General features: G+C 42.1%; 100 protein-coding genes, 1 tRNA gene and 9 pseudogenes (2 of these 110 cut by a window edge). 57 read left to right on the forward strand and 53 right to left on the reverse strand.

What is annotated here, in order from left to right; all coding sequences use genetic code 11:
• The 6 genes from trpB to ACQY1Y_RS00545 all read left to right on the forward strand — a co-directional run.
• Window positions 1-137: the 3' portion of a tryptophan synthase subunit beta gene (gene trpB, locus ACQY1Y_RS00520; protein WP_002738234.1), read on the forward strand. It extends 1,111 nt beyond the left edge of the window; the window shows 137 of its 1,248 coding nt (coding positions 1,112-1,248); its start codon lies off the left edge, out of view; its stop codon occupies window positions 135-137.
• A 100-nt stretch (window positions 138-237) separates the two neighbouring features.
• Complete coding sequence (locus ACQY1Y_RS00525) at window positions 238-1,227, forward strand: CAP domain-containing protein (RefSeq protein WP_430013756.1); 990 nt, start codon at window positions 238-240, stop codon at window positions 1,225-1,227.
• 269 nt (window positions 1,228-1,496) lie between these two features.
• Window positions 1,497-2,126 carry a ribonuclease D gene (locus tag ACQY1Y_RS00530; RefSeq protein WP_002735888.1) on the forward strand — a complete coding sequence of 210 codons (630 nt, stop codon included), beginning with the start codon at window positions 1,497-1,499 and terminating at the stop codon, window positions 2,124-2,126.
• A 313-nt stretch (window positions 2,127-2,439) separates the two neighbouring features.
• Window positions 2,440-3,090: a DUF3318 domain-containing protein gene (locus ACQY1Y_RS00535; protein ID WP_002756255.1), complete on the forward strand. Its 651-nt coding sequence runs from the start codon at window positions 2,440-2,442 to the stop codon at window positions 3,088-3,090.
• 114 nt (window positions 3,091-3,204) lie between these two features.
• Window positions 3,205-4,200 carry an anti-sigma factor antagonist gene (locus ACQY1Y_RS00540; protein ID WP_193977255.1) on the forward strand — a complete coding sequence of 332 codons (996 nt, stop codon included), beginning with the start codon at window positions 3,205-3,207 and terminating at the stop codon, window positions 4,198-4,200.
• A complete protein-coding gene (locus ACQY1Y_RS00545; protein ID WP_002756253.1) occupies window positions 4,187-4,639 on the forward strand; it encodes an ATP-binding protein in 453 nt (150 codons plus the stop codon). Before ACQY1Y_RS00540 ends, ACQY1Y_RS00545 begins: the two co-directional genes overlap by 14 nt.
• A gap of 6 nt (window positions 4,640-4,645) precedes the next feature.
• On the opposite strand, the gene ACQY1Y_RS00550 is transcribed toward ACQY1Y_RS00545, so the two are convergent.
• The 4 genes from ACQY1Y_RS00550 to petN are packed head-to-tail and all read right to left on the reverse strand — an operon-like array spanning window position 4,646 to window position 7,697.
• Complete coding sequence (locus tag ACQY1Y_RS00550; RefSeq protein ID WP_430013757.1) at window positions 4,646-6,091, reverse strand: GUN4 domain-containing protein; 1,446 nt, start codon at window positions 6,089-6,091, stop codon at window positions 4,646-4,648.
• Window positions 6,092-6,151: 60 nt separating this feature from the next.
• The gene (gene sbcD, locus ACQY1Y_RS00555; protein ID WP_002777928.1) at window positions 6,152-7,405 is read right to left on the reverse strand and encodes an exonuclease subunit SbcD; all 1,254 of its coding nucleotides are present in this window, start codon (window positions 7,403-7,405) and stop codon (window positions 6,152-6,154) included.
• Between the two features lie 42 nt (window positions 7,406-7,447).
• A complete protein-coding gene (locus ACQY1Y_RS00560; protein ID WP_002736416.1) occupies window positions 7,448-7,591 on the reverse strand; it encodes a hypothetical protein in 144 nt (47 codons plus the stop codon).
• 16 nt (window positions 7,592-7,607) lie between these two features.
• Window positions 7,608-7,697 (reverse strand): cytochrome b6-f complex subunit PetN, encoded by a 90-nt coding sequence (petN, locus tag ACQY1Y_RS00565; RefSeq protein WP_012265708.1) that lies wholly within the window; start codon window positions 7,695-7,697, stop codon window positions 7,608-7,610.
• A 414-nt stretch (window positions 7,698-8,111) separates the two neighbouring features.
• On the opposite strand from petN, the gene ACQY1Y_RS00570 reads away from it, so the two are divergent.
• Window positions 8,112-8,507 carry a hypothetical protein gene (locus ACQY1Y_RS00570; RefSeq protein ID WP_004161882.1) on the forward strand — a complete coding sequence of 132 codons (396 nt, stop codon included), beginning with the start codon at window positions 8,112-8,114 and terminating at the stop codon, window positions 8,505-8,507.
• A 357-nt stretch (window positions 8,508-8,864) separates the two neighbouring features.
• Window positions 8,865-9,965 (forward strand): 3-dehydroquinate synthase, encoded by a 1,101-nt coding sequence (aroB, locus tag ACQY1Y_RS00575; protein WP_016516660.1) that lies wholly within the window; start codon window positions 8,865-8,867, stop codon window positions 9,963-9,965.
• Here the strand turns inward: aroB and ACQY1Y_RS00580 are convergent.
• Entirely contained in the window at window positions 9,942-11,078 is a 1,137-nt protein-coding gene (locus ACQY1Y_RS00580; RefSeq protein WP_004161880.1) for a geranylgeranyl reductase family protein, read from the reverse strand. The two genes, aroB and ACQY1Y_RS00580, sit on opposite strands and share 24 nt — an antisense overlap.
• Window positions 11,079-11,362: 284 nt before the next feature.
• Entirely contained in the window at window positions 11,363-12,361 is a 999-nt protein-coding gene (locus tag ACQY1Y_RS00585; protein WP_052275630.1) for an IS630-like element ISMae24 family transposase, read from the reverse strand.
• Between the two features lie 81 nt (window positions 12,362-12,442).
• Here ACQY1Y_RS00585 and ACQY1Y_RS00590 point away from each other — a divergent pair, with 81 nt between their 5' ends.
• Together ACQY1Y_RS00590 and ACQY1Y_RS00595 are read left to right on the forward strand one after the other, a co-directional pair.
• On the forward strand, window positions 12,443-13,591 hold the full coding sequence (locus tag ACQY1Y_RS00590; RefSeq protein WP_430013758.1) for an AAA family ATPase: 1,149 nt from the start codon (window positions 12,443-12,445) through the stop codon (window positions 13,589-13,591).
• Window positions 13,591-14,181 carry a DUF4276 family protein gene (locus tag ACQY1Y_RS00595; RefSeq protein ID WP_430013759.1) on the forward strand — a complete coding sequence of 197 codons (591 nt, stop codon included), beginning with the start codon at window positions 13,591-13,593 and terminating at the stop codon, window positions 14,179-14,181. Before ACQY1Y_RS00590 ends, ACQY1Y_RS00595 begins: the two co-directional genes overlap by 1 nt.
• Before the next feature lie 135 nt (window positions 14,182-14,316).
• Here the strand turns inward: ACQY1Y_RS00595 and ACQY1Y_RS00600 are convergent, their stop codons facing one another.
• Entirely contained in the window at window positions 14,317-14,709 is a 393-nt protein-coding gene (locus tag ACQY1Y_RS00600) for a DUF4278 domain-containing protein (RefSeq protein WP_024970527.1), read from the reverse strand.
• Window positions 14,710-15,018: 309 nt separating this feature from the next.
• Here ACQY1Y_RS00600 and ACQY1Y_RS00605 point away from each other — a divergent pair, with 309 nt between their 5' ends.
• Together ACQY1Y_RS00605 and ACQY1Y_RS00610 are read left to right on the forward strand one after the other, a co-directional pair.
• Complete coding sequence (locus tag ACQY1Y_RS00605; protein WP_199309408.1) at window positions 15,019-15,192, forward strand: hypothetical protein; 174 nt, start codon at window positions 15,019-15,021, stop codon at window positions 15,190-15,192.
• 21 nt (window positions 15,193-15,213) lie between these two features.
• Window positions 15,214-16,263 carry an AI-2E family transporter gene (locus tag ACQY1Y_RS00610; RefSeq protein WP_430013760.1) on the forward strand — a complete coding sequence of 350 codons (1,050 nt, stop codon included), beginning with the start codon at window positions 15,214-15,216 and terminating at the stop codon, window positions 16,261-16,263.
• 1 nt (window position 16,264) lies between these two features.
• Here the strand turns inward: ACQY1Y_RS00610 and ACQY1Y_RS00615 are convergent.
• Window positions 16,265-16,337: transfer RNA gene (locus tag ACQY1Y_RS00615), tRNA-Gln, on the reverse strand.
• A gap of 126 nt (window positions 16,338-16,463) precedes the next feature.
• Here ACQY1Y_RS00615 and ACQY1Y_RS00620 point away from each other — a divergent pair.
• Window positions 16,464-16,649: a hypothetical protein gene (locus tag ACQY1Y_RS00620; protein ID WP_430013761.1), complete on the forward strand. Its 186-nt coding sequence runs from the start codon at window positions 16,464-16,466 to the stop codon at window positions 16,647-16,649.
• Here the strand turns inward: ACQY1Y_RS00620 and ctpC are convergent.
• A complete protein-coding gene (gene ctpC / locus ACQY1Y_RS00625; RefSeq protein ID WP_002745181.1) occupies window positions 16,639-17,931 on the reverse strand; it encodes a carboxyl-terminal processing protease CtpC in 1,293 nt (430 codons plus the stop codon). The two genes, ACQY1Y_RS00620 and ctpC, sit on opposite strands and share 11 nt — an antisense overlap.
• A gap of 353 nt (window positions 17,932-18,284) precedes the next feature.
• Here ctpC and ACQY1Y_RS00630 point away from each other — a divergent pair.
• Window positions 18,285-18,488 (forward strand): annotated as a pseudogene (locus tag ACQY1Y_RS00630) (IS5/IS1182 family transposase); the annotation flags it as partial.
• 206 nt (window positions 18,489-18,694) lie between these two features.
• On the opposite strand, the pseudogene ACQY1Y_RS00635 reads toward ACQY1Y_RS00630, so the two are convergent.
• A pseudogene (locus ACQY1Y_RS00635) lies at window positions 18,695-19,135 on the reverse strand (alpha/beta fold hydrolase); the annotation flags it as partial.
• Window positions 19,136-19,353: 218 nt separating this feature from the next.
• Between ACQY1Y_RS00635 and ACQY1Y_RS00640 the strand changes: the two are divergent.
• Window positions 19,354-20,523: a phosphotransferase gene (locus tag ACQY1Y_RS00640; RefSeq protein WP_430013762.1), complete on the forward strand. Its 1,170-nt coding sequence runs from the start codon at window positions 19,354-19,356 to the stop codon at window positions 20,521-20,523.
• A gap of 24 nt (window positions 20,524-20,547) precedes the next feature.
• The gene (locus tag ACQY1Y_RS00645; RefSeq protein WP_430013763.1) at window positions 20,548-21,651 is read left to right on the forward strand and encodes a T3SS effector HopA1 family protein; all 1,104 of its coding nucleotides are present in this window, start codon (window positions 20,548-20,550) and stop codon (window positions 21,649-21,651) included.
• 153 nt (window positions 21,652-21,804) lie between these two features.
• Here the strand turns inward: ACQY1Y_RS00645 and ACQY1Y_RS00650 are convergent, their stop codons facing one another.
• Complete coding sequence (locus ACQY1Y_RS00650; RefSeq protein WP_002737941.1) at window positions 21,805-22,095, reverse strand: hypothetical protein; 291 nt, start codon at window positions 22,093-22,095, stop codon at window positions 21,805-21,807.
• On the reverse strand, window positions 22,055-22,417 hold the full coding sequence (locus ACQY1Y_RS00655) for a DUF6972 family protein (protein WP_002738203.1): 363 nt from the start codon (window positions 22,415-22,417) through the stop codon (window positions 22,055-22,057). Before ACQY1Y_RS00655 ends, ACQY1Y_RS00650 begins: the two co-directional genes overlap by 41 nt.
• 472 nt (window positions 22,418-22,889) lie before the next feature.
• Here ACQY1Y_RS00655 and ACQY1Y_RS00660 point away from each other — a divergent pair, with 472 nt between their 5' ends.
• Window positions 22,890-23,876 (forward strand): IS30-like element ISMae39 family transposase, encoded by a 987-nt coding sequence (locus tag ACQY1Y_RS00660; protein WP_002732932.1) that lies wholly within the window; start codon window positions 22,890-22,892, stop codon window positions 23,874-23,876.
• A 79-nt stretch (window positions 23,877-23,955) separates the two neighbouring features.
• Entirely contained in the window at window positions 23,956-24,141 is a 186-nt protein-coding gene (locus tag ACQY1Y_RS00665) for a hypothetical protein (RefSeq protein ID WP_430013764.1), read from the forward strand.
• Between the two features lie 103 nt (window positions 24,142-24,244).
• On the opposite strand, the gene ACQY1Y_RS00670 is transcribed toward ACQY1Y_RS00665, so the two are convergent.
• The 13 genes and pseudogenes from ACQY1Y_RS00670 to tig form a co-directional block, all read right to left on the reverse strand.
• Window positions 24,245-24,982 carry a peptidylprolyl isomerase gene (locus ACQY1Y_RS00670; RefSeq protein ID WP_430013765.1) on the reverse strand — a complete coding sequence of 246 codons (738 nt, stop codon included), beginning with the start codon at window positions 24,980-24,982 and terminating at the stop codon, window positions 24,245-24,247.
• A 79-nt stretch (window positions 24,983-25,061) separates the two neighbouring features.
• Entirely contained in the window at window positions 25,062-26,756 is a 1,695-nt protein-coding gene (locus ACQY1Y_RS00675; RefSeq protein ID WP_430013766.1) for an HlyD family efflux transporter periplasmic adaptor subunit, read from the reverse strand.
• 33 nt (window positions 26,757-26,789) lie between these two features.
• Entirely contained in the window at window positions 26,790-27,161 is a 372-nt protein-coding gene (locus ACQY1Y_RS00680) for an ATP-binding cassette domain-containing protein (RefSeq protein ID WP_430013767.1), read from the reverse strand.
• A gap of 215 nt (window positions 27,162-27,376) precedes the next feature.
• Window positions 27,377-29,010: pseudogene (locus tag ACQY1Y_RS00685) on the reverse strand (IS1634 family transposase).
• Between the two features lie 106 nt (window positions 29,011-29,116).
• Window positions 29,117-31,510 (reverse strand): peptidase domain-containing ABC transporter, encoded by a 2,394-nt coding sequence (locus ACQY1Y_RS00690; RefSeq protein WP_430013768.1) that lies wholly within the window; start codon window positions 31,508-31,510, stop codon window positions 29,117-29,119.
• Between the two features lie 57 nt (window positions 31,511-31,567).
• Complete coding sequence (locus tag ACQY1Y_RS00695; RefSeq protein WP_002737810.1) at window positions 31,568-32,146, reverse strand: helix-turn-helix domain-containing protein; 579 nt, start codon at window positions 32,144-32,146, stop codon at window positions 31,568-31,570.
• Window positions 32,147-32,636: 490 nt separating this feature from the next.
• Window positions 32,637-32,861 carry a peptidylprolyl isomerase gene (locus ACQY1Y_RS00700; protein WP_430013769.1) on the reverse strand — a complete coding sequence of 75 codons (225 nt, stop codon included), beginning with the start codon at window positions 32,859-32,861 and terminating at the stop codon, window positions 32,637-32,639.
• 15 nt (window positions 32,862-32,876) lie between these two features.
• Complete coding sequence (locus tag ACQY1Y_RS00705; RefSeq protein WP_430013770.1) at window positions 32,877-33,734, reverse strand: alpha/beta fold hydrolase; 858 nt, start codon at window positions 33,732-33,734, stop codon at window positions 32,877-32,879.
• Window positions 33,735-33,739: 5 nt separating this feature from the next.
• Window positions 33,740-34,069: a type II toxin-antitoxin system PemK/MazF family toxin gene (locus tag ACQY1Y_RS00710; protein WP_016516286.1), complete on the reverse strand. Its 330-nt coding sequence runs from the start codon at window positions 34,067-34,069 to the stop codon at window positions 33,740-33,742.
• Window positions 34,047-34,253: a hypothetical protein gene (locus tag ACQY1Y_RS00715; protein WP_002737934.1), complete on the reverse strand. Its 207-nt coding sequence runs from the start codon at window positions 34,251-34,253 to the stop codon at window positions 34,047-34,049. Before ACQY1Y_RS00715 ends, ACQY1Y_RS00710 begins: the two co-directional genes overlap by 23 nt.
• A gap of 21 nt (window positions 34,254-34,274) precedes the next feature.
• Complete coding sequence (gene clpX, locus ACQY1Y_RS00720) at window positions 34,275-35,609, reverse strand: ATP-dependent protease ATP-binding subunit ClpX (RefSeq protein ID WP_002752154.1); 1,335 nt, start codon at window positions 35,607-35,609, stop codon at window positions 34,275-34,277.
• A gap of 7 nt (window positions 35,610-35,616) precedes the next feature.
• Window positions 35,617-36,318 carry an ATP-dependent Clp endopeptidase proteolytic subunit ClpP gene (gene clpP / locus ACQY1Y_RS00725; RefSeq protein ID WP_002736918.1) on the reverse strand — a complete coding sequence of 234 codons (702 nt, stop codon included), beginning with the start codon at window positions 36,316-36,318 and terminating at the stop codon, window positions 35,617-35,619.
• Window positions 36,319-36,765: 447 nt separating this feature from the next.
• Window positions 36,766-38,160 carry a trigger factor gene (gene tig, locus ACQY1Y_RS00730; protein WP_430013771.1) on the reverse strand — a complete coding sequence of 465 codons (1,395 nt, stop codon included), beginning with the start codon at window positions 38,158-38,160 and terminating at the stop codon, window positions 36,766-36,768.
• A gap of 324 nt (window positions 38,161-38,484) precedes the next feature.
• On the opposite strand from tig, the gene ACQY1Y_RS00735 reads away from it, so the two are divergent.
• The 5 genes from ACQY1Y_RS00735 to dxs all read left to right on the forward strand — a co-directional run bounded on the left by ACQY1Y_RS00735 (window position 38,485) and on the right by dxs (window position 45,550).
• On the forward strand, window positions 38,485-39,504 hold the full coding sequence (locus ACQY1Y_RS00735) for an aspartate-semialdehyde dehydrogenase (protein WP_430013772.1): 1,020 nt from the start codon (window positions 38,485-38,487) through the stop codon (window positions 39,502-39,504).
• A gap of 250 nt (window positions 39,505-39,754) precedes the next feature.
• Entirely contained in the window at window positions 39,755-40,645 is an 891-nt protein-coding gene (dapA, locus tag ACQY1Y_RS00740) for a 4-hydroxy-tetrahydrodipicolinate synthase (protein WP_430013773.1), read from the forward strand.
• A gap of 242 nt (window positions 40,646-40,887) precedes the next feature.
• The gene (locus tag ACQY1Y_RS00745) at window positions 40,888-42,636 is read left to right on the forward strand and encodes a ribonuclease J (protein ID WP_430013774.1); all 1,749 of its coding nucleotides are present in this window, start codon (window positions 40,888-40,890) and stop codon (window positions 42,634-42,636) included.
• 159 nt (window positions 42,637-42,795) lie between these two features.
• Window positions 42,796-43,566, forward strand: coding sequence for a nickel pincer cofactor biosynthesis protein LarB (gene larB, locus ACQY1Y_RS00750; protein WP_002777893.1), 771 nt, complete (start codon window positions 42,796-42,798; stop codon window positions 43,564-43,566).
• 73 nt (window positions 43,567-43,639) lie between these two features.
• Entirely contained in the window at window positions 43,640-45,550 is a 1,911-nt protein-coding gene (gene dxs, locus ACQY1Y_RS00755; protein ID WP_430013775.1) for a 1-deoxy-D-xylulose-5-phosphate synthase, read from the forward strand.
• 70 nt (window positions 45,551-45,620) lie between these two features.
• On the opposite strand, the gene ACQY1Y_RS00760 is transcribed toward dxs, so the two are convergent.
• A complete protein-coding gene (locus ACQY1Y_RS00760; RefSeq protein ID WP_430013776.1) occupies window positions 45,621-45,794 on the reverse strand; it encodes a type II toxin-antitoxin system VapB family antitoxin in 174 nt (57 codons plus the stop codon).
• Between the two features lie 280 nt (window positions 45,795-46,074).
• Between ACQY1Y_RS00760 and ACQY1Y_RS00765 the strand changes: the two genes are divergently transcribed.
• Window positions 46,075-46,266 (forward strand): hypothetical protein, encoded by a 192-nt coding sequence (locus ACQY1Y_RS00765; protein WP_130756739.1) that lies wholly within the window; start codon window positions 46,075-46,077, stop codon window positions 46,264-46,266.
• A gap of 19 nt (window positions 46,267-46,285) precedes the next feature.
• Here the strand turns inward: ACQY1Y_RS00765 and vapC are convergent, their stop codons facing one another.
• From vapC to ACQY1Y_RS00785, 4 genes are all read right to left on the reverse strand, one after another.
• Window positions 46,286-46,678 carry a type II toxin-antitoxin system VapC family toxin gene (vapC, locus tag ACQY1Y_RS00770; protein WP_430013777.1) on the reverse strand — a complete coding sequence of 131 codons (393 nt, stop codon included), beginning with the start codon at window positions 46,676-46,678 and terminating at the stop codon, window positions 46,286-46,288.
• Window positions 46,679-46,683: 5 nt separating this feature from the next.
• Window positions 46,684-46,878: a type II toxin-antitoxin system VapB family antitoxin gene (locus ACQY1Y_RS00775; protein ID WP_430013778.1), complete on the reverse strand. Its 195-nt coding sequence runs from the start codon at window positions 46,876-46,878 to the stop codon at window positions 46,684-46,686.
• A gap of 394 nt (window positions 46,879-47,272) precedes the next feature.
• Window positions 47,273-49,237 carry a protein kinase domain-containing protein gene (locus tag ACQY1Y_RS00780; RefSeq protein ID WP_430013779.1) on the reverse strand — a complete coding sequence of 655 codons (1,965 nt, stop codon included), beginning with the start codon at window positions 49,235-49,237 and terminating at the stop codon, window positions 47,273-47,275.
• A 427-nt stretch (window positions 49,238-49,664) separates the two neighbouring features.
• Window positions 49,665-51,002, reverse strand: a complete 1,338-nt coding sequence (locus ACQY1Y_RS00785) for a proton extrusion protein PcxA (RefSeq protein WP_430013780.1) — start codon at window positions 51,000-51,002, stop codon at window positions 49,665-49,667.
• Window positions 51,003-51,080: 78 nt separating this feature from the next.
• Between ACQY1Y_RS00785 and ACQY1Y_RS00790 the strand changes: the two genes are divergently transcribed.
• Both ACQY1Y_RS00790 and ACQY1Y_RS00795 read left to right on the forward strand, forming a co-directional pair.
• Complete coding sequence (locus tag ACQY1Y_RS00790) at window positions 51,081-53,171, forward strand: recombinase family protein (RefSeq protein ID WP_430013781.1); 2,091 nt, start codon at window positions 51,081-51,083, stop codon at window positions 53,169-53,171.
• A gap of 514 nt (window positions 53,172-53,685) precedes the next feature.
• The gene (locus ACQY1Y_RS00795; protein ID WP_430013782.1) at window positions 53,686-56,331 is read left to right on the forward strand and encodes a cation-translocating P-type ATPase; all 2,646 of its coding nucleotides are present in this window, start codon (window positions 53,686-53,688) and stop codon (window positions 56,329-56,331) included.
• Between the two features lie 218 nt (window positions 56,332-56,549).
• Here the strand turns inward: ACQY1Y_RS00795 and hemB are convergent, their stop codons facing one another.
• Window positions 56,550-57,536, reverse strand: a complete 987-nt coding sequence (hemB, locus tag ACQY1Y_RS00800; protein WP_002752178.1) for a porphobilinogen synthase — start codon at window positions 57,534-57,536, stop codon at window positions 56,550-56,552.
• A 511-nt stretch (window positions 57,537-58,047) separates the two neighbouring features.
• Here hemB and ACQY1Y_RS00805 point away from each other — a divergent pair.
• Together ACQY1Y_RS00805 and ACQY1Y_RS00810 are read left to right on the forward strand one after the other, a co-directional pair.
• Complete coding sequence (locus ACQY1Y_RS00805; protein WP_002777874.1) at window positions 58,048-58,413, forward strand: phasin family protein; 366 nt, start codon at window positions 58,048-58,050, stop codon at window positions 58,411-58,413.
• Between the two features lie 59 nt (window positions 58,414-58,472).
• Window positions 58,473-58,853, forward strand: coding sequence for a hypothetical protein (locus ACQY1Y_RS00810; protein WP_002752180.1), 381 nt, complete (start codon window positions 58,473-58,475; stop codon window positions 58,851-58,853).
• Window positions 58,854-59,031: 178 nt separating this feature from the next.
• Here the strand turns inward: ACQY1Y_RS00810 and ACQY1Y_RS00815 are convergent.
• The 4 genes and pseudogenes from ACQY1Y_RS00815 to ACQY1Y_RS00830 all read right to left on the reverse strand — a co-directional run.
• A pseudogene (locus ACQY1Y_RS00815) lies at window positions 59,032-59,121 on the reverse strand (IS982 family transposase); the annotation flags it as partial.
• Between the two features lie 134 nt (window positions 59,122-59,255).
• Window positions 59,256-62,033, reverse strand: a complete 2,778-nt coding sequence (locus tag ACQY1Y_RS00820; RefSeq protein WP_430013783.1) for a beta strand repeat-containing protein — start codon at window positions 62,031-62,033, stop codon at window positions 59,256-59,258.
• 148 nt (window positions 62,034-62,181) lie between these two features.
• Window positions 62,182-62,362 (reverse strand): annotated as a pseudogene (locus ACQY1Y_RS00825) (hypothetical protein).
• Between the two features lie 296 nt (window positions 62,363-62,658).
• On the reverse strand, window positions 62,659-62,808 hold the full coding sequence (locus ACQY1Y_RS00830; protein ID WP_002735434.1) for a hypothetical protein: 150 nt from the start codon (window positions 62,806-62,808) through the stop codon (window positions 62,659-62,661).
• A gap of 319 nt (window positions 62,809-63,127) precedes the next feature.
• On the opposite strand from ACQY1Y_RS00830, the gene ACQY1Y_RS00835 reads away from it, so the two are divergent.
• Window positions 63,128-63,250 (forward strand): hypothetical protein, encoded by a 123-nt coding sequence (locus tag ACQY1Y_RS00835; RefSeq protein WP_002738230.1) that lies wholly within the window; start codon window positions 63,128-63,130, stop codon window positions 63,248-63,250.
• Between the two features lie 170 nt (window positions 63,251-63,420).
• On the opposite strand, the gene ACQY1Y_RS00840 is transcribed toward ACQY1Y_RS00835, so the two are convergent.
• The 3 genes and pseudogenes from ACQY1Y_RS00840 to ACQY1Y_RS00850 all read right to left on the reverse strand — a co-directional run.
• Complete coding sequence (locus ACQY1Y_RS00840) at window positions 63,421-66,141, reverse strand: valine--tRNA ligase (protein WP_002752188.1); 2,721 nt, start codon at window positions 66,139-66,141, stop codon at window positions 63,421-63,423.
• Between the two features lie 537 nt (window positions 66,142-66,678).
• Window positions 66,679-67,114, reverse strand: a pseudogene (locus ACQY1Y_RS00845) (hypothetical protein); the annotation flags it as partial.
• Between the two features lie 28 nt (window positions 67,115-67,142).
• Window positions 67,143-67,283 (reverse strand): annotated as a pseudogene (locus ACQY1Y_RS00850) (transposase); the annotation flags it as partial.
• Window positions 67,284-68,018: 735 nt separating this feature from the next.
• Between ACQY1Y_RS00850 and ACQY1Y_RS00855 the strand changes: the two are divergent.
• Together ACQY1Y_RS00855 and ACQY1Y_RS00860 are read left to right on the forward strand one after the other, a co-directional pair.
• Complete coding sequence (locus tag ACQY1Y_RS00855) at window positions 68,019-69,728, forward strand: diaminopimelate decarboxylase family protein (RefSeq protein WP_002737384.1); 1,710 nt, start codon at window positions 68,019-68,021, stop codon at window positions 69,726-69,728.
• A gap of 686 nt (window positions 69,729-70,414) precedes the next feature.
• Window positions 70,415-72,226 (forward strand): proline--tRNA ligase, encoded by a 1,812-nt coding sequence (locus tag ACQY1Y_RS00860; RefSeq protein WP_430013784.1) that lies wholly within the window; start codon window positions 70,415-70,417, stop codon window positions 72,224-72,226.
• A gap of 509 nt (window positions 72,227-72,735) precedes the next feature.
• Here ACQY1Y_RS00860 and ACQY1Y_RS00865 read toward each other — a convergent pair.
• From ACQY1Y_RS00865 to ACQY1Y_RS00900, 8 genes and pseudogenes are all read right to left on the reverse strand, one after another.
• A complete protein-coding gene (locus ACQY1Y_RS00865; protein WP_002735819.1) occupies window positions 72,736-73,323 on the reverse strand; it encodes a DUF3782 domain-containing protein in 588 nt (195 codons plus the stop codon).
• Window positions 73,324-73,434: 111 nt separating this feature from the next.
• On the reverse strand, window positions 73,435-74,064 hold the full coding sequence (locus tag ACQY1Y_RS00870; RefSeq protein WP_193977087.1) for a DUF3782 domain-containing protein: 630 nt from the start codon (window positions 74,062-74,064) through the stop codon (window positions 73,435-73,437).
• 111 nt (window positions 74,065-74,175) lie between these two features.
• The gene (locus tag ACQY1Y_RS00875) at window positions 74,176-74,808 is read right to left on the reverse strand and encodes a DUF3782 domain-containing protein (protein ID WP_430014715.1); all 633 of its coding nucleotides are present in this window, start codon (window positions 74,806-74,808) and stop codon (window positions 74,176-74,178) included.
• 303 nt (window positions 74,809-75,111) lie between these two features.
• Complete coding sequence (locus ACQY1Y_RS00880) at window positions 75,112-75,762, reverse strand: DUF3782 domain-containing protein (protein WP_420064684.1); 651 nt, start codon at window positions 75,760-75,762, stop codon at window positions 75,112-75,114.
• Window positions 75,763-76,288: 526 nt separating this feature from the next.
• A complete protein-coding gene (locus tag ACQY1Y_RS00885) occupies window positions 76,289-77,971 on the reverse strand; it encodes an alpha/beta hydrolase (protein WP_016517092.1) in 1,683 nt (560 codons plus the stop codon).
• A gap of 405 nt (window positions 77,972-78,376) precedes the next feature.
• Window positions 78,377-79,687: a mechanosensitive ion channel family protein gene (locus tag ACQY1Y_RS00890; protein ID WP_002737709.1), complete on the reverse strand. Its 1,311-nt coding sequence runs from the start codon at window positions 79,685-79,687 to the stop codon at window positions 78,377-78,379.
• A gap of 2 nt (window positions 79,688-79,689) precedes the next feature.
• Window positions 79,690-80,982 carry a sugar ABC transporter substrate-binding protein gene (locus ACQY1Y_RS00895; RefSeq protein WP_430013785.1) on the reverse strand — a complete coding sequence of 431 codons (1,293 nt, stop codon included), beginning with the start codon at window positions 80,980-80,982 and terminating at the stop codon, window positions 79,690-79,692.
• Between the two features lie 443 nt (window positions 80,983-81,425).
• Window positions 81,426-82,409 (reverse strand): annotated as a pseudogene (locus tag ACQY1Y_RS00900) (IS30-like element ISMae39 family transposase); the annotation flags it as partial.
• Window positions 82,410-82,945: 536 nt separating this feature from the next.
• Here ACQY1Y_RS00900 and ACQY1Y_RS00905 point away from each other — a divergent pair.
• The 7 genes from ACQY1Y_RS00905 (at window position 82,946) to ACQY1Y_RS00935 (ending at window position 86,057) form a co-directional block, all read left to right on the forward strand.
• On the forward strand, window positions 82,946-83,293 hold the full coding sequence (locus ACQY1Y_RS00905; RefSeq protein WP_002777740.1) for a hypothetical protein: 348 nt from the start codon (window positions 82,946-82,948) through the stop codon (window positions 83,291-83,293).
• A 126-nt stretch (window positions 83,294-83,419) separates the two neighbouring features.
• Window positions 83,420-83,587: a hypothetical protein gene (locus ACQY1Y_RS00910; RefSeq protein ID WP_002737018.1), complete on the forward strand. Its 168-nt coding sequence runs from the start codon at window positions 83,420-83,422 to the stop codon at window positions 83,585-83,587.
• Entirely contained in the window at window positions 83,571-84,587 is a 1,017-nt protein-coding gene (locus ACQY1Y_RS00915; protein ID WP_430014716.1) for a tetratricopeptide repeat protein, read from the forward strand. Before ACQY1Y_RS00910 ends, ACQY1Y_RS00915 begins: the two co-directional genes overlap by 17 nt.
• A 60-nt stretch (window positions 84,588-84,647) precedes the next feature.
• Window positions 84,648-84,866, forward strand: coding sequence for a type II toxin-antitoxin system HicA family toxin (locus ACQY1Y_RS00920; protein ID WP_430013786.1), 219 nt, complete (start codon window positions 84,648-84,650; stop codon window positions 84,864-84,866).
• On the forward strand, window positions 84,863-85,072 hold the full coding sequence (locus ACQY1Y_RS00925) for a type II toxin-antitoxin system HicB family antitoxin (protein WP_002777744.1): 210 nt from the start codon (window positions 84,863-84,865) through the stop codon (window positions 85,070-85,072). Before ACQY1Y_RS00920 ends, ACQY1Y_RS00925 begins: the two co-directional genes overlap by 4 nt.
• A gap of 339 nt (window positions 85,073-85,411) precedes the next feature.
• Complete coding sequence (locus ACQY1Y_RS00930; protein ID WP_430013787.1) at window positions 85,412-85,663, forward strand: type II toxin-antitoxin system Phd/YefM family antitoxin; 252 nt, start codon at window positions 85,412-85,414, stop codon at window positions 85,661-85,663.
• A 64-nt stretch (window positions 85,664-85,727) separates the two neighbouring features.
• Window positions 85,728-86,057, forward strand: a complete 330-nt coding sequence (locus ACQY1Y_RS00935) for a type II toxin-antitoxin system RelE family toxin (RefSeq protein WP_430013788.1) — start codon at window positions 85,728-85,730, stop codon at window positions 86,055-86,057.
• 537 nt (window positions 86,058-86,594) lie between these two features.
• Here the strand turns inward: ACQY1Y_RS00935 and crtO are convergent.
• On the reverse strand, window positions 86,595-88,241 hold the full coding sequence (gene crtO / locus ACQY1Y_RS00940) for a beta-carotene ketolase CrtO (protein WP_430013789.1): 1,647 nt from the start codon (window positions 88,239-88,241) through the stop codon (window positions 86,595-86,597).
• 145 nt (window positions 88,242-88,386) lie between these two features.
• Between crtO and ACQY1Y_RS00945 the strand changes: the two genes are divergently transcribed.
• The gene (locus ACQY1Y_RS00945) at window positions 88,387-88,710 is read left to right on the forward strand and encodes an STAS domain-containing protein (RefSeq protein WP_002751946.1); all 324 of its coding nucleotides are present in this window, start codon (window positions 88,387-88,389) and stop codon (window positions 88,708-88,710) included.
• On the opposite strand, the gene ACQY1Y_RS00950 is transcribed toward ACQY1Y_RS00945, so the two are convergent.
• Window positions 88,711-89,847: a SpoIIE family protein phosphatase gene (locus tag ACQY1Y_RS00950; RefSeq protein WP_430013790.1), complete on the reverse strand. Its 1,137-nt coding sequence runs from the start codon at window positions 89,845-89,847 to the stop codon at window positions 88,711-88,713.
• Window positions 89,848-90,019: 172 nt separating this feature from the next.
• On the opposite strand from ACQY1Y_RS00950, the gene ACQY1Y_RS00955 reads away from it, so the two are divergent.
• The 4 genes from ACQY1Y_RS00955 to ACQY1Y_RS00970 all read left to right on the forward strand — a co-directional run bounded on the left by ACQY1Y_RS00955 (window position 90,020) and on the right by ACQY1Y_RS00970 (window position 93,657).
• Window positions 90,020-90,463 (forward strand): ATP-binding protein, encoded by a 444-nt coding sequence (locus tag ACQY1Y_RS00955; protein ID WP_002777751.1) that lies wholly within the window; start codon window positions 90,020-90,022, stop codon window positions 90,461-90,463.
• Window positions 90,432-91,256 carry a sulfurtransferase gene (locus ACQY1Y_RS00960; RefSeq protein ID WP_016517085.1) on the forward strand — a complete coding sequence of 275 codons (825 nt, stop codon included), beginning with the start codon at window positions 90,432-90,434 and terminating at the stop codon, window positions 91,254-91,256. The genes ACQY1Y_RS00955 and ACQY1Y_RS00960 overlap by 32 nt, the downstream gene beginning before the upstream one ends.
• 493 nt (window positions 91,257-91,749) lie before the next feature.
• On the forward strand, window positions 91,750-93,036 hold the full coding sequence (locus ACQY1Y_RS00965; RefSeq protein WP_430013791.1) for an RNA-guided endonuclease InsQ/TnpB family protein: 1,287 nt from the start codon (window positions 91,750-91,752) through the stop codon (window positions 93,034-93,036).
• Between the two features lie 69 nt (window positions 93,037-93,105).
• Window positions 93,106-93,657, forward strand: coding sequence for an NYN domain-containing protein (locus ACQY1Y_RS00970; protein WP_002751943.1), 552 nt, complete (start codon window positions 93,106-93,108; stop codon window positions 93,655-93,657).
• A 111-nt stretch (window positions 93,658-93,768) separates the two neighbouring features.
• Here the strand turns inward: ACQY1Y_RS00970 and ACQY1Y_RS00975 are convergent, their stop codons facing one another.
• Window positions 93,769-94,944: an esterase-like activity of phytase family protein gene (locus ACQY1Y_RS00975; protein WP_430013792.1), complete on the reverse strand. Its 1,176-nt coding sequence runs from the start codon at window positions 94,942-94,944 to the stop codon at window positions 93,769-93,771.
• Window positions 94,945-94,981: 37 nt separating this feature from the next.
• Here ACQY1Y_RS00975 and ACQY1Y_RS00980 point away from each other — a divergent pair, with 37 nt between their 5' ends.
• The 4 genes and pseudogenes from ACQY1Y_RS00980 (at window position 94,982) to ACQY1Y_RS00995 (ending at window position 98,684) form a co-directional block, all read left to right on the forward strand.
• The gene (locus ACQY1Y_RS00980; RefSeq protein ID WP_002737498.1) at window positions 94,982-96,166 is read left to right on the forward strand and encodes a tetratricopeptide repeat protein; all 1,185 of its coding nucleotides are present in this window, start codon (window positions 94,982-94,984) and stop codon (window positions 96,164-96,166) included.
• Between the two features lie 138 nt (window positions 96,167-96,304).
• Window positions 96,305-96,613 (forward strand): annotated as a pseudogene (locus tag ACQY1Y_RS00985) (IS30 family transposase); the annotation flags it as partial.
• Between the two features lie 283 nt (window positions 96,614-96,896).
• On the forward strand, window positions 96,897-97,019 hold the full coding sequence (locus tag ACQY1Y_RS00990; protein WP_002737208.1) for a hypothetical protein: 123 nt from the start codon (window positions 96,897-96,899) through the stop codon (window positions 97,017-97,019).
• A 24-nt stretch (window positions 97,020-97,043) separates the two neighbouring features.
• The gene (locus ACQY1Y_RS00995) at window positions 97,044-98,684 is read left to right on the forward strand and encodes an MBL fold metallo-hydrolase (protein ID WP_430013793.1); all 1,641 of its coding nucleotides are present in this window, start codon (window positions 97,044-97,046) and stop codon (window positions 98,682-98,684) included.
• A 780-nt stretch (window positions 98,685-99,464) separates the two neighbouring features.
• On the opposite strand, the gene ACQY1Y_RS01000 is transcribed toward ACQY1Y_RS00995, so the two are convergent.
• Window positions 99,465-101,366 carry a transketolase C-terminal domain-containing protein gene (locus ACQY1Y_RS01000; protein ID WP_430013794.1) on the reverse strand — a complete coding sequence of 634 codons (1,902 nt, stop codon included), beginning with the start codon at window positions 101,364-101,366 and terminating at the stop codon, window positions 99,465-99,467.
• Window positions 101,367-101,770: 404 nt separating this feature from the next.
• Between ACQY1Y_RS01000 and ACQY1Y_RS01005 the strand changes: the two genes are divergently transcribed.
• The 3 genes from ACQY1Y_RS01005 (at window position 101,771) to ACQY1Y_RS01015 (ending at window position 103,706) form a co-directional block, all read left to right on the forward strand.
• Window positions 101,771-102,034, forward strand: a complete 264-nt coding sequence (locus tag ACQY1Y_RS01005; protein ID WP_004162041.1) for a HypC/HybG/HupF family hydrogenase formation chaperone — start codon at window positions 101,771-101,773, stop codon at window positions 102,032-102,034.
• A 116-nt stretch (window positions 102,035-102,150) separates the two neighbouring features.
• Window positions 102,151-103,263, forward strand: a complete 1,113-nt coding sequence (hypD, locus tag ACQY1Y_RS01010) for a hydrogenase formation protein HypD (RefSeq protein ID WP_430013795.1) — start codon at window positions 102,151-102,153, stop codon at window positions 103,261-103,263.
• Between the two features lie 89 nt (window positions 103,264-103,352).
• A complete protein-coding gene (locus tag ACQY1Y_RS01015) occupies window positions 103,353-103,706 on the forward strand; it encodes a hypothetical protein (RefSeq protein ID WP_430013796.1) in 354 nt (117 codons plus the stop codon).
• Here ACQY1Y_RS01015 and ACQY1Y_RS01020 read toward each other — a convergent pair.
• Window positions 103,703-104,200, reverse strand: a complete 498-nt coding sequence (locus ACQY1Y_RS01020; protein WP_002751922.1) for an HNH endonuclease — start codon at window positions 104,198-104,200, stop codon at window positions 103,703-103,705. The genes ACQY1Y_RS01015 and ACQY1Y_RS01020 overlap by 4 nt on opposite strands.
• A gap of 521 nt (window positions 104,201-104,721) precedes the next feature.
• On the opposite strand from ACQY1Y_RS01020, the gene ACQY1Y_RS01025 reads away from it, so the two are divergent.
• From ACQY1Y_RS01025 to ppsA, 4 genes are all read left to right on the forward strand, one after another.
• Window positions 104,722-106,170 carry a M16 family metallopeptidase gene (locus ACQY1Y_RS01025; protein WP_430013797.1) on the forward strand — a complete coding sequence of 483 codons (1,449 nt, stop codon included), beginning with the start codon at window positions 104,722-104,724 and terminating at the stop codon, window positions 106,168-106,170.
• A gap of 136 nt (window positions 106,171-106,306) precedes the next feature.
• Window positions 106,307-107,563: an AAA family ATPase gene (locus tag ACQY1Y_RS01030; protein ID WP_002737351.1), complete on the forward strand. Its 1,257-nt coding sequence runs from the start codon at window positions 106,307-106,309 to the stop codon at window positions 107,561-107,563.
• A complete protein-coding gene (locus ACQY1Y_RS01035; RefSeq protein WP_287636286.1) occupies window positions 107,556-108,206 on the forward strand; it encodes an RloB family protein in 651 nt (216 codons plus the stop codon). The genes ACQY1Y_RS01030 and ACQY1Y_RS01035 overlap by 8 nt, the downstream gene beginning before the upstream one ends.
• Window positions 108,207-108,439: 233 nt before the next feature.
• The gene (ppsA, locus tag ACQY1Y_RS01040) at window positions 108,440-110,881 is read left to right on the forward strand and encodes a phosphoenolpyruvate synthase (RefSeq protein WP_002751914.1); all 2,442 of its coding nucleotides are present in this window, start codon (window positions 108,440-108,442) and stop codon (window positions 110,879-110,881) included.
• A gap of 357 nt (window positions 110,882-111,238) precedes the next feature.
• Here the strand turns inward: ppsA and ACQY1Y_RS01045 are convergent, their stop codons facing one another.
• Window positions 111,239-112,249 carry a hypothetical protein gene (locus ACQY1Y_RS01045; protein ID WP_430013798.1) on the reverse strand — a complete coding sequence of 337 codons (1,011 nt, stop codon included), beginning with the start codon at window positions 112,247-112,249 and terminating at the stop codon, window positions 111,239-111,241.
• Window positions 112,250-112,460: 211 nt separating this feature from the next.
• Complete coding sequence (gene folD / locus ACQY1Y_RS01050; protein ID WP_002735754.1) at window positions 112,461-113,318, reverse strand: bifunctional methylenetetrahydrofolate dehydrogenase/methenyltetrahydrofolate cyclohydrolase FolD; 858 nt, start codon at window positions 113,316-113,318, stop codon at window positions 112,461-112,463.
• 89 nt (window positions 113,319-113,407) lie between these two features.
• Between folD and ACQY1Y_RS01055 the strand changes: the two genes are divergently transcribed.
• The 3 genes from ACQY1Y_RS01055 to ctpB all read left to right on the forward strand — a co-directional run.
• Window positions 113,408-114,106 (forward strand): OB-fold nucleic acid binding domain protein, encoded by a 699-nt coding sequence (locus ACQY1Y_RS01055; protein WP_430013799.1) that lies wholly within the window; start codon window positions 113,408-113,410, stop codon window positions 114,104-114,106.
• Between the two features lie 113 nt (window positions 114,107-114,219).
• A complete protein-coding gene (locus ACQY1Y_RS01060; RefSeq protein ID WP_430013800.1) occupies window positions 114,220-114,639 on the forward strand; it encodes an NUDIX hydrolase in 420 nt (139 codons plus the stop codon).
• A 142-nt stretch (window positions 114,640-114,781) separates the two neighbouring features.
• Window positions 114,782-115,343, forward strand: the beginning of a protein-coding gene (gene ctpB / locus ACQY1Y_RS01065) for a carboxyl-terminal processing protease CtpB (RefSeq protein ID WP_430014717.1). Its footprint extends 764 nt past the window's final position; the window shows 562 of its 1,326 coding nt (coding positions 1-562); its start codon is at window positions 114,782-114,784; its stop codon lies off the right edge, out of view.

The raw sequence follows: 115,343 nt of genomic DNA on the forward strand, positions 1-115,343 counted from the left end.
AAACTGCCCACGCTTTAGCTTATTTAGAAACTCTTTGCCCGCAAGTAAGTGGTAGTCCTCGCATTGTTATTAATTTCTCTGGACGGGGTGATAAAGATGTGCAATCGGTGGCTAAATATTTATCGATGAATGGTTAACAGTGAGCAGTTATCAGTTAACAGTTATCAGAGGGACAGCTATTGTGCATCTAAATTTTATATTCATTTTGACCTATTCTCTGTTCTAGACTAGCTTAATATGAAAAGTTCTTTTAAGAAGGGTTATCAGTTAGGAATTTTGATGCTTGTATCGACAAGTTTAATGGCCTGTAGTGCCTTAAACTATAGCTCTTTTACGGAACTTGTACCATCTTTCTCTCCCGCTCCTTCTCCCTCTCCTTTAGATGCGGCAACTTTACTTGTTTTAGAGAATAAAATCTATCAACAGGTAAATCGCTATCGTCAATCTCGCAATTTATCTCCCCTACTGTTAAATCGGGCAATTTCGCAACAAGCAAGATTACATAGCCAACGTATGGCCTCGGGTTTAGTTCCTTTTAGTCATCAAGATTTTGACAAAAGAGTGCAAACTATTGGCGTTTCGGTTCCCTATGAAGCGGTGGGGGAAAATCTGGCAGTTAATCAAGGTTATGATGACCCAGTAATGATTGCTGTGGATGGTTGGATTAAAAGTCAAGGTCATCGGGAAAATATGAAGGGAGATTTTGATAGTACTGGGATTGGAGTAGCGACGGATAATCAAGGAAAATTGTACTTTACTCAAATATTTTTAAAACGTCAATCCGCTCCCGTTTCTACTAATCCCCTTAGCTACGATTCTATCGGGAATCAATCTTTTTTAATTACCCTTGAAGAAAACACTAATTATCAAGTTAATCGCTACCGAATTTCTCAAAATTTACCGCCCCTACGTCTCGATGCTCGTATTAGTCATGAAGCTCGCTTATTTAGTCAAAAAATGGCCAATAAACAGGCTCCTTTTAGTCATGATGGTTTTGAGGGAAGAGTCAAGGCAGTACAAAGGAAGATTCCTTTAGAAAAAATGGGCGAAAATTTGGCTTTTATGAAGGGATATCCTGACACCGTTAGCGTTGCCGTCAAGGGTTGGATTAATAGCCCCGGTCATCAAAAAAATATGGTTGGTGATTATAATCTTACCGGTATCGGTATCGCTAAAAATAATGCTGGTGAATATTATTTTACACAACTTTTTGTTAAAAAGCGTTGACAAAATGGTCATGATGATATTTAAATTTAATTATCAGTTTTTAAAATCAGTTATCAGTTATCAGTTAAGTAGTCGGACATAAATTCTGTGGTCTATCTTAAGAAATGTAAATTGCCGCAATTCTTACTGACGACCGACTCGGAGACTCCTTACCCCACAGTTAACTTTACTTTTGTCCAACTACTTATCAGGGAAATAAAGGCAGTCGTGCGATAGGCAAAAGCATGACAAATTTCCCTCCTATCTCCTATCTCCTATCTGCTAACTATATGAACTTAGACAATTTTCAAGTGTGCGATCGAGATTTAAGCGATGACCTATTATCCCGTTATCTAGGGGTTAATTCGATCGCTGTAGATACAGAAACTATGGGATTAATCCCAGGACGAGATCGACTGTGTTTAATTCAACTCTGTGATCCCAGTGGTTTTGTCACCGCTATTCGCATTTTTAGGGGGCAAACAGAGGCTCCTAATCTCAAAAAGGTCATGGAGGATGAGCGGATAGAAAAAGTCTTTCATTTCGCCCGTTTTGATGTGGCTCAATTGTCCCAAACTTTTGGCATTGCGACTCAACCGATTTTCTGTACCAAAATCGCCAGTAAACTGGCTCGGACTTATACTAGCAGTCACGGTTTAAAAAGTCTCGTGCAGGAATTAGAAGGCATAGAATTAGACAAAACCGCTCAAAGTTCTGATTGGGGAAATGCCGTTAATCTTACCCCAAAACAACTGAGTTATGCCGCCAACGATGTGCGCTATTTACTCTCAGTGCGAGATAAATTAATTGTGATGCTGCAAAGAGAAGAAAGATGGGAATTAGCCCAAAAATGCTTTAGTTGTATCCCCATCTTCACCGCTTTAGATTTACAGCAGTATAAAGATATATTTGAGCATTAGTCAGCAAAAGTTACGGTCTATTTAATAAGTAAATAGAAGATAAATTTTGTCTTTTATCCCCCCTTAATCCCCCCTTAATAAGGGGGGATCTGACAATTTTTAACACCCACCTACTTAGTATGATTGACTCCCAATCGAACTTTAAAAACCCAGTTATGGATTGTTTCTCCCCACTTCCCACTTCCCTCACTGATGACTGATCACTGATCACTGAAAATACTTCCTAGGGCTAAAAGCTGCCAAGATCAGAAAAAAGACCGCTATGATCGAAAATGGAAATCATCGTCATTGGTAGAGAATAGGTAAAAAATCTATGACATCTTATGCGGCCTCCTCTGCACGAGCCGAAATGAGCGAACTTCGGCGCCTAAAAACCCTGCTACCCCCAGAATTACAAAGCTGGGTAACGGTAGAAGGTTCCACAGAGATTAACCCCCCCCTGATCCGTTGTGAAGAAATTGGCAGAGATGAGGTAGAAATTCAGATAGATTTGGCAAAATGGGAAAATTTAGCCATCGATCAGCGTAATTTGCTCTTTTGGCATGAAGTGGCCAGGATTCAAAATGATAGTATTCCCCGGGAAGGCTGGGAAATGGCCGCCCTCGCTATTGGTTTAGGTGGTGCGGTGGGGGAATTATGGGTACAGGACGGTTTATTATTGCTCTTGGCCATGGGATTGTGTGGGATTTCTGGTTATCGTCTCTGGCGCAAAAATAATGGCGATAAAATTCTCAAAGAAGCGATCGAAGCCGATGAAAAAGCGATCGCCTTGGCCACTCGTTTCGGTTATTCTCTTCCCAACGCCTACAAGAGCCTAGGCAGTGCCTTTAAAACCCTAATCGAACAAACACCTAACCGTCGTCTGCGTAAGCGTTATGAGACCCGTTTAGATGCCCTAAGGAAGAGTGCGGCGAAAGCGAAATCCCAAACCCAAGGCCGTCCGCCTTTAGGTGAGATTCGTTAGCCGATAATCACAGGTAATCTGTGACATTGCCCATTGGTATTTGGGGAAAAGTGTAGTAAACATTTAAATGGGTCATCAGGCCTTGTTCATCTATCAAATCATCTTTTTGTGTCGATGACTTCCCAAATCCCTGAAACGCGTTTTCTGATCATTCCGATGGAGTATCCCATTTTGCGGATACCCGATCGCTTGACTGTCCTGGAAGCATTACAGTTCAAGGATATCTTTCACCATCTCATCGCCCAAACACCCACTCCCGAAAAAGTCATTCTCGATTTCAATGCCACTCAATTTATGGATAGTAGTGGTGTGGGTGCTTTGGTGCATAATCTCAAAGCGGCCAGGGCAGAAAATATCGAGTTAGTGCTGGTTAACGTCCATCCCCCAGTGATGGGGGTTTTATCGATTACGGGACTAGATCAATTATTCACTTTTCAAACCCCCCCCCTAGCACCCCAAGAAAATGGCTTTACTGCCACTGAAAACCATCTACTGAAAACCCATCCCTCGATTCGTAGTTGGTTAAAGCGCGGTCTTGACCTTGTTGGTGGGATCGTGGGTTTATTGATCACGGGGGTTATTTTTGTCCCCATTGCTATCGCTATTAAGTTAGATAGTCCGGGTCCGATTTTTTTTAGTCAAACCCGCTGCGGTTGGTTGGGAAAGCAATTTAAGATTCTTAAGTTTCGTTCCATGTGTGTGGATGCAGAAGCACTCAGGGATAAAATCCCCAATCAAGCGCAGGGAGCTTTTTTTAAGAATAAAAATGATCCCCGGATTACCCGGGTAGGAAAATTTTTACGTCGCACCAGTTTAGACGAATTCCCCCAGTTTTGGAATGTGATCATTGGTGAAATGAGTCTTGTTGGCACTCGTCCTCCCACCCCCGATGAAGTGGAACGCTACGATGTTCCCCAATGGCAACGTTTAGATGTAAAACCCGGTATGACGGGAGAATGGCAGGTGAATGGTCGCTCTCAGGTGCATAATTTTGAAGAGGTAATTCAACTAGATTTGCGCTATCAAGAAAATTGGAGTTTAAGCTACGATCTACGACTGATTTTTAAAACAATTTTGATTCTCTTTCAAAAAAACAGTGGTGCCTTCTGAAGTCTTAATTTCCCCTTCTTTCCCCCTTCAATTCCATCTACAAGTCCGGACGGAATTGGCAGCTCTAATCCCAGTCCTACAATGGTTTGAATCCCACGGCTGCCCTTTTTTACCTGAGTCGGTGCTTTGGCAGTGTAAGGTGGCTTTAGCAGAAGGATTTACTAATACTGTCCGTTACGCTCACAAAAATTTACCCCCAACTACACCCATCGATCTAGAATTAACTTTTTCGTCCCATTCTCTAGAAATAAAAATATGGGATCACGGTCAACCTTTTGATCTGCAAGCAAAACTTGATTCTCCACAACAAGATCCCGTCGCACCTTTGGAAATGGAAAGCGATCGAGGATTACTTTTGATGCGTTCTCTTACTGATACTTTACAATATATCCGCACTGGCGAAGGGAGAAACTGTTTAATTCTCCAGAAAAGTTTTTAAGTCAATTTATCCCCTGCTAGAAACTCTGTCCATAGCACAGGTTTCCAGACGAGAAAAAAGAATTATCCCACCCCCCACACCCCACACAAGGGTGGGGAGATGTCCAGGGGGTGCTTTGAGAGAGAAAGTAATTTGATCGTAGTATAACCACTTGTTATTAACTCGCCAACCGACTTTTGACCCAAAATCGTTCCATTTTTGTTGATCATAATTGCCGCTTCCTCCCAAACTTTCATAGATTTTTTTCTGAACAGATAGACCAAATTTTCCCTGACTATATTGTAACCAGAGTTGATTGATAATGGCTAAATCTTCACAGGGAAAGTTATCTATATCTTCTATCTTAAGATATTTTTCTTTAGTTCTATCGGCAACTTTTAAGAATAGATGAGCCGTTTCTTGATCTGCCTCTTGCCATTTTTCTTGCGCTAATAAATCCCGCAGATTGATGTAATCAATTGCCTTGGCACTTTTGAGGTTAATTTCCTCCCTAGTGGCAACTGGAAAAACTGATAAAACCGTTTCTTGAATTGTGTCCTGTGATCGGGGTTTTGGCGGAATCACTACGGCTAATTTTACCGCTAACTCTTGCAGGACTTCCCCGGCTGATTGATAACGTTTTTTGGTGCCAAATTCAATTAATTTATCTAAAATTTCGCCTAATTCAACACTAACAGGATTATTAATCAGGTGCTGTCTCCATACCCATTCATGTTCACTCACATCGAATAATTCAAAGGGAGATATTCCCGTTAATAAATAGATACAAGTGACTCCCAAACTATATAAATCACTGCTATTAATTGCTTTGCCATTGCCTTGTTCTGGAGCGATATATCCCGCCGAACCGATCACTGTTCCTGTTAGAGAAAGATTAGCAATGGTTATAAATTTAGAGGCACCGAAATCCACTAAAATTATTTTATTATCGCTGGGTCTCCTAATTATATTAGCTGGTTTAATATCTCGATGAATGACTCTTTTGGCATGGATAAAATCAAGAATTGGCAAAATTTCTAATAAAAGATGTTTGATCTTTTCTTCATTGAAAACTCCTTCGCTTTGTAATTCTTGTTCTAGATTTTGTCCTTCAATATATTCTTGAACAAGATATTGTCGCCCATCATTGCTGGTAAAATAGGCATAGAGCGAGGGAATTTGTGGGTGTTGACCGAGATTATCTAAACTAATCGCTTCTTCTCTAAATAATTCCGCAGCTTTCTTGAGAGCATTACTATCTTGAACGTTAGGAAAAAATTGTTTAATCACACAATAAGGTTGAGAAGGTTTATCCTCATCAATTGCTTGAAAAGTTTTACCGAAACCTCCTTGACCAATTAATTTTATAGCACGATAACGATCTTTTAGTAATAATTCAAAACGACATTTTTGACAGAATTTATCTGTAGGATTATTGTTATATAGACAATCGGGATTAAGACATAAACTCATTGTTAGTTCAAACAGGGATAGGGAAGCTGTTTCAGTAAACTGATAACTGATAACTGATAACTAAATCGAGGTTTCTTCCTCTAGCCAAATTTCTGGCTGTTGATTTAATAAAAGCTGGGCTGCCTCTAACATATCATCAACAATATCGCGCAAATCTTTCTTATTATCGATATAAGCTTTTAACGCTTCCATCGGATCTAATTGATTACCCACCCCTAATTCCGGTAAACGGGGACGGGTTAATTGACTAATTAATTCCGCCCGAATACTATAACTATGGGCAGTTTTTAACGCTTCGTCAAGCTGATTGGTGTTAATTAGTTCTAATTGCTCACTGCGAATTTTATAAACTAAGCGGATAACTGCTTCCTGAATATCGTGTTTTTTGAGAGCTTTCAGCAATTCTTTTTGGGGGTTTTCTGCCTCGGAAACATCCACTTCGATGGAACGGAAAGGACGCACGGGTAAAGGACAAAATTCCCATTTAACCTCTCCTTTAGCCACTTCTATTAAAACATAGCCCTTATCTTCTTTTTCCTCGCTAAAATCCACTCGATCGATGCTCCCCGGATAGACAATGGGCGGATCATTGCTAGGATTAAGATTTTGATGTTTGTGAACATGACCGAGGGCAACATACTCGAATTGTGGACGATTTAGTAGCGATAAAGGCACGGTAAAACCTTTACCAACCGCTAAAAGTCTTTCTGCTCCTAGACTAGCTCGATCAGCCATTAAATGGGCTAATAAAACTGTTGGTACACTTGTATCTAATTGGCGAATTTCTCCTTCTAACACCGGTTCCAAACGGTTAATTAATAATTCATTTACCCCACTCAAGGATAAACCCTCGGTTTCGGGACGGGTTAAGAGAGTGGCGCGGGTTAACCAGGGTAAAGTAATTACTTGGATATCGCCGTTGCGGGTGGTGATGCGATGGGTGGTCAAGCGATCGCCAACAATAAACCCCGGCACCGCTAGGGTACGATAGATGGAGAGACTGACACCGCCATTACCATGAGAATGTTGATCGTGATTACCCACTAATAACACTGTCGGGATATTAGCATCGGCAAGACGACGGAATTGACTGGCAAAAGCTTCGTGAACAAAAGGAGGAGGAGTGGCATCGGGAAAGGCATCTCCCCCAAAAAGCACTAGATCCACAGGGGTGGCAATAGCCCGATCGATACAGAGGCTTAAACTGCCCATAAAATCCTCGAAACGAGTATTTAATCCCGTTTTTGGATTTAAACGTCCATGGGAAAAACCGCTCCCCATGTGAATATCCGATAAGTGCAGTATTTTAATCATAGTAAAGGAAAAACAGGCGTAATTAAGTACACCTGTTCGGGATTATTTTCCTAATTTTTTATCGCCATCTTGTCGACGGCGATCGCGCCATTCTGTAGTCGTCAGGTAGAGAATGCCACCACTGACGATAACGAGGAGAATTAAGGCGACTAGAAAGAGAGTGTTCAGAATCAAGGATGTTTCCATGGTATCTATAGATTACCTAGAAACCGTTACGACCCCAAACCACCATGGCGATCGACCAAGTGAACAGGGCGAGAATGCTAACCCAACCAAGTGTCAAAATATCCATAATTGCCTTTGTTAAACGAATTACTTGCGAGTTGACACTCTCCGCCCTAAAAGTGCGGAGATTCTTGGGCTGAATCTTGCCGCTACTAGCAAAGCTAATTTTGGTCTTACAGTTTCATGTCTAGTCCGACTACACCTACAAGGTAAGCACTCTTAAAGACTACTCCCCAAGCGTAAATTTCTGTGTGTCCCACAGTATTTAATTGTTTTTCGCTCTTACCATGTGGACTTACGATGAAAGCTTTTGTACCAGTGATGGTTAGAGATTTAGGGATTACGGAGTGTCGCTTGTTTCCTGCGTTCCCAAAGTCAACGACTCAATTTAATGCTAACATAAAGTCGCCCTAAAGGGCGAGGTTTTCAACCCAAATTTTCGATAATACTTCATCAGTGACTCCGTTTTAGAGAGGCGATCGTGCAAATTACGCTCAAGGAAAGAATCGAATCCATACAGGTGGGGAGTATCTCGGCGCTGGCTTTCCTGGTTCCCTATCTGCTATTTTTAACTGTTGATCGACTATTTTTAAGGGAATCGATCACATTAATTGGCGCTTTTGTCAAGATATCCGGGGCGATAATTAGCGGATTTCTCTTCGGTGTCACCTATCGTTATGTCGTCCGTAACGACGATAATCCCCATCTCAAAGATGGTACAGTAGCAGCTTTTGCCCTAGTCCGCGGCCTAGTTCCCCTACAATTATCCACAGACTTGCTCGCTGACAGTGGGCAATTAAGTCTCTTTCTGGGAGAGAGCTTTATCTGTTTTTTATCCTCTCGTCTGCTCTTAGAGTTGACTAAGCTGCGTCAATAACCGACTCAGTTATCAGTTATCAGTTATCAGTTATCAGTTATCAGTTATCAGTTATCAGGCTCTTCTGGTTTCTGTGTGGAAACGAGGTCTATACTGATAGTTTCTTCGACAAAATAGTCCTAAAAGTGTTACCCGATAAGCATTTCACGATTCCATAAGCAAAAATTATCACACAAAGTCGAGAAGAGCCGTTATCAGTTATCAGTTATCAGTTATCAGTCATCAGATTTAAGTTTTCAGTGAATAGTATTAAGCGACAAGCTCGGAGCTGCTTTTTTACTGTTTACTGATCACTGTTTACTGATTACTGTTTACTGTTTACTGATCACTGATCACTGAAACATCACCCCACACCCTATGGCTATTTGTATTCCCGTTAATTTACCCGATCGCTCCTATAATATTCTGATCGAGAAGGGCAGTTTAGCCAATCTCGGTGCAGAAATGAGCCGGTTAAACTTAGGTAAAAAGGTTTTATTGGTTTCTAATCCCGAAATTTTTGACTATTACGGACATACAGCCGTTAATTCTCTAGAAAAAGCGGGATTTACCGTTTTTACACATCTGATCCCCGCCGGCGAAAATTATAAAACCCTCGATTCGATCGCCCAAGTTTATGATACTGCCCTCGCTCACCGGTTGGAACGTTCCTCGACTATGGTTGCCCTCGGTGGTGGTGTGATCGGGGATATGACGGGATTTGCGGCAGCCACATGGTTACGGGGCATTAATTTTGTCCAGGTTCCCACCACCCTGTTAGCGATGGTGGATGCTTCCATCGGGGGTAAAACTGGTGTTAATCATCCCCAGGGCAAAAATCTGATCGGGGCGTTTTATCAACCGAAATTAGTTCTGATCGATCCTGACGTGCTTAAAACCCTACCCGTGCGAGAATTTCGGGCTGGAATGGCAGAAGTGATTAAATACGGTGTAATTTGGGATGCCGAGTTATTTCAACAGTTAGAAGACTCGGACAATTTAGCCAGTTTTTCTCAGATCGATGGCGAGCTATTGCAAACAATTATTACAAAGTCTTGCCAAGCTAAAGCAGATGTGGTATGCACAGACGAAAAGGAAGCGGGTTTGCGGGCGATCTTAAACTATGGTCACACGATCGCCCACGGCATTGAAAGTCTAACGGGATATACTAGCGTTAACCACGGGGAAGCGGTGGCGATGGGGATGGTGGCGGCAGGAGCGATCGCTGTTAAACTGGGAATGTGGACCGCCGGGGAAAATCAACGTCAAACCGATTTAATCGAAAAAGCCGCCTTAAAAACCCGTATGCCGCCTTTAAATGCCGATGAGATGGTTAATGCTCTTACTGCCGATAAAAAGGTTAAAGATGGCAAGGTTAGATTTATTTTACCAACGGCAATCGGCCAAGTGACCATTAGCGATCGAGTCACCCCCACCCTGGTGCGCGAGGTGTTATCACCAACCGAATCCGGGCAGTAAAAGCTTTTTCAATTGTTGCATCGCTTGTTCCGTAACATCCCGGTATTTTAAATCTCCCACGAGAATACGTCCCATCATTTGACTGGCGATCGGCCGTTTAACGGCGACATTGTAGGCGATTTGGGTAAATTGATAGAATAAACCGGCTAATTTGGCCGCTAAAGCCATATCTTCCCCCCATTCTTCCCTAATTATCCGACTATAGCCCGCTAAAGCCCGATTATCTCCGGCTAAAGCTCGATCGATCGCCTCGGCTGCCTTAACTCCCGTCAAAATTGCCGGACGGATACCCTCTCCGATGAGCGGATCGAGAATCCCCGCCGCTTCCCCTGTAATTAAGGCATTTTGGGCGTGTAGCGGTTGATTTCCGTTCCAAAGGGCTAAAGCATACTCACTATAGCGATAATCCTGTAAATTCCAGCCCTTTTGACGGGCATAATTTAACAGTTGTTTTTTCAGCTCCTCGGATTTGATGCTGCCCTTAAAACAACCACCGCTAATTGTGTAACCATTAGACTTGGGAAAAGCCCAGATATAACCATTTTTTAGGGAACCAAAATCAAAAAAAGCTTTTTGGGGGGGAATAGTCGCTTCTGCGTTAGTAATTTCGAGAGTAGCCCCGATCGCTTCGTTTTTTGCTGGTAATCCCAACCAGCGACTGGTATTGCCCCTAACACCATCGGCAGCAATCAGATATTTGCCTGAAAATGTTCCTTGAGATGTGGTAACTTGCCAGTGATCTTGGACAAATTTGATCTGGGTAACTTCGCTGTTATCTTGGATAGTTGCCCCGACTGCGATCGCCTGTTGACCTAAAAAATCATCGAAACGATCCCTTTGTACCATCCACATCGGTTCTAGCATATTTAACTTAGTGGTGACGGCATCCCCCTGTTTCCAAGTAAACTGTACTTGCGTGACGGTATTCTCAATCACGGGGGTAAAATCAAAATCAAACCACTGCTTAATTGCTGGGGATACCCCACCACCACAGGGTTTATAACGGGGTAATTTCGCTTTATCGAGGATCAGAATCGATCGTCCCTTTTTAGCTAGATGATAACCCGCCGTCGCTCCTGCTGGTCCCGCACCGATGATAATACAGTCAAACATTTGTACTAATTTAAGTCGTTGAACAAATTTATAGACAATTTACGCTATTTTGGGCAACTTGTGTTGAGTCTGGTGAAGCTAAGACGGGATTCTGTGATTGTTGAGCTTGCTTCTCTAGTTTCTAGCTGATTTACCCCCCAATGTCCAAGAGAGTCTAATCTCTGGCTTTTTTGGCGAATTGATCAATTATCTTCACCTGATCAATCGTATAATCAAAAAAACTATAACGGCTCGATTATATCATGAAAATTGTTTCTATTAAAATAAAAAACTATCGTAAGTACCTAGGCAAAATTAATTACATACTCGCCTCCAAAATTGTCCAGCACTTTTTTAACGTAAGCGAGGAGGCTCTTTCGGTCTTTATAGGCGCTAAATTCAATCCATTCATATTTTAAAAATCTCCATAATATTTCAATTAAATTTAAATGAGGTGAATAAGTGGGCAACCAAAATATTTTCAAATTTTTCTTTTCCCATTCCTCAAGTTTCTCCATAAATGCCTCGCTGGTATGAATGGAAGCTTGGTCAATTATTATGACAGTTTTTTTCTGTATATTTTGGCAATATTTATCCAGAAAATTAATAACTATCTCGCTAGTAACCGTTCCGACCTGTGTCTCATAAAATAATTGATTATCTCGTTTCATTATTCCTAAAATATTTAGTCTTTTACCTTCAATTGGTGGTAACTTTATCGTGGTTTTTTCTTCTTGCCAAGCGTAAGGAATACAAGGCTTTGAATCCCATCCCATTTCATCCAAATATCCTATCTCAATCTCTCCTCTTTTTTCCTGTTTTTTTAGTTCTTCTAAAATAGGTAGTTTGACCTCAAGCTCCCACTCATCAGGGGTTTTGGCGACCCCTCTTCTCACCCTTTTCCACCTCATGTTGATTTTTTTTATGAGTCTTTTTATCGTGTCTTTGCTTACGGTTAATTTCCATTCTTCTACAATTTTTATCTGGATTTTTTTTAAGCTTTTCGGTTCTTCTTTTACCCAGTCAATAACTTGTTGACCTTGTGCTTCTGTCAATTTAGGTTTTCTCCCTCTTCCTCGACGATTATAGAAACCAATTAGTTTTCTATCTTCCCAGGCCGTCAACCAATTATAGATGGTCTTTCTCGTAACTCCAAATATTCCGCTCAATTCTTCTATCGTGGTTCCCTGAAAACTTAAGAGTATACATTTCGCTCGCTCTCTTACTTGATGATGTTTACTAGCTCGATAAATTCTCTCTAGCATTTTCTGGCTCTCGGGGTTTAGGTCTCTAATCAATCTCATTGTATTTTCCTGCTGCTTCGTTTTTTTATGTATTATACTTCTTAATTTTTTATTTGGGTAATTAATTTTGCATGACTACTTATGTTTAAAAACATACACATAAGAGATATTCCCCCTTTTTGTGTGATTATTGGAGCTAACGGCACGGGAAAATCTACTCTATTTGATATTTTTGGTTTTCTGCGAGATGCCCTCAAAAACAACATTCGCCAAGCTTTACAAATTCGCGGCGGTTATAGAGAAATTATCACTAGAGGTCAAGAACAGGAAGATATTGAAATCGATCTGCAATTTCGCATGAAAATCTTAGATACAGAACGTCTGGTTACTTATCAAATCATAATTGGACAAAACAATAATCGCCCCGTTATCAAACGCGAAATACTTCGCTATAAAAGGGGTGAACACGGTAAACCTTTTCATTTTTTAGATTTTCAACTTGGTCAAGGATATGCTATCACCAACGAAGAAGATTTTAGCAAACCGGATAAAGAACTCGATCGAGAAGAACAACAGCTAGAATCTAACGACATACTAGCAATCAAAGGATTAGGACAATTTCAACGTTTTAAAGCCGCTACAGCCTTTCGTTCTCTGATTGAAAATTGGCACGTTTCTGACTTTCATATTAGCGAAGCTAGAGGAAGTAAAGAAATATCTTACGCTGAACACTTATCCCCCACTGGCGACAATATAGCTACAGTTGCTCAATATATTTATCAACAATATCCCGAAATTTTTCAGCAAATTCTCGAAAAAATGAAACAACGAGTTCCGGGTATTTCCTCTGTGGAAGCCAAAGAAACCGAAGACGGTCGCTTGATTTTACGTTTTCAAGATCAGGCCTTTAAAGATCCTTTTATTGATCGCTATGTTTCTGACGGGACTATGAAAATGTTCGCTTATTTAATATTACTATTCGATCCCAATCCTCATCCCCTACTCTGTGTCGAAGAACCAGAAAACCAACTTTATCCTACTTTATTAAAAGAACTAGCCGAAGAATTCGCCCACTATAGCGATCAGGGGGGTCAGGTATTTGTTTCTAGCCACTCCCCCGATTTTATCAATGCGGTTCCACTAGCTAGTATTTTCTGGCTAATTAAATCCCAAGGTATCACCCAAATCCATAGGGCTGCCGATAACGAAATCCTCAAAAACTTAGTAGCGGAAGGCGATTTACCCGGCTATCTTTGGAATCAAGGCTGGTTTGAAGGAGTAGAACCCTAATGAACTATGATATCGTATTTTTGTTAGAAGAGTCATCTATAAAAAATGTGTTAGAAGAACTTTTGCCTAAACTTATTCCCCCAGAAATAAGCTATATATGTATTAGTCATCAAGGTAAACAAGACCTAGCAAAATCTATTCCTATAAAACTCAAAGCTTTCAATAAATCTAGTCCCAATACCAAATTTATTATTGTCCATGATCAGGATTCCCACGACTGTCAAAAACTCAAAAAAGACCTAGGAGAAATTTGTCAAAATGCCAGTGATGCTCAAGTCTTAATTCGGATTATTTGCCATGAATTAGAATCTTGGTTTCTGGGAGATTTAGCAGCGGTGGCCAAGGCGTATAATTTAAATAGTCTCGGCCAAAAACAAAATAAAAGTAAATACAGAGAACCGGACCTGCTTAACTCGGCCAAACAAGAATTAAAAAAGCTAGTGAAAGAGTATTATGCAGGAACCCACTCTAAACAGATTGCCCCCCATCTTTCCCTAACTGAAAATAAATCGCGTAGTTTTCAAACTTTTATCCAAGGTATCAAAAATGTTGTGGAAATGATACAACGCCCCAATCCGAACCAGAACTAAAATAGACCTCGACCTAATATAATTAAAAGCCTGTAAACTCCTAACCAGGGTGATAATTTCTATCGATAAGATTTTTGCGCCCAAAAATATTCCCCCCGGTTTTGCCGGGGGGAAAGTGGTAAAAAAACCGCTAATCTAGCAGTTTAAGGCTAAGTCTTGGGATTCTTTTTTCAAGAGATTAACGAGGGTTTCATCCCCATTCTCTTGAGCGATTTGTAAACGACGTTCCAGACGAAGACGAATATTGCTCAGATGGACGCTAGAAAGGGTTTCCTCTTGGACGACAATAGGGGGTTTGACAACCGGCAACGGACAAGTGCTTGGGATGACTTGTCCAGCAAGATGAGGACGGGTGCTGTAGGCAACCCCACGATACTGACGATGCAGTTTCGGCTCTAATTGGAGCATATGGCGAGGATAATGGTGATTCCAGTCTTGACCTCGATATTTACCCCCGATATCTCCAGTCTTCATCTCCAAGGGGAGAGAATCCCTTTCGTACTTAACTCCTCGATAGGCTAACATAATATCACTGACTCCCTGCAATGCTTTAAAGTGACTTTAATCCCCCTTGTCGTCCCTATTTAGGGTCAACAAACGAAAAGATCTTATTTCTTATTCTGTATCTATTTTTACATTTTGTTAGGGAAATTGAAAAAACTTTATAAAAATTTAATATTTTCTGGTTGGCCATAGTATCCTTTTCCGGCTGAGTTTGGTTGCCCACCAAAGGAGCCTCTAGGGATTTGAGGATTAAGGGGGATGATTGCCAGATTTTGAGCAATTTTTAACCTCTTCAGGGATAAGATAGTGCTGGTGTCCCCTAAACATTCATCTATGAGCGGCTTTATTATCAAAATAATCTTGATATCGGCTTTAATTTCCCTGGGAATTAAATATCTTGCCCCTTTATTATCGATCGCTCCTGGTCCTCTTAACACTTTAATTCTGGTTTTTACTCCTTTTCTGCTCACGGTTTTTGCCCTCTGGAGACGGACAATAACTGATTAGGAATTTTTCTCCTTACTCATCATGACTTTTGGCAGCAGCTTCGGTTTAGTCCTGTTAGTCTTTTGTCTGTTGATTCTCTGGCAGATTCGACAGATTCTTTTATTATTATTGATGGCGATTCTTCTGGCTCAGATTTTAAATTTGGCTGTGACTTGGTGGCAGCGTCATCACCTGAAGCGTTCCTACGCCCTAATTATCACCCTTTTTGGCTTCTTTATTGGTATTATCGGTATTTTTTTAGTAATTATACCCGCTTTAGTCCAACAATTTCGCCAATTATTTAGTTTATTACCCCAAGCGATAGAAAGACTCTGGGGACAAGTGCATCGTCTTGAGGATTATCTCGATCCTAGTCTGGCCACTGTCTTTCCAGACTTTAAAACGCTGCTGGCTCAATTACAACCCCTAATTAACCAAATTGCTGGCCGGGGTTTGAGCATTTTTTACGGTACTTTTGGCATTATCCTCAGCTTACTGCTAATTATTGCCCTGAGCTTGATGATTCTCGCCGATCCTGCCGCTTACTACCGTTGCTTTCTGCGTTTATTTCCCGCTTTCTACCGTTCTAGGGTACGATCGATCCTAGAACACTGCGATCGAGATTTAAAAGCTTGGCTAAAAGGGATTTTCTGTCATATGTTGATTATGACCTTGGGCAGTTGTTTGGGTCTATCCCTGATTGGCATTCCCCTCGCTTTTTCCCAATCTATTCTCGCAGGATTTCTCACCTTTATCCCCAACCTCGGGCCGGTTCTAAGCACGATTTTACCCTTTTCTATCGCCCTTCTGGAAGCTCCCTGGCAATCCTGGGCGGTTTTACTACTCTACAGCAGTATTTATCTGTTAATTCAGTATTTCGACCATCATCCACCGTTGCCCATTTTAACAGTGCGGTCGCTCAAGCTCTTACCCGCTTTTACCCTGTTGGCCCAGTTGTTTTTTGCCTCGATTTTTGGCTTTTTAGGGCTATTTCTGGCGGTTCCCCTGACGCTTATCGGTCGTATTTGGCTAAAGGAAGCTTTGATCGAGGATATTCTCAATCATTGGCGGACTGGGAATAAAAAATCTTAAACTGGGGATCTAGGATTCGAACCTAGGAAATGGCGGGACCAAAACCCGCTGCCTTACCGCTTGGCTAATCCCCATTGGACAGACCTTTTTAATATTAGCATTTATCTCCCCGGTTTTGTCAAGAAGTTGATAAAAATTTTTTACTTCGGGATTGAGAGACGCTATAAACAAGGGAATAGAGGGATTAAGGAGAAAAATCTATGGATAATAGCGCACAAAACTGGTACATTGTCCAGGAAAATACGGGAATTTGTCAGATTATAGCCCTAGAAAACGGAAAAACCCCAGTTAATGGTCAATACTGGGGTCCTTTTGCCGAGCGGGGAGAAGCGCTCGCCCGTCGGGTGGGTTTAATTCGAGCGGGCAAATGTCAACCTATTGTTTAGCGGTATTGGTGGGCGTTTTCTTACCTTCCGCGATTTCTTTTTCCAAGATTTCAAAAGCTTTCTTGAATTGAGGATCCTGGAAAGTTCCCACCCGATCCCGTTCCTGTTGAAGATTTTTGCGCTCTTCCTCGCTCAGTTCCGACTCCACATCCGGATGAATACCATCTTTATTGATGTCGCGTCCGTCGGGGGTGAGATACTTGGCAATTGTCACCGCTAATCCGGAACCGTCACTAAGACTGCGTACCGATTGCACTAATCCCTTACCAAAGGTTTTCGTACCGACAATAACCGCCCGATCATGATCCTGTAAAGCTCCGGAGAGAATTTCACTGGCACTAGCGGAACCACCATCGACGAGAACAACTAGAGGTTTATTAGTCAAAGCTTGATTGTTGGCCCGTTGACGTTCCGTCACCCCTTTGCGATCGACCGTAGAGACAATTAAACCATCGGGTATCCACATCCGAGCGATTTCGATGCTGGCGTAGAGTAAACCGCCGGGGTTGGAACGCAGATCGAGAATATAACCCTTCACCTGTTCAGCTTCCAATTCGCGAATCGCTTGACTCATATCGCCACTAGCTTGGGCGCTAAATTGATTGAGACGGATATAACCGACTTTACCGATCGGGGTGTTTTCTGTGTGGGCGCGTACCGGGTGAATTTCAATTTTAGCCCGGGTAAGAGTCAATTCTTTCTTCTCCTCACCCCGTTGAATCGTGATCTTAACGCTTGTCCCCACTTTGCCTCGGATCATGCTCACCGCTTGATCGAGTTCCATGTCTGCGGTAGATTTACCATCGATAGCGATAATCACATCTTTGGGCAGCACACCAGCTTTAGAAGCGGGAGTATCTTCAATGGGTGAAACCACGACTAACTGCTTGGTTTTCTCATCTTTGGTCAATTGAATCCCTACCCCGGTCAATTCTCCCGATGTATCGATTCTCATATTGTTAAACTCTTTGGGATCCATAAAACGGGTATAGGGATCATTGAGAGTTTTCAACATCTCGCGGATAGCGGTGTATGCTTCCTCTTGATTTTTGTAGGAACGATTTAAATACTGATTGCGGATGGCGTTCCAGTCCGATTGATTAAAAGTGCCATCTAAATAAGTGCGGTTGATGATCTGCCAAACCTCATCAACGGTTTCCTTGGGACTTTCCTGAAAAAAAGCTTGACTTTGGGAGAGTCGGAATCCCGCCCCCGTGACGGCGACGGTAGACAGGACCACTGCTGTAGCACCGAGAACAAGTCCGCGTTTGTTGATAACCATAGGTAATTTTCGGATAAATTAGGCTGTTCTTGCCGGAACGCTCTTTCGGGCTGACCGTCGAAATATCTTGGCAAAAAGGAGCGTTTAGGTTTACTGGAGACAGACAAAAGAACGCCTGTAGACTACTACTGTTATAACATTTATTATCTCTTTCTTTGTCAAACTGGTTATTTGAGTAGCGATCGAGTTGCCAGCAGCCCACCTCGCGACCTAAGATAGGGTTGGCTGAATAATGGTAAAAACCTTACAGGAAAGGGCTTTTAGGTTGATTGAGAGCTTCCCAAATGCACTTAAATCTGCTAGAATCTCTTAAAACCCTTGCATCACCCTTGCATCTTCTCTAATTAGTGCTAATGTACCGTAAAAGTGAGTTACCCTCAACCCCACCAGAAAACTTCGAGCTGCCCTTTGAGGGGAAATTATCCCAAGATAATCGTTGGGTAATTATGGCCAACCTCATTCCCTGGTCAGAATTTGAAGCGGGATACGCATCACTTTTTTCAGAAGAAATGGGCGCACCAGCCAAAACATTTAGGATAGCAATGTCCGCCTTAATTAGGGTTTGCTGAAAAAGCTTTTCCTGGGGGCAGGGTGTGGGGTGTGGGGTGTGGGGTTTTACCGATTTTGAGGTAGTCAGTTACCTAATTTTCAGGGAAAAAGTACCTGAATTTTCTCCCCGATCTCCGCAACGGCTGGCACTTTTTGAGGGAAAAAAAGTCTAAAAGTCTTATCCAACAAGGTTTTTAGATTTATTCAGCCAGCGCTAATTAATTTCTAAAAAATCTTGCAATTTTTTTAGATAAGTAGGGGCATCTTCTAACATGGGAAAGTGAGCGGTATTAGCCATCTCCACATACTGGATATTATTATTCAAATCCGCCGCCATTTTACCCATTTTGGCGGGGATAATAATATCTTTTTCCCCTGATACTAAAAGAGTTGGTATTTTAATCTCGGCAAATTTACCCGGCATAATTTCCACTGCTTTTTTACTCACAGATGTATAAATTGTGCCTAGGGCTGCCTCATAATCCGCCGCTAAAAAATCTTCTAAAAAAGCAATTCTTTCTGATTTTGGGATCGATCGATGCAAAAATCTCGCCATAAATAATCGATCGGCAAAAGGTACTTTTAAAAACCAATCATAACGAAACTGTACCACATACTTACCGAATTTATGAAAGGCAGTAAAAGCCGCCTTGTCCCTGTGGAGAAACCCGGTTTCTTTGTCTATAGAGCGATCGCAATTAGCCCTAAACCAATCTAACAGGTAGGTTGACTGGCGCGATTAGTTTAAGTTTAGACATAATTGTGTTAATTATGTTTTTTTAATGCAGATGAATAGCTTGGCAATAAGGCTATCATCAATTATAATTAAAATCAATAAAAACAGATCAGCGATATTTGAGAATAATTGTAATTATGAAATTTGTGTTAAGTTCTCAAAATGTTTATGACTATTTAATCGACCAAAAAATCTGCGATCGCTCACAAGAAAATCCGGGAGTAGAGCAGATTCAGGCTAAAAATTTTAACTTATTAGTGACTTTACCAGAGGGGCGAAAGTTACTGGTTAAACAAGAACAATTTATTAATTTAGAAAAGGAAACGGTGGGTGAGTTTTTTGGGGAATGGCGAATCCCCAAATTTCTAGAGAACTTTCCTGAAATTGACCATTGGCGTAGTTTTCTGCCAGAATTACTGCTCCACGATGCTGATAACTCAATTTTAGTTTCTACTTATCTGGATAATTATCAGGATTTAGCAGAGTTTTATTCTAAAGAGAATCTCTTTCCAGCTCAGGTTGCTACTCAAATCGGCGGTTGTTTGGCGACAATTCACCGTGATACCTGGAATCAGAGTATTTATCGGGAATTTTTTGTCAAAGAAGAGTTTGCTGGAAAACCGAAAGTATCTCCGCTATTATTAGAGAGTTTGGAAAGGATCGGTCCTGAAATTTTTGGTATGGCTCCGATGGATGGATTGAAATTTTTTGCACTTTATCAACGATATGATAGCTTAGGAGAAGCAGTTCATCGAGCCAGTGAAACTATTTCTCCTGTTTGTCTGACTCACAATGACATCAAGCTCAATAATATTCTTCTGAATCGAAACTGGGAAGATATTAATGGAAATGGGATCCGGTTGATTGATTGGGAAAGGTCTGATTGGGGAGATCCAGCATTTGATTTGGGAATGGCGATCGCTAGTTATCTACAAATTTGGTTGGGTAGCTTGGTGATTAGTAATTCTCTCAGTATTGAAGAATCTTTGCGACTAGCCACTACTCCCCTAGAATTGCTGCAGCCATCTATCGGTGGGTTAACTTTAGCTTATTTAGAAACTTTCCCAGAAATCTTAGAATATCGTCCTGATTTCTTAAAGCAAGTAGTCCAGTTGGCCGGTTTTTCTTTAATTATTGCAATTTTAGCAATGGTTCAGTATCAAAAAATCTTTAATAATACCGGAATTGCTATGCTTCAGGTAGCCAAGGCTTTGTTATGTCGTCCTGAATCATCAATGTCCACGATTTTTGGGGCTACTGCTACGCAGTTAAATCAGATAAATTCTTCTGTTGTTGGCCAAGTTTAATATCGTTGAGTATCTTGAAAAATTATGTCATTACTTAATTCTCAATTCCATCATTTAGCCCCTGAGGTTAGAGGTCGGTTAAAGGAAGCTTTGTTAGATATTGTTGAAAATCTCGAAATTTCCGCTGATTTTTCGATCCGTCATCCTAACTATCAACCCTGGGAAATGCCGGCTGAGATGTTGTCTCGGATTCAGGCTTTACCGAAGGAAATACAGGATAAATATATGAGCTTACAGTTGAGGAGTTTTCTTTATGGCATTTATTATAATGGGTCGATGCAAGCATCGCAAGCATTAGGTTCTGAGAATAAGGGTCAGCAATTAGATTTGGAGAATAATAGTTTTGCTGGCGTAGCTATGGACTTTTATTTACAGTTGGAAGAAGCGAACAAGGGGAAGGGATATTTTGATTCGGGTTGGTCAATTTTGAGAGAGGAAACCGATGGCAGTTTGGCTGTGACTAAGGGCGGTTTGCGACTGCATATCCAACGGGAAAAGCATCTTCAAGAGTCTGAGCAAGCGGCGGCAGTGGGGGGTGTTGTGTCAATTTTGATGCCTAAGAATTTTGTACAAAATGGCTTTTATATGGCGGTGGGTAATGCCGGTTTACAGAGAGAGGAAGCGATGGTGCGGCTCTATTTTAATGTTACTCCCGAAGGCGCGGTGGCTGTGATGACTGGGTTGACTGAAAGGTTAAATGAGAGGGGGATTCCTTTTAGTTTTAAGGCTTTATATAATCCAGTTGATTATCAACGATATGATGCTGGGGTGCTTTATTTTGGCAAAACAGATTATGAGTTGGTGAGGCAGGTTGTGGCTAATGTTTATCAGCAGAATCAGTCTGTTTTTAAGCCTGAAATACCTTTATTTACTCTGGAGTTAGCACCGGGATTGGGGTTAGCGGAGGAACCGGACAAAAAGTTTGGCAGTGAGGAAAGTTTTGGGATGAATCGCTGTCAGATTATAGCCAATGGGTTGTTGATGGCTTGGCAACAGGAGGACAATTCTGCGGCGGGTCGGATTGCTGCTATTTCTGAGCAGTTTTCTGGGTTGGGGATTGATTGGCAGCGTCCTTATTTGAATGCTGATTCTGAGGATGTTTATCAGGGATTAGAGTTGGCAAGCTGATGCTAAGAGAAAATCAGAAACCGGGTTTTTACTATTTTCCTGAGTTATTCTGGGTAAAGCATAGAAAAAACCCCGGTTTCTTTCTTGGCGCAGAACTCGGAGACTCAGAAACCGGGTTTCTTTTTCGGGTAAAATAGGCTTATCGCCTTGCTTTTACTCTGGTTGGCAAAAGCGACCTGTGACTCGCTCATATTCATCTTCCAGTAACCACATAAGACTTTCTTCGTAAGTATCGCTGGTAAAGATAGATTGATAGTTTTGTGCGGGATTTTGAATCGAGAATTTACCGGATTGTTCTTTAACTAACATCAGAATATAGGGGGGTGAAAGCCAAGGATCTACCCAGATTTCGGCAAATTCCCATTGTGTTTTTTCTGTTGGCGTAATTTGCGTTTTTGCGTTTTCAGGATTTTGTGGTGCGCGGTCTGGTACGAGGTATGACATGATATTTTCCTGTGCTTTTTTTTATTTTTATTTCTCCATAGTGGAGAGGGATTCTCGTTCCATCTAATTTTAGGATATACCCAATTGGTTCGGCAAAAAATAATCCATAGCGTTCGTATTTGTCTTCTGAATCTGCTGCTCCCGTTCTCTCTCCTCTTTGCTTAATTTCCTCTGCCACTCTCTCCATTGTCTGGCGATTGTTAAACAAATAGACGATTCCTTCGATTTCCAGTTCTCTTTGGGATTTTTCGGTTTCGGGTAAATGTTTGTCAATCAGACTGGTTCGGTTTTCTAGATATATTTCTCTGTTAATACCACTCATGTGATTTGTTTAACTAGCCATCTTACTATAACAAAAAGCGGTAAGGGTCGCTATGCCGTCAGGCTTATCGCCTATCTTAAAATAAAGTAGCAATCGGCCCATCGCTAAAGTTTAGTCTCATTAGGGCATAGGGCTATTTTTTTGACCCACCACCCCCCGAACCCAGGGGAGAGAGATACAAAAAAGACATAATTGTGCTAGTTCTGTCTCAAAAACAAAGCTCGGTGATACGAAATCATGGGAATTTGCGGTCATAATCTACATGAAATTACGGTGTTTTGGTCGGTGAATTTGAGACATAATTGTGCTAGTTAGATGAACCTTAAAGTTGCTCAAGCTATTGTCATTATTTGAGAGTTAGGCAACAATAAGAATCGCCAATTCAAAAATGAAACGCATCAACCTCAAGAGTTGACAAAGAAAGGCTCATCAGGTACTGTCTGATCATTAACAAAAACAAATCAGACCCAAAATGAGCCACCAACATCTTAACATAGAACAAAGAAACTTGCTCTACCAACTTAGTCAGGAGGGAAATTTATCTCAACGGCAAATGGCCGTCTGGCTCGGATGTCATCAAAGCACAATATCACGGGAATTAAAAAGGAATCAAAGTTCTCTTGGCTGCTATCTACCTGACACAGCACAAGCTGAAAGCGAGACAAGGCGAAAAAATGCCAAACAACCCTTTAAAAATGTCAGCGAGTCAGCCTTAGAGTTGGTCAAAGAAGGATTGAAAGATTATCATAGTCCCGAACAAATAGCAGGTCGTCTGAAAAGAGCCAGTCAAGAATCTCTCAGTCACGAAACCATCTATCAAATGATCTATCAGAACTATCACGGATGTGGAGAGTACCAGAAATATTTACGCCGGGGGCTTTGTCAAAGAAAGAGTCGAGGCGGAGCAAAAAGTAAGCGTGGAGGGATTCCAGGGCGTGTAGATATCAGCGAGCGACCAGTAATTGCTGACCAGAAAACTGAAATCGGTCATTGGGAAAGTGACACAATGATTGGAGGCAATCATCTAGGAGTTCTCGTTACTCATGTAGATAAAGCCTCGAAATTTTTAGTAGCAGGATTAGCCAAAAACAAAACCGCATCGGAAATCAATAGAGTCACAGAAAAACTTTTTCAAGAGATTCACCCTGACAAAAGAAAAACCTTTACTTGTGACAACGGCAAAGAATTTTGTGGACATCAAGAGTTGAGTCAGAAACTAGGAGCAGATTTTTATTTTGCTACTCCTTATCATTCGTGGGAGAGGGGATTAAACGAGCATACCAATGGACTGTTAAGACAATTTTTCCCTAAGGGAACGAATTTTAAAATCGTTAAGCCAGAGGAGGTGGAAAGAGCCGTAAACTTGATTAACAATCGTCCTCGAAAATGTCTTGACTATCGTACCCCGAATGAGGTATTCTATAAAGGTAGATCAGACAGTGATGCAATTCAGACTTGAATTGGCCAATTATAGGGAAAGGAAGAGCATAATTAATCTGATTACCTCAAAGTAAAACTTATTCCAAGAGGAAACGAAAATGGCTAACATTACTATTTCTGATTTACGTCCTGCTGGTGCAGATTTGTTCTCCGATTCTGAGAGTTACCTTACTGACTTGACCGAGTCGGAAACGCTTGGTACATTAGGTGGCGCTGGTTCTATCACTATTTGTTGGCAAGATAAAACAACCCGAATGCGCTCTATCTCTATTTGTTGGGATTAGAAAAACTCCAGGTTCTTGTTAAGAAACTAGCCCAGTTTTTACTAAAATCTCTCTATCATCCAGTTAGGTTGACCTGACTGGATTATATTCGTGTTAGTGCTATTCATCCCAAATTACTGACAACTGACACTGACTCAATTTGATTGATAATCCACTCGCCAAACAACTCTGAAACAATTTGATAGCGTAACTTATTATCTAACTCGGCCTGAAAGATCTCCTCCACCAAAATCAAATGCACTCCCTTAGAAGTCACAATCGGTTTAAGAACCTCTGGTGGTGTCGCCGCAAAAACAGCCGATGAAATCTCTGACTTCAAATCTTTACGAGACAATATTCCTCGATATCCTCCTTTTCGGCGTAACTCCTTATCCTCAATATACTTGTGAGTCACATCATAGAAACTCATTTCCCCTTCCTGAATAGAATAAAATAATTCCATCGCTAAATCTTCGTCTTCTAACACCACTTCATACATCACTACCCCAGCATAATCTAATTGATTTTCATAAAAGTAAGGCTCAACTTTTTCGGCAAATAGATGAGTCATCAACTTTTCGGAAATAACGGTGATGTAGGCAATTTCTTCTAAATCATCTACAGACAAATGGTGTTTCTCTAGCCAAGCAAAAGTTTCTTGTACGCCACGAAGTTTCTGAAGAAGTCTAAGAGTATCCGCCGCTTGCTGAAGTTCCTCATTATCCACAGTTATCCCGGCTTCCGTAGCTGCATCAGTAATAATCTGACGACTAACAATGGACTGGATTAAATCGGGTATTTGAAGAGATAGCTTAACTTGTTTCAGAATATCTTCAGCAGTAATGGTAATAGATTGTGACATAATCTTTCTCCGGGTAATCAAAACATTTTTATGGATTCCCGCAATTCGCGGGAATGACAGGCCCTCGAACAAAAGCTTTCTAAAATTCTAAACCTCCTTTTTGTAACTTCTTGAATGGGTCAAGAATAAAATCAATAACGCGACGCTGACGCACCACCACCTCAGCCGTAGCCGTATCTCCCGGACGTAATGGAATACAGTCATTAGCACTAGGAATACAAGTTTTATTTAACTCAATTTCTAGTTCATAAATTGCTACTCGTCCCTGAGATGTTTCTTGCATTTTGGTGGTTGGGGAAATTTTAATTAAACTTCCATCAACTACGCCATAGTCCTGAAAAGGATAAGCATCAAACTTCATCTTAACCGCCATTCCTTTCTGTAATGAACCACTTTGTGTAGTGGCCATTTCTGCTTTCAATAAAATATCCGCTTTTTGGGGCGCTATTTCTACAATCATTCCTCCTTGTTGTACCACATCTCCCACCCCAGTAATCGGCAAACTAAAAATAGTGGCTCCTTCTTGGGCTCTAACAATCCGTTTCTCTAACTCAAACTTCAAAGAATCAATTTCTTTCTTTGTTTGCGTCACCTCAGATTTAAGACTACTGATTTGGCTATCCAAACTTTTTAGCTGTTCTTGAATTTTAGACAGAGCAATTTCCCCCGCATGAGTAAGGGTTTGAACACTATTCTCTTGCTCGGCTAAACGCAACTTCGCTTGCTCAATGTCCGCTTCCCCTTGATTAACAATTCTCTGATAAATCCTCTTTTGTTCGATTAATCGTAACTCCGCTTGCTCAATATCCGCCTTCCCTTGATTAACAATTCTCTCATAACTGCTTTTCTGCTCTTCTAATCGCAGTCTGGCTTGCTCAATATCTGCTTGACTTTGCTTCCAAATACTTTGTCTTTCATCGGCGATATTTTCCTGTTCAACGACCCGAACTTCCGCTATCACCCCATTATGGAAAAGATTCTGGTAACGTTCGACTTCCCTCAAGGCTTTTTGTAAGCGCAATTCTGCTAAATTATAAGCGGTGTTGCTATCCTCTAACTGTTGTTTGGCTTGGGCAACTTGAGTCAGTTTCTCTTCTCTTTGTAAATTTAAGGTTCTTCTGAGTGCTGCCAGATTTTGCTCCGCTTGAGCAATTTGAGTCAGTTTTTCCTGTTCTTGCAAATTGTATGTTGTCTTAAGAGACTGAAAGGTTTGTCGAGCTTGTTCTACCTGAGATAGTTTCTCTAATTGTTGGGACTGATTTTGCCGTTCTTGGGTACGCAGTTCGGTTTCTAGTTGATTTTTTTGTTGCTTTAGTGCATTCAGCCGATTATTTTGACTTTGTAGTTGAATTTGCAGTTGGGTAATTCGCTCACGAATAGGGAGACTGTCCAGTTCCATTAAAATATCCCCAGCTTTTACCATGTCTCCTTCTTCAATATTTAGCATTTCAACTTTAGCCGTTTGGGAATTAAGAGCCGCAGATGTATAGGTTAAATTTAGCTTTTGCTTAATTGTACCACCTTGCGGTTCTAACCGTCCCCTAGCACTACCCGTTTCATCTACCCGAGACAACATTCCCCAAGGCAAAGCGATCGCCACAAAAACGATTAAAAAATAGAGCAGTCCTCGCGTCCACCGCTGAGGTAACGCATCCAACAGTTCCTTTGTGGCAAAAGACCAATCCGCCGAAGAATTTAGGTTACTTCCTGGTAGATTTTGGTCGCTTTTACGACCATTTAAGTCTGCTTGGTTAATCTCATTAAACTGGGTCATAATTTATGAAAATCTTGCTCAGATTTATGAACATTAGTTAAGTTGCTGATGATTTAAATAGTAGTAATGCCCTTTTTTTGCCATTAACTGCTCGTGATTTCCTTGCTCTATTAATACTCCTCTATCTAAAACTAAAATTATATGAGCATTTCTAACGGTAGATAAGCGATGGGCAATAATTAATGTAGTACGTCCCTTAAGAATTCTATTCAAATTAGTCTGAATAATTCGCTCCGACTCCACATCTAAGTGGGAAGTTGCCTCATCAAAAATCAATAGACGAGGATTGCCTAATAACGCCCTAGCGATGGCTAATCTTTGCCGTTGACCACCAGACAATAACCCTCCACCTTCACCAATCTGGGTTTCATAACTCATCGGTAACTTTTGACCCATATTCCGCACTTCACTTTGAAGTATAAAAAACTACAGGTCTTTTCAAAGAAAAAAAATCAGAATAATCAAAAAAAATACTCAACCAATCAGATGTTGAGGAGAAATCATAAAATGCCAAATATTTTTTCGGCTCGAAGAGTTAAACTAAGTCACAACAATTCGAGGAGTAGTGACTCTCCTATAAGCATATTACTCAATTGTTATCAACTTTGTTGCTTTGTTATTTAGACTAACGATGACAGATAATATTTTTGACAAGATGAAGGCAGAAAATTTAAAATAAAACGGCGTTCTTCAGTTAAATTGACAATTTGCTTGACCCCATTCACAATAAAAATATGAATGCCCTGAAAACATTGAAATATCCATCTCATTGTGGGACGACTCGTTAATTTACTGACTTGATTTTTGACTCCAGCCTTTGCTCTTTTTAAGCTATTTCTTAGTTCTCTTTGTCCGAGGTTATAGACTAACAAGCAGAAAGACATCAAGAATAACATTGTCTCGATTCTTTCCGTTTTTTTAACAAAGAAACTATCCGCAAAAAATAAAGGCTCTTTCAAAAATCTAAATCCTCTTTCACAAGACTGTTGATTTTTATAAGTTGTCACCATTTCGGCTGAGTCTAATTTGTCTTCTTCATCAACTAAGTTAGTTGCTAAAATAAATCTGCCTGCTTCCTTTCTTCTTCTGACTATCTCTTCAGTTTTTTCTTGCCCTACGCCGCTAATTTTATAAATCGTTTTATGGTCTTTTGATTGACTGGCAATTAGGTCAATTTCTAGGATTTTAACGAGGTTTAATTTTTGATTAATTGCTCTTAATTTATATCGGGCTTGTTGGGGATTTTCAAACTCTTCTTTCTGCAAGCTCTTGAGAATTCTCTCCCCTTTGTCTTTTTCTTTTTTCAGGTTATTTTCTAGTTTTTTTAAGTCACTTATTTGTCTTTTTTCACTGGTTACTATTAGCCAGATTTGTTGGATTCCCCCATAAGTCACTTTTTCTTCTTTCCAGGTATATCCTTCTAAATTTAGCTCTGCCCTTTTTTCTCTTTCCTTGGCCTCTATTTCTTCCATTTCTGAATTTTGGACTAATTCTTTGGCTCTTTTTATCGTCATGGGAACTCTACTTATCCATTTTAGATGTTGAATTAGTTGAAGATTCTCTTGACTATATAAGGCACTGTCACAGACCATAATACTGTCAAATTTTATTTGTTTTTTAAATTCTACTAAGATTTTGCCAAAGACAGCTTTGTCCGCTTCATTTCCATCTCCGACTCTCACAAATAATGGTACGTCTCCATCCTCGGTTGTTATTAAGTCTAAGACGCATTGTTTCAAATCTGGTCGATGGTCACGAGAATATCCTTTGGTAATAATTATTGGTCTTTCTTTGAGCAGCTCTTCTTCTTTCTCTTTTTTTCTTCACTTTTATATTCTCCATCTAGATGAAATGATGTGGCATCTAGATGAGAATATTTTGTCTCTATTTTAAATTTTTTGATGACCGATAAGACAACTTCTATAAAGATATCATTCAGTCCATGTTTGTATAATTCATCCATGACTCTCCCAATTTTATCATCATTGATATAATCGGTTTTTATTTCTTCTCCCAATAATTCTTCGATTCCTTTATCTTCAAAAAATTGACTAAATAAGTATAAAGGTCTTGAAACAAATCCTAATCCATTGATTAGAATAGCTTTGACCACTGTTCCTGCTGAAATTTTTTCTCGGGGGTCGATTCCTAATTTAGAGTTGATTATTTCAACTATTCCTATTTCGTCAATTAGCCCGGCTACTATTCCTAAGTGATCTAGGTTTTTAATTTTTACCTCTGAGATAGGAGACAATTTTTGTACCTTTAATAGATTTTTGAGCTTTTTGATTGTCTCACTTTTTTGGGACTAATTCTCTGAGTATTTTTACTTATTTTTTCTTGAATGAGTTTATGCTACTTTATACTACATTTTGAAGTGCGGAGTGTCGGTTTTGAATAAACTCGTCAGCACCTGCTAATTGAGCGGCTTCGATAATTTCCGCCTGAGTTGCAGAAGGTCGCGCTAGGGTCAAGTTGTCCCGAATTGTGCCACCAAATAAAAAAGTATCCTGGTCAACAACACCAACCCTTTGACGCAAAGAAGATAAAGAAATGCTAGTTATGTCATGACCATCAATGAAAATCTTCCCATCTGTAGGGGTATATAGCCCCAAAACTAGCTTAGAAATAGTAGTTTTTCCTGAACCAGAACGCCCCACTAAAGCTACAGTCTGTCCGGCTTTGATTTCAAAGCTGAGATTCTCTAAAACATTAGTTTCGCTTTCTGGGTGGTAACGAAATGTCACCTTGTCAAAAATAATATCTCCTCGTAAATATGTTAAATAATAACGAGCCTGAGATTGCAAATCTTCCTCTGGTTCGGTATCAATCACATCATTAATTCGCTCCACTGCAATGATTACCTCCTGTAACTCATTCCATAGAACCGTTAACCGCTGAAAAGGGTTTATTACATTGCCAATTAACATATTAAAAGCCACCAACTGCCCGATGGTTAATTCTCCTTGAATCACTAACCAAGCGCCAAACCAAAGCAGCCCAGTGGTCACTAAAGATTCAATGGTTAAGCTAAATACTTGGAGTCGGTTGCTAATAATCTGCCCAGAAAAGTTTTTGCGAATTGACTTGTTGAGAAACTCCTCCCAACGCCAGCGCACTACTTGCTCAATTGCCAGAGATTTGACCGTGCGTACACCAGTCAAAGATTGGATTAAATAACCACTTTCTTCCGCTAAGGCCGCAAATATTTCTCTGGATATCTTTTGTAGGAAAGGAGTAGCAATGATAGCAAGCAGGAAAAAAGGTGGCACAATGACTAATGCCAGTAAAGCCATTTTCCAGCTATACCAGAACATAAGTCCCACATAGATAAAGACCGTGAGTAAATCTAATACAATAGATAGGGCTTCACCCGTTAGAAATCTCTCAATCTTGCGGTTTTCCTGCACCCTGGCCATGATATCCCCCACATAGCGAAACTCAAAAAAACGCAGGGGTAATCGGAAAGTGTGGGTAATAAATCCCACAATCATGGCTAAATTTACTTTGTTGGCAGTGTGGTCGAGGAGATATTGTCGTAATCCGGTCAAAGCAACCCGAAATAAACCAAAAATGACTAACCCTAATCCCACAGCCGTTAAGGTTAATGTACTGCCTTGAACAACTACCCGGTCGAGGAGTAACTGAGTAAATAGTGGGGTAACTAATCCGAAAATTTGAATGACTAAGGAAGCAATAAATACTTCTAGTAATACTTGACCGTGAGGACTGGCTAAATTAAAAAATTGCCAAAATGGGGTAGTATGATTTTTGAGTTCCTTGATTAAAGCTGTCGGTTGTAGGAGTAGTGTATAACCCTGCCAACCTGTTTTAAATTCTGGATATGTTAAACTCCGTTGACCAATAGCAGGGTCAGCAACAATGACTTGATTGCGAGTGATTTCATAAACTACGATATAATGTTTGCCTTCCCAGTGAGCGATTGCGGGTAATTTTTGTTTAGCCAGTTGGTCAATACTGGCTTTAACTGGTCTAGTGGAAAATCCGATACTTTCCGCCGCAGCGGATAGTCCTCGCAAAGAAGCCCCATTGGCATCTACATTAGCAATATCTCGAATGCGGTTGACACTAAACTTTTTGCCCCAATAACGGGCAACCATTACTAAACAAGCAGCACCACAGTCAGAACCACTTTGTTGCTCAAAAAAAGGATAGCGTCTAGTAATATGCTGCCATAGATGAGTAACGCGCTGAGTGGGGCTAGGGAAATAAGCCTTGTTAACTTTTTGCTTGTGGGTTTTTAGATATATTTCATCTTTGATTGTGCTAATTCCCGCAATTAGTTCCTGGTCGTCGTTTACGGATAAATCTAGTTGAGTATTGATGGAAAATTTACTTTTTTGTTCATTATCTTTAGCGGTAGCTAAATTGTACAAATACTCCTTAAATCGGGAATTTTTATGAATGATAGAGCGCAAAACTTTACCAGGAATATAACATAGCTCTGCTTGAGGCGAAACCCTGACAGCATAATCTAAAAAACCGGCTTCAGGAAACAAAGTACATTCCCCAAATAGTTGAGCCGGATGCAGGGTGCTAATTAAGTCCAGGCTACTGTTAACCAGTCTTACTTTGCCAGCGACCAAAATATATAAGCCATCGGATGCTGAGATACTTTCCAACAACAAACCGGGGTTAGGTTTTGAAAATTCAGCCGACTCAACTAAACTGGCTAAATCCTCTTCTGATAAAAATTGACCGACTAGACCAGATAGATATTCTTTGGCAGTCATTTCTCCCTCGATAGTGTTGCAAACACTTAATAGCACTTAATAGATTTTTCATGATGATTAAGAAAATGCCACCTCCTCTGGAATGTCCCTAATCACAATGCCGCTTTTACTGGATTTTTTCGGCTCATTTTTTTCAAGGTTATTCGATTTTGGTCTGGTAGATAAACCCATTTGTTTGAGTAGTCTGTTGATATGGCGATCGCTGATTTTAATTCCTAATTCTGCGCTCAGGTGCTCGCTGAGTTTCTTAGCAGTCCATCGGGAAGCCGAATAACTAAAATCACGGTGAGGGACTTTAACTTCTCTAGGGCTTTGACTGACTAACTTCCTCAAACGCTGCAAGCATTCCTCGTCTACAGTTTGAGGTCTGCCAATTGGGCCACTATTCCACTGGTGAGCCTGACCAGACTTGGCGAGGGTTATCCAATGGCGTGCTGTACTATGGGAACAGCCCAACTCTTGGCAAATTTGGGTTTGGGTTTTACCCTCATCTGCCAGCAGCATAATTTGAATTCGTTGAAAATGGCGCTTAGACAACCCTTTTTCTAGGCTTTTTTCTAAGTGTTTTCTCTGAAAAGCACTGAGAAATCGACCAGAGTTATTGGGAAAATTAATACCAGTTTGAGATGATTTCATAAGCTGATACTCATTGGCATTAGAGGATTTTGGACAATCTGCGACATCTTTGCAAAACAAAATTTGGCGTTGCGTATTTGCGGTATAAATCAATTAGACACGGGTATTACCTCGTACTCGTAGAACAGATGGTGGGCAGTTAGCACGGTGTATGTCGCCCATGCTTTTTGAGCATTATACCAGATCCTTCTGGTTTAAGTAGTCGGACATAAGTTTTCGCTGCTGTATAAAGTTTTGTAAATAGGGTAGAAAGCTGTATGCAGCAGCGAAAACCGCCTCTTTTACATTCCTTAACATAGTGTTGTTGTTCATTTATGGCTCTTCTGGTTTCTGTGTGGAAACGAGGTCTATACTGATAGTTTCTTCTTTCAAAATAGTCCTAAAAGTCCTGACCAGTAAGCATTTAACCTTACATAAGCAAAAATTATCACACAAATTTGAGAAGAGCCCAGAAGGTAAGAGGTAGTTAGATATGTGTAATTAATTTTGCTTAGGTACTTATCATCCAATTCCGCTGTATAATTTCCTCCACTAAAATCAAGCTTATCCCTTTAGCTTTCACAATAGGTTTAAGCAACTGAGGAGGTTTCGTAGCAAACACAGCAGCAGATATTTCTGGTTTTAAATCCTGGCGACGCTGTACCCCCAAATATCCACCCTGACGGCGTAACTCTTTATCCTCAATATACTTGTCAGTCACATCATAGAAACTCATTTCCCCTAGCAAACCCTAATTAATTTCTAAAAAATCTTGCAATTTTTTTAGATAAGTAGGGGCATCTTCTAACATGGGAAAGTGAGCAGTATTAGCCATCTCCACATACTGGATATTATTATTCAAATCCGCCGCCATTTTGCCCATTTTGGCAGGAATAATAATGTCTTTTTCCCCTGATACTAAAAGAGTTGGTATCTTAATCTCGGCAAATTTACCTGGCATAATTTCCACTGCTTTTTTACTCACAGATGTATAAATTGTGCCTAGAGCTGCCTCGTAATCCGCCGCTAAAAAATCTTCTAAAAAAGCAATTCTTTCTGATTTTGGGATCGATCGATGCAAAAATCTCGCCATAAATAATCGATCGGCAAAAGGTACTTTTAAAAACCAATCATAACGAAACTGTACCACATACTTACCGAATTTATGGAAGGCAGCAAAAGCCGCTTTATTATACTCAAAAATGCCATTACAGGTTAAAATTGCTTTGACCACTCTTTCGGGGTACATAGTAATAAAAAAAGTCGCCACTGATGCCCCCATAGAGTGACTATTGAGATAGATTTTTTCAATTTCCAAACTATCTAAAAACAAGGCCAAATCAAGGGCATATTCTTCTAAATCGTAGGAAAGATCGGAGGATTTTTCCGGCAATTTAGACCGACCAAAACCCCGCATATCGTACAATAAACAATCAAAGCGATCGCAAATTGCCGCAGCTGTTGATCGCCAATAGCGTCCCGATCCTCCCCAACCATGAATAAACACCATCACCGGCTTTTTTTGGGCAGATTCCGACTGTCGAATCCACTCGTAATAGTGGGGAACACCGCGAACAGTGATTGTTTTATCGATTATTTGAGTTTTCATGATAGTTAGATACCTAGCCATCCTCGTAAAGAGTTTTGCAAACGTCGCGCATCTGTGTCCGATAGTCGTCCGATTCTCTTAAGGAGTAAATCTTGTTGGATTGTGTATATCCCCCGCTTAACGGCCGTCGGTACATTCAATCCCTCGTTCTCCCAATCTTCCAGCAAAAACTCGCCCTCCAGTAAATTATTGATGCGACTGGTAAGGGGAACCAGAAAAACATCCCGTGAACGGTGAGGAGAACTAACAATGATAACCGGTCTGATTTTAGCGTCCGCTAAATCTGAAAAAGGATAACGAACGAGAACGATTTCAAGCTTCGAGTAATCGTTCATAGATGTCGTCTTCCAGATTATCCCAAATCTTAGCCAGTGCAGTTTCGCTGACTTTTTGCCAGAAATCCGAGTTTGTCTCCTCCGGGATGAGGGTGACTAAAACCCTAGTACCCTCTGGAATCGGCACGGATTCGAGGAGTTCGATCCGGCCTTCTTTGACAATTGCGGGAACGGTATTGAGCATGGTTAACCTCGATTTTTCCCCTTAAGCGGATTCTTGACTGGGTAGAGAGGAAGGATGAACCAATAGATCTGCCGTGGAACGTTTTTCCACCATTTCGCGGGTGATTAAACAGCGTTTCACGTCCTTGCGCGAGGGCAATTCGTACATGACATCGAGCATTAATTCCTCGACAATACCCCGTAGGGCCCGGGCCCCAGTTTTGCGACGATAGGCCTCTTGGGCGATCGCTAGGACGGCATCAGATTTAAACTCTAACTGTACATTGTCCATCTTCAACAGTTTTTGATACTGTTTCACCAAAGCGTTGCGGGGTTGCGTCAGGATAGCGATTAAAGCTTCCTCATCCAGGGGTGAAAGCGCAGCTAGGACGGGAATCCGACCGACAAACTCCGGAATCATGCCAAATTTGACTAAATCATCGGGAGTCATTTGTTTTAATAACCCTGCCGCTACCTTATCCTTACTAGCTTGGCCATCTCCCGGTTGAATAAAGCCCATGGATTTTTTACCGAGACGCTGATCGATCACCTTATCTAAACCGACAAACGCCCCACCGCAGATAAACAGGATATTGCTGGTGTCAATCTGAATACAATCCTGATAGGGGTGTTTGCGGCCGCCTTGGGGGGGAACATTGGCGATCGTTCCCTCTAACATTTTCAGTAAAGCTTGCTGTACCCCTTCTCCGGACACATCCCGGGTAATCGAGGTATTTTCGCTCTTACGGGCAATTTTATCGATTTCATCGATGTAGATAATGCCCCGCTGCGCTTCTTCCACGTCTAAATCTGCCACTTGTAACAGACGCAAGAGAATATTTTCCACATCTTCCCCCACATAACCGGCCTCGGTTAAAGTGGTGGCATCAGCGACGGCAAAAGGTACATCGAGGATTTTAGCCAGAGTTTGAGCTAGAAGGGTTTTTCCCGATCCTGTGGGACCAATTAACAGAATATTGGATTTTTGCAGTTCGATGCTATCTTCTGGACTACCGCCACCGGCTTTTTGGGTTTGGATATCTTTGAGGCGTTTGTAATGGTTATAAACGGCCACCGAAAGCACTTTTTTCGCCTCATTTTGACCAATAACGTAGTCATCGAGGTGTTTTTTAATCTCTCTTGGTTTGGGAATTTGTTCCCAAGTGGTTTTGTTTTGGCCCGATCGCCGTTTGTTGGGACGTTCCTCCACTGGGGCGACCGGACTGGGCGGTTCCATCAATTCCTCATCGAGAATTTCGTTACACAGTTCCACACACTCGTCACAGATATAGACCCCCGGCCCGGCGATTAATTTTCGCACTTGTTCCTGGGATTTGCCGCAAAATGAACACTTGAGGTGGGAGTCGTACTTAGACATAGTTTATTTACAGGGAAGTAACGGGAACGGTAGGATCGGGCAGTTCGGGACGGGAAATCACCAGATCGATTAACCCATATTCTTTGGCTTCGACGGCCGACATGAAAAAGTCCCGTTCGGTGTCGTTGGCGATGCGATCGTAGGGTTGACCGGTGTGGTGAGCCAGCATGGTATTGAGTCTCTGTTTAATATAGAGGATCTCTTTGGCCTGGATGGCGATATCACTAGCTTGACCTTGGGCGCCGCCGAGGGGTTGGTGAATCATGATCCGGCTACTGGGTAGGGACATCCGTTTACCTGCTGCGCCGCCACAAAGCAGGAATGCTCCCATACTAGCGGCTAAACCGAAACAAATTGTCGCCACGTCGGGGCGAATTTGTTGCATGGTGTCGTAGATAGCTAATCCGGCATAAACGGAACCGCCGGGGGAGTTGATATAGAGTTGGATATCTTTTTCGGGATCTTCTGCCTCCAAGTAGAGGAGTTGGGCGACGATCGAATCAGCGACCTGATCATCGACGGGAGTTCCCAAAAAGACAATTCTCTCGCGCAGGAGTCGAGAATAGATATCAAAAGCCCGTTCACCCATGCCAGACTGTTCGATTACCACGGGTAAAACGTTAGCTAGGGAGTTTCTCCCCGTGTTGGCGTAGATAGCAGGGCGACAATTACTGGTAATTGGGTAGTCAGGTGATCTCGATTCGAGCATAATTTTTTCGGTTCCGCTATCACAATCTTAGGGTTTTTGCTTGGCTGTGGAGCTTTGACTGGCAAATGTTAAGCATCTTTAGCACTTCTGTCCATCTATTATGCCCTAAGTTTTCCCCGGTTGGCAGGAATCAGTGATCAGTGATCAGTGATCAGTTATCAGTTATCAGTTATCAGTTTTAGACACAGCAAGCCTTTTAGGGATTTAAAGAACATTTAAAAGGGGGTTTTTGGGGCAATTCTGAGTGTACTATCATGCCTAAAAGCCTGAAGACTCGTAAAATGAACTTGTTAATCCCGTTGAATTTTACCCCGTATTACGTGAACTAAAATCTGAAACCCTTGCTACAGCGCAAATTTAGAATTGCTGAGTTATCAGGAAATGGGGGGATGGGGGAATTCAACCAATACCCTAAAACCCCAACACCCCAACACGACTGCTAACTCCTTACGGTTCTTCCTCGGCTGCCAACACTTCCACTTCGGTGAATGCGAAGGTTTCTTCTGTTTCCTCCTCCTCGCTTGTTTCTTCCTCTAGGGAACCTTTGGGGACGAGGGTGATAGTAGCCTTTTCTTTCAGCCATTCTAGGGTGTTTTCCGCCAGCATTTCTTCGGTGATCACCTGTTCCAGACGCTGCCTATCTATGTCGCGATCGGACAATTGGGCCATGATATTAGCTATTTTTTCCGTTACCGCTTCGGGACTGACTTCAATGCCTGCGACTTTAGCCAATTCTTGCACCACGAGAGTCTCTTTTAGACTTTCGATCGCATCAGGACGGGTGCTTTCCCGCATTTTGGGAATATTATCTTTTGTAAACAACTGGTTGACATCTAGCCCCATTTGTTGAAATTCCATGAAGCTTTGGGTCAAAATATGCGTCACTTCCTTTTCGATCAACGTCTCCGGTAAATCTAAAGTGGCACCCTTAACTAATTCCTTGGTTAAAGCGTCATAAATGCTTTCTTTGGTTTCCTTCTCCGCTTGTTCTTGGAAGCGTTTCTCTAAACTTGCTCTTAATTCGGCGATTGTCTCCTGATCGCTGACTTCTTGGGCAAAATCGTCGTCAAGCTCTGGTAATTCCTTCGCTTTTAACTCTTTCATCGTAATGGTAAAGATTACCGCTTTTGCTGCCACATCCTCTTTGGGATAATCTTCTGGGAAAGTTAAAGTCATCTCTTTGACTTCTTCCGGTTTCATGCCGACAATTCCTTCCACCATCCCCTCGATAAAGCGTCCTGCTTCCATATCCACCTGCAGATCTTCGCCGTCAATATCCGGGATATCCTCGCCAGTTTCGACGGATTTTCCCCGATAATCAACGATCGCCACATCTCCTAGCTGCGCCCCGCGATCTTCCACGGGAACCAATGTCGCTAACTGTTCTTGACGCTCTTTAAACCAATTTTCCACGGATTCGGGATCATAAACGGTTTCTTCGGCAGTAACGCTCAGATTTTCGTAATCTCCGAGAATAATTGTCGGGGCCACATCCACGGAAACTGAAAAAGTCAAAGCTTTACCCGGTTCATAGGCAGCGATCAAATCCTCAAACTTAGACAATAGCTGCGGAGTACCCAGGGACTCGATCCCCTCCTGTTTTAGGGCAGATTCGAGACAATTTTCGATTAATTCCTCAATTACCGCCGCTTTTACAGCTTTAGAACCCAATCTTTGCAGAAGAATCTGACGGGGAACCTTACCGGGGCGAAAACCGGGTATATTGGCCGACTTCGCTAAATTATTTACCACTTTCTCGTGGGTGTTTTTCGTGGTTTCGGCGGGAATTTCAATTTCTAAACCTATCTGACTGGCAGGAAGCTTTTCCTGAATAACTTTCATTGATTTTTCTAGCTCTTACGACAAGGAACGTTTATAATAGGGTGAGCGGTGTTTACGCCTGCGGTGGATCCGTCCCGCTCATGATATTCTAGGGGAATAGCTGCAGTTGCTCCCCAAGCTCTCACAATCTTTTTATTTTAGCGGTCAATGGGGTATATTTAATTTATTCCGTCCTTGGGGCAGTTAAGCCCAATCAGAAAATTTTGCTGATCAAAAGCCGATCAATCCAAGCTTGAGAATAACTCGGTGGACAAAAAAGATTTTTTACTTTAACGATTTCTTCAGATCATTGTCATCACCCAACTCGTCAGGAGGTCACACAATTTGAGTCAAAAAGTACGGGTCGCTATTTTGGGGGCCACTGGGGCCGTGGGAACGGAATTGCTAGAGTTATTAGCTAGTCGTCAATTCCCTCTCGCTAGTCTAAAATTACTGGCTTCCGAGCGTTCTGCTGGAAAAACCCTCGATTTTCGGGGCGAAAGTCTCCTAATCGAAGCGGTAAACGAGCGCTCTTTTCAGGACGTGGATATCGTTCTCGCTTCTGCGGGGGGAGCCACCTCAAAAGTTTGGGCGAAAACTATTGTCGAGTCGGGTGCGACGATTATCGATAACTCCAGCGCTTTTCGCATGAATCCCGAAGTGCCTCTGGTTGTCCCAGAAATCAATCCCGACAGTGTGGACAATCACCGGGGCATTATCGCTAATCCCAACTGTACGACAATTCTTTTAGGAGTGGCGATCTGGCCTCTCCACCAAGTACAGGCGATCGAGCGAGTAGTAGTTTCTACTTATCAGTCCGCTAGTGGTGCCGGAGCGCGAGCCATGGAGGAGGTAAAACAGCAAGCGCAAGCAATTCTTGACAATCGACAACCTCCCACTAATTCCTTCCCCTATCCCCTCGCTTTTAATCTTTTTCCCCACAATACCCCAATTAATGGCCAAGGGTACTGCGAGGAAGAAATGAAAATGGTCAACGAAACCCGCAAGATTTTTGCTTGTCCAGAGCTGCGGGTTAGTGCCACCTGTGTGAGGGTTCCCGTCCTGCGGGCCCATTCGGAATCGGTTAACCTAGAATTTAGTCGGCCTTTTTCTGTGGTGAAGGCCAGAGAAATTCTTGAGTCTGCTCCGGGGGTAAGATTAGTGGAAGATTGGGACGCTAATTATTTTCCCATGCCAATTGATGCCACCGGTCGCGATGAAGTATTAGTGGGACGCATTCGTCAAGATATCTCCCATCCTAACGGTCTAGAATTGTGGCTATGCGGCGATCAAATTCGCAAGGGTGCGGCTTTAAATGCTGTACAAATTGCCGAGCTTTTAGTTAAGAAAAATCTCGTCGGTTAAAGATTTGCAACAGTTTGATAACTAAGCTATCAGCCATCAGCTAAATCAAGGCGATAATAATTAGAAAAATAGCTAATTAACCGGATAAGTAAAGTCTGAAAGCTGATTGCTGATTGCTCAAAAACTGATAATAAAGGCCGAACCTAAAACCTACTTTTTAGGTAGGAGGATTGCTAGATTCTTTCTGTTGCCTCTTGCCTTGAGAAGCTGATAACTGATAACTGATAACTGATAACTGATAACTGAATCAATGAGTGAAACATATTTTGGACGAGTAATTACGGCGATGGTGACTCCCTTCACCGTCGAGGGTCGAGTTAATTATGCTATGGTGGAAAGATTGGCCGATTATCTAGTTACCCACGGTAGCGATGGTATAGTGGTCTGTGGGACGACGGGAGAATCACCCACCCTAAGTTGGCAGGAAGAATACGAACTATTTAGTATTGTCAAAAAAGCGGTTAATGGTCGGGGAAAAGTGATTGCGGGGACGGGTTCTAATTCCACTTCCGAAGCGATCGAAGCGACCCAACAGGCTGCTAAACTGGGTTTAGATGGTTCTTTACAAGTGGTTCCCTACTACAACAAACCTCCCCAAGAGGGTTTATATGAGCATTTTCGCGCCATTGCCAAAGCTTGTCCCGATCTGCCAGTAATGCTTTATAATATCCCCGGTCGTACTGGTCAAAATATGACCCCAGAAACGATTATTAAACTGGCAGCAGTTGATAATATTGTGGCGGTAAAAGAAGCTAGTGGTAATTTAGAACAAACCTGCAAGATTTACTGTCATACTCCTGAAAATTTCGCTATTTATTCCGGCGATGATTTTCTCACCTTACCCCTAATCACCTGTGGTGCGGTGGGAGTGGTCAGTGTTGCTAGTCATCTAGTGGGAGAAGAAATTCAAGGAATGATTCAAGCTTTCTTAACTGGAGATGCGGCCAAAGCAATCGAGATTAATTTGAAATTATTTCCCCTGTTTAAAGGTTTATTCTGTGCCACTAATCCAATTCCAATTAAAGCGGCCTTAAATCTAGTCGGTTGGGAAGTGGGGGGTCTAAGACTTCCTTTATGTTCCTTAAGTCCAGAGTTAGAAGAAGGATTAGCAAAAATCATGCAAGAATTGGCTTTAATCTAGAAAAATACTAGAAATTCTTGCCCACTAAACTGGGATTTTTCGAGAAAGTAGGTTATAATATTAATAGCTTCACTAGAAGAAAAGAAATATAGTTTAGAACAGCCAGAAAGTATTGATACTAAGTGAATTTAACTAGGTGTTGTTTACCTAGTTCGACTTATTCTAACTATTCATTTTTTGAGATTTCCCGTCCACAAAACCAACCTGAAAAATCACCATAACTTACCATCAAAGGATACCTAATGAGTCAAGATAAAACCCAAGCAAAACTAAAGATCATTCCCCTAGGAGGATTACACGAAATCGGCAAAAACACCTGTGTTTTTGAATACGATGATGAGATTATTCTCCTGGATGCTGGTTTAGCTTTTCCTTCCGATGATATGCACGGGGTCAATGTAGTGCTTCCCGATATGACTTATCTAAGGGAAAATCGCCATAAAATTAAGGGTATGATCGTCACCCACGGTCACGAAGATCATATCGGTGGTATTCCCTACCATCTCAAACAATTTGATGTACCAATTATCTACGGTCCGCGTCTAGCGATGGCTTTATTGCGGGATAAATTGGAAGAAGCAGGATTGGCAAATCGTACCAAATTAGAAACCGTAGTTCCTCGGCAAATGGTGCGTTTAGGTAAATCTTTCATGGTGGAATATATCCGCAATACCCACTCGATCGCCGATAGTTTTTGTGTAGCAATTCATACTCCTTTAGGGGTAGTTATTCACACAGGAGATTTTAAAATTGACCATACTCCCGTCGATGGTGAATTTTTTGATCTGCAAAAAATTGCCGAACATGGCGAGAAAGGGGTGCTATGTTTATTGAGTGATTCCACTAACGCGGAAGTACCCGGTTATACTCCCTCGGAAGCTTCCGTTTATCCCGGTTTAGAGCGGGTTTTTAACCAAGCAACGGGACGGATTATGATCACTACCTTTGCTTCCTCGGTGCATCGGATTAATCTGGTGTTGAAATTGGCCCAGAAATTTAACCGGAAAGTGGTGGTAGTGGGTCGATCGATGTTAAATGTCATCGCTCATGCGCGTAATTTGGGGTATATCAAATGTCCCGACGATCTATTTGAACCCTTAAAAGCGACCCGCAATTTAGCCGATGAAAAAATCGTCATTTTAACCACAGGATCCCAGGGAGAAACTTTAGCGGCCATGACGCGGATTTCTAAGGGTGAACATCCTCATATTCGTGTGCGTCAGGGGGATACGATTGTCTTTTCCGCTAATCCGATTCCGGGTAATACCATCGCTGTGGTCAATACAATTGATCGCCTGATGATGCAGGGTGCTAACGTGGTTTACGGACGCGATAAGGGAATTCACGTTTCTGGCCATGGTTCCCAAGAAGACCATAAATTGATGCTATCTTTGACCCGGCCGAAGTTTTTTGTGCCAGTGCATGGAGAACACCGAATGCTGGTCAAACACGCTCAGATGGCCCAAAGTATGGGGATTCCCGCCGAAAATATGGTAATTGTCAAAAATGGTGACACGATCGAGTTAACTGGCGATCGCATTGCCATCGGCGCGCCAGTGCCTTCGGGAATCGAGTTAGTTGATCAAGCGGGTGTGGTCCACGAACACATTATGCAGGAAAGACAACAGTTAGCCGAAGATGGTGTGATTACGATCGCCGCCTTCGTTAACGCTGAGGGACAATTAAGCGCACCTCCAGAGATTAATTTGCGCGGTGTGGTGACAAAAGTGGAAATCTCGCTGCTGAATCAGTTAATTATTCGGGCGATCGAACGCTGTTTAAGCGATCGCAGTAGTGAATTTAAAACTGCCACGGGGGACCCAGATTGGGCCGGTTTGCGGGCCGAAATCGAGACGACTTTGCAGCGTTTAATCAAACGGGAGTTAAAGAGTCAACCTCTAGTGATTTTCCTCCTGCAAGCGGCGGCAACGGAACCAGCGAACAATCGTACTTATCGCCGCCGCCGTCCGGCAGCCACCATGGCCTCCTAATATCAGTGATCAGTAAACAGTGATCAGTAAACAGTGATCAGTAAACAGTGAAAAGATGGCAAGAAACTGCTATTTAATACTGGTCACTTAACACATACTGCTCACTTAAAACTCAAATCTGATAACTGATAACTGATAACTGATAACTGATAACTGACCATGTTCCATGCTGCCGATTTGCGATCGCTGCTGACCGCCGTTGCCAGGGGAGAAATTAACCCGGAGACAGCCTTAGATAAACTTAAACATCTGGCCTTTGAACCGGTGGAAGACTTTGCTAAAATTGACCATCATCGTCAATTAAGAACGGGATTTCCGGAGGTTATCTGGGGACCGGGTAAAACCACCGCTCAAATTGCCCAAATTATCGGTGTATTGCGTCAAAATAGTCCCGTGGTTATGGCCACCCGCATTGAAGCAGAGATAGCAGTCCAGCTACAGGAACAGGTAACAGACTTAGTTTATTATCCCTTAGCCCGCATCTGTGCCATTGCCGCAGCTGCTCCAGAAAATCCCCCAAAAGGGATAATTTCCATCCTAACGGCGGGAACTGCCGATATTCCCGTAGCGGAGGAGGCGGCGGTTACTGCTCAATTATGCGGTTTTTCCGTGCAGCGTCTCTGGGATGTGGGAGTAGCGGGAATTCATCGCCTCTTGAATCATCGCCATCTACTGGATGCTGCTGATGTGTTAATTGTTGTTGCGGGAATGGAAGGAGCCTTACCAAGTGTGGTAGCGGGATTAGTTGATCGCCCGGTGATCGCCGTTCCCACCAGTATCGGTTACGGAACCAGTTTCGGCGGTATTGCTCCTTTGTTAACTATGCTCAATTCCTGCGCGGTCGGCATCGGTGTGGTTAATATAGATAATGGTTTTGGGGCTGCCATGTTAGCCGGCCAAATTTTACGCACGGCGGCAAGATTAGCCTAGATTTTCCTTCATCTCAGACTGAAAATCCTATACAGTTGGTATAGGGATAAACTACTTTGAAAAAGAAGCCGATATGCACCTAAGTGAAATTACTCATCCCAACCAGTTACATGGTTTATCACTCCGTCAATTAGAAGATATTGCCCGTCAGATTCGCGAAAAACACCTCCAGACGATCGCCGCTACCGGTGGACATTTGGGACCGGGGTTAGGAGTCGTAGAACTAACGATCGCCCTTTACCAAACCCTCGATCTCGATCGCGATAAAGTCCTTTGGGACGTGGGACACCAAGCTTATCCGCACAAACTCCTCACCGGTCGCTATAACGATTTTCACACCCTGCGCCAAAAAAATGGCGTTGCGGGCTATCTAAAACGTTGCGAGAGCAAATTTGACCATTTTGGGGCTGGACACGCCTCCACGAGCATTTCTGCGGGGTTAGGAATGGCTTTAGCCCGGGATGCCAAGGGGGAAGATTTCAAGGTGGTATCGATCATCGGGGATGGTGCTTTAACCGGGGGTATGGCCCTAGAAGCGATTAACCATGCCGGACATTTACCGAACACCAACATCATGGTTATCCTCAACGATAACGAGATGTCCATTTCCCCCAACGTCGGGGCAATTTCCCGCTATCTCAATAAAGTGCGTCTGAGCGAACCCGTCCAGTTTATCGCCGATAATCTCGAAGAACAATTGAAACACCTACCCTTCTTCGGTGACTCCCTCACCCCCGAAATGGAACGAGTCAAAGAAGGGATGAAACGGTTAGCAGTTCCCAAAGTCGGCGCTGTCATTGAAGAATTGGGCTTTAAATATTTTGGCCCGATTGATGGTCATAATATTCCCGAATTAATCGCCACTTTTAAACAGGCCCATAAGGTCCAAGGACCGGTTTTCGTCCACGTTGCCACCGTTAAAGGCAAAGGCTACGAATGGGCCGAAAAAGATCAAGTGGGTTATCATGCCCAAAATCCCTTTAATTTAGCCACGGGTAAACCGATTCCCTCCAGTAAACCGAAACCTCCGGCTTATTCCAAAGTTTTCGGGCATACTCTCACCAAATTAGCGGAAAATGACCCGCGCATTATCGGTATCACCGCCGCCATGGCTACCGGGACAGGATTAGATAAATTTCAGGCAAAACTGCCGAAACAGTATATCGATGTGGGAATTGCCGAACAACACGCGGTTACTCTCGCCGGTGGTCTTGCTTGCGAAGGAATGCGCCCGGTTGTCACTATTTACTCTACTTTCCTGCAGCGGGCTTTTGATCAGATTATTCACGATATCTGCATTCAAAATCTCCCGGTTTTCTTTTGTATGGACCGGGCCGGTATTGTCGGGGCCGATGGACCGACCCACCAAGGGATGTACGATATCGCCTACCTGCGTTGTATCCCCAATATGACCATTATGGCCCCGAAAGATGAGGCAGAACTGCAAAGAATGGTCGTAACGGGGATTAATCATACCAGCGGACCCATTGCCATGCGTTATCCCCGGGGCAACGGTTTAGGGGTTCCCCTGATGGAAGAGGGTTGGGAAGCTTTACCCATCGGTAAGGGCGAAATTCTCCGCAGTGGCGATGATGTTCTCCTGTTAGGATACGGCACGATGGTCAATACTTCCCTACAGGTGGCCGAAATCCTCAGCGAACACGGCATCGAAGCCACAGTGGTTAATGCTCGTTTTGTCAAGCCCCTTGATACAGAACTTATCTTTCCCCTTGCTCAACGTCTTGGTAAGGTGGTGACTTTAGAAGAAGGTTGTTTGATGGGTGGTTTTGGTTCTGCGGTTTTGGAAGCTTTACAGGATGCTAATATTCTAGTTCCAGTCAAGCGTTTCGGGGTTCCCGATAAATTAGTGGACCACGCAACACCAGAGCAATCCTTCGCTGATTTGGGTTTAACCAGTCCCCAGATTGCCGAACAGGTTTTAGCGGCATTTTTTAGCCAAAAACAAACCGCTAACGTCGGTTAAAATCTCAAGATTAGCTTGTCCAGTTTTCCCGAAAAATTAGGGAAGACTGGTTTTTTTTTGCTCTAGATAGTTAATGAAGACTGCCGGCAATAAATAGTGAGGGGAACGAACCACAGAGACACAAAGGACACAAAGATCGATCACTACTATATAAGTTAAATTTATCACACAAAGAATAGGAGAGTCCAGTAGCTTTAAGAGCATCAGCCATGAGTGGGTCATCAATGACAGTGTTAGTTCTCATAGTATCCCTAGTTGTGTATAGTAGATTAAACCTCTTGCATAATTAATTTGTGAGGGTTCAAAAATGAGAAAAAAGGTTAAATTTTGTCAAGAAATTGCTTAAAGTTTTGTAAAGCCACTTGACTTAAAGACAGAATTGTGTACAATCGTTCATCGGTAATTTTACCCGGAGTGCTGTGTATGGTTTCATCAGTTCATCTTATGGCTTCTGGCTGGGATTTAGCAGTTTTTGTTTTAAAGCTAACCTTTGAGCAAGAGCAGAATAGGAGGATATGTCAACCATGTTAACCACTGATCTAGAGATAAGACTAGCAGCTTTAGAAGCTGAAGTAGCACTGCTTAAGCGTTTGCTACCTACTGTCAGCGAAACTCCCTGGTGGGAAAAAATTGTCGGCACTTTTGCTGAAGATCCGGTTTACGAAGAGGCAATGCAGTTTGGTCAAGAGTACCGTTTTTCTTGGGTAAAGCATTAGAGTTGAAAACCTCAAGAAATCAAGTGGTAGGAGAAGCTGAAATTAGCTTTAAGTGCTTCACGAAAGGAATAAAATCTTTATCTGAAAAAAGGAGCGGAAGATTATTTTCAATACAAAAGGAGGCAATAATAACATCAGCAGTTTTTCTAATAGTTATCCCCTTCTTGCGTAACTGGCGATAATTGTCCGCGCTTTTCAATGCCATTCTCAAACCTAGTAAATCATAAATGGTCAATGAAGTTAGTAAGCGATAGGCTATTTGATAATCCTTATCACTCCTAAAACCTTGGAGAACTTCGGTGAGAATAATATCACCAATAGCTATCGGCTCAACTCCTAGCAATAAATCAAGTTCTGTTGTTTCCGTAGTATTATAACCATTGAAATAATCAATCCAAACACTGGAATCCATAAGAATCATTGATTGTGCCTCATTTCCTCAAGGTTTCCTTCCCATTTAAGCTTACCTTTAAAGGCTTTAATTTTCTCCTGTTGTTTGAGCAGAATCAAAGTCTTAAGACCCAATTCAACAACTTCTTGTTTAGTCTTTAAACCAGTAGCTTTAAGAGCATCAGCCATGAGTTGGTCATCAATGATAATGTTAGTCATCATCCTATCCCTAGTTGCGTATAGTAGATTGTTAATATACACATTATATAGGGTTTGCTGAATAAATGTGAGATGTAAGCAAGGTAGAGATTTTGTGGCTTTTCTCGCTCCCACAGGTGCAAGATTGTGAGAGAATCGTCGTTCAAAATCTTGCGTCTTTATCGGCCCGCGTCCTGTAGGGGCGAAGCATTCGGACAATAACCTATCGGTGAAACTGTAGATTTTCTATCCGAATGCTTCGCCCGTACTTTTTGCCGCATACCCTATTTAGGAGAAAACTGCTCGATTCAATAATTTGAGCCAAAACCCAATATTTTTAAAGACATCGGTGCAGTTTCCCGCAAGTGTCGCTCATTTTTGATAGACAAAAGTTATTGCTGTCACCCCCAACACAACTTTACTGTCCCACCCGCCAAATTTTGATAGTTTTGTCAGCACTCCCACTAGCTAAATAGCGTCCATCGGGACTATATCCCACTGACATAACCCTGCTAGAATGACCGGTAAGGGTACGCAATTCTTTTCCCGTTGCCACCTCCCAAATTTTGATAGTTTTGTCACTACTACCACTAGCTAAATAGCGGCCATCGGGACTATATACTACTGAACTAACCCAGCTAGAATGACCAGTAAGGGTACGCAATTCTTTTCCCGTTGCCACCTCCCAAATTTTGATAGTTTTGTCACGACTCTCACTAGCTAAATAGCGACCATCGGGACTATATACTACTGAATAAACACTACCAGAATGACCGTTAAGAGTACGCAATTGTTTTCCCGTTGCTACCTCCCAAATTTTGATAGTATTGTCATAACTCCCACTAGCTAAATAGCGGCCATCAGGACTATATACTACTGAAGTAACCCCGTCAGAATGACCAGTAAGGGTACGCAATTTTTTTCCCGTTGCCACCTCCCAAATTTTTATATTTTTGTCACAACTCCCACTAGCTAAATAGCGACCATCGGGACTATATACTACTGATTGAACTGAGTAAGAATGACCAGTAAGGGTACGCAATTCTTTTCCCGTTGCTACCTCCCAAATTTTGATAGTTCTGCCATTACTCCCACTAGCTAAATAGCGCCCATCGGGACTATATACCACTGACAAAACCGAGCTAGAATGACCAGTAAGGGTTTTATCTAAGAAGCGAAGACTAGATAAATCCGATATTAATAATTGAGGACTAGCAGGAAACTCTAGATATTTAAAATAACCGTAAGCTTGTGTTATTCCTACTCCTAATAACAAAACTCCGCCAAGAGCTATCATTAGATTTGGTGTTGGAGGCATAGATTGAAGACCGGCGGGAAACTGCTTATATTTCAAATAACCATAAACTTGCGTTATTCCTACTCCTAATAACAAAACTCCACCAAGAGCTATCATTCTATTTCTAAGCTTATTATTTTTAACCGGTTGTACAGGTGTAGGAAGTAACTTTAATTGCCGTTCAATCTCATCCAAACGTTGTAAAATAACCCTAGTATTAGCCGGTCTATTCTTGGGTAATCTTCCCATTAACTCATCAATAAAATCCAACAATGACGGGTGAATATTTTCCGTTTCTTCTCGCCAAGGTAAAACATCATTAATCGGATCATAAATTTCTAAGGGATGTTTTCCGGTTAATAAATGCACAAAAGTTCGTCCTAAAGCATGAAAATCTGATTGAATCACTGCTTGGCCATGTTGTTGTTCATTGGGTGTATATCCGGCTGAGGTAATACCTGTTACCTGTTGACCTTTTACCTTTTGATGATAGGTTTGGGTTTCTTCCCTTGCTGTGCCAAAATCAATTAACACCAACTCGCCACTATTCCGCAGCATAATATTAGGGGGTTTAATATCTCGATGCAGCCAATTCTGTTGATGAATTTTATCGAGAATTAAAGTAATTTCTCTCAGCCATTTTAAGGCTTGTTTTTGACTTAACTTATCATACTGGTTGAGCCACTGTTCTAAATTAATCCCCTCCACTTTTTCCATGACTAAACAGTGTAATATTTTCCCTTCCCTTGTGGAATATTGAAAATAGGCATCTGCGCGAGGAACACCGGTGACATTTTGACGACTTAACTCTAATAAAACGTCATATTCTCGTTTAAATAATTCCACTGCCTTCGGTTCATTATTCCATTTTTCTTGTAAGACCTTGAGGATTTTGGCTGTAAAACCTTCAAAAGCCTCATAAACAACCCCAAAACCGGTCGTATCACTCAATAACCGACTTACCCTATATTTACCATTTAACAACAATTGAGAGCCGCAACTTTGACAGTAACGAGTATTCGAGTTATTATTACTCGGATGGTCTGGTTGAGAACAATCGGGATTGATGCAGTAACAGGGTTTCATCTCGGCTATCAGTTATTTTATCGGGTGAATAATTGCAAGTTTTCCCTTACCTGTCTTTGAAGGCATTGTATCATAAGTAAGTAGTTATGATTAAATTGAAGAGAGATATTGCATTTTTCAAAACGTCGTGCTTTGTAGGTTGATTCATGAATCAACGCTTCCTAGGGTTCTTTCACTCTCTCCAATGTCATTCTCTCCAATCCTTATCTGGCAACGTTTTTAGTCGATTTATCGGAATAAATAGCTGAAAACCCCCCCGTGCATTAGTTTTTCGGAGGGATGCTTACAAACAGCTGCTGATATATCTGTAATAATTTAAGAGTCACTGATAATTGCTGATTGTCGGTATTTCTGCAAATCTGAGATGCAGCCAAATTATCCCCCCAAATTAGAAGGATAAATTATCAAGTTTCTCCCTGATTTTACCCTATTCATTCATATTACGATAGGTAGCCACTGCCGAGGGAGAAATGCGATTGAGATAACGGAAAATCCAATATTTTAAGACTGTATCCAAGATAACGGGAAAAGTGGCGATAAAGAGAAAATTAAACTGGCGATTTTCTGGTAAACCGAAATGACGACTTAACCCTTCTAGGATCACTTCCCAACCGTGGGGAGAGTGGAAACCGACAAATATATCGGTAAAGAGAATAATTAAAAAAGCTTTAGCTGAATCGCTAAGATTGTAGAGAATGCCATCCAGAAAAGACTTGACAATCTCGATTTCTCGACGACTAAAAGCGATAACAAACCCAAAGGCAATCAGGGAACAAATATCGGCGAAAATATTAGCAATCGCGTTTAGACCTCGTTGGCGAAATTCTTCACTTAGTACCGCTGCTTTTTTAGTAATTTCTCCCTCGATTTCTTCGTTAGATAATTTGGGAGCTAAACCAATCATACCTCGAAAATGTAAAGCTTCCTCAAATCTTCTCAATTCCGAAAAAGCCTCTTCTTCTAAATCCTGATTGATAAAAATAAACTGTTCCTGTTGTTGGAAATATTTATTAACCAAGGGGGTAATTAGGAAGGTTTTGGTTAATTGCTGGGTTAATAAAGGAACAATAATTAACAGTAAAATAAACTTGAGGGAAATGGCTGTTTTATAACGAGAATTGCGAAATTTCTTTAAAACTGCCTCCTCCGATTCCTCCGCTTGGGGATCAATTTCCTGTTTAATGCGATTAAAAGTGTTGACAAAAGAACGGGGCAAAACCCCCGGTTTTTCCGTAGCTTTTTGGGATTTATTACTTTTGATTATTTCCTCATCTTCAATACTACCCGCTGCTAAAAAAGAGCGATTTCTAGAAGTCTTATTTTTGGCTGTTTCCTGCTCAAAATTTCTGTTCTGGATACTTTTGGGAACATCTTGCAGATCTTCTTCCCAATAATTATCTTGATATTTTCCGATAACACTATCGATAAACTGAAGTTTTTTCAGACAAACATCTGTGGTGACAGTAATCACCCCATTATTAATTGTCGGTTGATTGGGTCCGAAGGTATTAACGATCGAGCGACTAGCTTTAAACTCCGTCAATCTGACTTTAATTTTTTGCAGATAACCTTTAACTTCTGCGATAAAATAGGAATTAGTGCTGCTGCCATAATTCGAGAACCCATTCGCCACTTTTCGTCCTTGAAAATGCTTGTCTTCTATCTCCTTAATCTTCAAAGCTGCATGATAAGCCTCATCTAAAGAACGTTCAGGAGTTTGTAATAACCATTGATTAACACCTTGCAAAATCCGATTAAGATTCATAGGAAACAATTACTTCCACAAGGGAGAAAAGCTAGAGTACCGATCAGTTATCTTAACAAATACAATCGAGAAAAAACGATGTCAATCATACCAATTTGGATCGAAGGTGGCACGCGATCGGGAAAAACCACCACTTTAGTCGGGGAATTTCGGCGCTGGGTGTCTCGCGATCGCTCAAAATCATCCCCCCTTCCTCGATCGATCTTAGTTTTCGCTGCCAACGATGATAATAAACGGGAATTAGCCGATCGATTAGCCATTGCTGTTAGGGGTAGCTATCCGATTCTCTGTAAAACCCCTTTAGGTTTTCTCACCGATGAAGTCATCCTGTTTTGGCCGTTAATTTTCGAGTTTTTGGGGCTAAAAGCGCAATTTCCCCGCCGATTACGCCCAGAAACGGAGCAGGAACTCGCCACCCGTCTCTGGCAACCAGCAATCGCCGAATTCTTCCAGCTTACTAGCATAAATGAATATCGTTTCGTCCGTCAAGTTCTCGATTTGTTACAATTAGCCGGTGCTAGTGGTGTTCCCGCAGAAAAGATACCCGAAAGATTAGCCGAAGGATTATCAGAAACAGATTTAAAACGAGTTTTAGCGATTAATGAGCAGGAAACACCGGAAAAAGTGGGAGAATTAATCATTCAATGGCGTGATTGGTCTCTAGAACGTGGTTTATTAAGTTATGGTATCATCTACGAACTCTATTGGCGCTATTTATTTCCTGATAGTCGCTATCAACAGCAACTATTAAAACGCTTCCGGGGGGTTTTTGCGGACGATGTGGACGATTATCCGGCTATTGCCAAGGATTTACTCAGTTTTTTCCTCGATCATGATTGTTTTAGCGTTTTTACCTACAATCCCCAGGGAAAAATCCGCTTAGGATTAACTGCCGATCCCGATTATCTACACGAATTAGAGAAACGCTGTCAAATTATGTCATTATCTACCACTGAGGGGTTAGCTGCTCAGTTTAGCGAGACGATTCTCTCCCTAATCAGCGACGGTAACTATCTTGGCAATCTTCCCGATCAATTCATCTCCCTGCAAACCACCTCTCGCGCTGAATTGTTACGGAAGACAGCCACAGCTATTATTCAAGCAGTCAAGCAAGGGGCAGTAAAACCCGAAGAAATCGCCGTTATTGCCCCCGGTTTAGACGAAATCGCCCGTTATAGCCTGATGGAAATTTTAACCGGTGCCGGGATAGCCGTTCAACCCCTCAACGAACAACGACCCCTGATCAGTTGTACTCTGATTCGGGCATTATTGACCCTTCTCGCCCTTGTTTATGAAAATTTGGGGCGTTTAGCCCCCCAAGAGGCTATAGCGGAAATGCTGGTGATTTTTAGCCGTTATCGCTGGGATGAAGAACAAAATTTAATTCCCGATATCGATCCGGTTCGCGCTGGATTAATTGCCGATTATTGTTATCAAGTGGATCTGGAAAATCCCCGTTTATTAGCGATCGAAACTTTTCCCCGTTGGGATCGCTTAGGACAAAAAGCTTGTACTGCCTACGAAAGAATTTGTCACTGGATCGAAGGGATGAAAAAACGGCAGCAGGAAGCCAAACTTTTCCCGATTTTTGTCTTAAATCAAGCGATCGAACAATTATTAAACGATGGGGAAAATTTGCCCTTCGATCACTTGGCAGCTTTGCGAGAATTAATGGAAACTGCCCAACATTTTTGGGAGATCGATCGCCGTTTGCGTGAGAGTGAACCCTCTTTCCAAAGTCCTAGCGAAACTATTAGTCAGTTTATCCAACTTTTGCGCCGTGGTACAATTACTGCTAATCCCTATCCTGTGCGACAATTTATTAAATCTTCCTCAGCAGTTACCCTAGGCAATATCTTTCAATATCGTTCTTTTCGTTCTAGTCATCGTTGGCATTTTTGGCTAGATTGTTCCTCCCCACTCTGGGAACAAGGAGGTGCTGCTACTCTTTTTGCTGCGCCAATTTTTTGGCGAAAAAGTCCCTATCAACCCTGGACAACGGAAGCAGAATTAGAGGAAAATCATGCCCGTTTACAGAGAGTTTTAAGGGATTTGTTAGCAAGGGTAAGCGAAAAAGTTATCCTCTGTCACAGTGATTTAGGAGTATCGGGAACCGATCAAACTGGACAACTTTTATCCTTAGTACAAGCGGCAAAAGAATATGATTAAGCACTAGAAAAAAATTAACTTCTTGGTTAGGAGAGGCAATAGGCAATAGGCAAAGGGGGGGTTAGATATGTGTAATTAATTTTGCTTAGGTACTTAGTAAAAGGATTGGGGGAGATTCAGCTAATCTAAGGATAGGCGGTTAAGATGCGTCTGAGCTTATAACCTAATTTGGTCTTGACGACCGGCCAAGCTCTTGACTATCTAAGTAGGTAGGCGTTAAAAGTTGTCAGATGCCCCCCTTATTAAGGGGGGATTAAAGGGGGGACTAAGGGGGGATCGGCACACCCCTTATCAAGGGGGGCAGGGGGGATCGAACCTAAAATCCATTTTTAATTTAATTATAACCAGCTACTTAAATTAGCCGTTAAGACTGCACCGGAGTGTCAGAGTGGGGAGCAGGGAGAGGAAGTTTGAGCATTTGTACTAAAATTGTTAATACGCAGTTTAAATTCAGTACAGTTTACCCACTCTCTGTGTGCGAGAATAGCCTGTGTGAAAAACCTAGGTAATTGTTATGGTTGCACCTATACAAAATAGGCAGTTTAACGGGTTGTCTAGCCAAGAAGCTAGTGAGCGCTTGAAACAGCACGGCTACAACGAACTCCCCTCAACTCAGCATCGTACTTTTTTAAGGATCGCCCTAGACATTATCCAAGAGCCGATTTTCCTGCTCCTAATTGCCTGTGGTGTCATCTATCTCTTTTTGGGTGATGCACAAGAAGCTCTGATTTTATTGGGGTTTGTCTTTTTTATTATTGGCATCAATCTTTACCAAGAGCAAAAAACGGAACGTTCTCTAGAAGCACTGCGGGACTTATCCAGTCCTCGGGCCTTGGTGATTCGAGATGGGGAACGGCAGCGAATTGCCGGCCGAGAAGTGGTAGAGGGGGATCTGATCGTGGTGGAGGAGGGCGATCGCGTTCCTGCGGATGCGATTTTGTTGTGGTCCACTCACTTGACGATTGATGAATCGCTGTTAACCGGAGAGTCTGTTCCGGTCAGGAAACGCACCATCCAGCTAGAAGAAGACCCAGAGAAACTTTCAGCCACCTTGAGACCGGGTGGAGACGACTTACCCACTGTCTATTCTGGTACTCTGGCGGTGCAAGGGCAGGGCATTGCCCAGGTGCAAGCAACGGGTATACATACTGAAATGGGAAAAATTGGCAAAGCTCTGCAAACGGTTGAACCGGAAGACACGGTCTTACAGAAAGAAACCCGTCGCATTGTCGGTAAATTGACGATGATCGCGCTGGCCATTTGTGCGGCGGTGGTCGTGATTTATGGATTAACCCGGGCCGATTGGTTGCATGGCTTTTTGGCAGGATTAGCCCTGGCGATGGCAATTTTGCCCAATGAAATTCCGGTGGTGCTGGCCATCTTTCTGGCTCTGGGAGCGTGGCGATTCTCGCAAAAACAGGTACTAACCCGTCGCATTCCAGTGGTTGAAACCCTGGGTTCTGTCACCGTTCTTTGTGTCGATAAGACTGGAACCCTGACATTGAACCAAATGGCCGTCAAACAGTTATTGGTTTACAGCGGCCCCGGTGCTTATCTGTACGATGTGACGCTCCACGAGCGCGAACCCTTGCCAGAAGTCCTTCATCCCCTGATCGAGTTTGGTATTCTAGCGAGTCGCAAAGATCCCTTTGACCCGATGGAGAAAGCGTTGCAGCAAATTGGTTGGGATTACCTAGCCAAGACTGAACACCTGCATAGCGATTGGCAACTACTGCGCGAATATCCCCTGTCCACCGATCTCTTGGCCATGTCCTGTGTCTGGGAATCCCTGACGGGGGAGCTTACCGTTGCGGCAAAAGGGGCCCCAGAAGCGATCGCCGATCTCTGCCATTTCAGCCCGATTCAACAACAGGAGCTTGTCGAACAGATCCAGGCAATGGCCGGAGAGGGTTTGCGAGTTCTGGGAGTTGCCCAAGGACGCAAAATGGGAACATTACCCAAAACTCACGCTCTTGAGTCATCCGGGCCTCTAGCCTACTTAGAATCTGACGATCGCTTACCAGTTCAACAACACGACTTTGAGTTTGAATTTGTGGGACTGATCGGACTGGAAGACCCCGTGCGTCCTACTGTGGCACCTGCGATCGCTGAATGCTATGGTGCGGGAATTCGCGTTGTCATGATTACGGGTGATTATCCGGTAACAGCCCAGAACATTGCCCGTCAGATTGGACTCAGGCCTTTAGACAAGGTGATCACCGGTAGGGAACTGGAGCAAATGGGTGAGTCGGAACTGCGCGATCGCATTCAAAGCACCAACATCTTTGCCCGTGTCGTCCCCGAACAAAAACTATTGATTGTCAATGCACTGAAACGCTCCGGGGAAATTGTGGCCATGACCGGTGATGGTGTCAACGATGCCCCGGCCCTCAAGTCTGCTCATATCGGCATTGCCATGGGTGAACGAGGTACGGATGTAGCGCGCGAGTCTGCCGATTTGGTCCTGTTGAAAGATGATTTTTCGTCCATCGTCGAATCGGTCAAACTAGGAAGACGTATCTTTGACAACCTGAAAAAGGGGATGGCCTATACCTTGGCCGTTCACGTTCCGATCGCGGGTATGTCGTTGATTCCAGTCATCTTTGGCTGGCCTTTGGTGCTACTCCCGATCCACATTGCCTTTCTGCACTTAATTATCGATCCGGCCTGCACGGTTGTGTTTGAAGCTGAACCGGCAGAAAGCGATATTATGCGTCGCCCCCCCCGTAATCCCAAAGAACCCTTGTTCAGTCGTCGGACGTTGCGATTAGCCTTGCTTCAAGGAACCAGCGTTTTAGTGGTACTGGTTATTGTATTTGCGATCGCCTATAGCAACGGCAATAGTGAATTTAATGCTCGCGCCTTAGCATTTACGACATTGATTATCTCTAACCTGGCTATGATTCTCACCAATCGTTCCTGGTCCCGAACGATTCCAGAAATGCTCCAAGCTCCTAATCGGGCTTTGTGGTGGGTGATCGGCGGTGGACTGCTGTTTTTGGGATTAGTTCTCTATGTTCCTTTGTTACGACACCTGTTCAGCTTTTCATTTCTACATACTGATGATTTGCTGGTCAGCTTAGTTTCTGGAGTTGTCAGTATTTTCTGGTTTGAAGGACTAAAACTGTGGAACCGTCGGCACTTGAACACCCAAAAATAAAAGGCATCATATAGCGTTTTTCAGTCGGCTGAGGTACAAAAGTTATGGGTTTTAGGCAAAAGGCGAAAGGGAAGAAAAATAGGTGTACCTCACTAGCTTAGGAAACGCTATAGATTCCACGATCGGTTACAAATTGTTGCAGCAGTGCGCTATGTAGTTGCTTGAATGAATTGTGCCTACCTACTCAATAATCGGCATGGTGGGTTCAATCATCAAGTTTAACCCTCTGCTAACCAGCGCACGGCATCCTTAGCGTGGTAGGTTAAGATAATATCGGCACCCGCCCGTTTAAAGCTGGTTAAAGTCTCTAAAGTCACCCGTTTTTCGTCAATCCAGCCATTTAACGCCGCCGCTTTAATCATTGAATATTCCCCCGACACATTGTAGGCAGCCACGGGTAAATTAGTCATTTCCTTGATTCTCCAGATAATATCCATGTAAGATAGGGCAGGTTTTACCATTAACATATCTGCTCCCTCTAATAGGTCTAATTCCACCTCTTTTAAGGCTTCCCTGGCATTACCCGGATCCATTTGGTAGGTTCTGCGATCGCCGAATTGGGGGGTAGAATCCGCCGCATCCCGAAACGGCCCATAATAGGCAGAGGCATATTTAGCCGTATAGGAAAGAATCGGTGTATCACTATAACCCGCCTCATCCAATCCTTGACGAATTGCCTGCACAAAACCATCCATCATTCCCGACGGTGCAATGATATCCACTCCCGCTTTTACCTGAGAAACGGCGGTTTTTTGCAATAATTCCAGAGTGGGATCATTTAACACCCTGCCGGTTAAATCTCCTGTTTGCAGATAACCACAATGACCATGGTTGGTATATTCACACAAACAAGTATCGGCGACAATGAGTAGATCGGGAACTGCCTCTTTAATTGCTGTGGCCGCTTTCTGCACAATACCATGATCGTGCCATGCTCCCGTCGCCTCTGTGTCTTTACTTTCTGGCAGCCCGAATAAAATAATCGCTGGAATTCCTAAATCCCGCACTTCCTTGGCTTCATCAACAATTTTATCGATTGATAATTGGTACACTCCCGGCATCGATTTGACTTCCCGGGCAATACCTTCCCCCGTCGTAGCGAAAAGGGGATAGATAAAGTCATTGGCTGTCAAGACGGTTTCACTCACCAGACGGCGCATTTGAGGGGTTTGACGCAGACGACGGGGGCGATGAATAGGAAACATAGTTTTTTGTGATTAAATCGGGAATCTTGTCTCGATTCTTTAGTTTAAATCTTTGCTGAGGATGAACACAAATCGATTCAGCCGGCAGCTGGCTGCCGGCAGCTATCCGCAATATTTAGTTATTTTGAGCTTAATCAAACTATTTAGATTATTTTTGACCTAATGAGGCTTTATCGTCGTTTTGAGGGCGAAAAACCAGCAATTTGACTAAAATTTAATCTTTATAGCGATCACTTTTGCTGTTGCCACCACCTCATCTCTTTACAAAACTTTACCTCATCAGTTATCAGTTACCAGTTATCAGTTACCAGTTATCAGATGTGAGTTTTCAGTTCACTGATGGCTCTCTTGGATATTGGCTGAAAAATGTTCATGGTGTTACATTAGCGGCGCAAGCGTTCACTGATTACTGATTACTGTTCACTGTTCACTGACTCCCAAAACCCATCTCCATTTGGGAGAAGGATCGTTTATTCTAGGAAGTAAGAGCGATCGATTCAGGATTTTTGTTATGGCCAACTTAGGTGATTTAGTCAAAAAAGCAGTTTATTTGGGCGTAGGCATTGCTACTTATGCCGCCGAAAAAGCTGAAGTAAATTTACAAGAATTAAGAAATCAAGCCCAAAAATTAGCCGATGAAATGATTTCTCGCGGCGAAATAAACGCAGAAGAAGCGAGGAAATACGTCGATGAGTTGGTGAAACAGGCACAACAGCAACCGGTGACAGCTAACGAATCTAATATTCCCCATGAACCCCGACGGATAGAAATTATTGAAGATGAGGAGGACACCAAAGCAGCTGATCCCAAAGTAGATGAATTGCGGCAAAAGGTGGAACGTCTTCAGGAGGAATTACGGAAACTGCAACAGGATTAAAACCTAGATTTTAGGGATAAATAACTAATTATTACCAGACAAGGGATGCAAGTATAAACATGGACGATTGGCAGAAGGATTTTTGGGAAGTGATCGAAACTGTGGCACTGGGAATTGAAAATTTTTTCCAAGAAGTGACCCAAGCTATTGAAGAAATCAATGAGGAAATTATCATCGATCTGGAACAGTTTATTCAAGAGGTTTTACCCCAGGAATTAGAAGAATTTTTTAACCTCGATGAATCCCTATTTTCGGAATTAGACGAACCCTCGGATTTTACCCTCACTCCTAAGGTTAACCCCGATCCTAATACCCATGCTGCTTGTATCGGTTGCCGTAATTATCACGGTTATATCTACGGAGGCAATCTTCTCGTCTGCGGTTTCCATCCCTACGGTTGGGATAGTGATAGTTGTCCCGATTGGCAAGCAGAGGATTAATTATTTTTCGATAAAATCAGGTAGGGTTATTATCCCTACCCATAACTTTTATCTCAAAGCAGTTAGGGACTTGCGCTTTGATAATTTACCATCTGGCTGGTCTGGTTCTTCTACAGAGCGATTTTCTAGCTGGGATATTATTCCTACGCAAGTCCCTTATCGTTGTTGTGGTCAAAAAAAGGTATCCTTTGTCCCCAATCAGTAATCCTTGAATCGAGCCAATGACATCCCAGAGAGCTTCTCGTTCCGAGCCATTCGCGGGAGTCAGTCCCGATGAAAAAATTTTCACCACCAGAGATGAAAGAGGTTTCCTTCCCTACACCCGTTCAGACCTCGGCGTGAGCTTTTGTCGAACGCAAAAGCTCACGGCCGAAGCCCACACCCCACACCCTATACCCTCTTTCAAGTAAAGATGAAGTCACTAGCAGTTAACGTGCCCGCAAATCCTACAAGGGTAATCTGACCGAAGCCTGGAGTAGAAGGACTCGTAATGATGTCGTTACCAGCACCAGGGCCGACAGTAATCGTCAAAGCCCCGATGCCGCCGAGACCAAAGGCAGACAAGTCAATCTTGTCAGCACCACCCCCACTGAAGTCAGTGATGACATCGTTACCGAAACCACTTGCGAAGCGGAACGTGTCATTGCCGATCCCCCCAGTTAGGGAGTCATTGCCGAGGCCGCCAACCAGAGTGTCATTGTCGGCACCACCGTTCAGGATATCATTCTGTGTACCACCGTTCAGGGTGTCATTGCCGGCATCGCCATTATAGGTGCGAGCCGAGGCGTTGGTGGCAGTAATGGTGTCGTTCCCGCCTTGTCCGAAGACGCTGCCAGAGAGCAAGGTTGTGGCGCTGAAGTCGAGGATGTTGTCGCTGGCGTTGCCATCGATGTTTCGGTTGGAACCACCCGCATCCAGGTTGACCCGCTCGATGCCGTTGGTGGCCAAGAATTGATTCAGCACCAGATTGCCTTGGCCGCCATCTGTGGTTCGCTGCAAGGTGTCGATACCTGACCCGCCTTGCAGGGTGTCAAACTCAGCCTCGTTCAGGTTGGCGAGGAAGGTATCGTCGCCAATGCCGCCAATCAGACTGTCAACACCCGCACCCCCCTTGATGGTGTCGTTCCCGCCGCCACCGGAGATGGAGTCATTGTCGGCACCACCATTCAGGGTGTCATTCTGTGTACCACCGTTCAGGGTGTCATTGCCGGCATCGCCATTATAGGTGCGAGCCGAGGCGTTGGTGGCAGTAATGCTGTCGTCTCCGCCTAAACCACTGACGCCGTTAGAGAGAAAGGTGGTGGCACTGAAATCAAGCACATTGCCATTCGCGTTGCCATCAATCCCGCGATTTGAGCCGCCCGCATCCAGGTTGACCCGCTCGATGCCGTTGGTGGCCAAGAATTGGTTCAGCACCAGATTGCCCTGGCCGCCGGTGGTGGTGCGTTGTAAAGTGTCTGTCCCCGACCCGCCTTGCAGGTTGTCAAACTCAGCCTCGCTCAGGTTGGCGAAGAAGGTATCGTCTCCCGCACCGCCAAATAGGCAGTCTTCATCCACACCTCCGGTAATGGAGTCGTTTCCGGCAAGGCCAAACACCAAGTCTTGTCCATCACCAGCCTGAATCGTGTTGTTCGCTGCGGTGCCCACAATGAGGCTACTTTTCCCGGCTACATCCGTATAACTAGCCGTGGTCATCACCACCACATTGTTGATCGGGATCAAGCAATCGGTGATGTTGTAAACCTGGCCATCATCTAGCACGTTGGCTGTGGCCGACTCGAAGTTTTGAGCCTTGAACTGGAGGCTCGCGATATTGATGGTGCCTCCACTGGGCGCGAGGGTCTTACCCGTGGGAGCAGCAACGTAAGTGTTGAGCGACCCGATATCGCCGACACTGAAAGCCCCAAGCTGCAGGGGAGTCAACACCAGATTGATGGTGTCAGTACCGTTGCCGCCGTCATAGACGGTGACTTGGCCGCTGTGGCTCGCCGCCGTCCAAACCGTGTCGGCACCGTCAGCCATGCTGACGCCGGTGACGTTCAGCACCTGGCCGATCAGGCTGAGGTTGACCACCTCGTTGGTGGCGTTGCTGCCGTTGATGGCCTGATTGTTGCCGTCCAGGGTCTCGATGCTGGAATAGGTGGCGGTGGTGCCGCTGCCCGACGGGCCGAATGAAGATATGCTCAGCGCACCAGCACCCGTGTTCCTGATCGTGTCGTTGCCGGTGCCGCCGATGATGGTGTCGCCGCCCACCTGTAAGCCAGCGATGTTGAAGGTGTCGTCGCCGTCGCCCCCGTCCATGCTATCGGCACCGTCGCCGCCGGTGATGGTGTCATTGCCCGCGCCGGCATTGATGCTGTCGTTGCCGCTACCAGTGCTGATCGTATCGGCGAAGCTGCTGCCGACGACGATCTGGGTGCCGCCGCCGCCGTTGATGGTCACCCCGGCATCCGCGGTGGAGACGTTGACGTAGTCGGTGCCGCCGGTGGCATTAAAGGTGTTGATCGCGCCCACCCCGGTGGCGCTGCTGAACCCGGAGAGGTCGAAGATGTCGCTGCCGTTGTTGGTGCCGTTGATGGCAAAATTGTTGCCTTTGAAGGTCTCGATGCCCTGATAGGTCGCGCCGGCTGAGGTCGGCAGAGACCCGTTGATGAGGGAGTAGTTCGTCCCCGCGACGCCGAAGGAAAGGGAAGTGGACAGGGCGCCGGTGACGTTGATGGTGTCGCTGCCACTGGTGCCCGTGTCGTTGAAGGTGTCGCCGCCCAGCTGTAAGCCAGCGATGTTGTAGGTGTCGCTGCCATCGCCCCCATCCATGCTATCGGCACCGTCGCCGCCTATGAGAGTGTCATCGCCCGCGCCGGCACTGATGATGTCGTTGCCGCTACCGGTGCTGATCGTCTCGGCGAAGCCGCTGCCGGTAACGTTCTGGGTGCCGCCGCCGCCGTTGATGTTGATGCTGGTGAAGCTGACACCGGAGTTTGTGGTCAAGCCGGACAGATTGACGACGTCGGTGCCGCCGGTGGCGTCCAAGGTGTTGATCACCAGATCGGTGTCGGTGAATGGAGGTGACCCCCCAGGGGAGATGGTGAATCCCGACCCGGTGACCTTATAGCCGCCTGTGTCGTCGAGGACGTTGATCGTATTGCCGCTGTTGTTGCCATTGATGGTTCGCGTAGGCATAATCTTTTCTCCAAATTTGTTGTTTGCGTTGACGCGCCGGTGCCAGTCCTGAAAGCCAAATGGGGCCATCCAAAAAATGGTCTAAGCCCCCGATTGGGGTCAGACTCGACTGACCGATTGTGGACACTCAAAGTGAATTAGTTTGACCTTACAGTATCTGGTTTTTCGTTACTTGGTATGGTTCGATAGGGGGGTATAAATCGACTAAATTCTTATCTGGCAAGAGATTTAATTGATTAGTTCGCTCCAGATCGCAAACAATTGACAAAAATTGCGGTAATGTCTTTTTCTATAAGGGTTTCATCCTTTATAACCCCCGTCCATTGCATAACACAAACCGAAGAGCCCAGTATCTAAGCACAACTAATTACACATCTAAGCCACTACTCCGTCAGACTTCTGCTGTGATCAGTAAACAGTGAACTGAAAACTCAAATCCGATCCCTAATAGCTGTCTCCCGTCTCCCGTCTCCTGTCTCCTGTCTCGACTAGAAAATTAATTTTGCACGACTACTTAGGGACTTGCGTGGGAATAATATCTCAGCCAGAAAATCGCCCTGTAGAAGAATCAGAGCAGCCCTATGGCACATTATCAAAGCGCAAGTCCCTTATCTGTCATTTCTAGTTAAGAATTACCCTTGGAAGCATGGTAAGGTTCAGAATCAAAAGGCTGCATCCCCACATCGGGATATTCATCATTGTTGGGACTAAAAATGCGAGCGAAAGCCTCTGTTAGGTACTGGACAAAATTGTGTAATGTATCCTTGATATTCATTGCTTTTCTCTCCGACTCTCGACAACAATCTCTTTTTCGGATCAGGTTGATTCACCCCTCCATCGCCATTATCTGGCCAGAATCTCATCAATTGTTGACTTTTGAGATAATTCTTGAATAATCTTCATAAGACTTTATATTTTTTCTTGTTTATCTAAATCTTTATAATAATTCTTGTATTTTTGTAAAGGAAAAATTATTCAATCAAATCGCTGAACAAATATTTAATTGTTGTCCAGAAAGGACTGTATCCTTGTTGATCATCATTTTGATTGTTTATTTAGAAATGTGACAGAAAAAAATAAGGTTTTGGTCGTAGATGCAGCGAGTCAAGGTTAGCTTTATTGTTATTGAGCCGGAATTTGAAATTGCTAACTTAATTGACCCAGTGGTGCAGAAAACTCCTGAAAGACTTGCTGGACAAGGAGTCCGAGTTAGATAGGGAGTTAAGAGGAGCAAGTTTATGAGATGCTTAAGTTCCCCAAAGTCATCCCTAGGTTAGCCCCTCTCCTTTAACTTCAACTACTTGAACAACTAAGTCAATGGATTAAGGGATAATCTCGATCGCAGTAGCTTTGCTCTAGCCCACTGGACTTAGGTAGTACAAAAGCACTACTGCAGACGTTTTAAGCGTTCTTGGAGAATTTGGGCTTGTTTTTCGGACTCTGCTAAAGCTTGCTTCGTTTTTTGGATTAAAGCTTCTGGAGCTTTTTCGACAAAGCTAGGTTTATTCAGGCGATCGCTCAAACTCTTAATTTCCCCTTCTACTTTAGCTAAATTTTTCGCTAATTTCCCAGCCAATACAGATATATCAACCAATCCGGACAGGGGGATGAGGATTTCTACCGTAGCGACAACACCAGCGATCGCTTGATTGACTTCCTCGGTTAATTTGGTCGTCAAAATTAAGTTTTCGATCTTGGCCAAGTCCTTTAAGTACACTTGTCCGCGTTGCAAAATAGCTAATTCTTGGCTGTTTTCTGTCTGTAAAATTGCCGTAATCGTTGCCCCCGGTTTAATCCCCGCTTCGGCCCGCAAATTACGCAACACCCGAATACTTTCTATTAATAACTCAAAAGTATTTTCTAAGTCTAGATCGATCAGAGAACTATCGGCTATTGGATAGGTTTCTAAAGCCAAAACTTGCTGATTTTCTTGGGTTAAATGATGCCAAATTTCCTCGGTAATATGGGGCATAAAGGGATGTAATAATTTTAATGTTCCTGCCAAGATAAAAGCCAAAGTTTGCCGGGCTGTAGCACAGGAAACCGATTCTTTATCCTTCCATAAACGAGTTTTCACTAACTCGATATACCAATCACAGAAATCGCGCCAGATAAATTCGTATAGACCTTTTGCCGCTTCCCCCATGCCATAATTTTCTAGATAATCTCTAGTTTTTTGTACTGTTTGATGATAACGAGATAAAATCCAGCGATCGGCTAATTCTAAATTTTCTAAAACTGGTTCACCCAATTCTTCTGGGGTTTTTCCCTCCAGATTCATCATCACAAAACGGGAAGCATTCCAAATTTTATTGGCAAAATTTCGGGCAGCTTCTACGGATTCCGATTCATCGGTTTTACGGTTATATTGCAGACTGATATCCTGTCCTGCTCCTGCAACTTCTCGAATTAAGGTATATCGTAAAGCATCGGTTCCATATTTATCAATTAAAATTAGGGGATCGATGCCGTTATTGGCAGATTTAGACATCTTTTTGCCGTTTTCATCCCTAACTAAACCGTGAATATAGACATCTTTAAAAGGCATTTGTCGCGTAAAATAGCCCGCCATCATCGTCATTCTAGCCACCCAGAAAAAGATAATATCAAAACCGGTGACGAGGGTTGTGGTGGGATAATAAGTGTCTAGATCAAGGGTTTTTTCTGGCCATCCCATAGTTGAAAATGGCCACAATCCCGAGGAAAACCAAGTATCTAAAACATCGGGGTCTTGTTGAATAATTATATCCTCTCCATACTCTTGTTTGGCCTTGGCTAAAGCGGAGGTTTCATCCCAGGCAACAACGAAGGGAGTATGGTTAGTAATTTCGTTATTGGTTTCACTGATAATATACCAAGCGGGAATTTGATGACCCCACCATAGTTGTCGAGAAATACACCAATCTTTGAGTTTAACTAACCAATCGCGATAAACTTTTGTCCATCTTTCTGGCACAAAACGGGGCGAGTTTTCCTGATCTAAACAGGTTAAAGCTTTTGTGGCTAAAGGTTCAATTTTAACGAACCATTGGGTAGATAAAAGGGGTTCCACGGGAACTTTACCTCGATCGCTATAGGGGACGCTATGGCGATAGGCTTCAATCTTAACTAAAAAACCGTCTTCATCGAGTTTTTTAACGACATTTTTGCGGGCAACAAAACGATCTTGACCTGCGAATATTCCGGCATTTTCGTTTAAACTGCCGTCTAAATTCATGATATTAATAAAGGCTAAATTATGGCGTTTACCCATCTCAAAATCCTTGGGATCGTGGGCCGGCGTAACTTTGACGCAACCAGTACCGAATTGGGGATCCACTAATTCATCGGCAATAATCGGGATTTCTCGCCCCATTATCGGTAAAGTGACGGTTTTGCCGATTAAATGACGATAACGGGGGTCTTGCGGGTTGACAGCGACACCAGTATCACCGAGCATGGTTTCGGGCCTTGTGGTGGCTACTTGAAGATAACCACTACCATCGCTGAGAGGATAGCGAAAATACCAGAGATTTCCCTCAATATCCTTGTTTTCCACCTCTAAATCGGAAACGGCCGACCGGGATTCCGGACACCAGTTAACTAAGTATTGACCGCGATAGATTAATCCGTCCTCATAGAGTTTGATAAAAGCAGTACGGACAGCATGGGAAAGTCCCTCATCCATGGTGAAACGTTCCCGCGTCCAATCGACGGATACCCCCAAGCGTCGCAGTTGATTAACAATGGTACTACCGGACTCCTCTTTCCATTGCCAAGCGCGTTCGAGGAATTTTTCCCTTCCTAGTTGGTAACGATCGGTTTTTTCGGCTTTTAATTGGCGATCGAGTATAGCTTGTACTGCAATACTAGCGTGATCTGTTCCGGGCAGCCAGAGGGTATTTTTGCCGGTCATGCGTTTGTAGCGAACAAGTGTATCAATCAAGGCACTCTCGAAAGCGTGACCCATGTGGAGACTACCGGTAACATTGGGAGGAGGGATAACTATACAGTAGGTTTCGCCGCCTTTTTCGGGGTTTGCTGTAAATATCTCTTGATTTTCCCAATATTGCTGCCATTTCGTTTCTGTGATCTTGGGATCGTATTGCTTCGATAGTTCCGAGGTCATGATGGGGGGATTCTACAATTCTTAGTTCTTTGTCAATTGTCCCACATTTGGGAGAGATCAAATTCCTGTTTAGTTGCTGGGTAAAAAATTTCAAGAGTCTTATTAAGATAGCTGTTATCTTTTCCTTGGGTAAACATAGCTAATTTCTGGTAATTATTTTGCATTTCATCAGTATAATAATTGCTATAATCAATTGAGGGAGTCAATCAATGGTTAGGTAGGTATTAAAAACTTTCAGATGCCCCCTTATTAAGGTAGGGTTGATTCATTTAAATTAAGTACATCTGATTTTGAGTTAATAAATTTGACTGAAGATTCTCAAGTTTATCTTTCTCTAACTAAAAGAGTTAGTCACAACAATTAATCTTTAATCCTCTGCCAATATTTATTATGAATAGATTGATAAAGCTTGTTATCAAGCCACTAAAAGCCTATCTCTCTTGAAATTGTCTGAGAGTACATCCTGTTAATTTAGCTAATTTTTCTGCTTACTTCTTACGTCGATAAAACTATCAGTTTTTCCCAACGTTCAGCTAATCACCTTTGTCCCTCTGTTATTAAGAGAAAACCCAAACCTCTGAAAAGATTCAATCCTATAGTTGTGAGAATTGACCAATTGCTTGCCGCTTGAAAATCCCTGATCTGGCTTTTATCTTCCTCAAAAATTACATCTTTTACCCAATGTAACTGATTTTTTATTTTCCAATGTCCTCACTTCGACACATTTCGAGACATTTCGACAAGCTCAATGTAAAAGCTCAATGTAAAAGCTCAGTGACCGCGAATAATTTTGGCAAATACTTGAGCGGATTCGGTTAGGCTACACTTCGACACATTTCAACAAGCTCAATGTAAAGGCTCAGTGACTGCTGATATAGTAAGCTGTTTCTTCATAAGTTTTATCCCCGCGACTACCCTTTCTTTCTACTTTAAGAAGTCTTCGCAGATTTTCAAACTCTTGTCTTTCATTTTTCTAGTTTTTCCGAACTTACCATGTAAAATCAACTAGCAAAATGCCAATTTAATAAATATCTAAGACTAAAGTTTTTAAAGTTTCTAAATCCACAGCCTCTCCTTTTAATCACATTCAGTTTATTGTTAATTCCTTCAACTGTTCTCTGGGTTGTTCGGTTATCAAAATGATGAGTATGAAATGCAATTCAATTATCTTAAACAAAAATGCCAAGAGTTAGCGATAAAATATCCAGACAAAAATTATTTATTTGATAATTATATTGAAAGACAAAGATATGAGTATAACAATTTAGAAAATATAATTACTTGTGCAACAATGGTAATTCAAAATAAATAATTTTGGACTAACATCGCCTTCCGTCTGACCCTGTTCCATAAGTTGATTGCAATGTCGAAGCCACTGCCTAGCAGTACGCCATCGCTAAGTGATTTTTCATATTACGTCAGAGCGTGGCGAAAAACTCGATGACCGGTTCGAGAGGGCGGGACTCGGCTAATGTAGAACGGGGGTGCTGAATCGTTTGTATTTTTTCAGGCTACCACCCCCTCCTTTTCTGATACCGAACTGAGGGTAATTATCGTCAAGCGTCAAAACATCTAGGCCTCTCCTTAATCCTAGTAATGTAAACTTTGATTATAGAGAAAGACTTCTAGCTCCGATCTGATGTTACATTAATAATTGAAGCTAAAAAAAAAGGTTCTTCCTTACTTGGTATGGTTCGATAGGGTGGCATAACGACGATAACAGCGATCAACCTGAACGCTCATATTTCCTAGAGTAGAGAACAAGGGAGTTAGGCAATTGCAGCTAGGGTTCAATGCTTCTCCAACCAGTCCCAAGTAGTGGGGGGAAATACCTGAGAATCGATAAACTGATCCCTGTTTGCGGGTGATGCTAGGCGTTGGACAAAAGCGAGATTATAGAAGGGATTATGGAAACTTGGACGCGATCAATTGACATCGAGGAGATAGCAAAACGCCATGGGTCTCCTCTCTACATACTGAACGTCGGTCAGCTTCGTCGGAACCTGTCCCACTTTGTGGAGCTTGTCGGCAGTCCATCTCAGGTTGCCTACCCGATCAAGGCTAATCCGTCGATGGCGATTCTGAATGAACTGGCATCCCTGGGATGCTCCGCAGACTGCTCTTCTAAATATGAAGTTGAGTTGGCCCTTTCTTGCGGATTCCCGTTGAATCGGATCACATACAACAGTCCGGCGCCCGACCACCAGCTAATGGTAGATCTCCTCGATGGAGGCTCAACAGTAGTTGCTGACTCTCAAGCTATATTAGATGACCTTCAACATAAGCTTTATGGCAAGGATTGGAGTGGGAGCTTGCTGGTTCGAGTTAACCCAGAAAAACCGGTGGAATATTTCCACAATACTGATTGGCAGGATCTGGTTTCTCACGCCTCGCCTAACAGTAAGTTTGGCATCCCATCCGAGGAATTGCCAGATGCTCTGGCCAGTTGCAAACTACCTATAGCTGGCTTGCATATCCATATTGGAACTCAGATGGATAATGTATCGGCATTTAATAATTCGGTTCAGTTTATTCATCATTTGAAAAACTTAATCGAAGCCAGCTCGAATCATTGCATGAGAAAACTAAATCTTGGCGGTGGGTTTGGCATTGACTTCCATGACGGGCAACAGTTTCCAACAATCCTAGAGTACACAGAAGCATTAAAGAAACACTTGTTACCCGGTATTGAGTACATAGTCGAGCCTGGACACGCACTGGTTGGTAATGCCGTCGCCTTGTTGACTCGTATCCGCGAGCTTAAGCAGATGCGGGGCAGACGTTGGGCTATTGTTGATGTTGGCTCCGACCAGCTAATCAAGGTGACTCTCCTCTCATGGAGCCACCAAATTATCGATCGCAATCATCGCACCCTGCCTACTCAAGGGGACGATGCTATCGGAGGGCCACTTTGTTTTGCTGGCGATATATTGCTACCATCGACCAATTTAGAAGGCCAGAGTCGTGGGGATCCATTGTTAATCCAACACGCAGGAGCATATTGCTATTCAGTAAGCAATCACTTTAATGGGTTTCACGGGCCCGGGCATATAACCATAGATGAAATGGGTCAAATAGAAACGGCTTACGCTGCTGAGGACGTATTTGCCGATCACAGTTTCTTGGGATTTTCCAGGCCGACGCACCCCCCTTCAGAAGTGCTAGATCATGAAATTGATCTCGATATCATTGAAAGACTAAGCAGTGACTATCTCAAGCAGGGAGAATCTTCAGATGGCTACGCATTTACCAGAGTCCAACTCATAGCGCCAAGAACTTTGCAGTTCATGGTGAAGGCGAAGAGTTCTTTAGGGGCGATATCAATCCCATTCGCCGTCCGCATCGCCTCGGATGCCACAATAATTTCAGCTTTGTATCTTGTCGGCAAACAGGCCAAAGATGTTTCAGTTTGGGGAACAAGAACATATTTGAAGTCAGACACGATAATTCGTACCAGCCAGCCATTGAGACTGGTTGTATATATAGCGCCCAAATCAAGCCTCCCTGTGGATAAGCATACTACTCACCTGTCTCACTGGGACCTCGGCAACGGGAAGTTTAAGGGATCGTTCCGATTCATCTTATAAAGTTCTTTTCGTTGCCTTGCTCACGATATTTACACAAGCACCTTGGCACTGTGTTTCTATGATGCCCTCAACTTTTAGCTATCACCTTGAGGGTGGGAGCTTTTTCTTGCTTTAGGGGCAGTTTGTCTTTTTCCCTAGCGGTGATTGCTTCTTTGGTCTGTTGAGTTAGTTAATTCTTCTGCGCTTTCTTTGACTACTGTTGAGGTCACTGCTGCCATAATTTTTGAATAATAAGAGTTATGGTCGGTCAAGCGTCAAAACATCTAAGCTTTTCCTTAATCCTAGTAATGTAAAGTTTAATTAAGAGAAAGACTTCTAGCTCCGATCCGATGTTATATTAATAATTGAGGCTAAAGAGAAAAGCCTCCCTGACAGATCAACTGGCAAGGTTATAAGGTCAAGTTCACAAAGGAGTAAACCCTGTTAAAGTTCCATTCTGTCTCGATAACGGCGATAACAGCGATCGACCTGAACGCTCATATTTCCTAGAGTAGAGAACAAGGGAGTTAGGCAATTGCAACTGAGGTTCAATGCTTCTCCAACCAGTCTCAAGTTATGAGGGGAAATACCTGAGAATCGGTAAACTGATCGCTGTTATTGTTTGTCAACACAAGTAATTGATAATTGCAGTCGCTCTCCTTTGATGAGATAATAGAAAGTCTTCTGTTCAAAAGGATATCGATAGGATGCGACTCTCTCAACAGCTTTTTGTCACCCTCCGGGAAGATCCAGCCGAGGCGGAAATCCCCAGTCATAAATGCTTAGTCCGTGCCGGTTACATTCGTCGTATCGGCAGCGGTATTTACGCCTATTTACCTCTGATGTGGCGGGTTTTGCAGAAAGTCTCCCAGATAGTCCGGGAAGAAATGAATAAAGCCGGCGCCCAAGAATGTTTACTTCCCCAACTGCAACCGGCGGAACTCTGGCAAGAATCGGGCCGTTGGGACACCTACACAAAAGCAGAAGGGATTATGTTTGCCCTGACGGACAGGCAAAACCGGGAGTTAGGATTAGGACCGACTCACGAAGAAGTAATTACTGCCGTCGCTCGTGATTTAATTCGTTCCTATCGACAATTACCGGTTAATTTATATCAGATTCAAACTAAATTTCGCGATGAAATTCGCCCTCGTTTTGGTTTAATGCGGGGACGGGAATTTATTATGAAAGATGCCTATTCTTTCAATCTTGACGAGGAATGTTTAAAGAAAACCTATCAAGCGATGGATATAGCTTACCGCAATATTTTCCGCCGTTGTGGGTTAGCTTTTCGGGCAGTAGAAGCGGATTCTGGAGCGATTGGTGGTTCCGCATCCCAAGAATTTATGGTCTTAGCTGATGCTGGAGAAGATGAGGTTTTATTTACTGCCGATGAAAAGTATGCGGCTAATGTGGAAAAAGCCGTTTCTTTGCCAGCAGATAAAGTGGCTTCTCCCTTTAAAAAGTTTGCTAAAAAAGAGACTCCTAACACCAACACGATCGAAAGTTTAGCTAAATTTCTTGATTGTTCTGCCACCGCTATCGTCAAAAATGTTCTCTACGAAGTGGTGTATGATAGCGGCATAACTGTTTTAGTTTTACTGCATATTCGCGGCGATCAAGAGGTTAATGAAGTTAAACTACAAAATGAATTAGTTAGACAGGCGAGCTGTTACAATGCTAAAACAATTTTGGCTTTAAAAATACCCGATGCTGCCGCTCAACAGAAATGGGCAACTAAACCTTTACCTTTAGGTTATATTGCTCCCGACTTAGAAGATAATTTACTCAAAAAAGCCAGCGATATAGCTCCTAAGTTTTTACGCATAGCAGACAACACAGTGACAGACTTAGAAAACTTTATCACTGGTGCTAATGAAACCGGATTTCATGTAGTGGGAGCCAATTGGGGTAAAGATTTTATCTTACCAGAATTAATCGTCGATCTACGCAAAGCCCGGGTAGGCGATCGAGCTATTCACGATCCTAATCAAACCTTGCAAAGTGCTAGAGGAATTGAAGTCGGTCATATCTTCCAATTGGGTTATAAATATTCTCAAGCTATGAATGCTTTTTATACTAATGAAGCGGGAGAATCTACCCCCATTTGTATGGGTTGTTATGGTATAGGAGTATCGCGTTTAGCCCAGGCAGCCGTAGAACAATCCTACGACAAAGATGGCATTATTTGGCCCGTAGCTATTGCCCCCTATCAAGCGATTGTGGTTATTCCTAATTTAGCCGATGCCGAGCAGGTAAAAACTGCCGAAAGTTTATACAATGAGTTAAATCAAGCCGGCATTGAAACCCTTTTAGATGACCGGGATGAACGTGCGGGAGTTAAGTTCAAAGATGCGGATTTAATTGGGATTCCCTATCGCATTGTCACGGGTAAATCTCTCAAATCGGGTAAGGTGGAATTAGTCGAAAGAGCCAGTAAAAAAGCGTCAGAAGTAGTAATTAATGAGGTGGTTTCCTATTTAAAAACTGCTATTTCAAAGGTAAATGCTTCTGATTAAGTGATTAAATATACAGATAATTTTCTTTGTTTATGTATTTGATGAGCGAATATGAGTCGGGGTACCTCCTGTCATAGCAATAATTTTTCCAGCGTTGCTGATTTGAGATATAAATCTTCTTTTGTGGGATTTTTAAAACCTAGACCCAAACTGGGGTAAGGGCATCTCAAAGGCTATTGACAATTGGCCAATTTTGTGATTTGCGTGGGCATTTCAAGTGACACCAGTCAATCAGAATAGTTACGAACTCGACCTATTTGGTCGATTGTTGCTTAACAATTGAGATGGCAAATTCTACTCAAACATGCCTGAATTGTCGTCTGGGTAGGCAACTCACATAAAGTTCATTTTGTCAAGGATTGTTAAGATGCGCTTACCCAGGGCTGCTAATATGCCATAGAGTTTTTTATCTCTGATTTGGTCTATTACTATTTTACTGAATTTTGCCGATTCATGAAGAAAAAAGTGTTGCTGCCTTTGGGCAAGATAGAGCGATTACATTTAAATTTTTAATAAGGTCGAGGTTGAAAATTATCGGGAATATCTAATTCAAATACTTGGTCATGAATCCGAGCCACATAAAACCCTTCTTGCAGAATTTTTTCGCGTAATTCTGGAGATACATGAACCGCCGCTAATATGCCATAGAGTTTTTTATCTTTGTGTTCAGGGAAAAAGCTGCGAAACCGTTGCAAAATACTTTTTAATTGTGTAATAGATTCCTCTCTAGCATGACTTTTAACCTCGACGATATAGGCAGTATTTAGCTCACCATTAGTATAGGCAAGAACATCAATTTCTAGGTGTTTTCCATCTTCGCTTGCTCGGACACTGGGACTAACAACTTTCATGCCGAACCGTTGTCTGAGAATCGTTTCCATTGAGGGAAGGGCAAGTCCTTCGGTAAAACTGCCGAATTTAGCACCGAGTCCCCCAATTTGTTTACCTAATTCTCTGAGTTGTCGGTCGGTTTCCTGTTGTCGTCGCTCGGTTTCCTTCTGTTGTCGGTCAGTTTCTTTTTGAGCAGCAGTTAATTCAGCTTGAGCAGTCGCTAATTCGGCTAAGAGTCGCCATACGTCTTCTGATGTAGTTGCCATAGATAATTTTTTCTCTCTGATTTGGTCTATTACTATTTTACTGAATTTTGCCGATTCATGAATAAGAGAGTGTTTTTTCCTTTGGGGAAGAGAGCAATCGCATCTAAAATTTTAATAAATTTGAGGTTGAAAATTATCGGGAATATCGAGTTCAAATACTTGGTCATGAATCCGAGCCACATAAAACCCCTCTTGCAGAATTTTTTCGCGTAATTCTGGAGATACATGAACCGCCGCTAATATGCCATAGAGTTTTTTATCTTTGTGTTCAGGGAAAAAGCTGCGAAACCGTTGCAAAATACTTTTTAATTGTGTAATAGATTCCTCTCTAGCATGACTTTTAACCTCGACGATATAGGCAGTATTTAGCTCACCATTAGTATAGGCAAGAACATCAATTTCTAGGTGTTTTCCATCTTCGCTTGCTCGGACACTGGGACTAACAACTTTCATGCCGAACCGTTGTCTGAGAATCGTTTCCATTGAGGGAAGGGCAAGTCCTTCGGTAAAGCTGCCGAATTTGGCACCGAGTCCCCCAATTTGCTGTCCTAATTCTTTGAGTTGTCGGTCAGTTTTCTTCTGTTGTTGGGCGTTTTCCTTCTGTTGTTGACTAACTTCCTTCAATATTAGGTCAGTCTCCTTAAGTTGTTTGTCAGTTTCTTTTTGAGCAGCAGTTAATTCGGCTTGAGCAGTGGCTAATTCGGCTAAGATTTGCCATACGTCTTCGGATGTAGTTGCCATAGATAATTTTTTCTCTCTGATTTGGTCTCTTACTATTTTACTGAATTTTGCCGATTCATGAATAAGAGAGTGTTTTTTCCTTTGGGGAAGAGAGCAATCGCATCTAAAATTTTAATAGATTTGAGGTTGAAAATTATCGGGAATATCGAGTTCAAATACTTGGTCATGAATCCGAGCCACATAAAACCCCTCTTGCAGAATTTTTTCGCGTAATTCTGGAGATACATGAACCGCCGCTAATATGCCATAGAGTTTTTTATCTTTGTGTTCAGGGAAAAAGCTGCGAAACCGTTGCAAAATACTTTTTAATTGTGTAATAGATTCCTCTCTAGCATGACTTTTAACCTCGACGATATAGGCAGTATTTAGCTCACCATTAGTATAGGCAAGAACATCAATTTCTAGGTGTTTTCCATCTTCGCTTGCTCGGACACTGGGACTAACAACTTTCATGCCGAACCGTTGTCTGAGAATCGTTTCCATTGAGGGAAGGGCAAGTCCTTCGGTAAAGCTGCCGAATTTGGCACCGAGTCCCCCAATTTGCTGTCCTAATTCTTTGAGTTGTCGGTCAGTTTTCTTTTGTTGTTGGGCGTTTTCCTTCTGTTGTTGACTAACTTCCTTCAATATTAGGTCAGTCTCCTTCAGTTGTTTGTCAGTTTCTTTTTGAGCAGCAGTTAATTCGGCTTGAGCAGTGGCTAATTCGGCTAAGATTTGCCGGCTCTTCGTTACTTGGTATGGTTCGATAGGGGGGCATAAATCGACTAAATCCTTATCTGGCAAGGGATTTAATTGATTAGTTCGCTCTAGATCGAAAATAATTGACAAAAATCGCTAAATGCTTTTCTATATAAGGGTTCCATCCCTTATAACCCCCGTTCATTGCATAACACAAACCGAAGAGCCGATTTGCCATACGTCTTCGGATGTAGTTGCCATAGATAATTTTTTCTCTCTGATTTGGTCTCTTACTATTTTACTGAATTTTGCCGATTCATGAATAAGAGAGTGTTTTTTCCTTTGGGGAAGAGAGCAATCGCATCTAAAATTTTAATAGATTTGAGGTTGAAAATTATCGGGAATATCGAGTTCAAATACTTGGTCATGAATCCGAGCCACATAAAACCCCTCTTGCAGAATTTTTTCGCGTAATTCTGGAGATACATGAACCGCCGCTAATATGCCATAGAGTTTTTTATCTTTGTGTTCAGGGAAAAAGCTGCGAAACCGTTGCAAAATACTTTTTAATTGTGTAATAGATTCCTCTCTAGCATGACTTTTAACCTCGACGATATAGGCAGTATTTAGCTCACCATTAGTATAGGCAAGAACATCAATTTCTAGGTGTTTTCCATCTTCGCTTGCTCGGACACTGGGACTAACAACTTTCATGCCGAACCGTTGTCTGAGAATCGTTTCCATTGAGGGAAGGGCAAGTCCTTCGGTAAAACTGCCGAATTTGGCACCGAGTCCCCCAATTTGCTGTCCTAATTCTTTGAGTTGTCGGTCAGTTTTCTTCTGTTGTTGGGCGTTTTCCTTCTGTTGTTGACTAACTTCCTTCAATATTAGGTCAGTCTCCTTCAGTTGTTTGTCAGTTTCTTTTTGAGCAGCAGTTAATTCGGCTTGAGCAGTGGCTAATTCGGCTTGAGCAGTGGCTAATTCGGCTAAGATTTGCCATACGTCTTCGGATGTAGTTGCCATAGATAATTTTTTCCTGATGTCACCTATTTACTATTTTATTGGATTTCTGCGCTTGCTGAAGGCACTGGGGAGCAGACTGCTGATTCAATTGGGTAAGGTGGAGGCTAATTCATAGAACAAGAATCACCGCCACCACTGACTAACATCCCTAATTCCCTGATACACTTCTCTTAAAGCGACCTCCCCCCCAAAATGAAGGATTAAAGGCGCTAAGTTGGGAATAGTTTCGAGGAAATTAGAACAAGTGAGAGTTCCCAAAGCTTGAAGGTTTTTTTCCAGAAGGATAGATCAACATGGTTAGGCGTTAACACCTGAGTTATAATTAGAACGAAAATTAACTAAGGCAGTTGTTCTCAAATGAAATTAAAGGAAAGGTGTATCACCGATGGGCAGGGTAATCGAATAGGTGTTCTTTTAGATAACCTAAGTTGCTACCTATGGGATTAAGCAAAAAAAGCTGCTACAAAAGATAAAAGACGAGTAGCAGCCAAAAAACGCACCCTCCGTTTTACTATTGCAAGAGTGCCTATTGCCTATGTACTCGCAATTTCTCAATCAATTGAGATAATTTCTCGTCAGAAGCGGCAGTAATAAAGTCTAATTTAAACTTTTGTCCCTGACTGAGATATTCTGCGTAACTAGACAGAAGAAAAGGACGAAACTTGTCATTATCAGCAATATAAACTTCAAAAAAAGAGACCAATAAAGCCCCCGCATAATCCTCGATTAAATTTTGATTGGGTAAAGTGATATCGACCACAGACTCTAGGGTTTTTTGCATTCCTGCATCCAATTCCGTAAAATTTACATGAGCTTGTCCCTCCACCATGGCCAGATATTTATCTGGCGTTTTTAACCAAGTAAAAGGAATGGCCTGTTCAAAAATCGGATTAGCTGCTGGGTCATAACTTCCGGAACCCAAGAGGACAGGAATCGAGATTTTACTTAAACCTTTTTCTCCAAAAATACTGCGGTTAACGGGATTAGCTGCAAAGACAGCCGCGACTCGTTCATCACGAAAATTATAGACCTGTCTAGGCAATTCCAGGGCGCGACATTCCAGTACAATGGCGATATTAATACCGGAGTAAGGAAGATTACAATCTTGGGCGAGATTATCAAAATCAATTTGTGCGCCAGCAACAGCTAGAGATGTATAACCTCCAAAGGAATGACCCGCTACTCCCACATTAGTGAGGTCAAGTTGACCTTGAAATTGACTAGGATTACGTCTTGCTAATTCATCGATGACAAAGCTAATATCTTTGGGTCGATTAATAAACTCATTGCCATCAAAAATATTGCGATAATATCCCCCTAACATTCCTTGTAGGTATTGGGTATCACTGCCGGGGTGTTGCGGTGCCGCTACTAAAAATCCGTAGGAAGCTAGATGTTCAATTGCTTGGGCATAATCTTCTGGTCGCGAGGCTAATCCGTGGGAAAAAATAATTACAGGTGTTTTACCTTCTCGGAAAGTTTGCGGGATATAAACATCCACATATAAACTGCGATTGCGACTGCTATCGGTTAGGTTCCAAACTTCTTTTTTTACCTGAAAGCTACCGCGCTGACGCAGATCGGGTAAACTGGTATAATTAATCGGTGGTTTAACGGCAGCGGCTTCCTCGGCTGTCCAGAGGCGCATATCTTTAATAAATATTTCCGCCACATAAACTGCATAATCGATGGTTTTAGCTAATCCGAGGATTTCTTCCCCCTGTAACTGGATATTATTGGGGAATTTTTTCAGCACATTTAAAAGGGTTAATCCCCCCGGCTCAAAAGCGGCACTAACAATCGCACCCCGCAGGGCATATTTACCATTAATTCCCCCTTCAATGGTGATGCCTTTGCCCAAACGAGAGAGCATATCAGCACCCATCACACTATTAAAAAAACGAGATAGTAAAACAGGATTAATGTCAATTTTTGTTAATAAAGCTTCACGAAACTGCTCTCTTGCTTCGGGAGTTACTCTGGCTAGAAATTGTTTTAAATTAGCATCAATTTTGCCTTCTTTAGCAAAGGTTTCTAGGGATGCTACCGATACAGAAAAGACGAGGGGAGTATAGACAAATTCAACTTCTTCGGCGGCTTTTAGGGGTAAAGCGGTCATAGTGGCGGCGAAAAGGCCTAGTAGAAAAGCTCGCAGCCGACGGGTGGGATTATTTCTGGGAAAACGATTTTGTAAACTGGTGATAATCATGGAATTTTTAGTTAGGGTAGATGACAGCAATTAAAGGAAAAAAGTCGCACGGCGATTGATGTCTAAGTTCAACAAAAATCGATAAAGTGCCAAGCAAAGTATAACCAAAAAGCATGAGCAAAACCTCGATAGATTAATCTGAGCGATTTCGATTCTAAATTACGAGCTATTTCCTGAACATATTACCTAGTGTGGATTTTATATTAAAATTGTTTTTTTGTCAAGACACTGGTTATTAACAAAAAAACGATAAATACATAAATTTAATAAGTGAAAGTGATATATTTGGAGATGAAAATAATCAGATAAGGTTTTTGACCAAGATAAGTACCTAAGCAAAATTAACTAGACATTTTGATAAAGCTTTTTAACCAATAAATTAATTTTGCACGACTACTTAAATTGCTAATTATTGCGAATATGAATATCTTGCTTCGGAAAGGGAATCTCGATATCCTGTTGAGTAAACCTATCAAGAATAACACAATTAACATCACTAATTACTCGCTTTTTCCTGTTAACATCATCCAACCAGAACTTTAATTCAAAGTTTAACCTAGAATCACCAAAATTAATAAAAAAGGCTACTGGTTGCGGGTTTTTAAGTATGTTAGGATGTTGATCAGCAATGTCTAGCAATAAATTCATCACCTGTGGTGCGTTGGAATTATAACCAACTCCGATAACAATTGAACAATAAATCAAGTTATCACTACCCGTATAGGTGGTGACATCCTCAGTAAAAAACTTTTGATTGGGAATAATTTTTTCGGAATTGTCTGTGAGGATTTGCACTGTTGTCGCTCGAATACCTAGCTTTTTTACCTGAGAAGTTTGCCCTTCAATATTAATGATATCACCGGGTTTGAGAACTTTTTCAAATAATAGTAAAATACCGCTAATAAAATTACTGACCACTTGCTGCATACCGAAACCAATACCCACCGATAAACCACCAGTAATTGCCGCTATTGCCGTTGCATTAACTCCCACATAACCCAAGATGATGATAAAACCTAAGACAATAAAAAAATAACGTCCTAACAGTAAAGTTGCTTCAATTTCACCGCGACTAGCTTGCTGATTTAAATGAGCAATACTCAAAATTATAGTCTCTATAAGATCAACAACAATTACTAGAAAATAGGGAGCTATTATCAAAATAAATATGCTTCCCAATGTGATCGGACTATTGAATAAATTGAAAGGAGATACTTTGGCGATTTCCTGAATATTATTGTAGAAACCAATCATGATTCTCAGGAGAAATAACACCAATAAAGGTGCTAAAAGCCGGAAATGATAATATTTAATTTTATTGACGGAAAACTTGGCGTATAGTCCAGCTAATAAACCACGATAAACTAAATAAAACCACAGGAGTTTTATAGATAAACTAATCATTCCTCTTGTCCAATTTTGACTGAAAAAAATTAGATAATTTAAATTCAGTAAAATTATACTAATAACTGGAAAATTAAGAAACTCTATCAGAATAGCAAAATATTGACGGATGGTTAATTTTTTATCACTATGGATAAAAGTGGTGACGTGAGGAAATCTTTTTTCTAAGTAAGACCATAACCATTTTGACAATAACCAAGCAAGAATTAAACAGAGAAAAATAATCATTAATTGATTTTGAACATTTCTGCGTCCTAAAAATAATAATTGGTTAGCAATTATTTCCGAAAGAGAGGGGATATTGTTGTTCATAATTAATTCATTTTCTTGACTTCCTGATCAAGACCTGATTGAATATAAAGTGTCAGTTGGTGGGCTGCTGTTGAGGAAGATATTTCACCAGCGATCGCTCTTTCATACCAAAATTCTCCCTCTTCTAAAATTTTATTCAACTTTTCCCAATCATCCAGAGGAACTGCCACAGCATTGTGAGATTGTTGTAATAATACCGATTCGATCGGTAGTAAATTTCCTTCGATCTGCACCCGTCGATTAGTGGGAATAAAACTTTCTGTTTGGATAATTGCTTGCAATTGTTGTTCGGGATTAGTGAGAAATTTTCCTAAAGCTAATCCCAACCTATTTTCATTATCACTATTATTACGATTAAATACCATCACCCGTGTATAGAGAATTGGCGCTGCTTTACCTTGAGTGTCTTGGGGAAGTAAAGCGACTCTGAGATCATCTTGGAGGCTGTTTTTTAAATCGGCAATTTCAATAGAATTACACACATAATAGGTTAAGCGGCCTCTAGCAAAGGCCTCATGAAGCAATCCCCGTTGACGATTGAGGATAAAATTAGGCTGTGACGAGGCAAATTTTAGCCATTCTAGCCATTTTGCCCAACCATCCAAGCGAGGTTGCAGCCTACCCTGATCATCCCACAAATAGCTGCCAAAAATTGCCATTCCCCAAAAAGTATCTTCAAAAGAGGAAACTATCCCCACAGAATAACCTTTGCGCGCACGTTCTACTAATCCCTCTAAACTGGTGGGAGGTTGCTTCAGCAGCGGATCGGTACTAACTTGTAATTTTTTTTGATTGTAACACAGTACACGAGTACGAGAACCTAAGGGAATGCCATAGATTTTTCCTTGATAGCTAACTTGTTTCAGGGTTGGGGGATTATAGATAGATAAATCTAGATTTTTTCGGTCAATTTCCCCCAGTACTCCTTCAGATACTAATCTGGGTATATTTCTCGAAAAAATTAGAATAACACTCGCACCCAATCCGCTTTGAGATTGTTTAAAAAAACGTTCGGGTATCTCATCGATAGGAATAGCTTGTTCAAGAATTGTCACCTGCGGATTTAATTTTTCAAACTCTTGGAAACCGAGACCTACTAGTTTAGTTAAATTGCCCTCTTCTGGATACCAAACCAAAAGGGTTCCTTGCCGTTGCTCCGATGATTGGTTGGGAAGATCACTAAAACAAGCATAAAGAAAAATTGGCATCAAGATAAAAAGCAATAGGAGCGATATAATTCTACTTATTTTTTTACTTCTCCAAGCAGTTTTAACTCTGAGCCTTAGGGATTGCATCGATCGTGATCCTTCAAAAATATTGCCATAGACCCATAGTACATGAAAAGGTGACTAATAATCTTCATCAGAAAAATAATTAACATGATCTTTTGTCAAGAGCCACCAGTATAGCAACAATCCCAGTTAAAAATTTGTGCGAGTTAAACTGCTGACCTATCTAAATTATCTGTTAAGACCAGATGAGAGTAGGGAAAGTCGAGTTTTATAGTTTATTTTCTAACACTCTAATACTCAGTTTAAATGGGTAACAGCTTAGGGAAACTATGCTTGGTATGAGTGAGATGTCTGTTATTAATAATTATGTCATGACGAGAGAGTGATACCTGCATTAAACTGTATCAACCAAGAACCCACCGAAGCAATTTTTACTGTGTGATTATACTCTAAAAAGCGAGGTACTTTATGAAAATATTTACAGCAATTATCGAAAGAGGGCCAATTCAAGTCTGAATTGCATCACTGTCTGATCTACCTTTATAGAATACCTCATTCGGGGTACGATAGTCAAGACATTTTCGAGGACGATTGTTAATCAAGTTTACGGCTCTTTCCACCTCCTCTGGCTTAACGATTTTAAAATTCGTTCCCTTGGGGAAAAATTGTCTTAACAGTCCATTGGTATGCTCGTTTAATCCCCTCTCCCACGAATGATAAGGAGTAGCAAAATAAAAATCTGCTCCTAGTTTCTGACTCAACTCTTGATGTCCACAAAATTCTTTGCCGTTGTCACAAGTAAAGGTTTTTCTTTTGTCAGGGTGAATCTCTTGAAAAAGTTTTTCTGTGACTCTATTGATTTCCGATGCGGTTTTGTTTTTGGCTAATCCTGCTACTAAAAATTTCGAGGCTTTATCTACATGAGTAACGAGAACTCCTAGATGATTGCCTCCAATCATTGTGTCACTTTCCCAATGACCGATTTCAGTTTTCTGGTCAGCAATTACTGGTCGCTCGCTGATATCTACACGCCCTGGAATCCCTCCACGCTTACTTTTTGCTCCGCCTCGACTCTTTCTTTGACAAAGCCTCCGGCGTAAATATTTCTGGTACTCTCCACATCTGTGATAGTTCTGATAGATCATTTGATAGATGGTTTCGTGACTGAGAGATTCTTGACTGGCTCTTTTCAGACGACCTGCTATTTGTTCGGGACTATGATAATCTTTCAATCCTTCTTTGACCAACTCTAAGGCTGACTCGCTGACATTTTTAAAGGGTTGTTTGGCATTTTTTCGCCTTGTCTCGCTTTGAGCTTGTGCTGTGTCAGGTAGATAGCAGCCAAGGGAACTTTGATTCCTTTTTAATTCCCGTGATATTGTGCTTTGATGACATCCGAGCCAGACGGCCATTTGCCGTTGAGATAAATTTCCCTCCTGACTAAGTTGGTAGAGCAAGTTTCTTTGTTCTATGTTAAGATGTTGAGGGCTTCGTTTTTGGGTCTGATTTGTTTTTGTTAATGATCAGACAGTACCTGATGAGCCTTTCTTTGTCAACTCTTGAGGTTGATGCGTTTCATTTTTGAATTGGCGGAGATATAGAGACTAATTTCTATGTTAGTTATGTTTCTAAGTAGTCGTGCAAAATTAATTTTCTAGTGAAGATAGGCAAGAGGCAAGAGATGGTTAAATATGTGTAATTAATTTTGCTTAGGTACTTAGATTGGTGGGAGCGCATTGCTAAGGAGAAACCTTAGAAAGAGGTGATTGAAATGTTATTAGAGGATGAATATATGAACCCTGTCCTGTAGGAGCGCAAGGCTTGCGCCCTCGCCCTCTTCATCTCGTCGATAGCCCTCTATCTAATAATTTTCTCTGTCCATGGGAAATCTAGCGTTTCAGCGATAAGTTATGCCTAAATGCTTTGCCACTACTGTGATTTAATTGCTATGATGAGTTAAAATAAGAGGCAGTATATTTCAATATCTTAGTACACTAAGTACGGAAGAACCGCAAGGAGTCGTACCATGGAACCTTTAACGCTATTGGCTACAGGAGTCACGATTATTTTAGGGGGAGCGTTGGCTCGTGTGGGGGAGCTTGTCTTAGATGGTTCCCTTGAAAAACTGATAAATTTAATCGAAGCTAAGTCTCCTGATACTTTAAAAAAGTTGCAATCGGCTAATCAAAATCCTGCTTTGTTACCTGAAACGATTGAGGTAATGGCGACTTTACTGGAAGATCCAGAAATACAAAAAGTTGCAGAACAAGTGGTTAAGGAAAATCAATCTAATCCTTACGTTATTAATATGATGAAAAATGTTGGAATTGTTAATCAAGGAACAATTCATAATCCGACTTTTAACTTCAACTGACCACAGCCGCCTGTAGGGGAGCAGGTTAAACAAAACCCTGCTAACTTAGATACAACCAGTGAGAGTTCCAAGTCTATTTCGACTTCTCTTTCTAATCTTGATTACGGCATTGAAAGTCTATGTAAATTGAAAGCAATTTTCTACAAACTTAAGGGAAATGCTCGTCAACAGGAGGGCAAAGTTAATATAACAGTTAAAGAATTATCAGAATGGATTCAGGCAATTCAATCCGCAGAATCAGAATTTGAGCAATTTTTAAATTTATTGGAGGCTAATGATGATTCAGATTCATAAAAATCAAACTAATTCCGCTCAGGCTAGTAATTATGAAACAGAGTTAAATCTTGAGAACTTTGATCAGATTACGCCCAAAAAACATAATCCTAAAATCTATCAAAAGCTCTTAAAAAAAGCTCAGGATATTGGTGATAAACAATCTGAGGTTTTTGCTCTTGGCCGGTTAGCAATGATTTATCAATCTTGGGGTCAATATAGAGAAGCAGTACAATATCTTCAGCAACAATTAGTAATTATTAGAGAAACTAATGATCGGTATTCGCTGGCGAATACTTTAGGTAATTTGGGAGCGGCTTATCAGTCTTTAGGGCAGTATCAAGAAGCAATTTCACATCTTCAAGAACAATTAGCAATTGCTCAGGAGATCGACGATATTCTTGCCCTAGCAAATGCTTTCGGAAATCTGGGGATTACTTATCAATCCTTAGGAAAATATCAGCAAGCAATTGAATATTTTCAAAAACAATTAGAAATTGCCCAGCAAATTGGTGATAAAACATCAGAAGCAAATGCTTCGAGCAATTTAGGTATTTCTTATCAATATCAAGGCGATTTTGCTCAAGCAGAATCTCTATTTTTACAAGGATTAAAAATCCATGAAGAGTTATTTGGTTGCAATAATCCTAGTGTTGCTTCTAATCTCAACAATCTGGCGAGTCTTTATCAAGATCAAGGGAGATACACAGAAGCAGAACCTCTCTTTTTACGCTCGCTGGCGATTCGGGAAAAGCTATTAGGAAAAGAGCATCCTGCTGTGGCGACCAGTCTCAACAATCTGGGGGGTCTTTATAACAATCAAGGGAAATACACAGAAGCAGAATCTCTCTATCAAAGAGCGATTGCTATTTGTTCGGAAAAATTAGGAGAAAATCACCCCAACACTCAAACAGTAATGATGAATTATTTGCAGATGCTTTCTCAACTTCCCGATGAGGAATTAAGCCAACGCTTTCCCCCCGAAATGGTCGAAGATATCCAATCACTCCGTCATTCCTAGATTCTTTGTAATACCTTAATAATGCTCAAACTGCAATAAAATTACTCCAGCAGATAGTAAATGCCTAAAAAAATACGAGAACTCAAGTCTATACTTCTGAAAGCAGGGTTTACCTATCGCCCCAGTAAAGGTAGTCATACCGTTTGGAGCCATCCCCGTTTAGAATATAGCTTGACCCTGTCAGGCAAAGATAGTAGTGATGCTGATCGCTACCAGGAAAAAGACGTAAGAAATGCACTTCAGGAACTAGCAAACTTAAATCAAGGAGACAACCCATGAATTATTACTATAGTATTTTTATTCAATGGTCAGAAGAAGACAACAAATTTATCGCCCACCTCCCTGAATTTGGACCCTATGCTCATACCCATGGTGAAACCTACCATGCAGCTCTACAAAATGCCCTTGAAGTTCTAGATCTCCTTATCGAAGACTACACTGCACGAGGCAAATCTCTCCCACCTCTCCAGGCTATTTCCGCATAGCCCAAATATTCTCAGTTCAGTAATATCTCCTAGTAAGTACCTAAGCAAAATTAATTACACATTTCGATCAAGCTTTTGCCTTTTGCCTTTTGCCTATCCTAACCAAGAAATTAATTTTGCACGACTACTTATTTAACCGTTCATAGAACATTTTATACCATGATCTCGGAAAAGCCAAAATAAACATTATGCAAGTTACGGCTTAGATCATTACTAAAGTTGTCATATCACCTTCTTCTCGATCAGAACCAAAAAGCCCAAAATAAATAATGAAAACGTCAGCCAACAAGCAATTTTTGCTTTATTATGAGAGTAATTTCCAAAAACCTTAAGCGATTTATGTATCAAGTTACCGTTGATTACGCCAAAGCCAACCTAGAAGAACTCTGCGATCGCACTGAAAAAGAACCCGATGGAGTAGTGATCGTTCGTGAAAATCGCAGTTATATTCTCATCACTAAAGAAGAATGGGAATCCTTAGCTGAAACCAGCGAACTCATGCAAGATCCCAAACTATTACAACATATTGCATCAGCACGACGAGAATATGCCGCAGGAGAAATCCTCATAATGGAACAAGTATTTGGATGACAACCTACACAATTGTCGGCTCTTCTCGACTTTGTGTGATAATTTTTGCTTATGGAATCGTGAAATGTTGACGGAGAAAGACTTTTACGACTATTTTGCCGAAGAAACTATCAGTATAGGCTTCGTTTCCACACAGAAACCAGAAGAGCCAATTGTCTTTTCTAAACAAGCGCGAAAAGATACCGACGAACTCACCCAAAAACAAAAAGTCAAACTTCAAGAAATTTTAACTAACATAATTGCAATTAATCCCTATATTGGCAAATCCTTAAAATGCGATTTAGAAGGCTTGTATTCCTATCGCCTAAATAGAAAAGATCGTCTGCTTTATGAAATTTATGAAGACGATAAAACTATTCTGATTATTCGTACCAAAACACACTATGGAGATTAGGTAATAGCGGTCATAACCACTGAATTCATCCCCGTTTATAATATAGCTTGATCCTGTTAGGCAAAAATAGTAGTGATGCCGATCACTACCAGGAAAAAGACGGAAGAAATGCACTTCAGGAACTAGCCAAATTAAATCAAGGAGACAACCCATGAATTATCACTATAGTATTTTTATTCAACTGTCTTATTACATTTTGGAATTAAGGGAAAATCACCCCGATACTCAAATAGTAAAAAATAATTAGAGTTTGGTGAAAAAGTACAGGCGATCGCTGATCAAGATGCAAGGTTTTTGAGACACTAGCTTTAAAATCTTGCATCTGTTTTGTGAAACAAGCCACTAAACCCCTTACCTTGTACATAAGTAGCTGGTTATAATTAAATTAAAAATGGATTTTAGGTTCGATCCCCCCTGCCCCCTTGATAAGGGGGGTGCCGATAGGCGGGGGGATCCCTCCTTAATCCCCCCTTAATAAGAGGGGCATCTGATAACTTTTAACGCCTACCTACTTATTTCACATTTATTCAGCCAACCCTAGTTAAATAATCTTTGCAGAAAAGTGCTTTGATCCCGCAGAAAAACCTGAGCGCAATTGCGCCCCGGCATTCCCGAAATTGAGCCGCCGGGGTGAGTTCCTGCCCCAGTTAAATAAAGGTTTTTAATGGGGGTTTTATAGTTAGCTATTTCCGGTAAAGGACGCAGGAAAATCATCTGATCTAAGGTCATATCAAGATGATAGTAATTACCTTTATAGGAACCCAAACGATTAGCTAATTCGGCCGGACTTTCCACCCGACGGGCAATGATCGAAGATTTGAGATTGGGAGCATAATCGGCCAGTTTATCAAGAACTCGATCGGCCACGCGATTTTTTAATTCTTCCGTCCATCCCGTGCCGTTTAATCCCGTTCCCTCGGCCCCGGCAATCTGATAGGGGGCAAAAAATTCGATCCAGAGGGTATGCTTGCCCTGGGGAGCCATAGAGGGATCGAGAATAGTGGGGACATCTAGGTACATCGAGGGATTTTCGTCGGGAATCTGCCCCAAAATCGTTAAAGCGTGGGCCTGTTCAACGTGACGCACGGAATCGGCGATGAGAATCGTTCCCTGTAAATACTCCTCCTTGTGATCGTAAGCCTCGAACCTTGGCGCTTCCGCGAGGGCGCAATCAATTTTAAGAATTGTTTCATTGTTATTGACAATTCGCCGTTCTACCCTTTCTCGCAATTCTGGATCGGCGGCATCCACATCGGCGGGAGCGACTAACTGTAAAAAAACTCGTCTAGCGTCAATATTAGAGATAACACCCGCTTTTGCCAGATATTCACCTCCAGAGTCCACCCTAACCCCGATCGCTTGTCCTTCCTCGATTAGAATCTGTTTAACTTTCTGCTCGGTTAAAATCACCCCACCGAGACTGACAACACATTTCACCAGAGCCTCAGTTAGTGCGCCTGTACCACCACGAGGGCGAGCCACCCCGGGGGAGTGACGCATCGCCATCATCATCATCCCGGAGGTAATACCTTTTTGGGAGGGAGGAGCGCCAATTTCTGCCGCTAGACGAGCCAGGGGTGCTTTGACAAATTCGCTCTCAAACCACTCATTGAGGACATCTTCGGGGGAAGTAATCATCGTGCGGATGAAGTCGAGCAGTTTCTTTTTCGAGCCGATCACTTTCCAGACACTAGCTAAGGCACTAGAGTTATAATTGCGGGCGATTCTGAGCAAATCTTGAGGTGGAGCGTTAAACCAAGGCCCGATCGCATTCATCAACTGTCCCCAATAGTCGATAAACTGAAGGTAGCGATCGGCATCTCGCGGACAAAACTGGGCAATTGCGGCGTGAGTTTTTTCCAGAGAGCGATAGGAAAGAAAATATTGGCCAGAAGGATGGGGACAAAAAACGGTAGGATCGAAGAATAAATACTCTAATCCGTGGCGTTTTAGCTCTAATTCCTCAATTACCGGCCCCAAAAAAATAAATTCGTGATCGATCGCACAGAGATTAAACTTAAAATCGGGGGCTAGATCTGGGATAACCGCTTCTGTGGTAGCCGCTCCTCCTGGTACGCTACGCTGTTCGAGAAGGAGGACGCGATAACCAGCTTTGAGGAGATAGGCGGCACAAACTAAACCATTATGCCCCGCACCGATGAGGATGACATCGTAACTTTCCATACAGTTTCAAAAATTCCTATTTTTAATTTTGCGCTTTTCTTGACCCTAATATGTTAAAAATAGTTAAAGATTGGCTGCTATCAGCAGATTTCAGCGAGCAGTTATCAGTGAGCAGGTAGAAAACATTTAATTTTTCCTTTTTTTTATGAGTTCTTCCATCAAAGTTATTCAACCATCCGGTATTTTAGATGGCAACCAAGCCAGCGAATTTCGCCAAGAAATTGCCGAAGCCGTGCAGGGAGGTTCCGAGGTTATTATCGTTGACTTTAAGGATGTCACCTTTATGGATAGTTCTGGTTTAGGGGCGCTAGTTTTATCCTTAAAAACCGTGCGTTCTGCGGGGGGTAAACTATTGATCTGCTCGATTAATGATCAGATAAAAATGTTATTTGAATTGACCGATATGGATCGAGTTTTTGAAATTTTCAATAACCGAGAAGAATTAGAACAAAAAATTTTAGGAAGTTAATCAGCGAAAATCCACCTGCATAATCGAAAGATCATCCTTAAAATTGCCATCAAATTGTAAAGCTTGAATTTCTCCAATAAAATTATCGAGATTTTTGGCGGAATTACCGTGATAATTTCGTAAAGATTGAATAAAGTTCTCTAGTCCCCACATCCTACCATCAGCACAATCGATCTCGTAAATTCCATCACTAAAAAGATAAAGACTACTGGGTAAATTCAGGGATTGAACCTGATTAATATATTCTGCTTCTAGAAACATCCCGATGGGAAAACCGGGGGCTTTCAGTCTGGTTTCAATCATCTGGCCAAAAGGTTTTTGAGTCAGGAGAACTGCTGGGGGATGACCGGCGCTGGCATAGGTTAACTGTTGTTGTTTCCGATCATAAATTCCGTACCAAATAGTAAAATATTTATCATTCTTAGGACTGATTTGATAAACTTGATTTAACCCTTGTAAAACCTGATTAGGTTCATAGTAATTCACCTGACTTAAACCACGGGAACGGAGTAAATTAATTACGGAAAGGGAAGGTAAAGCCGCTCGTAAACCATGGCCCGCCACATCTAAAAGATATAAGACCAAATGGTCATTATCTAACCAATAATAATCAAAGCCATCGCCCCCCAATTGACGAGAAGGAAGGAAGCGAAAATCGATAGCAAGTTTTGGAGAAATAAAAGGTTCTGGCAACAGCGATCGCACATAGTCCGCCGCCTCGGCTAACTCGATTTCTAGTAATTGTTTTTGTGCTTGCAGATCATGACTTAATTGATGCAAACGCATTCCCGCTCGCACACGCGCTTTTAACTCATTAATTTCGATCGGTTTACACAAAAAATCATCGGCCCCCGCATCCAATCCCTTCACCCGATCCTCCACCGATCCCAAAGAAGTTAAGAGGATAAAAAAAGTCGTTGACAGTTGGGGATTAAGCTTAATTTGCCGGCAAACTTCCAACCCATCGATCCCCGGCATCATCCAATCACAAATAATCATCGCCGGTTTTAGTTGCCCCGCTTGCTTTAATCCTTCTTCCCCATCACTGGCAACAAAAACCTCGTATTCCTTCTGCAAAGCTCGTCTCAGGAACGTTTGAATTACTCCATCATCATCAATTACTAGAATTCGTACCATCTTTTTTGTAACTCGACTATCTCAATCTTACTGCTTACCTCGGACTCCCTGACGGATGACTTTGCTTGTCCCTCAAGAGAAGATTAAATCCAGAATCTAGCTAACACATCATTCATAGTTGGGGAAAAATGGTATAACTTCTAGCGTAAGGCATTGCAGAGGTAAGCTGGGGGTGAAGATTTCTTTTCAGGTAGATAGCGATCTCAGGTCCTTAGATACCGTTTTAAAATATTTTCAGCAACTTGAACCGACGGGCATTCCCCAAAAAGACTGGCTCCAGTGTCAGCTTGCTCTTGCCGAAGGTTTTACCAATGCAGTCCGTCACGCTCACCGACACCTCCCCCCCGAAATCCCGATCGAGATCGAGATTGAGATTACCCCTCACCAGATGGAAATTCGCATCTGGGATCGGGGTTCCGTCTTCGATTTAGAGGACTTTATCGAGAAAAACGCCTATCATGACTATAGTTTCTCTGGTCATGGGCAAGGACTGCCGATCCTCCAAAAAATCGCCGATCAACTCAGTTATACTCGCAGCGAAGATCAGCGCAACTGTCTGTTAATTATTAAACAATTTTCCCGCCATGAATCCGATCGCACCCCTCGTTTCTCCTAGTTGGTTACTAACTAATCTCGATCGCCCCGATCTGATGGTTATTGACTGTCGTTTTCAATTAAACGATCCCGAGCTCGGTTATCAAGAGTATTTAGCCAATCATATTGAAAATTCCTTCTATTTACACCTCGATCGCGATTTATCGGCTCCCATTGCCCGTCATGGCGGCCGTCATCCTTTACCGAATCCGCAGACGATAGCCGCTAAATTAAGCTCTTTAGGGGTGATTTCTGGTCAAACCCATGTTATCGCCTACGATTCCTCCCGTTTTGCCTTTGCCAGTCGTCTCTGGTGGTTATTACGTTATCTGGGCCATGAACGAGTCAGCATTCTCGATGGTGGTTGGCAAAATTGGTTAAATGCCGGTTATCCCGTCTCTAATCAGATACCTGTGCCGAAAACCGGCGCTTTTCTCCCCCAAGTTCAACAGGATTGGGTAGTGACGATCGAGGAGGTAAAAAGGCAAAAAGAGCAAGGGGGAGTGGTGTTAATTGATGCCAGGGAAAGCGATCGCTATCGGGGTGAAAGGGAACCGATCGATCCGATCGCGGGCCACATCGAGGGGGCGCTTAATTATCCCTGGTTGGAAGTCACCGATAGTCAGGGTTTTTCCCAACCCCAGGACCTGCAAACACAACGTTGGCAAGAGCGGCAAGGCGATCGAGAAATTATCCTCTACTGTGGTTCAGGAGTGACAGCCTGTGTTAATATCTTTTCCCTGACCCTAGCCGGATACGAGAATGTTAAGCTATATTCTGGAGGTTGGAGTGATTGGTGTTCCTACCTGATCTAACCAGCCTTGTTGATGCTCATCTATCGAGAAAGATTATCAAAATGACCTAATTACTGTACAATCCCCCTATTATCACTTTTAATTATTCCGAAACTATTATCTAGTTTGTCTTCTAAGTGGGTGGGTGGAATTAAATATAAGATGAACGTAGGTTGGGTTGAAGCATGAAACCCAACGCCCGATTATGTTACGCTACCGCTAACCCATCCTACAAATAATTGTGCCTCCCTACTTAGACAAAAAAGCTAATTTTTATTTTAGTTGCTATCTTTTTGCTCTCAAATCACCGCTATTCCTCAAAGAATAGTTATTTTCCCCCGTAAAATTACCTAAAATGTCGGATGAATGCCCCCGCCACATTTTTCGACAAGATACTCACCTTTGCGGGGGATGAAATCCGACCAGAATATTAGCAACGGAGCATCGGTTTAATTCTACCATCTGTGGGTAAACTGTGTTATAATTAACTTAGCCAAAGGTCAAGGATTGTTAGATGCTAGTCGTAGAAGCAAAGTTAAAAAACGGAACACCAGAGCAATATCACCAGCTTGATGAAGCGATCAAAACTTCTCAGTTTGTGCGTAACTCTTGTGTTCGTTATTGGAGGTCAAATCAAGGGACAACCCGCAATGATCTCCAAAAACTTTGCGCGGTACTAGCTAACAATAAAGAGACTCTTTGGGTTAATAAATTAAACTCTCAAGCTCGTCAATCGGCTGCTGATAGAGCCTGGCAATCAATTAATCGGTTTTACCAGAATTGTCATGCTAAGATACCGGGAAAAAAGGGGTTTCCTCGGTTTAAAAAGCATAGCCGTTCCGTTGAGTATAAACTAACAGGCTACAAACTATCTGATGATCGACGTAAAATCAGATTTACTGATGGCTTTAAAGCAGGAGAATTTGATTTATGGTGTAGTCAAAAGACATTAGTTTATTATTCAGAACAACAGATTAGACGGGTAAGAGTTGTTAGACGTGCTGACGGTTATTATTGCCAGTTTTTGATTGACGTAGAGCGGCAAGAATCCCATAAACCAACGGGACAAATAACAGGAATTGACTTAGGGTTAAAGGAATTTTATACCGATGCCCAAGGTAATACTGTAGAGAATCCACGTTATTTAAGCAAGTCAGAAAAACGACTTAAAAAAGCACAAAGGAGATTATCAAAACGATTTCGTCAAGGAAAGAAACAGTCTAAAAACTATCACAAGCAACGGATAAAAGTAGCTAGGCTTCACCTGAAAGTATCAAGACAACGTAAAGACAAAGCAATTAAAGACGCTTTGGCGTTAGTCCAGTCTAATGATCTGGTAGTCTATGAGGCTTTAAAGGTAAGAAACTTAGTCAAAAACCGTAAGCTATCTAAGTCGATTTCTGATGCTTCTTGGTATCAATTCACTGAATGGTTGAATTATTTTGCCAAGATTTATCGGATTGTTTGTATTGCTGTTCCTCCCCATTTTACTAGCCAAGATTGTTCAGTTTGTGGGACGAGAGTTCAAAAAACATTAAGCACTAGAACTCATCAATGTCCTAACTGTAAAACAGTCTTAGATAGGGATCATAATGCAGCCATCAACATTCTTAAAAAAGGGTTGCAATATTTGGGAAATCATCTCAACGGTACTGTTGGGCAAACAGAAACCGACCCAAACGCCTTGGGAGAGTCCGGCCTCTGGATTTTCAGTGGAGACATTGAGAATCTAAGTTGTCTCGTCGAGCAAGGAATTTCCGATAGTGATAGGTCAAGAATCCCCCGTCACAGCGTAGCTTGACGGTGGGAGTATGTCAATAAAAGGTAATTTTATAGTTAAACTCTATAAGAAATTAGGTATGTATTTTGTATGACAGAAGCCGGTCTTTGTCATTGTAATGGTGGCACCCGTCCGAAAGATCGCCTTTCGATTTTTGTGGATGGCAATAATATGTTTTATGCTCAACAAAAAAATGGTTGGTTTTTTGACCCGCGCAAGGTGTTAAATTACTTCACCAACGACCCGAATATTATGTTAATTAATGCCTTTTGGTACACGGGTTTAAAAGATTCCCAAGATCAAAGAGGTTTTCGCGATGCTTTAATTAGTTTGGGTTATACGGTGAGAACAAAAATTTTGAAAGAATATTATGATGATAGTTCCGGTCGTTTTTCCCAGAAAGCTAATTTAGATATCGAAATTGTCGTCGATATGTTTAATACCGTCGATCAATACGATCGAGTGATTTTATTTAGCGGTGATGGCGATTTTGAACGAGCGATCGAACTATTGCGCTCTAAAAATACTCATATTACCGTAGTTTCTACGGAAGGGATGATCGCTAGGGAATTACGCAACGCTACCGATCGCTATATTGACCTGAATGATATTCGCAAAGATATCGAAAAAAGTGATTATTAATCGGCCGTTTTGTCTTTAAACCGACTATTTATCCCCTTTTTCTTTATTGGTAGTCCTCACCCCAAACCTTCTCCCAGAAGGAGATAGGTGAGGCAATTAACCATCTCTTGTTTATTTTTCCTTGAGTCGAAAGAGTAAAAACTGATTGACCTGATTCGGATTAAAATTATCATCACTGACTAAAATCAAAGAGCGACTACCATCAGCTAATCTTGGACCGAGGGTCATTGCTTCCAAATTATCTAAATCAATCCCCAAAGTCCCTAAATCTAGTAATAATTTTTTCCGCAAGGGTTGCACCTGTAAAGCTTCTAATTCCCCCGGTATTCTGGCGATTTTCGAGGTATCAGTGGCACTCCCATTAACTACCTGAAATAGTTTCGCTCCAAAACCTTCTAAACCAAAAGTTCGCTCTAAACTGAGAAAATAACCCTCTTTTTCTAAAGCTAATAATTCCGTTAAACCGTAGTATCTCGCACTACTGGGAGGCTCATCTAAGACATACAACTGTTCCGATACTAACACAGGCGCACCAATCGGATCAATCACATAATGAAGAAGTCGCACTCTGAGATTTTCTGCTCTTTTTCCCGTGGGACTATCTTGAATTAAAGCGCTTTCTGTGGCAGTAAACAAACGAAAAGGATCGTCTTTGAGGGTGCTGGTAATCCCTAAAGTTAAGGATTCAAACCCTAAATTATCCTGTATTCCTTTTTGATTGCTATCATCCGGTAAAAAGCGATTAGGAATTAATAAAGACTCCTTTAATTGTCCCTGTAAATCAAATTCAGCAATAAAAGGAGCAATTCCCTCTTTAACCGCACCTTCACTGGAAATAAACAAAGTTTGTCGGGGCGAAAAAGCGATACCTTCCGGGTCGATCGATCCCTTTTTAAACGTTTCTCCCTTGCTATCTTTTAGGAACGTGACTGCCTCTAAATTCACTTTTTCGATTTTTTCATCATTTATCTGCAAACTAGCCCGATAAAAGCGGGCCGGAGCTTTCTGAGAACGATCATCACTGAGGAGATAAAAGCGGTTATTGCTGCGATCATAGGTAATTGCCGATAATCCCCCCACCCTTGTCCCCTGATAATCCGCTTGTGGTAACTGATATTCTCCCAAAAACTCGATCGAGAGGGGTAGAAACATTCGTTGTTCTGCCAAAACTTGTGGGGAGACACCACAGGCAGCCAGACTAAAGGTTACAATCAAACTAGCAATTAAACCCAAAATTGGCAAACGGCAATTTTCGGCAGTCAGTCTCTTATAGAATCGATCGATCACAAAATATCATCCTCTACTACGCTCCTATCAATCTATTATGCTACGTTTTTCTCTCAGTTTATGGCTCTGTTTGATCGGTACTTCCCTTCCTCTCCTAGCACAAACAGAAACCCCTGCACCCAATCCCCTCGAAACTCCCCTAAAAAGTCCTTTATTACCCGCAATCGATCGCCCTTTAACTCCCTTGGAGCATCGTCAACTGTTATTATACATCGATCAACGGGATGCTGAAGCTCAAGCTAAATACGATGCGGGATTAAATGAGGAAGCTTTTCCTATCTGGTATGAAGTGATTAAATTAAATCGTTATTTAGGAGCCAAAGAAGAAGTAAAATCTTTGGGAAAAGTGGGGTTAGCAGCTTGGAATCGAGATCGAACCGAGGATGTTAAATTAATTACTGCTCGTTTAAAAACTGTGCAACAAACCGCAGAAATTAACCAGACAATGGACGGGGAATTATTAGCATTACTAGGTACATCCTATCAACAGGTACGAGCTTTTAATGAGGCGATAATTGTCTATGATAAAATCCTAGCTAATGCCAGAAAATCTGGGGATAATCTGGCAGTAGAAGCAACTTTAAATCAACTTGGTCAAATTCATTTATCCCGTTTTGATTATCAAAAAGCCGCCCCAGTTTACGAGGAACTATTAACTATTTCTAAGGCGCAGAATAATTCTTTAAATCAAGGAATTTATCTGCAAAGACTAGCAGAAATTTATCGAGAATCTCTGCAACCAGCTAACGCAGTAAAAATTAAAGAAGAAATAGCTGAAACCGAGATCAGAAATCAGCAAATACAGTTAATCCCCGATCTAAAAATTCAAATTGGCTTAGATTACCAAGCTTTAAAAGATGCAAATAAAGCCAGCCAAAACTTTCAAGAAGCCTATTCTCTCGCTTTTGCTTTACAACAGTACGGCACCGCAGGAGAAGCTTTAAATAAGTTAGCGGAACTTTATAAAAGTTATCAACAGGTGGATTATGCTTTACAAATCTATCAAGAATTAATTAAAGTCCATGAATTGGGTTATAATTACTACGGTTTAATGAACACCTACGATCAAATCGGTCAAATTTATCTAGAGAGAAAAAATTATCCCCAAGCTTTACTCGCTTTCCAAAAAGGTGCGGAATTAGCCCAAGCTATCCGTTATCGTGAACAATATTTTCAAACCCAAATCACTCAAATTAATCAAGCAATAAATAATCCTGAATAGTTTTGAAACCATGATCGCATCTCACATTTGCAGAAATACCAACAATCAGTCAGCAATTATTAGTGAATCTTAAAACGCCAATTCAAAAATGAAAAGCATCAACCTCAAGATTTGACAAAGAAAGGCTCCTCAGTTACTGAAAGAAAAATCTTTACTTATGACAAGGCCAAAGAATTTTGTGGACATCAAGAGTTGAGTCAGAAACTAGGAGCAGATTTTTATTTTGCTACTCCTTATCATTCTTGGGAGAGGGGATTAAACGAGCCTACTAATGGACTATTGAGATAATTTTTTCCCAAGGGAACGAATTTGAAAATCGTTGAACCAGAGGAGGTAGAAAGAGCCGTAAACTTAATTAACAATCGTCCTCGAAAATGTCTTGACTATCGTACCCCGAATGAGGTATTCTATAAAGGTAGATTAGACAGGGATGCAATTCAGACTTAAATTGATCAATTTTTTGCCAAATATAATCTTTGTCAAGTTAGGAAATTTGAAAAGATTTGATGCCTTTTCACAACTCATTTAGGTTTGCTATATTATGACAAAAGATGCTAGTCTTTTCGAAAATTACCAGTAGTTTTTGCTGAAATCATCACAAATTACTGACAAGTTTAATTATTAAAAGAGGGTGAGCGCCCATGGTCAAATCCGAAACCTAGCTGCTAAGAACCGAAAAAGTTGAGTTAGTATGAGGGGAGATTACCCTCTGAGGAGTTGCACTAATTATATGGACATCAAATTAATCCTGTTGGCATTAACGGCTGTATTCACCGTCTCCTGTCTCTTTTTCGGCACCCGCAACGGTTTTTATGATAGCGATAACTACGATGGCAACGGTTCGGCTCACTAACCAGTCATCATAATCAGGGTTGCCATGGTTCAACGCTCTACTGCTGTCTGGGGGTCAAAATCCCTTTTATCCTGTTTACCTTTTGGTGTCGGTCACGCATCGGAAGGGGTTTGTCTTCTACTGAAAATCGGTTCCTATCGCATACTTTTAGATTGCGGTTTGGCCGATATGCAACCCCTGACCGAAAACAAAAAACCACCCGTAGATCTGGTGTTCTGTAGTCATGCCCACAGCGATCACATCCGTGGGTTAATGGCTCTCCATCAGACCTATCCCCAATTGCCAGTTTATGCCAGTGAGGTGACAGTACAACTGCTGCCCCTACAATGGCCCGATTCTGCCGAGGAAATCGGCAGTTTCTGTCAGGGTTGGCCATGGCGATCACCGATCACTCTCTTTGATGATCTCACCGTCGAGATTTTTCCGGCCGGCCACCTACCCGGGGCCGCCGTGGTCTTATTCACCTACAAAACCCCCAAACGTACCTATAAAGTCCTCTATACCGGCGATTTTTCCCTATCTAATTTTCAACTGGTGGAAGGATTATCGATCGATCTGCTGCGGGGAATATCCCCCGATGTGCTGATTATTGAAGGCAGTTACGGCACAGAACGCCATCCCCACCGACGACAGCAGGAAAAACAGTTGATGAATCGCATCTATCATGCGATCGCTGAGGGGCAAAATGTCTTACTACCCGTCCCCGCTTTGGGATTGGGTCAAGAAATTTTAAAATTACTGCGATCGCATCATCAATTCACGGGTCGCGATATTGATATCTGGGTTGGGGGCAAGATCGCTAAAGCTTGCGATGCCTACCTAGAAATTTTACCACAATTTCCCGCATCTGTCCAGAATTTTGCCAAACATCAGCCCTTATTTTGGGATGAGCGCATCTGTCCCCGGTTGCGAAGGTTGCCAGAAAAACCGACACCTCTAGGGGGAACCACTCCGATAATTTTACTAATCGATCGCCTAGAGGAGGTGAGTAAATATCTGCAAGGGGATAAACCTTGGTTGATGTTAGTTCCCCAACACCTGCACGATATCAACCCGGAGAATCCCCGATTAAAAGCGGCACAGCGTTCGCGATTAATTAGCCAAGAAACCTATCTACTGGCTGAACATAGCGATAGTCGCAACACCACCCAACTAATCCATAACCTGCGACCGCAGCATATCATGTTCGTCCATGGCTCCTCCCTATATCTAGCGGATTTGACCAGTTTAGAAGAATTACAAAGCCGTTATCAACTCCATTCTCCGGCCGTGGGAACCCTGGTGGAATTGCCTATTGGCGATCGCTTTATGCAACCGACACCCCCGGCCCCCAGTCACTATGAGGGAGAATTAAATGAATCGGATTCGATCGTCACTATCACCTTACCAGAGTCGATCACCCGGGATCCCCGGTGGAGTAATTTCGCCGATACGGGACTGGTAGAAGCACGCTGGCAAGGGGAAGAATTATTATTGCGGGGAGTCTCCCAACGGGAATTATTAAGCGAGAGTCCTAATCGCATCACCAAAGCTTTAGAGGAGATGGATTGCTGTCGTGTCTGTGTCCACTACAAAAGTCAGCGCTGTTGGAATCCCGCTTCTCCCCTCTACGGTTTTAAAGTGGTTGCCGAAGGCTATTGTCCCGTTTTTGAAGCCAATATATAATTAGGGTCTGCTGAAAAAGTTGGTAGCTGGGGTTAGGAGTCGGTTTTTAGGAGTCACTATTCTGGGACTTCCTCCCTACAGAAATACTAAAAAATTAACAAAACCCTTAGATTTTAACTAAGAGGATGTTTAAAAAGGGTCACAGGTAGCCTAGTTGTCTAGGCAAGCCGCCTCAACATGAGTCGAATCATGCCGAGATAAATAAACGCCTCGAACTGTTCAACGTAGCTCAGGGAAAGAGTTTCGTGTCAATCCTCGTAGTCTTTGCTTAATCGTCGCCAATAGACCTCTTGCATAATTTTTTTATGGTAAAACAGACGGTTTGGCTTTTTTATTGATTTTTGGATAGAAGTTAAAAAAAGAATATAGTCATTTCAGATAAGTCTGATACAATCTAGACCAACAAAATCCTTATGAACTCTGGGATTGATATTCTCAATCTTAATTGAAATGACTATAGAACATATCTTCACATTTCTTAAAAGTTGCCAAACATTAATCCAGTGAAGGAGAATTGTAATTAATCAGGAGAATTTATTCTCAATTATAAAAATTAAGATAGTTTGTGCCGCTCAAATAAAGAGGTTTTGATAACCAAATTAAAGCATATCTAAAGAGTTTTGAGTTAAAAGTAAAACTTCAAGTTTTTATTTAAAACAAACGTACTGATTAACTAATTTTTTGGGGAAAATTAGTTAAACCACCACTATAACATATAATTAATTTACAATAATTCTACTGATAACTGATAACTGATTAAAGCCCACCCTAAAATACTATCTAAGCGATTAAAGATTTAACTTTACTAATGATACCAACTGGGTCAATACCTTGGTGGGGGAATTGTTCCCATAAACCGCCACAACCTTCATGGTGAGTACCGATGTAGGCGTATTTAGGAGTTAAACCGCGTTCGAGTAACCAAGAACCATAACGGCTACCTAAACCCGTGCGACGGTTAAATGCTTCTACCACTAAAACAAAGGGAGAATTACCAACTTTAGCGATAATTTCTTCATCCACCCCATTGAGAGTCGGTTTATTAATTAAACCCACGTCGATCCCCTCTTGTTTTAAGCGTTCCACTGCATCTAAAGCGCGGTATAAACCATCGCCAAAGCTGATGATATAACCGGCAGTGCCTTCCCGAATTACTTCATCTTTTCCGGGAACAAAGGTGTAACCATCGCCAAAGAAATTATGGCCTTTAGTATCAAGAATATTGGGAGTTTTAGAACGAGTCGAGAAGATAAAACGTAAACCGGGTTGATGGAAAGTTGCCTCGACACAAGCGGTCATTTGTGCCGCATCGGCTGGGAAATAAAGACGGGTTTCGTAACCGTCATCGAGTCCATTATCGGCAAAGAAATTATTCAAACCAAAGTGACAGGTATTATCGGCCATGTCATCGATACCGGAATGGGAAAAATGACACAAAAGATTAGAATAATTCAAGCGGGCCATGGTGATTTCAGAAATACACATTTCTAGAAAAGCGGCAAAGGTGGCGAAAATTCCCTGTTTACCTTTTTCCATACCAAAACCAGCGGCTGCCGAAAGATTGCCCCGTTCCATAATACCAGAAGGAATAAACACTTCGGGATGTTTATCATGGATAATTTTCAAACCACAGGAACCCTCTAAATCGCTATCTACTACTAAGACATTAGCCTTGCGTTCTTCCTCGCTCATTTTGCCTAAAAGACTGACTACCGCTTCGCCGAAAACATTGCGGTTAGAACCCCATTTATCCCCAGAACCGAGGAATTTATAGTCATTAGAAGGCTTCTTAATACTGTTGAGATATTCAACGGCGGCACTGTGTCCTTTTGCCTCTAAATATTTTAAAGCCAAGGGGACAGAAATCACATCATGACCGTGGTTAGAACCTTCTAAACCTTCAATACCGGGACACATGGGACGTTTATTAATAATCGCAATCGGGCCCGGAGTATTAATTGCTTCACAGATATTGCGATACAAACTATCGATATCTTCCCCATCTCCCACTAACACTTTTAGACCATGACCTGTGAGAGTTTTAGCCACATCATAACCGGGTAAATATTTGGAAGGATTACCGGCAATCGTCACATCATTATCATCAATAATCAGCTTAACATTAATGTGTTGAGCCACGGCTAAACGGGCAGCTTCCGCGTCATTGCCTTCCTGTTGAGAACCATCGGAACCTAAACAAAAAACGGTTTTTCCGGGGTTAGCTAAAGCGACACCGTTAACGTAAGGCCACATATGTCCTAAACGGCCAGAACTAAATTTGACACCGGGGGTTAATCCTAATTCCGGGTGTCCGGGGAGTTTAGAATTGGCCTCGCGGTAGTGCATTAATTGTTCTGCGGGTAAAGAACCTTCTAACGCAGACATGAGATATTGAGTACCGACGCGGTGTCCTGCTTCATCGAAGAAGATTGGTACAAATTGACTAGGTTGACTGCGGAAAAGAGCATCGAGAATCACCACTTCCGGGACGGTATCGTAGGGACCGCCGGTGTGTCCACCCACACCCCGGGCCGCACCCGTGGCAGTAAAAAAGATGATAGCATCGCGACAAAGTTGGATATTGGCTTTTAGGGCGCTTCTTTGGTCGTCGGTGAGGGTGGGGTTACTGGGGTCGAGACTGATGGGTTTATAGGCACTCAAATCGATGGGAAAGGTTGTCATCGTAGATTTTCCTTAATGTAGAGAAATAACTATAGTCAGGGAAATCATAGCCTAGAATGTCACCCGATCGATTGATTGAATAATTTCTTATCATTGGTGTAGTCCCTAATACAAAAGTTTTACCCCTGCTGGGATAGCGTCCACGGTCCGGGACGGGGGAAATCTTAAAAAAGATAGGAGAAAAAAAGCTGTTCTTGAGGGCAATAGTCCAGAATGGCAGCTAAGACCAAGTAAAAAGGATAACCTTTGACTCGGTTTTCCTTTTCGGGAGGCGGTCGTAGGTCGTCAATATCAAATTAGGTTATACTTCATCTTTATGAGAAGGGCTGTCAGTTGATATTAATGCAATCTCTAGCCCAAAAATCGGCGCATAATTAACAAAAACTAGATTTAAGGTAAAAACTATGTGTTTAGGCATACCGGGACAAATTACGGCAATTATTGATGAAAACCATCATCTCGCTCTCGTCGATGTGGGGGGTGTAAAAAGAGAAGTAAATATCGCTTGTATTGTTGATGAAGACCATCCCGCTAATACTTGTGTAGGGGATTGGGTATTAGTTCATGTGGGTTTTGCCATGAATCGAATCGATGAAGATGAGGCGCAAGAAACCTTAAGTTTATTAACACAATTAGCAGAATTAGAGGCAGAATTTAATCATAATTAATGTTCTTAAAGTAGTCAACCATAAATTAATGCTGTTGTCTATCTATAAGAAATGTAAATTACGGCAATTATTACTGACGACCGACAGCTAAAAATGATAATTAAAGGAGATAAACTATGAAATACGTTGATGAATTTCGTGATCCAGTTAAAGCGTCGGGATTAATTCAACAAATAGAACAATTATCGATAAGAATCTCTGAAAAGCAGCAAAAAGTTACTAAAATTATGGAGGTTTGTGGAGGTCATACCCACTCAATTTTTAGATACGGTATCGAGGCAATACTTCCAGAAACTATCGAATTAATTCATGGTCCTGGATGTCCCGTTTGTGTGATGCCGCGAGGTCGTTTAGATGATGCCATTTTTCTCGCACAAAAACCGAACGTAATTCTGACAACTTTTGGCGATACTATGCGTGTTCCCGGTTCCCATTTGAGTCTGCTACAAGCGCGAGCAAAAGGTGATGATATTCGCATGGTTTATTCTCCTCGCGATGCCTTAAAAATTGCTAGAGAAAATCTCGATAAAGAAGTAATATTTTTAGCATTAGGGTTTGAAACAACCGTTCCTAGCACCGCTTTAACTGTTTTAGAAGCACAAAGAGATGGCATCACTAATTTTAGTTTATTTTCTAATCATGTGGTGATTATTCCCGCTCTGAAAGTTTTGTTAGATAACCCAGATTTACAGTTAGACGGTTTTGTTGGTCCTGGTCATGTTAGCATGGTAATTGGCACAGAACCCTATCAAGTTATTGCCCAAGAATATCATAAACCTGTGGTAGTTTCTGGGTTTGAACCCTTGGATATTCTCCAATCAATTTGGATGGTATTAAAACAATTAGATGAGCAGAGATGTGAGATAGAAAATCAGTACGATCGAGTGGTACAAAATCAAGGAAATAGAGTCGCTTTATCGGCAATCAAGCAAGTTTTTGAACTGCGGGATCAGTTTGAATGGCGAGGTTTAGGAGAAATTGCTCAAGGAGGATTAAAACTGCGAGATGAGTACAGTAATTTTGATGCGGAGAAAAAATTTACCCTACCCAATCAGCGTGTTAAAGATCACAAAGCTTGTCAGTGTGGCGAAATTCTTAAAGGTGTTTTAAAACCCTGGGAATGTAAAGTATTTGGGACTGCTTGTACTCCCGAACACCCCATCGGTACTTGTATGGTTTCTAGTGAAGGTGCTTGTGCCGCTTATTATAAGTATGGTAGAAATCAATAGATTTTTTTTACTGATTAGGTTCCTTTCTGGTGAGAAAACGCTAGAATTCTCACCAGAAAAAATTAACAGTCTCTCGGTGATAAAAAAAAATGAAGATCAAAAATAATCTGGGTTTATTTGGCTTAACTACCTCTCTACTGCTAATTATCGCTTCCGAAATCGTTCTTGCTTCCCAAGAACAAACCCTAGAACTGCAACCAAGTCAACTCCCCAGCGCCGATTTTTTCAAACCCGTCACCAATCTAATTAAAGATTTAAACCATCAGGGAGTAACTATCACCGATCCCAATGATCCCATGGCGGTGCGCTACCGAGTCAATTCCCCCTGTCGCGGTTGTGCGGTTTATCTAGGCACGGGAGTTGCCAATCCTCGCACCCAGACTAATAATAATGGCATGGGAATCAATTTTGGTCTTGGTTTCACCATGCCTTTTTCACCCTAAATACCGATGACATATTTACGCCATTCGTGATTGTGATTCCCCCTGGTGTGCTTTAATAGCTCAAAGTGGAGACTGCTGTAGGGACGACGTGGCTGGGCGAGTAGGGACATATTGGCCTCTTTTGGTGTACGATTGCCCTTATGCACATTACAACGCACACAAGCCGCCACTAAATTCTCCCAAGTGTCACCCCCTCCGCGAGAACGGGGAATCACATGATCAATGGTTAATTGTTCACCTCGGTAGAGACAGTATTGACAGGTGTGATGATCTCGTTCGAGAATATTACGACGGGTTAAAGGAATTTCCTTGTAGGGAACACGGACGTATTGCCTAAGACGGATAACGGAAGGTAGGGGTAAGTCACGACAAACCACTTTTCCGTTATGTTCTAGGGATTCAGCTTTTCCTTTCAATAATAAAACGATCGCACGCCGCCAACTGGTAATATTTAGCGGTTCGTAGGAGGCATTCAACACGAGAACCTTGCTCATAGGTGTCTGGAGATCGCTTGAATTTACCCCGAATGGTAACACATATCACTCGGATTGGGACCTATTATACTCAATCCGTTGAGCATAGGCTACATATCAGGACAGCCGAACGGCAAGAGGCACTCATGCAAAAGGGTCTTGAGGTTGATGCGTTTCATTTTTGAATTGGCGAAGCTAGTTCGAGAGTTTGAATGCTCAGGACGATGCCAAAGCAGCAATGCCGACCTCTAGTTTAGAATGGGTTTGTAGGGGGAACGAAAAATACTCAAGAATCTGATTGAAATTGATGGTGCTAAACAAGTAATGATAAATCCAAAGAGGAATTATAGTGATAGATAAAATACTATATCTCCCGGATCCGTAGGCAATTTTGGACAATTAGGCATGGCGGAGAGACACTTGATTTTTAGCGACTATTCTATCATCATTACTTCTTGAGGACTACCGTAAAAAGCAAAAAGCGGCCAGATTTGCCTTTTGTTCCCTCTTATCTATTCCTCTCAATAATTTCGACTCAAATCATGAAAAAACGCTTACAATGGCTAGGTTTAATCCTGATCACCCTGATAGGTGTCCTAGCTTTTCGTTCCCCAGCAATTGCCCAAACCCCGCGACATTTTACCGATTTAACTTTTCCTCCCCTTCCTGAAGTTACAGTTCCCCAATACGAGCGCTATCAACTAGATAATGGGATGGTGGTTTATTTAGTGGAGGATCGGAGCTTACCTTTAGTAAGTGGTACGGCGATGATTCGGACGGGAGGAAGATTAGAATCCGGGGAAAAAGTCGGATTAGCCGATATTACTGGAACCGTGCTGCGTAGTGGTGGCACGGAAAAACATCCTTCTAATGTCTTAAATCAGTTATTAGAACAAAGAGCAGCCCTAGTAGAAACCTCGATCGATCTTAACGCTGGAACTGCTAGTTTTAGCGCTCTTAGTGAAGATTTAGAAACCGTTTTTAATCTCTTTGCTGAGGTTTTGCGTTCCCCAACTTTTGAAAATCAGAGAGTGGAATTAGCCAAAGTTCAGGAAAAAGGAGCAATTGCCCGACGTAATGATGATCCCAGTGATATTGCTAGTCGGGAGTTTAAAAAGCTAGTCTATGGTGATAATAGTCCCTACGCTCGTACTGTAGAATATAGCACTTTAGCTAATATTGACCGTCAGGATTTAATCGATTTTTATCGCACCTATGTCCGTCCCGACCAAATAATTTTAGGAATTGTCGGTGATTTTGATTCTCCGTCGATGAAAGCATTAATCAATAAGACTTTTGGCGATTGGAAAAATCCCGCCACTGCCACTAAAATTGTCACCCCTTCGGCAACCCAAAAAAATCTTCAAGGTGTTTTTGTCGTCAATCAACCCCAATTAACCCAGAGTAGCGTTTTATTAGGTCATCTTGGGGGTCGTTTGGATAGTCCCGACTATCCCGCTTTAACGGTATTAAATGAGATTTTAAGCGGTTTTGGTGGTCGTTTATTTAATGAAGTGCGTTCCCGTCAAGGATTAGCTTATTCTGTCTATGGTGTCTGGAATAGTCGTTATGATTATCCCGGTTTATTTATTGCCGGAGGTCAAACTCGCACCGATGCTACCGTACCTTTTATTAAGGCAATTTTAGGCGAAATCGAGCGCCTTCGCAATCAACCCGTTACTGCCAAAGAATTAGAAGACGCTAAAAATGCTATTCTCAATTCTTTTGTTTTTAAGTTTGAGAAACCTGCTCAAAATTTATCGCGATTGATGACTTATGAATATTATGGTTATCCCCAAGATTTTATCTTCCGTTATCAACAAGCGGTAAAAGGGGTGACAATTGCCGATATTCAACGAGTGGCCCAACAATATCTACAACCGAATCAAATTGTGACTCTTGTGGTGGGTAATGAACAGGAAATTCAACCTCCTTTATCCAGTTTGGGAACTACGGTTAAAACTGTTGATGTCACCATCACACAAATATAAATAACTGTAGAGATGTCGGGTGTGTTACATGACGCTAACACACCTGAGAAAAATTTCCTTTTAAATGTTGACAAATTGCCTATCATAAAAGCATAGTCTTCATCAATTCCCCAGAGACTTTTAGGGTTAGTATGTAATGCTCATCGAATTTAGTGTCGGTAATTATCGGTCTTTTAAGGATGTAGTTACTCTCAGTATGGTGGCTGCAGATGAAGCAGCAGATAATGATGAGCTTGATAAAAATAATGTTTTTAAGGTTAATCAGAATTTTAGTTTACTAAAAAGTGCTGCTATTTATGGAGCAAATGCTAGTGGTAAGAGTAATTTGATTCTGGCCTTATATTTTATGCAAAGTTTTGTCATTAATTCCTCGAAATTACAAATTACAGATAAGATAGATTTAGAAAAATTTCGATTAAGTTCTGAAACCGAAGATAAACCTTCTTTTTTTAAGATAGTTTTTTATCTAGATAATAAGACCTATGAATATAGCTTTGAAGTCACTCAAGAGCGAGTAATTTCTGAGGGGTTATCTTGCACGCCCAAAACTCGTAAAACTAATATATTTAGTCGTGAAAAAGATAAAATTAAATATAGTAAAAGTCTGATGAAGGGCAAAGATGTCAAAGATTTAACTAAAAAAAATACCTTATTTCTATCGATTGCTGCTCAGTTTAATGATCCGTTAGCAGGTAAGATTTTACTCTGGTTTAGTAGGTTAAAGATTATATCGGGTTCGCAACTTGAAAATTTAAGACAGCTATCTATTGACTATCTTTCTAGAGAGCAAAATCTTAAAAATGAAATCGTTTTCTTAATTAAAAAATTAGATTTGAGTATCAAGGATATGAGTATAGAAGTGGGACGGAAACCCCTAGATAATTTTCATAAGGATATTCCAGATACAGTTTACAACTCCATTGAAACCTATCATGAAAAGTATGATTTAGAGGGAAAGGTAATCGGGTTAGAAAGCTTTCAACTGAATAAACATGAGTCGCGTGGCACTCAAAAATTATTTGCTTTATTAGCACCTATTTTATCGGTTTTAAAAGCAAGTGAGGTATTAATAATTGATGAACTGGATTCCCTACTGCATCCCTTAATGGCAATAGCAATTATTGGATTATTTAACTCTCAACAAACAAACCCTAAAAATGCTCAACTTATTTTTGCTACTCATGATGTTAATTTACTTAGTAATCAACTGTTTAGAAGAGATCAAATCTGGTTTACCGAAAAAAATCGCCAAGAAGCAACGGATTTATATTCTCTGGTCGAATTTGACATTGATAATAATGCTTCCTTTGAACAAGATTATATTCAAGGTCGCTATGGTGCCATACCTTTTATTGGTGATTTAAGCAAAGTTATAGGTGATTATTATGGCTAAAAAAGATGGTAATTATAGTTATTTAAAACGTCAAGCTAACAGGAGACAGCCAAGGGAAATATTTTTGATTGTTTGTGAAGGAGAAAAGACTGAATACTATTACTTTACTTGTTTGAGGGAAGATTTAAAATCTAATAACATTAAAATAAAAGTTAAGGGAGAAGGTCAAAATACCTTGAGTTTAGTCAAGAAAGCAATTAATATTAAAAACAATGAAAAATCAGCATCTTACGATCAAGTTTGGTGTGTTTTTGATAAAGATAATTATACCAAAGAGCAATTTAATCAAGCTGAGGGACTTGCCCAAAAAGAAAATATCAAGATTGCCTATTCTAATGAAGCCTTTGAAATTTGGTATATTTTGCACTTTCAATATCTTGATACTGCTACACCTAGAGATAGATACGGGAGTATTTTAACTAATCAAATGAGAAAACTTGGATTAGTTTGCGAGAAAGAAAAATATGAAAAAAACCGAGAGAATATCTATGAAAAATTAAAGCCTTATCAGCCTACAGCGATTATCAACGCCGAAAAACTTATTAAACGGCGAGATGAATTAAAACAACATCCTTTTGATCCCCATCCTTCCACTACCGTACATGAATTAGTGAGGGAACTCAATAAAAATAGTCGATCTTAAACTTAACTATTTTGAGATAACTAAGGCTATCATTCAGGAAAGTTACTGTTGAGACTCCTGATTAGTTTGTTAATTTTTATGTCAAGTACCTAGACAATTAAACCCTTTAGAGATAGGGTGAGCGTGGCTGAGTTGGCTATTGTAGAGTTTTGTAAATAAATATCAAACTCAAGGGTTTTTGAAGATGGTATGTCGCTAAACTGAAAGTATAAAGTACAGAGGTAAAAATACTTATGATGCTACTACAAGATGTTGCGAGAACCTCTAGAGAACAAGCATTAATTCTGTGGTTTGAAGAAGTAGACAGCAAAGATGTGGGATTAGTCGGTGGCAAAAACTCCTCCTTAGGCGAAATGATCCAACAATTAACCCCGAAAGGGATTAATGTCCCCACAGGATTCGCCACCACCGCTTACGCTTACCGTCACTTTGTCGAAAAAGCCGGACTAGACGCACAATTAAGACAAATTTTCCAAGATTTAGACGAAAACGATGTGCAGAACCTGCAAGAAAAAGGTAAACAAGCACGCACATTAATCCTCAATACACCGTTCCCCGATGATTTAAGTCATGCGATCGCTATTGCCTATCGCCGACTCTGTGAACGTTATGGCGATGATCTCTATCATTCCATCGATGTGGCCGTTCGATCGAGTGCCACTGCCGAAGACTTACCAGAAGCGAGTTTTGCCGGACAACAGGAAACCTATCTCAACGTGCAAGGGGTGAGGGGAGTTTTAGAAGCTTGCCATAAATGTTTTGCCTCTTTATTCACCGATCGCGCTATTTCCTACCGTCATCATAACGGTTTCGATCACTTTGCCGTCGCCCTTTCCGTCGGTGTCCAAAAAATGGTGCGTTCAGATCTAGCCACCTCCGGGGTGATGTTTTCCATCGATACGGAAACAGGGTTCAAAAATGCCACTTTAATCACCGCAGCCTACGGTTTAGGGGAAAATGTCGTGCAAGGAGCCGTTAACCCCGACGAATATCTGGTTTTTAAACCCACTCTTAAAAACGGTTACAAACCCATCCTCGACAAACGCCTCGGCAGTAAAGCCATCAAGATGATCTACGATGATGGAGGATCGCGTCTAACCAAGAATATCCGAGTTAACAAGCTAGAACAGGATCAATTCTGCATTAGTGACCAAGAAATCCTCACTTTAGCCCGTTGGACGACCCAAATCGAGGAACATTACTCGCAAGTGCGCGGAACCTACACCCCCATGGACATCGAATGGGCAAAAGATGGGATCACGGGAGAACTCTTTATCGTTCAGGCGCGTCCAGAAACCGTACAATCGCAAAAAGCCGCTAATATCCTTAAATCCTACGAAATTAAAGAAAGAAGTCAAGTTTTAGCGGTGGGACGGAGTGTAGGTGCGGCAATCGGTCAAGGAAAAGCCAGAGTCATCCTCAGTGTAGATAAAATCAACAACTTTAAACCGGGAGAAGTTCTCGTCACCAATCGCACGGATCCCGACTGGGAACCGATTATGAAACAAGCAAGCGCGATCGTTACTAATCAAGGTGGTCGTACTTGCCATGCCGCTATTATCGCACGAGAAATGGGTATTCCGGCGATCGTGGGTTGCAATAATGCCACGGAAACGATTAAAACCGGTCAGGAAGTCACCGTTTGCTGTGCGGAAGGGGATGAAGGGAAAGTTTACCTCGGATTGCTACCCTTTGAAATTCTTGAAACTCCCCTGGACAATTTGCCCCAAACTCGGACAAAAATCCTCATGAATATCGGTAATCCCGAAAAAGCCTTCGCTTTTGCCGATATTCCTGCCCAAGGGGTCGGTTTAGCGCGTCTAGAGTTTATTATCGCTAACCACATTCAGGCCCACCCCAGCGCCTTGCTGAAATTCCACGAATTGGAAGAAGGAGACGTAAAAGACCAAATCGCCGAATTAACCAAGCACTACGAGGATAAACCCCAATTTTTCGTCGATAAATTGGCCCGGGGAATTGCCATGATTGCAGCCGCATTCTACCCCAAAGATGTAATTGTGCGGATGTCCGATTTTAAATCCAATGAATACGCTAATTTATTGGGTGGCAAACCCTTTGAACCCAAGGAAGAAAACCCGATGATCGGTTGGCGCGGCGCTTCCCGTTATACTGATCCTAATTATCGCGAGGCTTTCGCTTTGGAATGTCGGGCGCTGAAAATGGTCCGGGAAGAAATGGGATTAACTAATGTGATTCCGATGATTCCTTTCTGTCGTACCCCCGAAGAAGGGATGAGAGTCCTTGAAGAAATGGCGAAAAATGGTCTCGAACGCGGGGTTGATGGTTTGCAAGTTTATGTGATGTGTGAGTTACCAAGTAATGTAATTCTTGCCGACCAATTTGCTCAGGTGTTTGACGGATTTTCGATCGGTTCTAATGATTTGACCCAATTAACCTTAGGATTAGATCGGGATTCTGCCCTAGTTGCCCATCTTTTTGATGAACGGAATGAGGGAGTTAAACGCATGGTGAAAATGGCCATTGAAACCGCTAAAGCCCATAATCGCAAAATCGGTATCTGTGGTCAAGCCCCCAGTGATTACCCCGAATTCGCTCAATTTTTAGTGGAATTAGGCATCGATTCCATCAGTCTTAATCCTGATTCTGTCCTCAAGACTTTATTGATGGTGGCAGCAGTGGAGCAAGGACAATAGTTTAGTGACAAAGGTGGGCAAGTCCCACCTTTTTTTGTCTTGATATAAGTAATACTAAATCCGTCGAGTATAGGCTACATATCAGGACAGGCACTCAGGCAAAAGGGAGAATAAATAATCAGTTTTTACTAACCAGATTTAGTATTAGATATTGAGGGGTAATTAATTAAAATTTCCAACAGTGATTAGCATCCTTTAACGCGGCTTTTACCGTTAATAATTGACTAAAATTATCAAAGAAATAGAGCAAAATAAGATAGTAATTTCTTCTAAAATTAAGGCAGGTTTTTGATTATCACCAGAGGATAAATATCGATCCACCAGTTGATAACATTCATAGATTTTCAAGAATAATTATTAGTTTTTTAAGAGATGGCGGTACTTTTCTTGGAGATTTTCCGTTGCTTTGGTTAATTTTCCCTTTTTGTCTAGGATGGGTAGTTTCATGATTTCCGATGAAGCTTTAATTAAAAGTAGTACCTCCCGAAACTTGGCCACATCTTCCTCTAGATGGAGATTAAAATTAGCTCGTGACTCCAGTTCATTTAAACCCTTAATAGCTCTACTATTCAGACTATTAACCAGGTATTGTAACTCCTTAATTCTGCGCTGAACTTGTCCTAAAAAACCCTTACTTTTATCTAACTGAGCTATTTTATTATCCACTTCCTTGGCGTATTCGATAGCTTTAGTTAGGGCCTTTTTCCCTTCTCCTCCTAAGACAAAACCACCAATCATTAAAGCAGGTCCGACGGTAATACCTCCTAAAACCACTGTTCCCAGGGCCATACCACCACCACCAGCAGCTAAAGAACCACCTCCTAACCATGCTAAGGTAGCATTCCAAGCAGCTACCCCACTAAGTCCACTAATTGCTGTTCCTGTACTAGCAGTACCGAAAAGACCAATTAATCCTAGGGTTCCCTGACTGGCTGCCGAAGCGACTCCCACTACTTTTAAACCCCCCACAGCCAAACTTTGCGCGTCTAACACTTCTGCTTTAAATTCCTTGAATTGTTCGGCAGAAAATCCCTCAAACCCTTCTAAGAAGCGTTGATGGGATGGGGAAGAATTTTGACCAAGTCTTTGACCTATTCTTTGATCAATTCTGCTAATAAACTTAATAAATCTGCCGATGGTGTTGATTTTGACATTAATTTGCAGTTGACCGTATTCTTCTGCGAATTTTTGGGTAGCTTGAAACTTTTTTTCTAGGGATTTATTGGCTTTTTTGTATCTTTGTTCGGCACTTTTGCCAATTTTTTCCGCCTTTTGTAGCTTAGAGACACCATCAGCACCAGCACTAACACCCACACCAGCAGTAACTAAGGCAGCCGCACCAAGAATAATCGGGATAATAAAGATCATGACCAAAAATCTCCTAGTCTATAGAATTACGGCTCTCTTGTTCTTTGTGTGATAAGTTTAACTTATATAGAAGTGATCAATCTTTGTGTCCTTTGTGTCTTTGTGGTTCGTTCCATGCACTCACCAGCAGGACTGTATTTTAGAATAGATTTTACCTACCGAATCCAAGAGAGCCGAATCACTGAATAGCTGATAGCTGGTAGCTGAGGATTTATAACTTGCGTTCGTAACTTAACAACGTATTTTTTAATAACATTGCCACTGTCATCGGACCGACACCACCCGGTACAGGAGTAAGATAACTAGCTACTTCTAAAACTCCAGCATAGTCCACATCCCCCACCAAACGGTCAGCGACGCGATTAATACCCACATCCACCACTACCGCACCAGGTTTTACCATATCCGGGGTGATTAAATTCGCTTTACCGACCGCAGGTACTAAAATATCAGCACTTCTGGTTATTTCTGCCAGATTTTCCGTGCGCGAGTGAGCAATAGTTACCGTAGCGTTTTCCTCCAATAACATTAAAGCTAAAGGTTTCCCCACTAGAATGCTGCGACCCAGCACCACCGCGTGCTTACCAGCTATGGGAATATTATATTCTTTCAGCAGTGCCATGACCCCCGCAGGAGTACAACTGCGGATACAGTCCTCACCCCGCACTAAACCGCCTAAATTGAGAGGATGTAAACCATCAGCATCTTTTTTTGGGTCAATTTGGTAGAGAAGGGAAACCGCATCTAAATGCTTGGGTAAGGGTAATTGAATTAAAATCCCGTCCACCCGCTCATCTTGATTGAGACGGACAATTTCCGCTAAAATTTCTAGTTCACTTGTATCGGTAGGAAAATGACGACCAAAAGAGGCCATACCGATTTTAGTACAAGCTTTCTCCTTATTGCGTACATAAACGGCACTAGCAGGATTATCCCCCACCATCAACACCGCTAACCCCGGAGGTCTTCCCATTGGAGATTTTAGCGTCTGGATGCGCTCTCCTAGACCAAGCTGGATTTTTTGAGCTAAGGCTTTCCCGTCGAGAATTTGGCAAGTAGTTACGGACATTCTATGATAATACCGAGAACAAAAATCTTTCGGATCCATTCTATGGTCAAAAAGATTGGCTAATCGCACTCGTTAAGGTTAAAGCAAGAATGTCTATCCAGACTCGTCTAGGGCGCATCGGCAGTTTATTATTATTGCTAGGGTTATTCGGTTGTAGTACCCTTGCTGACCTCGGTATTGCCGTTCCCTACATCGGTGATCCTCCCCTAACAGCGATCGAGCAATTACAGGAAAAACCAAAAGGCGCTTTAGTTTATCTTAGGGGAACTGTCAGCAATTATGCCCCTTTTTTAGCGGGAGGAGCCTATCTTTTGCAGGATGGGTCTGGTAAGATTTGGATTCGCACCAATAGCAATAAATTACCCCGTCAAGGCGAAGAAATCGTCATTAAGGGCAAAATTGACTTTGAGGCTATTCCCCAGGGTTCCCAAAGCGTTAACGAATTGTATGTGGTGGAATTAGAACAGATGGATGCAGTAGCGGTTAATTCTCTTCCTACTCCTTCCCCGTCCCCAGAAATTAAACCTTCCCCCACCTCAGAAGTTAAACCCCCAGAAAACAATTCTCCCCCAGTTTCAACTAAACCCCTGGAAAATCCCCGACAGGTGACAATTCCCAGCGCAGCTGAAACAAAACCCCCAGAAACTCCCGTCGTTACCCCCGTTAAACCCAATCCCCCCGCGCAACCCGTCGCGGAAGCGATTCCCCCCAAACCCCCCGCAGTGCTTAAACCCATCCCAGATCCCCTCGATGCTTTCTTTTTACCCCATAAACAAAACGAGAAATAGCTAGGGTGTGGGGTGTGGGGTGTGGGGTGTGGGGTGTGGGGAGAATAAATAAAATAGTCTCCCGTCTCCTGTCTCCTGTCTCCTGTCTCCCGATAACTGATAACTGATAACTGATGATATTTGTTGCTTTGGCGATTTTAGAACAGGACGGTCGCTTTTTAATGCAGTTGCGCGACGACATCCCGACGATTCTCTATCCGGGGGTGTGGGGTTTATTTGGTGGTCACTTGGAAGCGGGTGAAAGTCCAGAAATAGGGTTAAAACGAGAGTTACAAGAAGAAATTAACTACGAAGCCCCTAGTTTACGCTATTTTCGCTCTTATAACGACGATAATCTCTCTCGTTATCTTTATCATGTACCCCTGACCGTGGCATTAGAAAAATTAGTGCAAACGGAAGGGCAAGATTTAGCATTATTACCTCCGGCTGCCCTCCGTCAAGGGGAATACTATTCCCAGAAGATTAATCAGACTCGTCCTTTAGGAAAAATTCATCGCCAGATATTGCTCGATTTTATAGAACTAGAATTATAGTGGATACTAGAGCCAGACAAGGAACTCCCTTATCTATACGAAAGTCGTAGTTAACACTGCTCCTCACCTCCCTCGAAGGCAAAATGCTCCCGCTTTTTGAATGGCTTTATTGAAACGTCAATCTTATTTTGGCTTTGTCTTTATGAACCAGTCGCGTCCCTCGTTCGTTTCCGTGCAGAAACTCCTATCTGGAGGTGCGATCGCTACCCTAGCAGTTAGTTCCCTGATGGTCCTCACCCCCGCAGCCAAAGGGGAAAAACCCTTAGAAGATAACCCGAAAGCAGTCATCGACCAGGTTTGGCAAATTGTTAATAATGAATTTGTAGATCGTGGTTTTCATCAAATTGACTGGCAAAAAAAACGTCAAGAATTGTTAAGCAGAAATTATACTAATCCCCAACAAGCTTACACAGCAATTCGCGAAGCTTTAAAGGAATTGGATGATACTTATACCCGTTTTTTAACTCCTAGGGAATTTTCTGTCCTCACCAGTCAAACTTCCGGAGAATTATCGGGAATTGGGGTACGTTTAGCTCTCGATAAACGCAGTAACGATCTGGTTGTTGTCGATACGGTGAAAAAATCCCCCGCCAAGGAAGCGGGAGTGAAAAGCGGCGATCGCCTGATCAGAATTAATGGCAAACCCACCGCTTTAATGACCCTAGAACAGGCAATGGAGGCACTACAGGGAGAAGTGGGTACTA

It is taken from the genome of Microcystis ichthyoblabe FBCC-A1114, assembly GCF_050500245.1.
GTDB lineage: Bacteria > Cyanobacteriota > Cyanobacteriia > Cyanobacteriales > Microcystaceae > Microcystis > Microcystis ichthyoblabe_A.

What these genes read in the sequence shown, in the direction of transcription:
- ACQY1Y_RS00525 (WP_430013756.1), top strand. Translation starts at nt 238, where the DNA reads ATGAAAAGTTCTTTTAAGAAGGGTTATCAGTTAGGAATTTTGATGCTT.
- ACQY1Y_RS00530 (WP_002735888.1), top strand. Translation starts at nt 1,497, where the DNA reads ATGAACTTAGACAATTTTCAAGTGTGCGATCGAGATTTAAGCGATGAC.
- ACQY1Y_RS00535 (WP_002756255.1), top strand. Translation starts at nt 2,440, where the DNA reads ATGACATCTTATGCGGCCTCCTCTGCACGAGCCGAAATGAGCGAACTT.
- ACQY1Y_RS00540 (WP_193977255.1), top strand. Translation starts at nt 3,205, where the DNA reads ATGACTTCCCAAATCCCTGAAACGCGTTTTCTGATCATTCCGATGGAG.
- ACQY1Y_RS00550 (WP_430013757.1), bottom strand. Translation starts at nt 6,091, where the DNA reads ATGAGTTTATGTCTTAATCCCGATTGTCTATATAACAATAATCCTACA.
- sbcD (WP_002777928.1), bottom strand. Translation starts at nt 7,405, where the DNA reads ATGATTAAAATACTGCACTTATCGGATATTCACATGGGGAGCGGTTTT.
- ACQY1Y_RS00560 (WP_002736416.1), bottom strand. Translation starts at nt 7,591, where the DNA reads ATGGAAACATCCTTGATTCTGAACACTCTCTTTCTAGTCGCCTTAATT.
- petN (WP_012265708.1), bottom strand. Translation starts at nt 7,697, where the DNA reads ATGGATATTTTGACACTTGGTTGGGTTAGCATTCTCGCCCTGTTCACT.
- aroB (WP_016516660.1), top strand. Translation starts at nt 8,865, where the DNA reads ATGGCTATTTGTATTCCCGTTAATTTACCCGATCGCTCCTATAATATT.
- ACQY1Y_RS00580 (WP_004161880.1), bottom strand. Translation starts at nt 11,078, where the DNA reads ATGTTTGACTGTATTATCATCGGTGCGGGACCAGCAGGAGCGACGGCG.
- ACQY1Y_RS00585 (WP_052275630.1), bottom strand. Translation starts at nt 12,361, where the DNA reads ATGAGATTGATTAGAGACCTAAACCCCGAGAGCCAGAAAATGCTAGAG.
- ACQY1Y_RS00590 (WP_430013758.1), top strand. Translation starts at nt 12,443, where the DNA reads ATGTTTAAAAACATACACATAAGAGATATTCCCCCTTTTTGTGTGATT.
- ACQY1Y_RS00595 (WP_430013759.1), top strand. Translation starts at nt 13,591, where the DNA reads ATGAACTATGATATCGTATTTTTGTTAGAAGAGTCATCTATAAAAAAT.
- ACQY1Y_RS00605 (WP_199309408.1), top strand. Translation starts at nt 15,019, where the DNA reads ATGAGCGGCTTTATTATCAAAATAATCTTGATATCGGCTTTAATTTCC.
- ACQY1Y_RS00610 (WP_430013760.1), top strand. Translation starts at nt 15,214, where the DNA reads ATGACTTTTGGCAGCAGCTTCGGTTTAGTCCTGTTAGTCTTTTGTCTG.
- ACQY1Y_RS00620 (WP_430013761.1), top strand. Translation starts at nt 16,464, where the DNA reads ATGGATAATAGCGCACAAAACTGGTACATTGTCCAGGAAAATACGGGA.
- ctpC (WP_002745181.1), bottom strand. Translation starts at nt 17,931, where the DNA reads ATGGTTATCAACAAACGCGGACTTGTTCTCGGTGCTACAGCAGTGGTC.
- ACQY1Y_RS00640 (WP_430013762.1), top strand. Translation starts at nt 19,354, where the DNA reads ATGAAATTTGTGTTAAGTTCTCAAAATGTTTATGACTATTTAATCGAC.
- ACQY1Y_RS00645 (WP_430013763.1), top strand. Translation starts at nt 20,548, where the DNA reads ATGTCATTACTTAATTCTCAATTCCATCATTTAGCCCCTGAGGTTAGA.
- ACQY1Y_RS00650 (WP_002737941.1), bottom strand. Translation starts at nt 22,095, where the DNA reads ATGTCATACCTCGTACCAGACCGCGCACCACAAAATCCTGAAAACGCA.
- ACQY1Y_RS00655 (WP_002738203.1), bottom strand. Translation starts at nt 22,417, where the DNA reads ATGAGTGGTATTAACAGAGAAATATATCTAGAAAACCGAACCAGTCTG.
- ACQY1Y_RS00660 (WP_002732932.1), top strand. Translation starts at nt 22,890, where the DNA reads ATGAGCCACCAACATCTTAACATAGAACAAAGAAACTTGCTCTACCAA.
- ACQY1Y_RS00665 (WP_430013764.1), top strand. Translation starts at nt 23,956, where the DNA reads ATGGCTAACATTACTATTTCTGATTTACGTCCTGCTGGTGCAGATTTG.
- ACQY1Y_RS00670 (WP_430013765.1), bottom strand. Translation starts at nt 24,982, where the DNA reads ATGTCACAATCTATTACCATTACTGCTGAAGATATTCTGAAACAAGTT.
- ACQY1Y_RS00675 (WP_430013766.1), bottom strand. Translation starts at nt 26,756, where the DNA reads ATGACCCAGTTTAATGAGATTAACCAAGCAGACTTAAATGGTCGTAAA.
- ACQY1Y_RS00690 (WP_430013768.1), bottom strand. Translation starts at nt 31,510, where the DNA reads ATGACTGCCAAAGAATATCTATCTGGTCTAGTCGGTCAATTTTTATCA.
- ACQY1Y_RS00695 (WP_002737810.1), bottom strand. Translation starts at nt 32,146, where the DNA reads ATGAAATCATCTCAAACTGGTATTAATTTTCCCAATAACTCTGGTCGA.
- ACQY1Y_RS00700 (WP_430013769.1), bottom strand. Translation starts at nt 32,861, where the DNA reads ATGAGTTTCTATGATGTGACTGACAAGTATATTGAGGATAAAGAGTTA.
- ACQY1Y_RS00705 (WP_430013770.1), bottom strand. Translation starts at nt 33,734, where the DNA reads ATGAAAACTCAAATAATCGATAAAACAATCACTGTTCGCGGTGTTCCC.
- ACQY1Y_RS00710 (WP_016516286.1), bottom strand. Translation starts at nt 34,069, where the DNA reads ATGAACGATTACTCGAAGCTTGAAATCGTTCTCGTTCGTTATCCTTTT.
- ACQY1Y_RS00715 (WP_002737934.1), bottom strand. Translation starts at nt 34,253, where the DNA reads ATGCTCAATACCGTTCCCGCAATTGTCAAAGAAGGCCGGATCGAACTC.
- clpX (WP_002752154.1), bottom strand. Translation starts at nt 35,609, where the DNA reads ATGTCTAAGTACGACTCCCACCTCAAGTGTTCATTTTGCGGCAAATCC.
- clpP (WP_002736918.1), bottom strand. Translation starts at nt 36,318, where the DNA reads ATGCTCGAATCGAGATCACCTGACTACCCAATTACCAGTAATTGTCGC.
- tig (WP_430013771.1), bottom strand. Translation starts at nt 38,160, where the DNA reads ATGAAAGTTATTCAGGAAAAGCTTCCTGCCAGTCAGATAGGTTTAGAA.
- dapA (WP_430013773.1), top strand. Translation starts at nt 39,755, where the DNA reads ATGAGTGAAACATATTTTGGACGAGTAATTACGGCGATGGTGACTCCC.
- ACQY1Y_RS00745 (WP_430013774.1), top strand. Translation starts at nt 40,888, where the DNA reads ATGAGTCAAGATAAAACCCAAGCAAAACTAAAGATCATTCCCCTAGGA.
- larB (WP_002777893.1), top strand. Translation starts at nt 42,796, where the DNA reads ATGTTCCATGCTGCCGATTTGCGATCGCTGCTGACCGCCGTTGCCAGG.
- dxs (WP_430013775.1), top strand. Translation starts at nt 43,640, where the DNA reads ATGCACCTAAGTGAAATTACTCATCCCAACCAGTTACATGGTTTATCA.
- ACQY1Y_RS00760 (WP_430013776.1), bottom strand. Translation starts at nt 45,794, where the DNA reads ATGAGAACTAACACTGTCATTGATGACCCACTCATGGCTGATGCTCTT.
- ACQY1Y_RS00765 (WP_130756739.1), top strand. Translation starts at nt 46,075, where the DNA reads ATGTTAACCACTGATCTAGAGATAAGACTAGCAGCTTTAGAAGCTGAA.
- vapC (WP_430013777.1), bottom strand. Translation starts at nt 46,678, where the DNA reads ATGGATTCCAGTGTTTGGATTGATTATTTCAATGGTTATAATACTACG.
- ACQY1Y_RS00775 (WP_430013778.1), bottom strand. Translation starts at nt 46,878, where the DNA reads ATGATGACTAACATTATCATTGATGACCAACTCATGGCTGATGCTCTT.
- ACQY1Y_RS00780 (WP_430013779.1), bottom strand. Translation starts at nt 49,237, where the DNA reads ATGAAACCCTGTTACTGCATCAATCCCGATTGTTCTCAACCAGACCAT.
- ACQY1Y_RS00785 (WP_430013780.1), bottom strand. Translation starts at nt 51,002, where the DNA reads ATGAATCTTAATCGGATTTTGCAAGGTGTTAATCAATGGTTATTACAA.
- ACQY1Y_RS00790 (WP_430013781.1), top strand. Translation starts at nt 51,081, where the DNA reads ATGTCAATCATACCAATTTGGATCGAAGGTGGCACGCGATCGGGAAAA.
- ACQY1Y_RS00795 (WP_430013782.1), top strand. Translation starts at nt 53,686, where the DNA reads ATGGTTGCACCTATACAAAATAGGCAGTTTAACGGGTTGTCTAGCCAA.
- hemB (WP_002752178.1), bottom strand. Translation starts at nt 57,536, where the DNA reads ATGTTTCCTATTCATCGCCCCCGTCGTCTGCGTCAAACCCCTCAAATG.
- ACQY1Y_RS00805 (WP_002777874.1), top strand. Translation starts at nt 58,048, where the DNA reads ATGGCCAACTTAGGTGATTTAGTCAAAAAAGCAGTTTATTTGGGCGTA.
- ACQY1Y_RS00810 (WP_002752180.1), top strand. Translation starts at nt 58,473, where the DNA reads ATGGACGATTGGCAGAAGGATTTTTGGGAAGTGATCGAAACTGTGGCA.
- ACQY1Y_RS00820 (WP_430013783.1), bottom strand. Translation starts at nt 62,033, where the DNA reads ATGCCTACGCGAACCATCAATGGCAACAACAGCGGCAATACGATCAAC.
- ACQY1Y_RS00830 (WP_002735434.1), bottom strand. Translation starts at nt 62,808, where the DNA reads ATGAATATCAAGGATACATTACACAATTTTGTCCAGTACCTAACAGAG.
- ACQY1Y_RS00835 (WP_002738230.1), top strand. Translation starts at nt 63,128, where the DNA reads ATGCAGCGAGTCAAGGTTAGCTTTATTGTTATTGAGCCGGAATTTGAA.
- ACQY1Y_RS00840 (WP_002752188.1), bottom strand. Translation starts at nt 66,141, where the DNA reads ATGACCTCGGAACTATCGAAGCAATACGATCCCAAGATCACAGAAACG.
- ACQY1Y_RS00860 (WP_430013784.1), top strand. Translation starts at nt 70,415, where the DNA reads ATGCGACTCTCTCAACAGCTTTTTGTCACCCTCCGGGAAGATCCAGCC.
- ACQY1Y_RS00865 (WP_002735819.1), bottom strand. Translation starts at nt 73,323, where the DNA reads ATGGCAACTACATCAGAAGACGTATGGCGACTCTTAGCCGAATTAGCG.
- ACQY1Y_RS00870 (WP_193977087.1), bottom strand. Translation starts at nt 74,064, where the DNA reads ATGGCAACTACATCCGAAGACGTATGGCAAATCTTAGCCGAATTAGCC.
- ACQY1Y_RS00880 (WP_420064684.1), bottom strand. Translation starts at nt 75,762, where the DNA reads ATGGCAACTACATCCGAAGACGTATGGCAAATCTTAGCCGAATTAGCC.
- ACQY1Y_RS00885 (WP_016517092.1), bottom strand. Translation starts at nt 77,971, where the DNA reads ATGATTATCACCAGTTTACAAAATCGTTTTCCCAGAAATAATCCCACC.
- ACQY1Y_RS00890 (WP_002737709.1), bottom strand. Translation starts at nt 79,687, where the DNA reads ATGAACAACAATATCCCCTCTCTTTCGGAAATAATTGCTAACCAATTA.
- ACQY1Y_RS00895 (WP_430013785.1), bottom strand. Translation starts at nt 80,982, where the DNA reads ATGCAATCCCTAAGGCTCAGAGTTAAAACTGCTTGGAGAAGTAAAAAA.
- ACQY1Y_RS00905 (WP_002777740.1), top strand. Translation starts at nt 82,946, where the DNA reads ATGGAACCTTTAACGCTATTGGCTACAGGAGTCACGATTATTTTAGGG.
- ACQY1Y_RS00915 (WP_430014716.1), top strand. Translation starts at nt 83,571, where the DNA reads ATGATTCAGATTCATAAAAATCAAACTAATTCCGCTCAGGCTAGTAAT.
- ACQY1Y_RS00920 (WP_430013786.1), top strand. Translation starts at nt 84,648, where the DNA reads ATGCCTAAAAAAATACGAGAACTCAAGTCTATACTTCTGAAAGCAGGG.
- ACQY1Y_RS00925 (WP_002777744.1), top strand. Translation starts at nt 84,863, where the DNA reads ATGAATTATTACTATAGTATTTTTATTCAATGGTCAGAAGAAGACAAC.
- ACQY1Y_RS00930 (WP_430013787.1), top strand. Translation starts at nt 85,412, where the DNA reads ATGTATCAAGTTACCGTTGATTACGCCAAAGCCAACCTAGAAGAACTC.
- ACQY1Y_RS00935 (WP_430013788.1), top strand. Translation starts at nt 85,728, where the DNA reads ATGTTGACGGAGAAAGACTTTTACGACTATTTTGCCGAAGAAACTATC.
- crtO (WP_430013789.1), bottom strand. Translation starts at nt 88,241, where the DNA reads ATGGAAAGTTACGATGTCATCCTCATCGGTGCGGGGCATAATGGTTTA.
- ACQY1Y_RS00945 (WP_002751946.1), top strand. Translation starts at nt 88,387, where the DNA reads ATGAGTTCTTCCATCAAAGTTATTCAACCATCCGGTATTTTAGATGGC.
- ACQY1Y_RS00950 (WP_430013790.1), bottom strand. Translation starts at nt 89,847, where the DNA reads ATGGTACGAATTCTAGTAATTGATGATGATGGAGTAATTCAAACGTTC.
- ACQY1Y_RS00960 (WP_016517085.1), top strand. Translation starts at nt 90,432, where the DNA reads ATGAATCCGATCGCACCCCTCGTTTCTCCTAGTTGGTTACTAACTAAT.
- ACQY1Y_RS00965 (WP_430013791.1), top strand. Translation starts at nt 91,750, where the DNA reads ATGCTAGTCGTAGAAGCAAAGTTAAAAAACGGAACACCAGAGCAATAT.
- ACQY1Y_RS00970 (WP_002751943.1), top strand. Translation starts at nt 93,106, where the DNA reads ATGACAGAAGCCGGTCTTTGTCATTGTAATGGTGGCACCCGTCCGAAA.
- ACQY1Y_RS00980 (WP_002737498.1), top strand. Translation starts at nt 94,982, where the DNA reads ATGCTACGTTTTTCTCTCAGTTTATGGCTCTGTTTGATCGGTACTTCC.
- ACQY1Y_RS00990 (WP_002737208.1), top strand. Translation starts at nt 96,897, where the DNA reads ATGGACATCAAATTAATCCTGTTGGCATTAACGGCTGTATTCACCGTC.
- ACQY1Y_RS00995 (WP_430013793.1), top strand. Translation starts at nt 97,044, where the DNA reads ATGGTTCAACGCTCTACTGCTGTCTGGGGGTCAAAATCCCTTTTATCC.
- ACQY1Y_RS01000 (WP_430013794.1), bottom strand. Translation starts at nt 101,366, where the DNA reads ATGACAACCTTTCCCATCGATTTGAGTGCCTATAAACCCATCAGTCTC.
- ACQY1Y_RS01005 (WP_004162041.1), top strand. Translation starts at nt 101,771, where the DNA reads ATGTGTTTAGGCATACCGGGACAAATTACGGCAATTATTGATGAAAAC.
- hypD (WP_430013795.1), top strand. Translation starts at nt 102,151, where the DNA reads ATGAAATACGTTGATGAATTTCGTGATCCAGTTAAAGCGTCGGGATTA.
- ACQY1Y_RS01015 (WP_430013796.1), top strand. Translation starts at nt 103,353, where the DNA reads ATGAAGATCAAAAATAATCTGGGTTTATTTGGCTTAACTACCTCTCTA.
- ACQY1Y_RS01020 (WP_002751922.1), bottom strand. Translation starts at nt 104,200, where the DNA reads ATGAGCAAGGTTCTCGTGTTGAATGCCTCCTACGAACCGCTAAATATT.
- ACQY1Y_RS01025 (WP_430013797.1), top strand. Translation starts at nt 104,722, where the DNA reads ATGAAAAAACGCTTACAATGGCTAGGTTTAATCCTGATCACCCTGATA.
- ACQY1Y_RS01030 (WP_002737351.1), top strand. Translation starts at nt 106,307, where the DNA reads ATGCTCATCGAATTTAGTGTCGGTAATTATCGGTCTTTTAAGGATGTA.
- ACQY1Y_RS01035 (WP_287636286.1), top strand. Translation starts at nt 107,556, where the DNA reads ATGGCTAAAAAAGATGGTAATTATAGTTATTTAAAACGTCAAGCTAAC.
- ppsA (WP_002751914.1), top strand. Translation starts at nt 108,440, where the DNA reads ATGATGCTACTACAAGATGTTGCGAGAACCTCTAGAGAACAAGCATTA.
- ACQY1Y_RS01045 (WP_430013798.1), bottom strand. Translation starts at nt 112,249, where the DNA reads ATGATCTTTATTATCCCGATTATTCTTGGTGCGGCTGCCTTAGTTACT.
- folD (WP_002735754.1), bottom strand. Translation starts at nt 113,318, where the DNA reads ATGTCCGTAACTACTTGCCAAATTCTCGACGGGAAAGCCTTAGCTCAA.
- ACQY1Y_RS01055 (WP_430013799.1), top strand. Translation starts at nt 113,408, where the DNA reads ATGTCTATCCAGACTCGTCTAGGGCGCATCGGCAGTTTATTATTATTG.
- ACQY1Y_RS01060 (WP_430013800.1), top strand. Translation starts at nt 114,220, where the DNA reads ATGATATTTGTTGCTTTGGCGATTTTAGAACAGGACGGTCGCTTTTTA.